The 113780-nt window shown below is 68.9% G+C and carries 106 protein-coding genes and 3 riboswitches (2 of these 109 running past the window's edge); of the genes, 70 read left to right on the top strand and 36 right to left on the bottom strand.

Annotated features, from left to right (window positions below; all coding sequences use genetic code 11):
- The 6 genes from AWB92_RS11385 to AWB92_RS11360 all read right to left on the bottom strand — a co-directional run.
- Window positions 1-121, bottom strand: the 5' portion of a protein-coding gene (locus AWB92_RS11385; RefSeq protein WP_085185592.1) for a NifU family protein. It extends 776 nt beyond the left edge of the window; the window shows 121 of its 897 coding nt (coding positions 1-121); it begins with the start codon at window positions 119-121; the stop codon falls past the left edge of the window.
- Between the two features lie 3 nt (window positions 122-124).
- On the bottom strand, window positions 125-1924 hold the full coding sequence (locus tag AWB92_RS11380) for a nickel-dependent hydrogenase large subunit (RefSeq protein ID WP_085185590.1): 1800 nt from the start codon (window positions 1922-1924) through the stop codon (window positions 125-127).
- Between the two features lie 46 nt (window positions 1925-1970).
- Window positions 1971-3026 (bottom strand): hydrogenase expression protein HypE, encoded by a 1056-nt coding sequence (locus AWB92_RS11375; RefSeq protein ID WP_068186524.1) that lies wholly within the window; start codon window positions 3024-3026, stop codon window positions 1971-1973.
- Window positions 3027-3340: 314 nt separating this feature from the next.
- The gene (hypB, locus tag AWB92_RS11370) at window positions 3341-4111 is read right to left on the bottom strand and encodes a hydrogenase nickel incorporation protein HypB (protein ID WP_085185588.1); all 771 of its coding nucleotides are present in this window, start codon (window positions 4109-4111) and stop codon (window positions 3341-3343) included.
- A 123-nt stretch (window positions 4112-4234) separates the two neighbouring features.
- Window positions 4235-4570, bottom strand: a complete 336-nt coding sequence (locus tag AWB92_RS11365; protein WP_085185586.1) for a hydrogenase maturation nickel metallochaperone HypA — start codon at window positions 4568-4570, stop codon at window positions 4235-4237.
- A 57-nt stretch (window positions 4571-4627) separates the two neighbouring features.
- Window positions 4628-5272 (bottom strand): GntR family transcriptional regulator, encoded by a 645-nt coding sequence (locus AWB92_RS11360; protein WP_085185584.1) that lies wholly within the window; start codon window positions 5270-5272, stop codon window positions 4628-4630.
- 68 nt (window positions 5273-5340) lie between these two features.
- On the opposite strand from AWB92_RS11360, the gene AWB92_RS11355 reads away from it, so the two are divergent.
- The 3 genes from AWB92_RS11355 to AWB92_RS11345 are packed head-to-tail and all read left to right on the top strand — an operon-like array spanning window position 5341 to window position 8859.
- A complete protein-coding gene (locus tag AWB92_RS11355; RefSeq protein WP_142282048.1) occupies window positions 5341-6705 on the top strand; it encodes an LLM class flavin-dependent oxidoreductase in 1365 nt (454 codons plus the stop codon).
- A 21-nt stretch (window positions 6706-6726) separates the two neighbouring features.
- Window positions 6727-7911: a CoA transferase gene (locus tag AWB92_RS11350; protein WP_085185721.1), complete on the top strand. Its 1185-nt coding sequence runs from the start codon at window positions 6727-6729 to the stop codon at window positions 7909-7911.
- Window positions 7912-7929: 18 nt separating this feature from the next.
- Complete coding sequence (locus AWB92_RS11345) at window positions 7930-8859, top strand: CoA ester lyase (protein WP_085185582.1); 930 nt, start codon at window positions 7930-7932, stop codon at window positions 8857-8859.
- Between the two features lie 12 nt (window positions 8860-8871).
- Here the strand turns inward: AWB92_RS11345 and AWB92_RS11340 are convergent, their stop codons facing one another.
- Window positions 8872-10296, bottom strand: a complete 1425-nt coding sequence (locus AWB92_RS11340) for a short-chain fatty acyl-CoA regulator family protein (RefSeq protein ID WP_142282047.1) — start codon at window positions 10294-10296, stop codon at window positions 8872-8874.
- Between the two features lie 110 nt (window positions 10297-10406).
- Here AWB92_RS11340 and prpD point away from each other — a divergent pair, with 110 nt between their 5' ends.
- From prpD to AWB92_RS11315, 5 genes are all read left to right on the top strand, one after another.
- A complete protein-coding gene (gene prpD / locus AWB92_RS11335) occupies window positions 10407-11912 on the top strand; it encodes a 2-methylcitrate dehydratase PrpD (RefSeq protein WP_085185580.1) in 1506 nt (501 codons plus the stop codon).
- Entirely contained in the window at window positions 11912-12829 is a 918-nt protein-coding gene (prpB, locus tag AWB92_RS11330; RefSeq protein WP_085185578.1) for a methylisocitrate lyase, read from the top strand. The genes prpD and prpB overlap by 1 nt, the downstream gene beginning before the upstream one ends.
- Window positions 12826-13950 (top strand): bifunctional 2-methylcitrate synthase/citrate synthase, encoded by a 1125-nt coding sequence (locus tag AWB92_RS11325; RefSeq protein WP_085185576.1) that lies wholly within the window; start codon window positions 12826-12828, stop codon window positions 13948-13950. The genes prpB and AWB92_RS11325 overlap by 4 nt, the downstream gene beginning before the upstream one ends.
- Before the next feature lie 5 nt (window positions 13951-13955).
- On the top strand, window positions 13956-17339 hold the full coding sequence (locus tag AWB92_RS11320; RefSeq protein ID WP_085185574.1) for a pyruvate carboxylase: 3384 nt from the start codon (window positions 13956-13958) through the stop codon (window positions 17337-17339).
- A gap of 133 nt (window positions 17340-17472) precedes the next feature.
- Window positions 17473-17655, top strand: a riboswitch (cobalamin riboswitch).
- Window positions 17656-17743: 88 nt separating this feature from the next.
- Complete coding sequence (locus AWB92_RS11315; RefSeq protein ID WP_085185572.1) at window positions 17744-19489, top strand: PPE family protein; 1746 nt, start codon at window positions 17744-17746, stop codon at window positions 19487-19489.
- Window positions 19490-19574: 85 nt separating this feature from the next.
- On the opposite strand, the gene AWB92_RS11310 is transcribed toward AWB92_RS11315, so the two are convergent.
- The 3 genes from AWB92_RS11310 to AWB92_RS11300 form a co-directional block, all read right to left on the bottom strand.
- Complete coding sequence (locus tag AWB92_RS11310) at window positions 19575-20273, bottom strand: adenosylcobinamide amidohydrolase (RefSeq protein WP_173817399.1); 699 nt, start codon at window positions 20271-20273, stop codon at window positions 19575-19577.
- Between the two features lie 131 nt (window positions 20274-20404).
- Window positions 20405-22669: a 5-methyltetrahydropteroyltriglutamate--homocysteine S-methyltransferase gene (gene metE / locus AWB92_RS11305; protein ID WP_085185570.1), complete on the bottom strand. Its 2265-nt coding sequence runs from the start codon at window positions 22667-22669 to the stop codon at window positions 20405-20407.
- A 141-nt stretch (window positions 22670-22810) separates the two neighbouring features.
- A riboswitch (cobalamin riboswitch) is annotated at window positions 22811-23015 on the bottom strand.
- Window positions 23016-23093: 78 nt separating this feature from the next.
- On the bottom strand, window positions 23094-24185 hold the full coding sequence (locus AWB92_RS11300; RefSeq protein ID WP_241523429.1) for a HoxN/HupN/NixA family nickel/cobalt transporter: 1092 nt from the start codon (window positions 24183-24185) through the stop codon (window positions 23094-23096).
- 102 nt (window positions 24186-24287) lie between these two features.
- Between AWB92_RS11300 and AWB92_RS11295 the strand changes: the two genes are divergently transcribed.
- Window positions 24288-24758, top strand: coding sequence for a Fur family transcriptional regulator (locus AWB92_RS11295; RefSeq protein WP_085185566.1), 471 nt, complete (start codon window positions 24288-24290; stop codon window positions 24756-24758).
- On the opposite strand, the gene mtr is transcribed toward AWB92_RS11295, so the two are convergent.
- Entirely contained in the window at window positions 24755-26134 is a 1380-nt protein-coding gene (gene mtr, locus AWB92_RS11290; RefSeq protein WP_085185564.1) for a mycothione reductase, read from the bottom strand. The genes AWB92_RS11295 and mtr overlap by 4 nt on opposite strands.
- A 10-nt stretch (window positions 26135-26144) precedes the next feature.
- Window positions 26145-27155: an alpha/beta hydrolase gene (locus tag AWB92_RS11285; protein ID WP_085185562.1), complete on the bottom strand. Its 1011-nt coding sequence runs from the start codon at window positions 27153-27155 to the stop codon at window positions 26145-26147.
- Between the two features lie 104 nt (window positions 27156-27259).
- Between AWB92_RS11285 and mqo the strand changes: the two genes are divergently transcribed.
- The 7 genes from mqo to AWB92_RS11250 all read left to right on the top strand — a co-directional run bounded on the left by mqo (window position 27260) and on the right by AWB92_RS11250 (window position 36066).
- Window positions 27260-28747: a malate dehydrogenase (quinone) gene (mqo, locus tag AWB92_RS11280; RefSeq protein ID WP_085185560.1), complete on the top strand. Its 1488-nt coding sequence runs from the start codon at window positions 27260-27262 to the stop codon at window positions 28745-28747.
- Window positions 28748-28844: 97 nt separating this feature from the next.
- Complete coding sequence (locus tag AWB92_RS11275; protein ID WP_068103567.1) at window positions 28845-29315, top strand: GNAT family N-acetyltransferase; 471 nt, start codon at window positions 28845-28847, stop codon at window positions 29313-29315.
- Complete coding sequence (locus AWB92_RS11270; protein ID WP_085185558.1) at window positions 29312-31138, top strand: magnesium chelatase subunit D family protein; 1827 nt, start codon at window positions 29312-29314, stop codon at window positions 31136-31138. Before AWB92_RS11275 ends, AWB92_RS11270 begins: the two co-directional genes overlap by 4 nt.
- Window positions 31139-31154: 16 nt before the next feature.
- Window positions 31155-31769, top strand: coding sequence for a cob(I)yrinic acid a,c-diamide adenosyltransferase (gene cobO, locus AWB92_RS11265; protein WP_085185556.1), 615 nt, complete (start codon window positions 31155-31157; stop codon window positions 31767-31769).
- 94 nt (window positions 31770-31863) lie between these two features.
- The gene (locus AWB92_RS11260) at window positions 31864-33234 is read left to right on the top strand and encodes a cobyrinate a,c-diamide synthase (protein WP_085185554.1); all 1371 of its coding nucleotides are present in this window, start codon (window positions 31864-31866) and stop codon (window positions 33232-33234) included.
- Between the two features lie 9 nt (window positions 33235-33243).
- The gene (gene cobA / locus AWB92_RS11255) at window positions 33244-34440 is read left to right on the top strand and encodes a uroporphyrinogen-III C-methyltransferase (protein ID WP_085185552.1); all 1197 of its coding nucleotides are present in this window, start codon (window positions 33244-33246) and stop codon (window positions 34438-34440) included.
- Between the two features lie 33 nt (window positions 34441-34473).
- Window positions 34474-36066 (top strand): MFS transporter, encoded by a 1593-nt coding sequence (locus tag AWB92_RS11250; RefSeq protein WP_068103572.1) that lies wholly within the window; start codon window positions 34474-34476, stop codon window positions 36064-36066.
- An 89-nt stretch (window positions 36067-36155) separates the two neighbouring features.
- Here the strand turns inward: AWB92_RS11250 and AWB92_RS31035 are convergent, their stop codons facing one another.
- The gene (locus AWB92_RS31035) at window positions 36156-37394 is read right to left on the bottom strand and encodes a sterol desaturase family protein (RefSeq protein WP_085185550.1); all 1239 of its coding nucleotides are present in this window, start codon (window positions 37392-37394) and stop codon (window positions 36156-36158) included.
- 101 nt (window positions 37395-37495) lie between these two features.
- Here AWB92_RS31035 and AWB92_RS11240 point away from each other — a divergent pair, with 101 nt between their 5' ends.
- Window positions 37496-39244: a proline--tRNA ligase gene (locus AWB92_RS11240; RefSeq protein WP_085185548.1), complete on the top strand. Its 1749-nt coding sequence runs from the start codon at window positions 37496-37498 to the stop codon at window positions 39242-39244.
- 6 nt (window positions 39245-39250) lie between these two features.
- Here AWB92_RS11240 and AWB92_RS11235 read toward each other — a convergent pair whose 3' ends face one another.
- Together AWB92_RS11235 and AWB92_RS11230 are read right to left on the bottom strand one after the other, a co-directional pair.
- Window positions 39251-39697: a ferritin-like domain-containing protein gene (locus tag AWB92_RS11235; RefSeq protein ID WP_068186500.1), complete on the bottom strand. Its 447-nt coding sequence runs from the start codon at window positions 39695-39697 to the stop codon at window positions 39251-39253.
- A gap of 13 nt (window positions 39698-39710) precedes the next feature.
- Window positions 39711-40244, bottom strand: coding sequence for a twin-arginine translocation signal domain-containing protein (locus tag AWB92_RS11230; protein ID WP_085185546.1), 534 nt, complete (start codon window positions 40242-40244; stop codon window positions 39711-39713).
- Window positions 40245-40426: 182 nt separating this feature from the next.
- Here AWB92_RS11230 and rimP point away from each other — a divergent pair, with 182 nt between their 5' ends.
- The 6 genes from rimP (at window position 40427) to AWB92_RS11200 (ending at window position 46681) form a co-directional block, all read left to right on the top strand.
- Window positions 40427-40978 (top strand): ribosome maturation factor RimP, encoded by a 552-nt coding sequence (rimP, locus tag AWB92_RS11225; RefSeq protein WP_085185545.1) that lies wholly within the window; start codon window positions 40427-40429, stop codon window positions 40976-40978.
- The gene (gene nusA / locus AWB92_RS11220; RefSeq protein WP_085185543.1) at window positions 40975-42018 is read left to right on the top strand and encodes a transcription termination factor NusA; all 1044 of its coding nucleotides are present in this window, start codon (window positions 40975-40977) and stop codon (window positions 42016-42018) included. Before rimP ends, nusA begins: the two co-directional genes overlap by 4 nt.
- 62 nt (window positions 42019-42080) lie before the next feature.
- On the top strand, window positions 42081-42419 hold the full coding sequence (locus AWB92_RS11215; protein WP_193791397.1) for a YlxR family protein: 339 nt from the start codon (window positions 42081-42083) through the stop codon (window positions 42417-42419).
- Between the two features lie 65 nt (window positions 42420-42484).
- Window positions 42485-45214, top strand: a complete 2730-nt coding sequence (gene infB / locus AWB92_RS11210) for a translation initiation factor IF-2 (RefSeq protein WP_085185541.1) — start codon at window positions 42485-42487, stop codon at window positions 45212-45214.
- Window positions 45214-45696, top strand: a complete 483-nt coding sequence (gene rbfA, locus AWB92_RS11205; protein ID WP_085185539.1) for a 30S ribosome-binding factor RbfA — start codon at window positions 45214-45216, stop codon at window positions 45694-45696. The genes infB and rbfA overlap by 1 nt, the downstream gene beginning before the upstream one ends.
- The gene (locus AWB92_RS11200) at window positions 45671-46681 is read left to right on the top strand and encodes a bifunctional oligoribonuclease/PAP phosphatase NrnA (protein WP_142282045.1); all 1011 of its coding nucleotides are present in this window, start codon (window positions 45671-45673) and stop codon (window positions 46679-46681) included. Before rbfA ends, AWB92_RS11200 begins: the two co-directional genes overlap by 26 nt.
- Window positions 46682-46688: 7 nt before the next feature.
- Here the strand turns inward: AWB92_RS11200 and AWB92_RS11195 are convergent, their stop codons facing one another.
- Together AWB92_RS11195 and AWB92_RS11190 are read right to left on the bottom strand one after the other, a co-directional pair.
- The gene (locus AWB92_RS11195) at window positions 46689-47258 is read right to left on the bottom strand and encodes a hypothetical protein (protein ID WP_085185537.1); all 570 of its coding nucleotides are present in this window, start codon (window positions 47256-47258) and stop codon (window positions 46689-46691) included.
- A gap of 9 nt (window positions 47259-47267) precedes the next feature.
- A complete protein-coding gene (locus AWB92_RS11190) occupies window positions 47268-48014 on the bottom strand; it encodes an enoyl-CoA hydratase (RefSeq protein ID WP_085185535.1) in 747 nt (248 codons plus the stop codon).
- Between the two features lie 141 nt (window positions 48015-48155).
- Here AWB92_RS11190 and AWB92_RS11185 point away from each other — a divergent pair, with 141 nt between their 5' ends.
- Together AWB92_RS11185 and AWB92_RS11180 are read left to right on the top strand one after the other, a co-directional pair.
- Window positions 48156-48425, top strand: coding sequence for a DUF2277 domain-containing protein (locus AWB92_RS11185; RefSeq protein ID WP_085185533.1), 270 nt, complete (start codon window positions 48156-48158; stop codon window positions 48423-48425).
- Entirely contained in the window at window positions 48422-48970 is a 549-nt protein-coding gene (locus AWB92_RS11180) for a DUF1802 family protein (protein WP_085185531.1), read from the top strand. Before AWB92_RS11185 ends, AWB92_RS11180 begins: the two co-directional genes overlap by 4 nt.
- On the opposite strand, the gene AWB92_RS11175 is transcribed toward AWB92_RS11180, so the two are convergent.
- Window positions 48929-50656: a CocE/NonD family hydrolase gene (locus tag AWB92_RS11175; RefSeq protein ID WP_085185711.1), complete on the bottom strand. Its 1728-nt coding sequence runs from the start codon at window positions 50654-50656 to the stop codon at window positions 48929-48931. The genes AWB92_RS11180 and AWB92_RS11175 overlap by 42 nt on opposite strands.
- A gap of 42 nt (window positions 50657-50698) precedes the next feature.
- Window positions 50699-51274: a DUF3558 domain-containing protein gene (locus tag AWB92_RS11170; protein ID WP_085185709.1), complete on the bottom strand. Its 576-nt coding sequence runs from the start codon at window positions 51272-51274 to the stop codon at window positions 50699-50701.
- A gap of 128 nt (window positions 51275-51402) precedes the next feature.
- Between AWB92_RS11170 and AWB92_RS11165 the strand changes: the two genes are divergently transcribed.
- Genes AWB92_RS11165 through truB form a run of 3 tightly spaced genes read left to right on the top strand, consistent with a single transcriptional unit; the run spans window position 51403 to window position 53929 of the window.
- Window positions 51403-52368 carry a metallophosphoesterase gene (locus tag AWB92_RS11165; RefSeq protein WP_085185529.1) on the top strand — a complete coding sequence of 322 codons (966 nt, stop codon included), beginning with the start codon at window positions 51403-51405 and terminating at the stop codon, window positions 52366-52368.
- On the top strand, window positions 52365-53051 hold the full coding sequence (locus AWB92_RS11160; protein ID WP_085185527.1) for a 4'-phosphopantetheinyl transferase: 687 nt from the start codon (window positions 52365-52367) through the stop codon (window positions 53049-53051). The genes AWB92_RS11165 and AWB92_RS11160 overlap by 4 nt, the downstream gene beginning before the upstream one ends.
- On the top strand, window positions 53048-53929 hold the full coding sequence (truB, locus tag AWB92_RS11155; RefSeq protein ID WP_085185525.1) for a tRNA pseudouridine(55) synthase TruB: 882 nt from the start codon (window positions 53048-53050) through the stop codon (window positions 53927-53929). The genes AWB92_RS11160 and truB overlap by 4 nt, the downstream gene beginning before the upstream one ends.
- A gap of 4 nt (window positions 53930-53933) precedes the next feature.
- On the opposite strand, the gene AWB92_RS11150 is transcribed toward truB, so the two are convergent.
- Window positions 53934-54761: an SHOCT domain-containing protein gene (locus AWB92_RS11150; RefSeq protein WP_085185523.1), complete on the bottom strand. Its 828-nt coding sequence runs from the start codon at window positions 54759-54761 to the stop codon at window positions 53934-53936.
- Window positions 54762-54926: 165 nt separating this feature from the next.
- On the opposite strand from AWB92_RS11150, the gene AWB92_RS11145 reads away from it, so the two are divergent.
- Window positions 54927-56117 carry a lipid-transfer protein gene (locus tag AWB92_RS11145; RefSeq protein ID WP_068185045.1) on the top strand — a complete coding sequence of 397 codons (1191 nt, stop codon included), beginning with the start codon at window positions 54927-54929 and terminating at the stop codon, window positions 56115-56117.
- Between the two features lie 7 nt (window positions 56118-56124).
- A complete protein-coding gene (locus AWB92_RS11140; protein ID WP_085185521.1) occupies window positions 56125-57363 on the top strand; it encodes an acyl-CoA dehydrogenase family protein in 1239 nt (412 codons plus the stop codon).
- On the opposite strand, the gene mntR is transcribed toward AWB92_RS11140, so the two are convergent.
- Window positions 57360-58064, bottom strand: a complete 705-nt coding sequence (gene mntR / locus AWB92_RS11135; protein WP_068185051.1) for a manganese-binding transcriptional regulator MntR — start codon at window positions 58062-58064, stop codon at window positions 57360-57362. The two genes, AWB92_RS11140 and mntR, sit on opposite strands and share 4 nt — an antisense overlap.
- A 94-nt stretch (window positions 58065-58158) precedes the next feature.
- Between mntR and AWB92_RS11130 the strand changes: the two genes are divergently transcribed.
- From AWB92_RS11130 to AWB92_RS11110, 5 genes are all read left to right on the top strand, one after another.
- On the top strand, window positions 58159-59133 hold the full coding sequence (locus AWB92_RS11130; protein ID WP_068185054.1) for a bifunctional riboflavin kinase/FAD synthetase: 975 nt from the start codon (window positions 58159-58161) through the stop codon (window positions 59131-59133).
- A 307-nt stretch (window positions 59134-59440) separates the two neighbouring features.
- A complete protein-coding gene (gene rpsO, locus AWB92_RS11125) occupies window positions 59441-59710 on the top strand; it encodes a 30S ribosomal protein S15 (RefSeq protein WP_066928262.1) in 270 nt (89 codons plus the stop codon).
- Between the two features lie 321 nt (window positions 59711-60031).
- Complete coding sequence (locus AWB92_RS11120; protein WP_085185519.1) at window positions 60032-62293, top strand: polyribonucleotide nucleotidyltransferase; 2262 nt, start codon at window positions 60032-60034, stop codon at window positions 62291-62293.
- Window positions 62274-63635: a pitrilysin family protein gene (locus tag AWB92_RS11115; RefSeq protein WP_085185517.1), complete on the top strand. Its 1362-nt coding sequence runs from the start codon at window positions 62274-62276 to the stop codon at window positions 63633-63635. Before AWB92_RS11120 ends, AWB92_RS11115 begins: the two co-directional genes overlap by 20 nt.
- A gap of 60 nt (window positions 63636-63695) precedes the next feature.
- On the top strand, window positions 63696-64718 hold the full coding sequence (locus tag AWB92_RS11110; protein WP_068185061.1) for a nitronate monooxygenase: 1023 nt from the start codon (window positions 63696-63698) through the stop codon (window positions 64716-64718).
- Here the strand turns inward: AWB92_RS11110 and ald are convergent.
- Entirely contained in the window at window positions 64659-65825 is a 1167-nt protein-coding gene (ald, locus tag AWB92_RS11105) for an alanine dehydrogenase (protein WP_085185515.1), read from the bottom strand. The genes AWB92_RS11110 and ald overlap by 60 nt on opposite strands.
- A gap of 67 nt (window positions 65826-65892) precedes the next feature.
- Here ald and AWB92_RS11100 point away from each other — a divergent pair, with 67 nt between their 5' ends.
- From AWB92_RS11100 to AWB92_RS11080, 5 genes are read left to right on the top strand one after another with little or no spacing between them, the layout of a single operon-like run.
- Window positions 65893-66408, top strand: a complete 516-nt coding sequence (locus AWB92_RS11100; RefSeq protein WP_068113396.1) for an Lrp/AsnC family transcriptional regulator — start codon at window positions 65893-65895, stop codon at window positions 66406-66408.
- 15 nt (window positions 66409-66423) lie between these two features.
- Window positions 66424-67884, top strand: a complete 1461-nt coding sequence (locus AWB92_RS11095) for an NAD(P)/FAD-dependent oxidoreductase (RefSeq protein WP_085185513.1) — start codon at window positions 66424-66426, stop codon at window positions 67882-67884.
- 53 nt (window positions 67885-67937) lie between these two features.
- Complete coding sequence (locus tag AWB92_RS11090) at window positions 67938-68846, top strand: metal-dependent hydrolase (RefSeq protein ID WP_085185511.1); 909 nt, start codon at window positions 67938-67940, stop codon at window positions 68844-68846.
- 3 nt (window positions 68847-68849) lie between these two features.
- A complete protein-coding gene (locus tag AWB92_RS11085) occupies window positions 68850-70610 on the top strand; it encodes an SDR family oxidoreductase (RefSeq protein WP_085185509.1) in 1761 nt (586 codons plus the stop codon).
- 10 nt (window positions 70611-70620) lie between these two features.
- On the top strand, window positions 70621-71697 hold the full coding sequence (locus AWB92_RS11080; RefSeq protein WP_085185507.1) for a PDR/VanB family oxidoreductase: 1077 nt from the start codon (window positions 70621-70623) through the stop codon (window positions 71695-71697).
- On the opposite strand, the gene AWB92_RS11075 is transcribed toward AWB92_RS11080, so the two are convergent.
- On the bottom strand, window positions 71684-72196 hold the full coding sequence (locus AWB92_RS11075; protein ID WP_068113383.1) for a GNAT family N-acetyltransferase: 513 nt from the start codon (window positions 72194-72196) through the stop codon (window positions 71684-71686). The genes AWB92_RS11080 and AWB92_RS11075 overlap by 14 nt on opposite strands.
- 16 nt (window positions 72197-72212) lie before the next feature.
- Window positions 72213-72791 (bottom strand): TetR family transcriptional regulator, encoded by a 579-nt coding sequence (locus AWB92_RS11070; protein ID WP_085185707.1) that lies wholly within the window; start codon window positions 72789-72791, stop codon window positions 72213-72215.
- Between the two features lie 121 nt (window positions 72792-72912).
- Here AWB92_RS11070 and AWB92_RS11065 point away from each other — a divergent pair, with 121 nt between their 5' ends.
- The gene (locus tag AWB92_RS11065) at window positions 72913-73893 is read left to right on the top strand and encodes a Rieske 2Fe-2S domain-containing protein (protein WP_085185505.1); all 981 of its coding nucleotides are present in this window, start codon (window positions 72913-72915) and stop codon (window positions 73891-73893) included.
- 6 nt (window positions 73894-73899) lie between these two features.
- Window positions 73900-74979, top strand: coding sequence for a dihydrodipicolinate reductase (locus AWB92_RS11060; RefSeq protein ID WP_085185503.1), 1080 nt, complete (start codon window positions 73900-73902; stop codon window positions 74977-74979).
- Between the two features lie 9 nt (window positions 74980-74988).
- Here the strand turns inward: AWB92_RS11060 and AWB92_RS11055 are convergent, their stop codons facing one another.
- Both AWB92_RS11055 and AWB92_RS11050 read right to left on the bottom strand, forming a co-directional pair.
- The gene (locus AWB92_RS11055) at window positions 74989-76356 is read right to left on the bottom strand and encodes an HNH endonuclease signature motif containing protein (protein ID WP_085185501.1); all 1368 of its coding nucleotides are present in this window, start codon (window positions 76354-76356) and stop codon (window positions 74989-74991) included.
- A gap of 109 nt (window positions 76357-76465) precedes the next feature.
- Complete coding sequence (locus tag AWB92_RS11050; RefSeq protein ID WP_068113371.1) at window positions 76466-76810, bottom strand: DUF732 domain-containing protein; 345 nt, start codon at window positions 76808-76810, stop codon at window positions 76466-76468.
- 128 nt (window positions 76811-76938) lie between these two features.
- Between AWB92_RS11050 and dapB the strand changes: the two genes are divergently transcribed.
- The 3 genes from dapB to AWB92_RS11035 are packed head-to-tail and all read left to right on the top strand — an operon-like array spanning window position 76939 to window position 78583.
- Window positions 76939-77676: a 4-hydroxy-tetrahydrodipicolinate reductase gene (gene dapB, locus AWB92_RS11045; protein WP_085185705.1), complete on the top strand. Its 738-nt coding sequence runs from the start codon at window positions 76939-76941 to the stop codon at window positions 77674-77676.
- Window positions 77673-78131: a hypothetical protein gene (locus AWB92_RS11040; RefSeq protein WP_085185499.1), complete on the top strand. Its 459-nt coding sequence runs from the start codon at window positions 77673-77675 to the stop codon at window positions 78129-78131. The genes dapB and AWB92_RS11040 overlap by 4 nt, the downstream gene beginning before the upstream one ends.
- A complete protein-coding gene (locus AWB92_RS11035; RefSeq protein WP_085185497.1) occupies window positions 78128-78583 on the top strand; it encodes an NAD(P)H-dependent oxidoreductase in 456 nt (151 codons plus the stop codon). Before AWB92_RS11040 ends, AWB92_RS11035 begins: the two co-directional genes overlap by 4 nt.
- On the opposite strand, the gene AWB92_RS11030 is transcribed toward AWB92_RS11035, so the two are convergent.
- A complete protein-coding gene (locus AWB92_RS11030) occupies window positions 78568-79416 on the bottom strand; it encodes a thioesterase family protein (protein WP_173817397.1) in 849 nt (282 codons plus the stop codon). The genes AWB92_RS11035 and AWB92_RS11030 overlap by 16 nt on opposite strands.
- Window positions 79417-79456: 40 nt before the next feature.
- Between AWB92_RS11030 and AWB92_RS11025 the strand changes: the two genes are divergently transcribed.
- Entirely contained in the window at window positions 79457-80992 is a 1536-nt protein-coding gene (locus AWB92_RS11025; protein WP_173817396.1) for a class I adenylate-forming enzyme family protein, read from the top strand.
- Window positions 80989-84192, top strand: a complete 3204-nt coding sequence (locus tag AWB92_RS11020; RefSeq protein ID WP_085185701.1) for a carboxyl transferase domain-containing protein — start codon at window positions 80989-80991, stop codon at window positions 84190-84192. Before AWB92_RS11025 ends, AWB92_RS11020 begins: the two co-directional genes overlap by 4 nt.
- Window positions 84193-84203: 11 nt before the next feature.
- On the opposite strand, the gene AWB92_RS11015 is transcribed toward AWB92_RS11020, so the two are convergent.
- A complete protein-coding gene (locus tag AWB92_RS11015) occupies window positions 84204-84533 on the bottom strand; it encodes a PE-PGRS family protein (RefSeq protein ID WP_068185179.1) in 330 nt (109 codons plus the stop codon).
- Between the two features lie 96 nt (window positions 84534-84629).
- On the opposite strand from AWB92_RS11015, the gene AWB92_RS11010 reads away from it, so the two are divergent.
- Genes AWB92_RS11010 through AWB92_RS11000 form a run of 3 tightly spaced genes read left to right on the top strand, consistent with a single transcriptional unit; the run spans window position 84630 to window position 87675 of the window.
- Window positions 84630-85397, top strand: coding sequence for an SDR family oxidoreductase (locus AWB92_RS11010; protein WP_085185493.1), 768 nt, complete (start codon window positions 84630-84632; stop codon window positions 85395-85397).
- A complete protein-coding gene (locus tag AWB92_RS11005) occupies window positions 85394-86587 on the top strand; it encodes an acyl-CoA dehydrogenase family protein (protein ID WP_085185491.1) in 1194 nt (397 codons plus the stop codon). The genes AWB92_RS11010 and AWB92_RS11005 overlap by 4 nt, the downstream gene beginning before the upstream one ends.
- On the top strand, window positions 86584-87675 hold the full coding sequence (locus AWB92_RS11000; RefSeq protein WP_085185489.1) for an acyl-CoA dehydrogenase family protein: 1092 nt from the start codon (window positions 86584-86586) through the stop codon (window positions 87673-87675). Before AWB92_RS11005 ends, AWB92_RS11000 begins: the two co-directional genes overlap by 4 nt.
- Here the strand turns inward: AWB92_RS11000 and AWB92_RS10995 are convergent.
- Window positions 87624-88112 carry a PAS domain-containing protein gene (locus AWB92_RS10995; RefSeq protein WP_085185487.1) on the bottom strand — a complete coding sequence of 163 codons (489 nt, stop codon included), beginning with the start codon at window positions 88110-88112 and terminating at the stop codon, window positions 87624-87626. The genes AWB92_RS11000 and AWB92_RS10995 overlap by 52 nt on opposite strands.
- 562 nt (window positions 88113-88674) lie before the next feature.
- On the opposite strand from AWB92_RS10995, the gene AWB92_RS10990 reads away from it, so the two are divergent.
- Window positions 88675-89919 carry a glycosyltransferase gene (locus AWB92_RS10990; RefSeq protein ID WP_085185485.1) on the top strand — a complete coding sequence of 415 codons (1245 nt, stop codon included), beginning with the start codon at window positions 88675-88677 and terminating at the stop codon, window positions 89917-89919.
- Here the strand turns inward: AWB92_RS10990 and AWB92_RS10985 are convergent.
- The gene (locus AWB92_RS10985; protein WP_085185483.1) at window positions 89908-90648 is read right to left on the bottom strand and encodes a dienelactone hydrolase family protein; all 741 of its coding nucleotides are present in this window, start codon (window positions 90646-90648) and stop codon (window positions 89908-89910) included. The two genes, AWB92_RS10990 and AWB92_RS10985, sit on opposite strands and share 12 nt — an antisense overlap.
- Before the next feature lie 42 nt (window positions 90649-90690).
- Here AWB92_RS10985 and AWB92_RS10980 point away from each other — a divergent pair, with 42 nt between their 5' ends.
- The 9 genes from AWB92_RS10980 (at window position 90691) to AWB92_RS10940 (ending at window position 99942) form a co-directional block, all read left to right on the top strand.
- A complete protein-coding gene (locus tag AWB92_RS10980) occupies window positions 90691-91491 on the top strand; it encodes a thymidylate synthase (protein WP_085185481.1) in 801 nt (266 codons plus the stop codon).
- Window positions 91488-91973 carry a dihydrofolate reductase gene (locus tag AWB92_RS10975; protein WP_085185479.1) on the top strand — a complete coding sequence of 162 codons (486 nt, stop codon included), beginning with the start codon at window positions 91488-91490 and terminating at the stop codon, window positions 91971-91973. The genes AWB92_RS10980 and AWB92_RS10975 overlap by 4 nt, the downstream gene beginning before the upstream one ends.
- A 111-nt stretch (window positions 91974-92084) precedes the next feature.
- A complete protein-coding gene (locus tag AWB92_RS10970) occupies window positions 92085-92786 on the top strand; it encodes a cell division protein DivIVA (RefSeq protein WP_085185478.1) in 702 nt (233 codons plus the stop codon).
- Between the two features lie 59 nt (window positions 92787-92845).
- On the top strand, window positions 92846-94072 hold the full coding sequence (locus AWB92_RS10965) for a crosslink repair DNA glycosylase YcaQ family protein (protein WP_085185699.1): 1227 nt from the start codon (window positions 92846-92848) through the stop codon (window positions 94070-94072).
- A complete protein-coding gene (locus AWB92_RS10960) occupies window positions 94072-95412 on the top strand; it encodes an N-6 DNA methylase (RefSeq protein ID WP_085185477.1) in 1341 nt (446 codons plus the stop codon). Before AWB92_RS10965 ends, AWB92_RS10960 begins: the two co-directional genes overlap by 1 nt.
- Complete coding sequence (locus AWB92_RS10955; RefSeq protein WP_085185475.1) at window positions 95409-96467, top strand: restriction endonuclease subunit S; 1059 nt, start codon at window positions 95409-95411, stop codon at window positions 96465-96467. Before AWB92_RS10960 ends, AWB92_RS10955 begins: the two co-directional genes overlap by 4 nt.
- An 86-nt stretch (window positions 96468-96553) precedes the next feature.
- Window positions 96554-97306 (top strand): FAD-dependent thymidylate synthase, encoded by a 753-nt coding sequence (gene thyX / locus AWB92_RS10950; protein WP_085185697.1) that lies wholly within the window; start codon window positions 96554-96556, stop codon window positions 97304-97306.
- Between the two features lie 49 nt (window positions 97307-97355).
- Window positions 97356-98258 (top strand): 4-hydroxy-tetrahydrodipicolinate synthase, encoded by a 903-nt coding sequence (gene dapA / locus AWB92_RS10945; protein ID WP_085185473.1) that lies wholly within the window; start codon window positions 97356-97358, stop codon window positions 98256-98258.
- A 7-nt stretch (window positions 98259-98265) separates the two neighbouring features.
- Window positions 98266-99942, top strand: coding sequence for a ribonuclease J (locus AWB92_RS10940; protein ID WP_085185471.1), 1677 nt, complete (start codon window positions 98266-98268; stop codon window positions 99940-99942).
- Here AWB92_RS10940 and AWB92_RS10935 read toward each other — a convergent pair whose 3' ends face one another.
- The 3 genes from AWB92_RS10935 to AWB92_RS10925 are packed head-to-tail and all read right to left on the bottom strand — an operon-like array spanning window position 99943 to window position 101957.
- On the bottom strand, window positions 99943-100815 hold the full coding sequence (locus AWB92_RS10935) for an SAM-dependent methyltransferase (RefSeq protein ID WP_085185469.1): 873 nt from the start codon (window positions 100813-100815) through the stop codon (window positions 99943-99945).
- 6 nt (window positions 100816-100821) lie between these two features.
- A complete protein-coding gene (locus AWB92_RS10930; protein WP_085185467.1) occupies window positions 100822-101646 on the bottom strand; it encodes a mycofactocin-coupled SDR family oxidoreductase in 825 nt (274 codons plus the stop codon).
- Window positions 101643-101957: a putative quinol monooxygenase gene (locus AWB92_RS10925; RefSeq protein ID WP_068129134.1), complete on the bottom strand. Its 315-nt coding sequence runs from the start codon at window positions 101955-101957 to the stop codon at window positions 101643-101645. Before AWB92_RS10925 ends, AWB92_RS10930 begins: the two co-directional genes overlap by 4 nt.
- A gap of 101 nt (window positions 101958-102058) precedes the next feature.
- Between AWB92_RS10925 and AWB92_RS10920 the strand changes: the two genes are divergently transcribed.
- The gene (locus AWB92_RS10920) at window positions 102059-104602 is read left to right on the top strand and encodes a DNA translocase FtsK (protein WP_193791396.1); all 2544 of its coding nucleotides are present in this window, start codon (window positions 102059-102061) and stop codon (window positions 104600-104602) included.
- On the opposite strand, the gene AWB92_RS10915 is transcribed toward AWB92_RS10920, so the two are convergent.
- Window positions 104599-105117, bottom strand: a complete 519-nt coding sequence (locus AWB92_RS10915; protein WP_142282043.1) for an amino-acid N-acetyltransferase — start codon at window positions 105115-105117, stop codon at window positions 104599-104601. The two genes, AWB92_RS10920 and AWB92_RS10915, sit on opposite strands and share 4 nt — an antisense overlap.
- 83 nt (window positions 105118-105200) lie before the next feature.
- Here AWB92_RS10915 and pgsA point away from each other — a divergent pair, with 83 nt between their 5' ends.
- The 4 genes from pgsA to AWB92_RS10895 all read left to right on the top strand — a co-directional run bounded on the left by pgsA (window position 105201) and on the right by AWB92_RS10895 (window position 107968).
- Window positions 105201-105773, top strand: coding sequence for a CDP-diacylglycerol--glycerol-3-phosphate 3-phosphatidyltransferase (gene pgsA / locus AWB92_RS10910; protein WP_085185463.1), 573 nt, complete (start codon window positions 105201-105203; stop codon window positions 105771-105773).
- Between the two features lie 102 nt (window positions 105774-105875).
- The gene (clgR, locus tag AWB92_RS10905; protein ID WP_068107218.1) at window positions 105876-106211 is read left to right on the top strand and encodes a transcriptional regulator ClgR; all 336 of its coding nucleotides are present in this window, start codon (window positions 105876-105878) and stop codon (window positions 106209-106211) included.
- 110 nt (window positions 106212-106321) lie between these two features.
- On the top strand, window positions 106322-107140 hold the full coding sequence (pspA, locus tag AWB92_RS10900; protein WP_068107220.1) for a phage shock protein PspA: 819 nt from the start codon (window positions 106322-106324) through the stop codon (window positions 107138-107140).
- An 18-nt stretch (window positions 107141-107158) separates the two neighbouring features.
- Window positions 107159-107968, top strand: coding sequence for a hypothetical protein (locus AWB92_RS10895; protein ID WP_085185461.1), 810 nt, complete (start codon window positions 107159-107161; stop codon window positions 107966-107968).
- Window positions 107969-107982: 14 nt separating this feature from the next.
- On the opposite strand, the gene AWB92_RS10890 is transcribed toward AWB92_RS10895, so the two are convergent.
- Window positions 107983-108414, bottom strand: coding sequence for a limonene-1,2-epoxide hydrolase (locus AWB92_RS10890; RefSeq protein ID WP_085185459.1), 432 nt, complete (start codon window positions 108412-108414; stop codon window positions 107983-107985).
- A gap of 62 nt (window positions 108415-108476) precedes the next feature.
- On the opposite strand from AWB92_RS10890, the gene AWB92_RS10885 reads away from it, so the two are divergent.
- Together AWB92_RS10885 and AWB92_RS10880 are read left to right on the top strand one after the other, a co-directional pair.
- Entirely contained in the window at window positions 108477-109643 is a 1167-nt protein-coding gene (locus tag AWB92_RS10885; RefSeq protein WP_085185695.1) for a nucleotide disphospho-sugar-binding domain-containing protein, read from the top strand.
- A gap of 10 nt (window positions 109644-109653) precedes the next feature.
- Complete coding sequence (locus AWB92_RS10880) at window positions 109654-109860, top strand: DUF3046 domain-containing protein (protein ID WP_085185457.1); 207 nt, start codon at window positions 109654-109656, stop codon at window positions 109858-109860.
- A gap of 90 nt (window positions 109861-109950) precedes the next feature.
- Here the strand turns inward: AWB92_RS10880 and AWB92_RS10875 are convergent, their stop codons facing one another.
- Window positions 109951-110622, bottom strand: a complete 672-nt coding sequence (locus AWB92_RS10875) for a (2Fe-2S)-binding protein (RefSeq protein ID WP_085185455.1) — start codon at window positions 110620-110622, stop codon at window positions 109951-109953.
- Between the two features lie 38 nt (window positions 110623-110660).
- Window positions 110661-110792: riboswitch (cobalamin riboswitch) on the bottom strand.
- A 166-nt stretch (window positions 110793-110958) separates the two neighbouring features.
- On the opposite strand from AWB92_RS10875, the gene recA reads away from it, so the two are divergent.
- The 3 genes in view from recA to miaB are tightly spaced (at most 54 nt apart) and all read left to right on the top strand, a layout consistent with a single transcriptional unit that may run on beyond the window.
- Window positions 110959-111999 carry a recombinase RecA gene (gene recA / locus AWB92_RS10870; protein WP_067009078.1) on the top strand — a complete coding sequence of 347 codons (1041 nt, stop codon included), beginning with the start codon at window positions 110959-110961 and terminating at the stop codon, window positions 111997-111999.
- A complete protein-coding gene (recX, locus tag AWB92_RS10865; protein WP_085185453.1) occupies window positions 111965-112486 on the top strand; it encodes a recombination regulator RecX in 522 nt (173 codons plus the stop codon). Before recA ends, recX begins: the two co-directional genes overlap by 35 nt.
- A 54-nt stretch (window positions 112487-112540) precedes the next feature.
- Window positions 112541-113780, top strand: the 5' portion of a protein-coding gene (miaB, locus tag AWB92_RS10860) for a tRNA (N6-isopentenyl adenosine(37)-C2)-methylthiotransferase MiaB (protein ID WP_085185693.1). It continues 266 nt past the right edge of the window; 1240 of the gene's 1506 nt are visible here — the first part of the coding sequence; its start codon is at window positions 112541-112543; its stop codon lies off the right edge, out of view.

The raw sequence follows: 113780 nt of genomic DNA, 5'->3' as shown, positions 1-113780 counted from the left end.
GCTGGGCGCGCTCGTGCGCGGCCGCCCCACCCGCCGCGCAGGAATCCAGGAGGGTCTGGATCCGATCGCCCGCTGCGCGCCACTGCGTGTCGTTCTCGGGGTTCTCCGGGCGATCCGCCATGCGTCACTCCGTTACAGGCGATTGCGTCGGCGTGTGCAGTCTCTCCAGGGTCTTGCCCTTTCCGAGGTACATGTGCACGCCGCACGGCAGGCACGGGTCGAAGCTGCGCACCGTGCGCATGACGTCGATGCCCTTGAAGTTGTCCCGGCCGTTCTCCTCGAAGATCGGCTGACCCTGCACCGCGTCCTCGTACGGGCCCGGCGTCCCGTAGCTGTCGCGCGGGTTGGCATTCCACGGGGTGGGCGGGTACGGGTGGTAGTTCGCGATCTTGCCGTCCCGGATCACCATGTGGTGGCTGAGCACGCCGCGCACCGCCTCGGTGAAGCCGCAACCGATGGCCTCGTCGGGCACCTCGAACTTCTCCCACGTCTTGGTGCGTCCCGCGCGGATTTCCGCCAACGCCTTCTCGGCGAAGTGCAATGCGCACGCCGCCGCGTAGGCCTGGAAGTAGGTGCGGGCCCGGTCGCGTTCGATCGTGTTGCTGCCGTACTGGGGGATCTTCCACTCGAATTCGACGGGGCCCTTCAGCGCGGTCTTGGGCAGGTTGATCTTGACGCTGTTGCCGGTCGCCTTGACGTAGCCGATGTCGACCAGGCCGGCGAGCGCCGTCGCCCACAGGCGGGCCAGCGGGCCGCCGCCGGTGTCGAGCGCCAGGTGGTCCGTGCCGTCGAACCAGCGCGGGGACATCACCCAGCTGTACTTGCCGCCCTCCATGTCCCGCTTCTGCGGGTGGGGGTTGGTGTGCTGGTTCCACGGGTGGCGCCGGTCCACCGCGTTGCCCAGCGGATCGGTCTTGACGAACATCTCCTGGTCGGTCCAGTCGTCGTAATACGAACTGCCCAAAAGGATCCGGATGCCGAGGTTGATGTCCACCAGCGAGTGGGTGACGAGCTTGCCGTCGACCACCACGCCCGGGGTGACGAACATCGCGTTGCCCCAACGCTCCATGTCCTTGTATGCGAAGTTGCACACCTCGGGGTCCTGGAACGAGCCCCAGCAGCCGAGCAGCGTGCGCCGCAGTCCGACCTTCTCGTAACCGGGCAGTGCGGTGTAGAAGAAGTCGAACAGGTCGTCGTGCATCGGCACGACCTTCTTCATGAACTCGACGTAGCGCATCAGCCGCGCCATGTAGTCCGTCATCAGCTGAATGGTCGCGACGGTGCCGATGCCGCCGGGGTACAGCGTGGACGGGTGCACGTGGCGGCCCTCCATGAGGCAGAACATCTCTCGCGTCCAGCGGCTCACCTGGAGCGCCTCCCGGTAGAACTCTCCGCTGAACGGGTTGAGCGAGCGCATGATGTCGGCGATCGTGCGGTACCCGTGCGCGTCGGCGTGCGGCGCCTCGGTCTTCTCCGCCAGAGAGAGCACGCTCGGGTTGGTCTCGGAGACCATCTTCTCGCAGAAGTCCACCCCGACCAGGTTCTCCTGGAAGATGTTGTGGTCGAACATGTACTCGGCGGCCTCGCCGAGGTTGATCAGCCACTCGCCCAGGTGCGGCGGCTTGACCCCGTACGCCATGTTCTGCGTGTAGCAGGAACAGGTGGCGTGGTTGTCACCGCAGATGCCGCAGATGCGGCTGGTGATGAAGTGGGCATCGCGAGGATCCTTGCCCTTCATGAAGATCGAGTAGCCGCGGAAGATCGATGAGGTGCTGTGGCACTCGACGACCTCCTTGTTCTCGAAATCGATCTTGGTGTAGATGCCGAGGCTGCCCACGATCCGGGTGATCGGATCCCAGGCCATGTCGACGAGCTGGCCGGGTTCCCGCTTGGCGGTGGTCGGCTCGGGGACGATAGTTGTCATCGAAGTCCCTCCGGGTGAGGCGAAATAGAACGAAGCGTGCCGCGACCTACCAGGTGCGGCGGGCCCCGGTGGTGAGTTGGTCGCCGTTGTGGCGCCACTTCGGCTCTTTGTCGACGGTGCGACCCGTGACGCTGCGCAGGCTGCGGATCACGCTGCCGTACAACCCGACCGCGGTGCTGGACAGCTTGCCGCCGGGCGGCTCGTCCATGAACGGCATGAACTTGTCCGGGAAGCCGGGCATGGTGCACCCGATGCAGATGCCGCCGACGTTCGGGCAACCGCCGACACCGTTGATCCACCCGCGCTTAGGCACGTTGCATTTGACGACCGGGCCCCAACAGCCAAGCTTCACAATGCATTTCGGTGAGCCGTATTCGGTGGCGAAATCACCCTGCTCGTAGTAGCCGGCGCGGTCACACCCCTCGTGCACGGTGTTGCCGAACAACCACTTGGGGCGCAGCGCGTCGTCGAGCGGGATCATCGGCGCCTGACCGGTGGCCATGTAGAGCAGGTAGGTGAGCGTCTCGGACAGGTTGTCCGGGTGGATCGGGCAGCCCGGAACGCAGACGATCGGGATGCCGGCCTTGCTCTTCCAGTCCCAGCCGAGGTAGTCGGGCACGCCCATCGCGCCGGTCGGGTTGCCGGCCATCGCGTGGATGCCGCCGTAGGTGGCGCAGGTCCCGACCGCGACGACCGCGGTGGCCTTGGGCGCCAGCCGGTCGAGCCACTCGCTGGTGGTCATCGGCTGGCCGGTGGCCGGGTCGTTGCCGAACCCGCACCAGTACCCCTCGTCCTTGATCTTCTCGTTCGGGATGGATCCCTCGACGACGAGCACGAACGGCTCGAGCTCGCCGCGATCGGCTCTGAAGAACCACTCGAGGAAGTCGTCGGCCCCGCCGTTCGGGCCGCATTCGAAATCGATCAGGGGCCAGTGCACGGCAACCTTGGGCAAGCCCGGAAGCGCACCGAGGGCTATTTCCTCGACGCTGGGCTGGGTGGCGGCAGTCAACGCCACCGAATCGCCGTCGCAACTGAGGCCCGCGTTAATCCATAGAACATGGATCAATGTTTCTTCTGCTTTGACTGCCGCTTCTGTTGGCATGCTGCAGCTTTCCGGAGCCGGGCTGGACGCTCCTTGCGCTGCCGGAGTCGACCGTCGGCCCACTTGCGCAGCGCTGAATTTGGGTCTACTCCCGCCTCAGTCGGTTGTCAACGGTCCACCGTTTGCCGGCAAATGTACAGATGTACTATTGGCCTCTGTTTGCACCCGTTGGCGTTGCCGCGCAAGGGATTTCGCCCGACGGGCGCGGGGCCGGCCAACCCGTGAGCAAGCCTAACGAAGCACCCGGAAAATTCCCGTCGTCTTGCGAGTGGTTGGCAGGTCCGTCATGCGAGTGAATCGCAGTACGGCCGCCCTCAGTCCTCGGAGTTCGCCGCGAATCGCCGCAGCCACCCGAACCAGGCGCCCATGCCGGCGCCGGTGCGCGCGCTGACCGGCAGGATCTCGGCCGCGGCGTTGACTTCGCGGACGTGCGAGATGTACGAGTCGACGTCGACATCCAGGTGGGGCACCAAATCAATCTTGTTGAGCAGCACCACGTCGACCGATCGGAACATCACCGGGTATTTCAGCGGCTTGTCCTCGCCCTCGGTGACGGAGTACACCATGGCCTTGGCGTGCTCGCCGACGTCGAACTCCGCCGGGCAGACCAGGTTGCCGACGTTCTCAATGATCACCAGGTCCAGGCCGGGCAGGTCGAGGCCGGGCAGGGCGCGATTGACCATCGGCGCATCGAGGTGGCATTCGCCGCCAAACCCCTTGCTGGTGTTGAGCAGTGACACCTGCGCGCCGCGGCCGCTGAGCTTGGCCGCGTCCAGATCGGTGGCGATGTCGCCCTCGATCACGCCGATGGCGAATTCGCCGGCCAGCTCGTCGAGCGTCGCCTGCAGGACGGTCGTCTTGCCCGATCCCGGGGAGCTCATCAGGTTCAGCGTGCGGATCCCGTGGCTCTCGAACGCCGCCCGGTTGACCTCGGCGAGGGTGTCGTTCTCGGCGAAGATCGCCTCCAGCACGTCGATGCGCTGCTTGCCCGTCTGGTAGTGACTGTGGTCGCCGTGCTCGTGATCGGGATGGTCGTGGTCGTGGGTGTGCACGGTTCCGTCGTCGTGCCGGTGAAATCTACCCATGGTCGAATGCTAATCCGCACCGCAACGGGGGCTGCCCCGCCGAGCGTGCATCCTGCGACGCGTCCGGGGCGTGTCGCGTCGCAAATTGCACATTCGCGGAGTTGCCCTGAGCGCCTGAGGCTTTCACGAGACGTCCAAGGACGTCACTAGGAACTCGTCGCCGTGCAGCACCTCGACGTCGGGGCTGTCGCACTGCGGGCACCAGATCGACCAGGCCGACGTGATCTCGGATTGGCGGCCGCACGAACGGCAGCGCACCTCGGCGCCGACGCACTCGAGTTCCAGCTCGGCGTCCGGCATGTCCTCGGAATCGCGGACCAGCGTCCAGCAGAACGACAGCGATTCCGGCACCACCTGGCGCAGCGCGCCGATCCGCACCCGCACCACGTCGACGTGCCGGCCCTCGGCGTGGGTCTTCACCAGACCGGCGATGGCCTCGCACAGCGACAGCTCGTGCATGGCACTGTTCTACACCCGAAATGGTGGTTGCCTGAACTCAAGCGCAACTCGCTGTCGTCAGCGCTCGTCGAGCCAGGCCGCCAGCGACCGGCCGGCTTCCAGCACGTGGCGTTCGGCAATCGAACGGGCGTGCTCGGAGTCGTGGTCGGCGATGGCCTCGAGCAGTTCGTCGTGTTCGTCGAGCGAGTGCTTCTCATGGTCGGGGAAAAGCGTCAGAAAGTTGGAGGGGACCACCCGGGCGGCTTGACGGAGTTGGCCGAGCAAACGCGGCGAATGAGCGGCGCGGTGGATCTCTTGATGAAAGCGCCAGTTTGCTTCTCCGATGCTGTCGTCGCCCGATCGCGCGGCGACCTCGGCGGCGAGGTCGCGCAGCGAAGCGAGTTCGTCGGGATTGACCCGCTGCGCTGCCCACGCGGCGGCCTGCCCGGTGAGGACACCCAGAATCGTGAAGCTGTCGATGACGTCCTCGGAGTTGATGCCGATGACGGTGATTCCACTGCGCGGTGCAACGTGCACCAGCCCTTCGAAGGAAAGTTCCAGCAGGGCCTCACGCACCGGGGTGCGGCTTGTGGCGAACTCCTGGGTGATGGCATCCAGGTCAATGCGGGAGCCCGCAGGTAAGGCTCCCGTCAAGATGCGGTCTCGCAGCTCCCGGGCGGCGCGTTCCCGCACGGTCCCGGAGATGTCGACTGCGCTCGCCATCAGTGCACGATAGCAGGCACAGGAACACCACATTTGAAATCTGATATATCACATGTTAGTTTCCGATTATGGCAGAGCAACAGCGCACGATGTCACTAGTCGCGTTTATGCAGGCGGGCAGCACGTCGGTCTATGCAGGGTCGTGGCGCCACCCGGCGACCGAGCACGGTTACCTCGACGCCTCTTACTACGCCAAGATCGGCCGGCAGCTCGAGGACGGCTGCTTCGATCTGATGTTCTTCGACGACCGGCTCGCGATGCCCGGCATCTACGGCAGTTCGGTCGCCGAGGCGGTGCGCTACGGGGCAAGGCCGGTCAAGTTGGACCTGAGCGTGGTGCTGGGTGTGCTGGCGCAGACCACATCGCACATCGGGTTGGGTGCCACGTATTCGACGACGTACTACGCGCCGTTTCACGTCGCGCGGACGTTCGCCACACTTGACCACCTGTCGCGCGGGCGCGCGGCGTGGAATGTCGTGACGTCGGTGAACGACAGCGAGGCGCAGAACTTCGGTGTGCAGTCGCATCTGGGTCATGACGAGCGCTACGACCGGGCCGACGAATTCCTCGAGGTGGTGTCGGGTTTGTGGGACACCTGGGAGGACGGGGCGGTGCTGCACGACCGGTCCTCGGGGGTGTACGCGGACTCCGGGAAGGTGCATGAGCTCGGTCACGTGGGGCAGTATTTCTCGGCGCGCGGACCGCTGACGGTGCCGCGGACCCCACAGGGCCGCCCTGTGATACTCCAAGCCGGTTCGTCGGGCCGTGGTCGTGAATTCGCCTCCCGCTGGGCCGATCTGATCTTCACCGGCGATCCCGGGATCGAGGTGGCGCGCGCCCACTACCGAGACCAGAAGGACCGCATCGCCGAGGCCGGCCGGGATCCCGCGCAGGTGCGGATCTGCCCGATGGCCTATGCGGTGGTCGGTGAATCCGAAGCGCACGCCAAAGATCGTGAGGTCATGCTCCTCAATGACCTGGTGCATCCGATGGCGTCGCTGACACTGTTGTCGGAGTTGATGAACTACGACTTCGCACAACACGATCTCGACGACCCAGTGACCGACGAGCTCATCGCGTCGGTGTCGGGTATCCGCGGCCTGGTGCAGGGCCTGCGCGAACATATCGGCGGGGACATCACCGTGCGCGATCTCGCCGCGCACCGGGCCACCCTGCTGCAGGGGCCGCGCTTCGTCGGTACCGGTGCTCAGGTCGCCGATCAGATGGCCGAATGGTTCGATAGCGGCGCTTGCGACGGATTCGTCCTGGCCGCCACGCACATGCCGGGCGCGTTCGAAGACGTCGTGCGGATGGTGGTGCCGGAGTTGCAGCGGCGCGGCCTGTTTCGCACCCGCTATGAGGGGTCGACCCTGCGCGAGCACCTGGGACTGAGCCGGCCCGAAGCGCGTCGTCGCGTGGCGGCTGTCTCGTAGATGGGCTCACAACGCAACGCGATGCTCGACGGTTTGCGGGTGCTCGAACTCGCGACGCTCGCGGCGGCGCCTCTGGTGGCAACGTATCTTGGCGAGTTCGGGGCCGACGTCATCAAAGTCGAGGAGCCGCGGAACGGTGACCCGATTCGGGCATGGGGGCACCAGCGCAACGGCATTGGGCTGATGTGGAAGTCGATATCGCGCAACAAGCGTTCGATCACGCTCAACCTGCGCCGCGCGGAAGGTCAGGCGCTGGCACGGCGCTTAGTGGAGAAGGCCGATGTCGTGATCGTCAACACCCGCCCCCAAACCTTGCGTGAGTGGGGTCTGGATTACGACAGCCTGCGGGCGGTCAACGAACGAATTGTGATGTTGCACATCACCGGTTACGGGCTGACCGGACCAAAATCACAGCGCCCCGGGTTCGGCACCTTGGGTGAGGCGATGAGCGGCTTTGCCCACATCACCGGCCAGCCCGACGGGCCACCGACGCTGCCGCCATTCATGCTGGCCGACGGCGTGGCCTCGCTGAATGCTGCCTACGCGGTGATGATGGCGCTGTATCACCGCGACGTGCACGGCGGGACGGGTCAGCTGATCGACATCAACCTGATCGACCCCTTGGCCCGGCTGCTCGAACAGACGCTGCTGGGCTATGACCAGCTCGGCGTGGTTCCGGCGCGAGCGGGCAATCGCTGGGATATTTCGGCCCCACGCAACACCTATCAGACCGCAGACGGCCGCTGGTTGGCCATGTCGGGTAGTTCACCTGCGTTGGCGTTGAGGGTGTTTCGCGCAATCGGCCGCGACGATCTGGTCGAGGACGCCGACTTTTCCGATCCGCAACGTCGACTGGCGCGCGCAGCGGAGGTTGATGAGGTTGTCGCGAAATGGGTGTCGTCGAAAACGCTGGCGGAGGCGATGGAGGTCTTCGACGCCGCGGAGGTGGCGGCCGCCCCCGTGTACGACGTCGCCGACCTGGTGGCCGACGAGCAGCTGCGACACCGCGGGGTCTTCGTCTCCGTCGACGATCGCGAGCTTGGGCCGGTGACGGTACAGGCGCCGGTCCCAAGGTTCTCCGAATCGCCCTGCCGCATCGAGCATCTCGGGCCGGCCTTGGGAGAGCACAATGCCCAGGTATACGGCGAGGTTCTCGGGTTGACCTTGTCCGACATCGACGATCTGCGCGCCGTAGGCGTGCTGTAACGCGTAAAGGAAACCGATATGACCGGGCTTCTTCGCCGCTCCGAGCTCGCGCTGCCGGCCAGCAATGACCACATGTTCGCCAAGGCGCTGTCGTGCGGCGCGGACCTGGTCTTCCTCGATCTGGAGGACGCCGTACCGCCGGCGTTCAAAGAGGAATCGCGGGAGAAGGCGATCGCCGCGCTGACCGAACTCGACTGGGGTTCGACGGCGCGGGCGGTGCGCATCAATGGTCTGGACACCGAATGGTGTCACGACGACGTGATCGAGGTCGTCAGGCGGGCCGGCGCCCACCTCGACACCATCGTGGTTCCCAAGGCCCGCACCGCCAAGGACGTGTGGTGGGTAGACGTGCTGCTTACCCAGCTCGAAGCAAAGCTGAACTTGGACAAGCATATTCGGCTCGAAGTGCTGATCGAAGAAGTCGAAGGCCTGGCGAATGCGGAGACGATCGCCGTGTCCAGTTCGCGCATCGACGCGCTGATCTTCGGGGTCGGCGACTTCTCGCTGTCGCAGGGTGCGCGGGTCGACACCAACTTCGTGCCGCTCGGTGATTATCCCGGTGACTTCTGGCACTACGCGCGCAACAAGATCATGGTCGCGGCGCGGATAGCCGGCGTCGACGCCGTCGATGCGCCCTATCCCGACTACCAAGACCTGGAAGGCTACGAACGCGACGCCCGTCGTGCCTCGCTGATCGGCTACACCGGCAAATGGGCGATCCACCCAACGCAGGTGCCGATCGCCAACGCGGTCTACTCGCCGACCGACAGCGAAATCGCCTTGGCTGAGCGCAATCTCGCGGCCTACCACGAAGCTGCCGCGCAGGGCCGCGGCGCGGTAGGTGTCGAGGGCGTGCTCGTCGACGCCGCACACGTCAAGATGGCGGAACAGACGCTGGCTCGGGTTGCGCTGATCCAGGGCCGCCAACCTGCAGGCGCAGGACGGTAACGACCCGGGCCGTCAGTCCGGGGTCGCCGGTGGATAGGGCAGGTCAGTACTCGCGTTCGGGTCGACGTGCACCGGGTGGCCCAGGTACGGGAAGGCGCGTTGCGGGCAGGCCGGCCGGTCGCAGATCTTGCAGCCGGCACCGATCGGCACGATCGCCTCGGCATCCGCCAGGTCGATACCCACTGAGTAGACCAGTTTCTCGGCGTGGGCGACGTCGCACCCGAGCCCGATCGCGAAGCTTTTATCTGGACCCAGGTATCGGCTGGGCTCCGTCGTTGTGGTCCTCGCTATCCAGAAATAGGTGCGCTCGTCGGGCATCTGGGCTATTTGAGTCAGGAACTGGCCGGGCCGGGAATAGGCGTGGTGAACCACCCATAGAGGGCAGTTGCCACCGACGCGGGAGAAGTGAAATGCCGTGGCGGACTGCCGTTTCGAGATATTCCCCGCGCTGTCTGTGCGAACGAAGATGAACGGGACTCCGCGCGCGCTCGGGCGTTGCAGGGTGGATAGCCGGTGGCAGATGGTTTCGAAGCCCACCTCGAATTGCCTTGCCAGCTGGTCGATGTCGTAGCGGACGCTCTCGGCGGCATGGAGGAATCTCAGGTAGGGCAGGAGCAGGGCGCCGGCGAAGTAGTTGGCCAGGCCAATGTGGGCTACGCCGCGCGCATCGTCGCTGAGCTGATCATCGCCGGCGATGATGCCGGTGATCAGGTCGCCCTGGGTGAGCAGCGCGATCTGAGTCGCGAGTTGGAAGGCGCGTTGGCCGGGATGCAGCCACCGAGCCAGGTGCAACGTCCGCGATTCGGCTCGGAACAAACGTTTAGCGTTGGGATTCAGCAGCTGGCCGTCGTCGATGATCACGGCGACGCCCAGCTTCTCGGCGAGCAGCTCTGCGAGCTGGCCGTCGAGCCCGCCAACCCGCAGCCGGTTTTGGTTGAACAGCTCCTCGGCCGCGACGTCCAGCTCTCCGACGTAGTTCTTGCGGTCATAGAAGAAATCCCGGACCTCTTCGAAAGGCATGGGCCGCTGGGGCACCGCCGATACTTCGACGTTGGCACGGCTATGGATCGCTTCGAGGTCGGCGGTGGCGTCGTGTAACCGCCGGTGCAGGTTTACCAGCGTCTGACCGACCGCCGGCATGCGGGCGACGAGCTCCTCGATTTGCGCTGCGGTTGCGGAACCCTCGGCCAATACCTCACGTAGGTCCGAGACCAAGCGAGCATCGGAATCCGGCGCAAAGTACTGGGCCGGTAAGCCGAATCGCTCGGTAAGGGTCAGTAGCACCGGGACCGTGATTGGGCGCTGGTCGTTTTCGAGCTGGTTGACGTAGCTCGTCGACAATTCGAGGACGCGCGCCAGCGCCGCCTGGGTTAACCCCTGCTCCTCGCGTAATCGCCGTAGCCGAGCCCCGGCGAACGTCCTGGCCACCAGCGACACGATACTCCCACCGGTTTACACAACATTCGCAAAAATGGACGGTCCAGGACACAAAATTACGCATTTACAGGGGATTTACCGACGATCTGCTGCTGCGTACTGTGCGGCTTATGCGGACCCACGACGTTCGAACCCGGCGCAGCGCCGACGATTTCCCCCGTACTGACCACCTGGCGTGGAAGATCGCCGAGGTCGCGGCCGACCCGGTTGCCGTGCCCGCGGACACCGAGGCGATGGTGATCAATCGCATCATCGACAACGCCGCAGTTTCCGCCGCCTCGCTCATCCGCCGGCCGGTAGCCGCCGCACGGGCTCAGGCGCTGGCCCATCCCTCCTCGACCAGAGGCGCGAAGGTTTTCGGTGTCGATGGTGACTATTCGCCGGAGTGGGCGGCCTGGGCCAACGGCGTCGCGGTGCGCGAACTGGACTTCCACGACACGTTTCTGGCCGCCGAGTACTCCCACCCGGGAGACAACATTCCCCCCCTGGTAGCCGTCGCCCAGCACCTCGATATCAACGGAGCCGACCTGATCCGAGGCATCGCTACCGGCTACGAGGTCCAGATCGATCTCGTCAAGGGAATTTGCTTGCACGAGCACAAGATCGACCACGTCGCGCACCTCGGCCCGTCGGTGGCCGCGGGCCTGGGCACCATGCTGCGCCTCGATCAGGAGACCATTTACCAGGCGATCGGCCAGGCGCTGCACTTGACGACGTCCACCCGGCAGTCACGCAAGGGCCTGATCTCGAGTTGGAAGGCGTACGCGCCCGCGTGGGCCGGCAAGGTCGCCATCGAAGCCGTCGATCGGGCCATGCGCGGGGAAGGCGCACCCGCGCCGATCTGGGAAGGCGAGGACGGGGTGATCGCCTGGCTGCTCTCGGGCCCCGAACACACCTATCAGGTGCTGCTGCCCGAGCCCGGCGAGCCCAAGCGGGCCATCTTGGACAGCTACACCAAGGAGCACTCGGCCGAATACCAAAGCCAGGCCCTGATCGATCTGGCCCGTCGGATGCGTGAGCGGATCGGCGACCTGGGCCAGATCGCGACGATCGTGCTGCACACCAGTCATCACACCCACTATGTGATCGGCACCGGCTCGGGCGACCCGCAGAAGATGGACCCGAACGCATCCCGGGAGACTCTGGACCACTCTGTGATGTACATCTTCGCGGTCGCGTTGCAGGACGGCACCTGGCACCATGAGCGGTCCTACGCGCCGGAACGGGCCCACCGCCCTGACACGATCGAACTCTGGCACAAGATCTCGACGCGCGAAGACCCCGAATGGACCCGGCGCTACCACTCCTCGGATCCCGGGGAGAAAGCCTTCGGCGCCCGCGCCGAAGTAACCCTCAAAAACGGTGAGGTCATCGTCGACGAGATCGCCGTCGCCGACGCTCATCCGTTGGGCGCCCGGCCGTTTGAGCGAAAGCAGTACGTCGCGAAGTTCACCGAGCTCGCCGAGGGTGTCGTCAGCGACGCCGAACAGCAGCGGTTCCTGTCGGCGGTTGAAGCTCTGCCGGACCTGCAGGCCGGCGCTCTGAGCACGCTCAACATCACCGTCGGCCCGCTGGTGCTCGAAATGGCTCCGACGATTCCAGCGGGCATCTTCTGATGAGTGGTCTCATCGCAAGCGCCTTGGCCGCCTCCGACAAGCGGGCGCGCTTCCGCGAGGAACTGGAAAGCGGTCGGCTACAACGGCTTCCGGGCGCCTTCTCCCCGCTGGTCGCCAAGCTGGTCGCCGAGATCGGGTTCGACGGCGTGTACGTGTCCGGGGCGGTGCTGTCGGCCGACCTCGGCCTGCCCGACATCGGATTGACCACCCTGACGGAGGTCAGCGCGCGCGGTTCGCAGATCGCGTCGGCCACAGACCTGCCCACCCTGATCGATGCCGACACCGGCTTCGGCGAACCGATGAGCGCCGCACGCACCGTGACGGTGCTGGAGGACGCCGGCCTGGCCGGTCTGCACTTGGAGGACCAGGAGAACCCGAAGCGGTGCGGGCACCTCGACGGCAAAGCCGTGGTGCCGACGAACGAGATGATCAAACGCCTGCGCGCCGCCGTATCCGCCCGGCGAGATCCGAATTTCATCATCTGCGCACGCACCGACGCCGCAGGAATCGAAGGGATTCCTGCGGCGATCGACCGGGCCAAGGCCTACGCCGACGTGGGTGCCGATCTCATCTTCACCGAGGCTCTGCACACGCCGGCCGAATTCGAGCAGTTCCGGGCCGCGGTGGATACGCCGTTGCTGGCCAACATGACCGAGTTCGGGAAGTCGGAGCTGCTGAGCGCCAAGCAGCTGTCCGACATCGGCTACAACGTGGTGATCTACCCGGTGACCACGCTGCGTCTGGCCATGCACGCCGTCGAGGTCGGCCTCCGGGAAATCGCTGACGCTGGAACGCAATCCGGACTCTTGGACCGCATGCAACACCGTAGCCGGCTCTACGAGCTACTGCGCTACGCCGACTACAACCAATTCGACTCCGACACCTACAACTTTGCCCTGCAAGGAGCGCAACGATGAGCATCATTGACGATAAGCCTCGCATCTACAAGGGTTTGGCCGGTGTGGTCGTCGACACCACCGCGATCTCCAAGGTGGTACCGGAGACCAACTCCCTGACCTACCGCGGATACGCGGTCCAGGATCTGGCCGCCCACTGCAGCTTTGAACAGGTTGCCTATCTACTGTGGCACGGCGAACTTCCGACCGACCAGCAGCTCGCCCTGTTCTGCCAGCGTGAACGCGCCAGCCGTCGCATCGACCGATCCATGCAGTCGCTGTTGGCGAAACTGCCCGACACCTGCCACCCGATGGACGTGGTTCGCACGGCGATCAGCTACCTCGGTGCCGAGGACCCCGAAGAGGACGACCCCAGCGAGACCGCGAATTACGCGAAATCGCTTCGGATGTACGCCATCTTGCCGACTATCGTCGCCGCGGACATGCGCCGGCGGCGCGGGCTGGAGCCGATCGCACCGCACAGTCAAATGGGGTACGCGGAGAACTTTTTGCACATGTGTTTCGGCGAGGTGCCCGAACCGGTGATCGTGGAGGCATTCGAGCAGTCGATGATCCTCTACGCTGAGCACAGCTTCAACGCCTCCACGTTCGCCGCCCGGGTGGTCACCTCGACCCAGTCCGACATCTACAGCGCGGTCACCGCGGCGATCGGCGCACTCAAGGGATCGCTGCACGGCGGCGCCAACGAAGCCGTCATGCACGACATGCTGGAAATCGGCAGTCCGGACAACGCCGCCGAATGGCTGCGCGGCAAGCTCTCGCGCAAGGAGAAGGTGATGGGTTTCGGCCACCGGGTCTACAAGAACGGCGACTCTCGGGTGCCGACCATGAAGCGGGCCCTAGAGCGTGTGGCGGTGGTTCGTGGCGGTCAGCGGTGGCTGGAGATCTACGAAGTTCTGGAAAAGGCCATGGCGGAAGCCAACGAAATCAAGCCGAACCTGGACTTTCCGACCGGCCCCGCCTACTACCTGATGGGCTTCGAGATCCCCACGTTCACACCGATCTTCGTGATGAGTCGCATTACCGGCTGGACCGCTCACATCATCGAGCAGGCCGCCTCAAACGCGTTGATCCGGCCCCTCAGTGAGTACTCGGGGCCGCCGCAGCGCGCGCTCGGGTAACCCTGGTGTTCACCAAGCTTCTCGTCGCCAACCGCGGCGAGATCGCGATCCGGGCGTTCCGTGCTGCCCATGAACTCGGGCTGGCCACCGTGGCCGTCTACGCCTACGAAGACCGCAATTCGTTGCACCGGTTGAAGGCCGACGAGTCGTATCAAATCGGTCAGCAAGGGCATCCGGTGCGGGCGTACCTATCCGTCGATGAGATTGTGGCGACGTCACAGGCCTGCGGTGCCGATGCGATCTATCCTGGCTACGGCTTCCTGTCGGAGAATCCCGAATTGGCAGCGGCCTGCGCGTCGGCCGGGATCACCTTTGTCGGTCCTGCGGCGCGGGTACTCGAACTCACCGGCAACAAGTCGCGGGCAGTCGCCGAGGCACGGGCGGCGGGGCTGCCGGTGCTGGCGTCCTCGGCGCCCTCGTCGTCGACCGAGGAACTGTTGGCCGCCGCTTCCTCGATGCGGTTCCCCTTGTTCATCAAAGCGGTTGCCGGCGGTGGTGGTCGCGGCATGCGCCGGGTCAGTGATCCTGCCGAATTAGCCGAGGCGATCGAAGCTGCAGCACGGGAAGCCGAGTCGGCCTTCGGTGACCCGACGGTGTTCCTCGAACAGGCGGTGATCAATCCGCGTCACATAGAAGTGCAGATCCTGGCCGACACCCACGGCAACGTCATCCACCTCTACGAACGAGACTGCAGCCTGCAGCGGCGCCACCAGAAGGTCATCGAAATCGCGCCAGCGCCAGACCTGGATCCGCAACTGCGCGAAAGGATCTGCGCCGACGCGGTGGCGTTCGCCCGCCGTATCGGCTACAGCTGCGCCGGCACAGTCGAATTCCTGCTCGATGAGCGCGGCAGCTACGTGTTCATCGAGATGAACCCACGCATCCAGGTGGAACACACAGTGACCGAGGAGATCACTGACGTCGACTTGGTTTCGGCTCAGCTGCGGATCGCTTCCGGACAAAACCTGGAAGAGATTGGTTTAAGCCAAGATTCGATTACCCCCCACGGCGCGGCGTTGCAGTGCCGAATCACCACCGAGGACCCGGCGAACGGCTTCCGCCCGGACACCGGCCGGATCACCGCCTATCGCAGCCCGGGCGGTGCGGGAGTCCGGCTGGACGGTGGCACGATGCTGGGCGCGGAGATCAGTGCGCACTTCGACTCGATGCTGATCAAGTTGACGTGCCGAGGTCGCGATTTCGCTACGGCTGTGCGTCGGACCCGCCGTACGGTCGCAGAATTCCGGATCCGTGGTGTCTCCACGAATATTCCGTTCCTGCAAGCGGTGTTGGACGACGCGGATTTTCAAGCCGGTCGGATCACCACATCGTTCATCGAGGAGCGTCCGCAGCTGCTCACGGCGCGAAGTTCGGCCGACCGCGGCACCAAGATCCTAAACTACCTGGCCGACGTCACCGTCAACAAGCCGCATGGCGAACGCCCGTCGGGGGTGTACCCGCACGACAAGCTTCCCGACATCGACCTGACTGCAAGCCCGCCGCCGGGATCCAAGCAGCGTCTGACTGAACTAGGGCCCGAGGGATTCGCGTCCTGGCTGCGCGAGTCACGTGGCATCGGCGTCACGGACGCCACGTTCCGCGACGCGCACCAGTCCCTGCTGGCCACTCGGGTCCGCACCAGCGGCCTGATCAGGGTGGCACCTTACGTCGCCCGGATGATGCCGCAACTATTGTCCGTGGAGTGCTGGGGCGGCGCGACTTACGATGTGGCGCTTCGGTTCTTGAAGGAAGACCCGTGGGAGCGGCTCGCCGCGCTGCGTGAGGCGATGCCCAACATCTGTTTGCAGATGTTGTTGCGGGGCCGAAACACCGTTGGCTACACGCCCTATCCGGAGACGGTCACGACGGCGTTTGTCGAGGAAGCGACGGCCACCGGCATCGATATCTTTCGCATCTTCGACGCCCTGAACAATGTCGACTCCATGCGACCGGCCATCGACGCGGTCCGGGAAACGGGCACGGCGGTGGCCGAGGTCGCGATGTCTTACACGGGCGATCTCAGCGATCCGGGCGAGAACCTTTACACACTGGACTATTACCTGAAGTTGGCCGAGCAGATCGTTACCGCGGGCGCGCACGTACTGGCGATCAAGGACATGGCCGGGCTGCTGCGGGCGCCGGCTGCCACGATCCTGGTGTCGGCACTTAAGTCGCGGTTCGACCTACCGGTCCATGTGCATACGCACGACACTCCAGGCGGGCAGCTGGCCACCTACGTGGCCGCCTGGGACGCGGGAGCCGACGCTGTCGACGGAGCGGCGGCCCCACTCGCCGGGACGACCAGCCAGCCTGCGTTGTCATCGATCGTGGCCGCGGCGGCCCACACGCCCTACGACACCGGACTGTCGTTGGCCGCGGTGTGCGATCTGGAGCCGTATTGGGAGGCGCTGCGCAAGGTATACGCGCCGTTCGAATCTGGCCTGCCGAGTCCAACCGGCCGGGTATACCACCACGAGATCCCGGGCGGTCAGCTGTCAAACCTGCGTCAGCAAGCCATTGCGTTGGGTCTCGGTGACCGGTTCGAAGACGTCGAAAACGCTTACGCCGGGGCGGACGCTATTCTCGGCCACCTCGTCAAGGTAACTCCGTCGAGCAAGGTGGTCGGCGACTTGGCGCTGGCATTGGTGGGTGCCGGGACCACCGCGCAGGACTTCGCCGCCGACCCCGCACGCTACGACATTCCGGATTCCGTCGTCGGCTTCCTTCGCGGCGAACTCGGCGATCCACCCGGCGGTTGGCCGGAACCCCTGCGTACCAAGGCATTACACGGACGCGGCCCCGCGAAGGCCGAACAGGCGTTGTCAGTTGAAGACGAGAAGTCGTTAGCGGCGCCGGGACCCACCCGACAAGCCGCGCTGAATCGCTTGCTATTTCCCGGACCGACCATAGAGCTGGAGGCCCACCGCGAGGAATACGGTGACACGTCACGGCTAAGCGCCAATCAGTTCTTCTACGGGCTGCGACACGCGGAGGAACACCGCGTCGAACTCGAACGTGGCGTAGAACTGTTGATCGGCCTAGAGGCGATCTCCGAGCCCGACGAACGCGGAATGCGCACCGTAATGTGCATTCTCAACGGGCAATTGCGCCCTGTGCTGGTGCGCGACCGCGGCATCACCGCCGACGTACCGACCGCCGATAAGGCCGACCACTCCAACCCCGATCACATTCCCGCCCCTTTTGCCGGCGTCGTCACCGTCACGACCGACATAGGCGCGGAAGTCCAAGCGGGCCAGACCGTCGCAACCATCGAGGCAATGAAAATGGAAGCCGCGGTCACCGCACCTAAATCCGGAAAGGTCGTTAGCGTCGCGGTATCTCGTACCGCGCAAGTTGAAGGCGGCGACCTCCTGATGGTGATCAGCTGACTATGCGGCAAGCTTGCTACTTGCTTCGATTCCGTCGAAGTCGTCCACCAAGGCGCTCGTGTTGGCCTGGACCGTATCCACCTCCGTTCCGTCTGGTCTGGGTTTGCCCGATTCTGGCAAGTTCAGGCCTGGGACGGTGTCGGGGTGCGACAATATCTCGGGTAAGGCGATGACGACGCAGGAAGCCGGTGCGAATCCGGCGCGGTCCCGCCACTGTCATCGGGGAGCGGACCTCACGAAGCCACGGCCACCGGTCGGAAGGCGAGGCGAGCAGCGATCCGAGAGCCAGGAGACTCGCGTCATCGTGTCCTGCTAGCCCGGGGCGGAGTACCCCGGAGAGAGCTGGCTGTCATGGCGCTGCAATCTCGTTGTGCAAACACCACTGTCGAATTCGGTCGTCTCCGATGACCGGCCCAATCTGGATGGCTTCACCGCCAGAGGTCCATTCGGCACTGCTGAACAGCGGGCCGGGGCCCGGTCCGCTACTGGCCGCGGCGGAGTCGTGGAGGGGGTTGAGCATCGCGTACACCGAGACGGCCGAGGAGCTGACCGCGCTGCTGGCGGGAGTACAGGCCGCGGCATGGGAGGGCCCGAGCGCGGCGGCGTATGCCGCCGGCCACGCCCCATACATCGCTTGGCTCACGCAAGCCGCCGCCGACAGCGCGGCGACGGCCGTCCGGCAGGAAACTGCGGCCACCGCCTACGCGACCGCCCTCGCCGCGATGCCCACCCTGGCCGAGCTGGCCGCCAACCACGCCACCCACGCGGTGTTGCTGGCGACAAACTTCTTCGGCATCAACACCATCCCCATCGCACTGAACGAAGCTGACTACGTACGGATGTGGGTTCAGGCCGCGACCGTGATCGGTACCTACCACGCGGCCTCGACCGCCGCGGTGGCCTCGTCACCGCAGGTGCCGGCGGCGCCGAAGATCGTGAATTTCCATGCGCTGGTGGAAGCGTTCTACAAAGAATTTCCGTTGCCTCCCGACACGGAAAACCAGGTCATGGCCTGGCTGACGAAGATTGGTTTCGTCGACTACTGGAACAACGTGTTAGAACCGCTGAGCAACGCGCTGTACAACAACCCCTTCTTCGCGGCGATGTTTTCCGGGTTTGATCCCTACCTGCCCCTGCTGGGCAACCCACTGATCTTCCTCAGTCCGACCAACATCGCGTTCGCCCTGGGCTACCCGATGGACATCGGCTCGTATGTCGCGTATCTATCCGAAACCTTCTTCTTCATCGGACTGGATATGACGGCGGCGCTCGCCAGCGGCGATCCCGCGACGATCGGTTTCACCATCCTGTTCACCACCGTCGAAGCCGTCGGCACGATCATCACCGACACCATCGCGTTGCTCAAGACGCTGCTCGAGCAGACCGCCGTGGTCCTGACGGTTTTCGTGCCCCTGATAACCGCTCCGATAGTGACGTTGGCCGCCGGCGCGGTGGCGCCGATCGGCCTCGCCGGCCTGGCGGGACTGACCTCCCTGCCCCCGGTACCCCCCGTCGCGCCGCCGATCATGCCGCCGCTCCTCGCACTGTCGCCCAGCATCCCGACCCCCGCCTCTTCTCCGACGCCGGCTCCCGTGGAGGCCACCGCGCCGGCCGCCACACCCGCGGCGCCCCCGCCGTCGGCCACCCCACCGACGACGACCGGAGCGGGCATCGGTGCGGGTATCGGTGCGACCATGCCCGCGGGCATGGAGGACCTCGCCTATCTGGTGGGCGACCTGAGCGCGGTTGCCGGCGCGGCGGCCGCCGGCAAGGCGCGAAGGAAGGCGCGGCAACCCGACAGCGCCGCGGCGCCGGCGAGCGCGGCGATACCCATAGAGAAGGACAGAACGCCGCGGCGCCGGCGCACGAGGGCGCAAATGCTCGGGCGCGGTTACGAATACATGGATTTGCAAGACGAAAGCGATGCGGGCGCCGACCCGGTTGCCGCGGTGGCGGCATCGGCTACGGGCGCGGGGCCTCAGGGGTTCGCCGGAACCGCCGCCGAAACCGTCTCCAGACCAGCAGGGCTGGCCACGCTCGCCGACGATGCCTTCGGCGACGGCCCGCGCATGCCGATGATTCCGGGCACCTGGAGCGGCGACTCACCGACGCCGCGCGACCCATCCGACGGGGGTTCTGACACCGTGTGAAACGCGGTGGACAGTCGCGGTCTGATCGATACCAGTCAGCGGTTGGCGAATTCGACACCGCCCGCGCCGACGAGGGTTTGCGCGTTCACAGGTCGTAGCGCCGCTCGGAGGATCCTGCAAGCCAGGACCGAGCACCGGCAAGCACGGCCGCGTGCACCGCTCGCGCGATACGGGCGCCGAACGCCGAGCGCGGCCCGCCGTAAGTCTCCGGAGCCCCGCCCGTGGGGCAGTGCACAACGATCGCGTCCGAGGCGGTTCCGGTGGCCCGCACCCCGGCGTCGTGCAACGCCTGCACCTTCGCCTCCGTTACAGTCGCCACAGCGTTGACGAGGGCCGCCTCAGACAGCCGCACCGGCACCGCAACCACGATGTTGATCGTCCCCACCCGATGCCCGTCACCGTCGGTTGTTTGGACGCCGGACGGCAACTCGCGGCGGAAGTGCTGGTCGGGGGCGGCCGCCCAGGCCGGGTTGGAGAGCCCAACTGTTGCGGCGGCGTGCACACCGCTGTCGCCGGCGTGATGGTGCCGAGTCACGTCGACCGCAGTGAGCAGCCCGCAACCAGAGCCGACGAGTGCGAGCGCGCTACCAATCTCAGTCAAGTGGCGCTCCGGGTCGATCCGGTTGTAATCGAGGGGGACTGTTGCGTTGACCACCCAATCCCGGGCGCCGATGCCGCCCCCGAGCGGGCCCGACGAGATGCACAGTCGAGGCTCGCCGAACTGCCAGAGAAGGACCGGGATCGACCGAGTTCGTTCCACACGCATGGTCAGCCTGGGATGCATAGTCTCATCCTCACGTACAGGCGCGGGTTTGCAACAAGAAACACCCGAGAAGACCCGAATGGAGAATTGTCCTCGCCTAACCGGTGTCGGTGTTGGGCCGGGTCCGCAATTCCGGCCCAACACCAACTTCGTTAGCTACGTAGCGCTTTCGCGGCGTCGACCATGTTGCGCAATGACTCCGTCACTTCCTCTGTCCTGCGCGTCTTGAGCCCGCAGTCCGGGTTCACCCAAAGCCGTTCGGCGGGAACGGCATTAAGTGCGTTGCGCAACGCCGCGACCATTTCGTCTTTCGTCGGTACCCGAGGGGAATGGATATCGTAGACGCCCGGCCCGATGCTGTTGGCGAAACCGATGGCGTTGAGGTCGTCGAGCACCTCCATGTGCGAGCGAGCCGCCTCGATCGAGGTGACATCGGCGTCCAGATCGGCGATCGCGTCGATCACTTCACCGAACTCCGAATAGCACAGATGCGTATGGATCTGGGTGGCGTCACCGACCCCGGAGGTCGCCAGCCGGAACGCTCGCACCGCCCAGAACAGGTAGGCCTGTTTATCTTTCGCGCGCAGCGGCAGCAGCTCCCGCAGCGCCGGCTCGTCAACTTGGATGATCGCGATCCCCGCCGACTGCAGATCCACGGTCTCATCACGGATAGCCAACGCGACCTGATTGGCGCTGTCGGCCAACGGCTGATCGTCACGCACGAACGACCACGCCAGGATGGTGACCGGGCCCGTCAGCATGCCCTTGACCGGCTTGTCGGTCAGCGCCTGGGCGTAGGTGATCCAGTCGACCGTCATCGGTTTCGGCCGCACGACATCGCCGTAGAGGATCGGCGGCCGCACGCAGCGGGTGCCGTAGGACTGCACCCACCCGTTCTGTGTGGCAAAGAAGCCCTCGAGCTGCTCGGCGAAGTACTGCACCATGTCGTTGCGCTCGGGCTCGCCGTGCACCAAAACATCGAGGCCCAGTTCCTCCTGCAGCGCGATGACGTCGATGATTTCGGCTTTCATCCGCCGTTCGTACTCGGCCTTGTCGATCTCACCGGCCCGCAGCGCTGCCCTGGCCTTGCGGATCGCCGGCGTCTGCGGATAGGACCCGATGGTCGTCGTCGGCAGGGGCGGCAGGTGCAGGCGAGCGTTCTGGATGTCGCGCCGCCGCGGAGCTGGGCCACGGTGCACGCCAGCAGCCAGCACAGAGTCCAGACGCGCCCGAATCTCGCCCACGCGCAAGCGCGGGTCGCGCGCGCGGGAGGCTGCGGCAGAGTGGGACGCTTCGATCTCCGCGGCGATCGCCTCGCGGCCATCACGCAACCCCACCGCGAGCGTGGCGACCTCGAAGACCTTCTCGGCGCCGAACGCCAACCAGGTACGCAGCGCGTCGTCCAGGCCGTCCTCCGGGTCCAGCGAGTACGGGACGTGCAACGTCGAGCATGACGTGGACACCGCCAGTGAGGCCACCGCACCCAATAGGGACGCCAACGTGCCGAGCGCAGCCTCGAGATCGGTGCGCCAGATATTGCGGCCGTCGACGACGCCGGCCACCAAGAGTTTGTGAGCCAGTTCGGGAACCGCGGCGACCGCCTGGGCACCGCCCGCCACCAGATCGACTCCGATCGCCTCCACCGGCGTGCGGGCCAAGGCCGGCAGCGCACCGTCGAGCGCACCGAAATAGGTCGCGACAAAAATCGCGGGACGGCGCGCGGCGCTCGCCAGCGCCGCGTAGACGCGCTCGGCATGTTCGGCCGCGTTATCGAGTTGGTCTGTCACCAGGATCGGCTCGTCGAGCTGCACCCAGCTGGCGCCAGCATCGGCCAACAGTGCCAACAGCTCTACGTACAGCGCCACCAACTCGTCGAGGCGTCCAATCGGCGGTCCGGCATCGTCCACCGCCTTGCTCAACGCAAGGAACGTGATCGGGCCAACCAGCACCGGTCGGGCCGGAATACCTTGAGCCTGAGCCTCTTTGAGTTCGTGTAGCACCTTCTCGGGGTGCAACGAAAATGTGGTATTTGGCCCGATCTCGGGCACGATGTAGTGGTAGTTGGTGTCAAACCACTTCGTCATCTCCAGCGGGGCGATCGTCGCGGTGCCACGGGCCGCCGCGAAATATCGGTCGAGGTCATCCTCGATCGATGCGACGCGGGGTGGTAGCGCACCAAACAGGACGGCGGTGTCCAGCACCTGGTCGTAATAGGAGAAGGTGTTGACCGGGATCGAATCCAGTCCGCCGGCAGCGAGCGCGGCGCGCGATGCGCGACGGAGATCCGCGGCAACCGACTCCAACGCGGCGCGGGGAATGTCGCCGGCCCAATACTTCTCGGTCGCGCGTTTGAGCTCGCGGTTCGGGCCGATGCGGGGAGCGCCGAGGATGGTGGCGCTAAAGGGTAGGGGTGCCATGTGATGACGTCCTTCAATGCGGCGGGATGCTCGTCACCCTTGAGGACGTCGCCGAACGACTGGGACAACGCGCGCCCGCGGGGCGCCTCCCAATATCGTGCAGCCATCCGCCCAATCCACGAGGCGACGCGCGCCGGACGCGGCGCGCCCGGCACAACTGGCAGGTCTTCGGACTCACAGGCTCCCACCCGAAGGTGTACCTACTGGCCGTCGCTTCCCAGTCGCAGACCTCCTGCGAACCAGTGCCGATGACGGCGGTCGTTCCTGCTTACCGCTGCGGGACAGTCCCGGATTTCCACCGGGTTCCCTCTCACGATGCGCCTGCACCTAGCGCACACCGCTCGATGCCTCGGGCCTACAGGCCCTTGGCAAACCAGCTGCGGGGTGAAGACTACCGCGCCCGCCGGCAATCAACCACCACTGGCTAAGTTGCGGACTCGGCCCCCGCTGAGGGCGCCCACTTTTCCTCGAACCGCCCGTAGCGCCACACCAGCAGGGCGACCGCCCAGGTGAGCACGAAGATGCCGACGACGGCGAAGCCGACGGCGTTGAGGTCGAGGCCGCCCAGCCATTGCCAGAAGGGGCCCCGCCAGCCCAGCTGGCCGGCGAACAGCCCGAGCAGCTCGACGGTCCCGATCAGCAGCGCGATCGCCACCGACAGCCCGGTGATGGTGATGTTGTAGTAGATCTTGCGCAACGGGCTGGCGAACGCCCAGCCGTAGGCGAAGTTCATGAACGATCCGTCGATGGTGTCCAGCAGGCACATGCCGGCGGTGAACAGCACCGGCAGGCACACGATGGCGTACCACGGCAGGCCGGCCGCGGCGCTGGTGCCCGCCAGCACCAGCAGCGCGATCTCGGTGGCGGTGTCGAAACCCAGCCCGAAGAGCAGCCCGACCGGGTAGAGGTGCCAGGACTTGGTGATCGATCGGGTGACGCGGCCGAGGAACCGGTTGATCAGCCCGCGGTTGTGCAGCTGTTGCTCGAGCTCGGCTTCCTCGTAGTGACCGCGGCGCAGGCGCGCGAACACGCGCAGGATGCCGATCAGCACGACGACGTTGAGGGCCGCGATCAGGTAGAGGAAGACGCCGGACACGCTGGTGCCGATCAGGCCGGTGTAGTGATGCAGCGTCGAGGAGTCGTCCTCGACCGGTCCGACGACGGCCCTGACCCCGGTCGCCAGCAGCAGCGCGAGCGCGAACACCACCGTGGAGTGGCCCAGCGAGAAGAAGAAGCCGACGGCAAGCGGGCGCTGCCCGTCGCTCATCAGCTTGCGGGTGGTGTTGTCGATGGCGGCGATGTGGTCGGCGTCGAAGGCGTGCCGCATGCCGAGGGTGTAGGCTGTCAGGCCGACGCCGACGCCAAAAGCCTTGCCCCCCACGCTGAGTCGCGCCGGATCGACGAGCAGAACCAGGGTGCCCCAGCCGATCAGGTGCAGCGCGGCGATCACGGCCAGCATCGATCCCAGCCGCCACCACTCCGCCGGCGCCAACGCGCTTCGAAGCTTGCTGGCCACCATCACGACACTAGGAGGGGCCGCGAGCCAAGTGCAAGTGGATTGCAGGAGCCGGCGCGGTGAAAACTGGCAATCCCGGGTGTCGGCCGCGACACTGGGAACATGACGCCCAAGTCCCCGGCGCTGGACCCGGCCGTCACCCAACGGATAGGTGACCTCCTGCGGGCCCACGGGCTGCGGCGCATGGCGTCGCGGATCCAGGTGTTGGCGGTGCTCGAGCCGGTCAACGGGCACCTGCCGGTGGCGGAGATCCACCAGCGGGTGCGCGCGTGCCTGCCGCCCGGCACCCAGCCGCCCGACGTGGCGACGATCTACCGCACCGTGACGACGCTGGTCGATCAGGGCGTGCTGCACGCGCTGACCCTGGAGGGCGGCGTGACCACCTACGGCCTGGCCACCGCCCCCCACCACCACGCGGTGTGCACGCGGTGCGGCTCGATCATCGAGGTGCCCGCCCGGCAGCTGAGCTCGGCCCTCGAGCACGCGATGGCGGGCAGTTCCTTCGCGCTGTCGGAGGCCGCCGGCCTGACGCTGCACGGGCTGTGCCCGCAGTGCCAGCACGATCGCCGCTAGCCCAGGCCCAATAGCGCGTTCTCGACCACCTCGGGCAGCGCCGGATGAATCCAGTACTGCCCGCGCGCCATCTCCGGGGCGGTCAGCCCGAAGCTCATCGCCTGGATCAACGGCTGGATGAGCGACGACGCCTGGTGGCCCATGATGTGCGCGCCCAACAGGCACCCGGTGTTGCGGTCGGCGATGAGTTTGACGATGCCGGTGGTGTCCTCCATCGCCCAGCCGTAGGCGACGTCGCCATAGTCCTGGACGGCGACCGAGATGTCGAATCCGCGTGCGATGGCCTGGTTTTCGGTAAGGCCGACGGTCGCCAGCTGGGGATCGGTGAACACCGCAGACGGCACGAATCGGTGGTCGGTCACCGCCATCGACTCGGTGTCGTCCCAGTCGCACAGCAGGTTGTGCTGCACGACGCGGGCCTCGTGGTTGGCGACGTGCTTGAGCTGGTACGGCGACGAGACGTCGCCGAGCGCGAAAGCGCCGCGCGCCGAGGTGCGTTGGTATTCGTCGACCACCACCTGGCCGTTCTGGACGTCGATACCGGCCTGCTCGGCGTCCAGCAGGTCGCCGTTGGGCAACCGGCCTGTCGCCACCAGCAGCACGTCGGCGTTCAGGGTGGAGCCGTCGTCGAGCTCGAGGGCGACGCCGGCGCCGCGGTTGGCGGCGCGAGCGACCATCCGGTGGGTGCGCAGCTCCCATTTGCGCGAGGCGATGCGGGTAAACCGTTTGCAGATCGTGTCGTCGAAGTGGCGCAGCAGCGTGGAGCCCCGGACCACCAGGGTGACCCGGGTGCCGAGTGCGGAAAACACGTGCGCGAACTCCGTTGCCACGAAACCACTTCCGATGATCACCAGGTGCTCGGGCAGTTCGGGGATGCGCATGATGGTGTCGCTGGTGTGGTAGTGCACGTCAGACGCAAGAATGGTCGAGGGGATCACCGGTCGCGAGCCCGCGGCGATCACCACCTGATCGGCGGTGAATTCTTCGCCCGCGTCGGTGCGCAACAGGTATCGCCCGTCGGATTGGACCGGTCTGAACCGGGTGTGCCGTTCGTACAGATCGACATTGGGCAACGAGCGCCGGTACTCCTCGCCGCTCATCGAGATGGGGTCGATGCGCCCGAAGACACGCGAGACGATGTCGTCCCAGCGCACCCCGTCGATGTGCGCGTCGACGCCGTAGCGGCCCGCCTCGCGCACGGTGGCCGCGACCTCGGCGGCGTAGACGAACATCTTCGTCGGGATGCACCCGACGTTGAGGCAGGTGCCGCCGAAGGTGCCCTGCTCGCAGATGGCGACGCGCTTGCCGGCGTACCTGTCGTCCAGAATGGTGTTGCCCGAACCGGTTCCGATGATCGCGATGTCGTATGTTTCCATGCTCGGGCCGTCACCCCTTCCCCGGGGACGCCGGCGCGGGGCTGTTTTGGCTGCCGAGGTAGTGGTCCAGCCACAGGTCCAGTTCTCGATAAGCGGTGCGTCGCGGTTGGGTCAGCGAGAGGAACACGTCGTGTTTGGCGTCGGGCACCGGGACGACGGTGGTGCGATTGCCGATGCACCCCGCCCACTTGGCGATCTGGGTGACGTCGAGGACCGCGTCGCCGGTTTGCATGGACGCCGGGTCGTTGGTTTCGCGCACGGTGCGGTCGGAACGCAGGATCAGGTTGGGCACGCCGACGTCGAGCCCGCGGTGCAGGCGCGCCTGGCCGCGGCGGATGGCGTGCAACCAGCCGAGGGTGATCGGGAAGCCGCCCAGCGGCTTCCACTGCAGGTTGTAGTCGAACTCGCCGTGGTAGTCACGGTGCAGGGTGGTGCCGTAGCCGCCTTCGGTGGATCCGCGGACCACGCCCTTCGACTTCACCCGGGACAGGCCGGCGATCACCGCCGCGGTCACCGAGTGGCGCAGCACCGCGGGGCCGTGCAGGTCGAGGAACGGGCTGTTGAGGACCAGGCCGCCGACGCCGGCGTGCGCCGCGGGATCGCGCCGGCGCAGCCGGTCCAGCCACAGGGGCACGATGAGCCCGCCGGAGGAATGGCCGTAGACCAGGACCTTGGCTCGCCGGCCGGAGGGGCCGGGTTCGCGGATGGCCGCCAACGCGTGCTCGAGTTCGGCGTCGTAGTGAGCCAGGTCGGTGATGAAATGCGGGGTCTGGCCGTCGCGGCGCGATCGGCCGCACTTCTGCAGGTCCAGCGCGTAGAAGGCGAAGCCACGCTCGGCGAAGCGATCCGCCAACTCAGTGTGGAAGAAGTAGTCGGTGTAGCCGTGCACGGCCAGGACTGCGTGCCGCGCGTCCGACGGCTCGCCGCGGCGGACCAGCGTCGCCACGATCTCGCCCTCGCCGACGGGGTCGAGCCCGAGCGGGATCGTGCGCTGCCAATAGCCGGGGAGTACATCGGGCACCCAGCCAGTCGCCCCGCCAGTCACGAGGCCAGCTTAAATGTTCTGCCGGTTGCGGGTGGGCCGCACGTCGTTAGCTCCTGATAGGCCCGGGATAACCTGGGACGGTGTCAGGCCCAGCCAGAACCGCACGCGCCGACGTCGTGCTGGTCGGTGCGGGCATCATGAGCGCCACGCTGGGCGCATTGCTGCGTCGGCTGGAACCCGACTGGTCGATCACGCTGATCGAGCGGCTAGACGCCGTCGCCGCCGAGAGCAGCAGCCCCTGGAACAACGCCGGCACCGGGCACTCCGCGCTGTGCGAGCTGAACTACACGCCGGAGAACCCCGACGGCTCGATCGACATCACCAAAGCCGTCCGCATCAACGAGCAGTTCCAGGTGACCCGCCAGTTCTGGGCGTACGCCGTCGAGAACGGCATCCTGACCGACCGCGGCTTCCTCAACGCGGTCCCACACGCCAGCTTCGTGCGCGGGGCGCAGCGCGTGGACTACCTGCGGCGGCGGCAGCGCGCGCTGGCCCACAACCCGCTGTTCGCGCGCACCGAATTGATCGACGACCCCGACGAGTTCGCCCGGCGCCTGCCGTTCATGGCGGCCAAACGTGACTTCTCCGAGCCGACCGCGCTCAACTGGGCCGCCGACGGCACCGACGTCGACTTCGGTTCGCTGGCACGACAACTCGTCAGCTACTGCGTGCGGGGCGGTGCGACGGCGCTGTTCGGTCACGAGGCCCGCAACCTGACCCGCCAATCCGACGGCAGCTGGACGCTGCTGGTGCGCAACCGCCGCACGGGCGAAAGGCGCCGGCTGAACGCCAAATTCGTGTTCGTCGGCGCCGGGGGAGACGCGCTGCCCCTGCTGCAGAAGTCGGGCATCAAGGAGGTCAGGGGGTACGCCGGCTTCCCGATCGGCGGCCGGTTCCTGCGCGCCGACAACCCGGCGCTCACCGCCGCACACCGCGCCAAGGTGTACGGCGCCCCGGCGCCGGGCGCGCCGCCGCTGGGTGCGCTGCATCTCGACCTTCGCTTCGTCAATGGCAAGTCGTGGCTGGTGTTCGGGCCGTTCGCCGGCTGGTCGCCGAAGTTCTTGAAGCACGGTCATTTCACCGACCTGCCCCGCTCGGTCAAGCCGGACAACCTGGTGTCGATGCTCGGCGTCGGGGCCACCCAGCTGACGCTGCTCAACTACCTGATCGGCCAGTTGCGGCTCTCCGAGCCCGACCGGGTGCGCGCGCTGCGGGAATTCGCGCCCACCGCAACCGATTCGGACTGGGAGCTGACGGTGGCCGGCCAGCGGGTTCAGGTGATTCGCCGCGACAGGCGCCGCGGCGGGGCGCTCGACTTCAACACCACCGTGCTCAGCGCCGACGACGGCAGCATCGCCGGCCTGTTGGGCGGCTCCCCGGGGGCGTCGACCGCGGTGCCGGCCATGCTCGACGTCCTGCAGCGCTGCTTCGCCGACCGGTATGCCTCGTGGTTGCCGGCGCTCAAGGGGATGGTGCCGTCGCTGGGGACGGAGCTGTCCCGGGAGCCCGCGCTGTTCGAGGACGTCTGGTCGTGGGGGACCAAGGCGCTGGGGCTGGAGGCATCGTGAGTCGCGCCGGCGACGATGCAGTGGGGGCACCTCCCGCTTGCGGGGGACGAAGCGATGGGGTGGGGGCACCTCCCGCCTGCGGGGGAGAGTGGCGCCAATGAGCGAAGCGCTGCGCCGCGCCTGGTCGAAAGACCTTGACGCCGCGACCCTTTACGAGTTGCTCAAGCTGCGGGTGGAGGTGTTCGTCGTCGAGCAGGCCTGCCCCTATCCGGAGCTGGACGGGCGCGACCTGCTCGCCGAAACGCGGCACTTCTGGCTGGAAACGCCCGACGGCGAGGTGATCTGCACGTTGCGGTTGATGGAGGAGCACGCCGGCGGCGAGAAGGCCTTTCGGCTCGGGCGGCTGTGCACAAAACGCAGCGCCCGCGGCCAGGGCCACACCACCCGGCTGCTGCGCGCCGCGCTGGCCGAGGTCGGCGATTATCCGTGCCGGATCGACGCCCAGGCATACCTGGCCGACATGTACGCCCAGCACGGATTCGTCCGGGCCGGTGACGATTTCGTCGACGACGGCATCCCGCACATCCCGATGGTGAGGCCCGGCTCCGGTCTGGCGGAGGCGCCGTGAAGCCGTATCCGTTCAGTGCGATCGTCGGGCACGACCAACTGCGGCTGGCCCTGCTGCTATGCGCCGTGCGCCCGGAGATCGGCGGCGCGCTCATCCGCGGCGAGAAGGGCACCGCCAAGTCGACGGCCGTGCGCGGGCTGGCGGCGCTGCTGTCCGCAGCGACCGGGAGCTCCGACGCCGGGCTGGTCGAAATGCCGCTCGGCGCAACAGAAGACCGCGTCATCGGCTCGCTGGACCTGCAGCGGGTGCTGCGCGACGGCGAGCACGCGTTCTCCCCGGGGCTGCTGGCGCGCGCCCACGGCGGCGTGCTCTACGTCGACGAGGTCAACCTGCTGCACGACCACCTGGTCGACGTGTTGCTCGACGCCGCCGCGATGGGACGGGTGCACATAGAGCGCGACGGCATCTCCCACTCGCACGAGTCGCGCTTCGTGTTGATCGGCACGATGAACCCGGAGGAGGGCGAGCTGCGTCCCCAGCTGCTGGACCGGTTCGGCCTCACCGTCGACGTGCACGCGTCGCGCAACGTCGACGTGCGGATGCAGGTGGTCCGGCAGCGGATGGCCTACGAGGCGGACCCGGACGCGTTCGCGGCCCGCTACGCCGACGCCGACGCGGAACTGGCCCGCCGGATCGCCGCGGCCCGGGCCCTCGTCGACCAGGTGGCCTTGCCGGACAACGAATTACGGCGCATCGCCGCCCTGTGCGCGGCGTTCGACGTCGACGGCATGCGGGCGGACCTGGTCCTGGCCCGCACCGCGGTCGCGCACGCCGCGTGGCGCGGCGCCACCGCCGTCGAGGAGCAGGACATCCGGGTGGCGGCCGAGCTGGCGTTGCCGCACCGGCGCCGCCGCGACCCGTTCGACGAGCCCGGCATCGATCGCGACCAGCTGGACGAGGCCCTGGCGCAAGCCGGTTCCGAAGACCCCGAGCCCGATCCCGACCCGCCCGGGGGCGGGCAGGCCACCGAAGCGCCTGAACCGCAAGTGAATTCGAAGCCGCGATCGTCGACGAAACCCAGCGCGCCGCCGTCGGCGACGTTTCGCACCCGGGCATTGACGGTGCCCGGCGTCGGCGACGGCGCGCCGGGACGGCGGTCGCGGGCGCGCAACACTTCCGGCATGGTGGTGGCCGCCACCGACGGCGGCGACACCGCCCCCGGCGCGCACGGGCTGCACCTATTCGCCACCCTGATGGCGGCCGCCGAGCGCGCCGGAACGGGTCCGCTGCGGCCCGGCCCGCAGGACGTCCGCCGCGCCATCCGCGAAGGGCGCGAAGGCAACCTGGTGATCTTCGTCGTCGACGCGTCGGGCTCGATGGCCGCCCGCGATCGCATGGCCGCCGTGAGCGGCGCCACCCTGTCGCTGCTGCGCGACGCCTACCAGCGCCGGGACAAGGTCGCGGTGATCACCTTCCGCCAACAGCAGGCCCGGCTGTTGCTGCCACCGACATCCTCGGCGCACATCGCCGGACGGCGACTCGCCCGCTTCGACACCGGCGGCAAGACCCCGCTGGCCGAGGGCCTGCTGGCCGCGCGCGAGCTGATCATCCGGGAAAAGTCGCGCGACCGCGCGCGACGCCCACTGGTGGTCGTGCTCACCGACGGCCGGGCCACCGCCGGGCCGGACCCGTTGGGGCGCAGCCGAATCGCGGCGGCGCGGCTGTTCGCCGAAGGCGCCGCGGCGGTGGTCGTGGACTGCGAGACGTCCTACGTGCGGCTGGGGCTGGCCCGCCAACTCGCGGATCAGCTCGGCGCGCCGGCGGTGCGGCTCGAGCAGTTGCGCGCCGATCACCTGACGCGCGCCGTGCGCGGCGCGGCCTGAGCGAGGATGAGCCCCCATGCCACAAGGGAAACCGCTGGAAGTGCCCGACGACGGCTTGACCACCCGGGCGCGCCGCAACACGCCCGTGCTGGCGGTGCACACCGGTGCGGGCAAGGGAAAGTCAACGGCGGCATTCGGCATGGCGTTGCGGGCGTGGAACGCCGGCCTGCGGGTGGCCGTGTTCCAATTCGTCAAGAGCGCGAAGTGGAAGGTGGGCGAGGAGGCGGCGTTCGCCCGGCTCGGCGAGCTGCACGACCGCGACGGCGCCGGCGGAGCAGTCGAATGGCACAAGATGGGCGCCGGCTGGTCGTGGACGCGCAAGGCCGGCAGCGAAATCGACCCCGCGGCAGCCGCGGCCGACGGTTGGGCCGAGATCGCGCGCCGGCTGGCCGCGCAGCGCCACGACTTCTACGTGCTGGACGAATTCACCTATCCGCTCAAGTGGGGCTGGGTCGACGTCGACGACGTGGTCGACGCCCTGCTGGCCAGGCCCGGCCGCCAGCACGTGGTGATCACCGGCCGCGACGCCCCCCAGCGGCTGGTCGACGCCGCCGACCTGGTCACCGAGATGACCAAGGTCAAACACCCGATGGATGCGGGCCGCAAGGGGCAGAAGGGCATCGAGTGGTGAGCGTCCCCGCGAGCCGCCACGAGGGCGCGTGTTTGTACGGCGACACGCCGTATTCGGTGTCAATTTGCGCGCGCTCGCGGCACCGGGTGGGGCGATGACGCCGGTCCCCGCGGTGGTCATCGCCGCGCCGGCGTCGGGAAGCGGAAAGACCACCGTCGCAACGGGTTTGATCGGTGCCCTGCGCGCGGCGGGCCATGCCGTCGCGCCGTTCAAGGTCGGCCCCGACTTCATCGACCCCGGCTACCACGGCCTGGCCGCCGGGCGCCCCGGCCGCAACCTCGATCCGGTGTTGGTGGGGGAGCGGCTCATCGGCCCGCTGTATGCGCACGGGACCGGCGGCGCGGACATCGCCGTCATCGAGGGCGTGATGGGGCTCTTCGACGGGCGCATCGGAACGACCGCGCCCGCGGCGGGCTCCACCGCCCACGTCGCCGGCCTGCTGGGCACCCCGGTGATCCTGGTGGTCGACGCGCGCGGCCAGAGTCACAGCATCGCCGCGCTGCTGCATGGGTTTTCGACCTTCGACGCGGCCACCCGCATCTGCGGCGTGATCCTCAACCGGGTCGGGTCGCCCCGCCACGAGCAGGTGCTGCGACAGGCCTGCGAGCAGGCCGGCGTCCCGGTGTTGGGCGCCATCCCGCGTACCGCCGAATTGGAGCTGCCCACAAGGTATCTCGGGCTCGTCACGGCCGTGGAGTACGGGCACCGCGCGCACGACGCGGTGCAGGCGATGACCGCGCTGGTCGCCCGTCACGTCGATCTGGCCGCCGTGGTGGCGGCCGCCCGCTGCGGCTGCGCCGATGCGCCGTGGGACCCCGCCGCGGCGGTGGGCGAGGTGCCGGCCGCACGCGCGACCGTCGCCGTGGCGGCCGGAAAGGCGTTCAGCTTCGCCTACGCCGAGCACGCGGAGCTGCTGCGCGCCGCCGGCGCCGACGTCGCCGAGTTCGACCCGCTCGTCGACGCGTTGCCCTACGGCACCGACGCGGTCCTGTTGCCCGGCGGCTTTCCCGAGCAGTTCACCGCGGAGCTGTCCGCCAACGAGGTTGTCCGCCGCCAGATCAACGAGCTGGCCGCCGCCGGCGGGCCCGTGCACGCCGAATGCGCCGGGCTGATCTACCTGGCCTCAGAGCTCGACGGGCAACCGATGTGCGGGGTGCTGGCCGGGTCGGCGCACTTCACGCCGCACCTCACGCTGGCCTACCGTGAGGCCGTCGCGGTGGTGGATTCGCCGCTGTATTCCGTCGGCGAGCGGGTGGTCGGGCACGAATTCCACCGGACCGCAGTGACTTTCGCCCAGAGCTACCAGCCGGCGTGGGTGTACCAGGGTGATCAGGTCCAGGCGGTTTCCGACGGCGCCGTGCGCGCCGGCGTGCACGCGTCGTACCTGCACACCCACCCGGCCGCCGCGCCGGGCGCCGTGGCGCGCTTCGTCGCGCGCGCCGGCCGGCCATGCACGACCCCTTAGGCTTGCCGCGTGACCGACAACGCCTACCTGGCCGGGCTGCGGCTGGCCGGCAAGAAGGTCGTCGTGGTCGGCGGCGGGACCGTCGCCCAGCGCCGGTTGCCCCTGCTCATCGCCAGCGGCGCCGACGTACACGTCATCACGCGCACCGCCACCCCGGCCGTCGAGGCGATGAGCGGAATCGTCCTGTCGGTGCGCGAATACCGCGACGGCGACCTCGACGGGGCGTGGTACGCGATCGCGGCCACCGACGACGCCCGGGTTAATGCCGCCGTCGTCGCCGAGGCCGAACGCAATCAGATCTTCTGCGTCCGCGCGGACATCGCCGTCGAGGGAACCGCGGTCACCCCGGCGACCTTCAGCTACGCGGGCCTGTCGGTGGGGGTGCTGGCCGGTGGCGAGCACCGCCGGTCCGCGGCCATCCGGTCGGCCATCCGGGAGGCCCTGCAGCAGGGGCTCATCACGGCCGAGAGCTCCGACGTGGTGCGCGGCGGGGTGGCGCTGGTCGGCGGCGGCCCCGGCGACCCCGAACTGATCACCGTGCGCGGGCGGCGGCTGCTCGCCCAGGCCGACGTCGTGGTCGCCGACCGGCTGGCGCCGCCGGAACTGCTCGCGGAGCTGCCGCCGCACGTGGAGGTCATCGACGCGGCCAAGATCCCGTACGGGCGCGCCATGGCCCAGGACGCGATCAACCACGTCATGATCGAGCGGGCCCGATCCGGCAGCTTCGTCGTCCGCCTCAAGGGCGGGGACCCCTTCGTCTTCGCGCGCGGGTATGAGGAGGTGCTGGCATGCGCCGAAGCCGAAATTCCGGTGACCGTGGTGCCCGGTGTGACAAGTGCCATAGGCGTGCCCGCGCTGGCGGGCGTTCCGGTCACGCACCGGGCGATAAATCACGAGTTCGTGGTGGTCAGCGGGCACGTTGCGCCGGGCCACCCCGAATCGTTAGTGAATTGGGATGCATTGGCCGCGATGCGGGGCACCATTGTTTTGCTGATGGCCGTCGAACGCATCGAGCAGTTCGTCGACGTGCTGCTGAAGGGCGGCCGACCTGCGGATACGCCGGTGTTGGTGGTCCAGCACGGGACAACCGCAGCTCAGCACACGTTGCGGGCCACCCTCGCCGACACGCCGGAAAAGATCCGCGCCGAGGGGATCCGACCTCCGGCGATCATCGTGATCGGGGCCGTAGCTGCGTTCGGCGTTTAAAAGATTCTTAAGATTACTGTAAGGTAACCCATTATGACGGCTCTCAACGACGCAGAGCGCGCGGCCCAAAACTGGACCTCCGCACGCCCCGATCGTCCGGCCCCGGTGCGCGCTACGCCGCCGGCGGAGACCGCCTCCTCACGTATCGGCAGGTATTCGCCTACGTGGCTGCCTTCGTGGCGCTTCATCGCGGCCGTGATCGCGATCGGTGGCATGCAGCTGCTGGCGACCATGGACAGCACCATCGCCATCGTGGCGCTGCCCAGGATCCAGAACGACCTGAGCCTCTCCGACGCCGGCCGCAGCTGGGTGATCACGGCGTACGTGCTGACGTTCGGCGGGCTGATGCTCCTGGGTGGTCGCCTCGGCGACACCATCGGGCGCAAGCGCACGTTCATCGTCGGCGTCGCGCTGTTCACCATCTCCTCCGTGCTGTGCGCGGTCGCTTGGGACGAGGCGACCATGGTCATCGCCCGGCTGCTGCAGGGCATCGGTTCGGCCATCGCGTCGCCTACCGGTCTGGCGCTGGTGGCGACCACCTTCCCGAAGGGGCCGGCTCGTAACGCCGCGACGGCCGTGTTCGCCGCGATGACCGCGATCGGCTCCGTGATGGGCCTCGTCGTCGGGGGCGCGCTGACCGAGCTGTCCTGGCGGCTGGCCTTCCTGGTGAACGTGCCGATCGGGCTGGTGATGATCTACCTGGCCCGCACCGCGCTGCGCGAAACCAACCGGGAGCGGATGAAGCTGGACGCGACCGGCGCCATGCTGGCCACGCTGGCCTGCACTGCCGCCGTCTTCGCCTTCTCGATGGGTCCGGAGAAGGGCTGGGTCTCGGTCACCACCATCGGCTCGGCCGCGGTGGCCCTGGCGGCGGCCCTGGCCTTCATCGTCGTCGAGCGCACCGCCGCGAACCCCGTCGTCCCGTTCGAGCTGTTCCGCGACCGCAACCGGCTGGTCACGTTCGCCGCGATCTTCCTGGCCGGCGGACTCATGTTCAGCCTGACGGTGTGCATCGGCCTGTACGTGCAGGACATCCTCGGCTACAGCGCGCTGCGGGCGGGTGTCGGCTTCATCCCGTTCGTCATCGCGATGGGCATCGGCCTCGGTCTGTCGTCGCAGCTGGTGTCGCGGTTCTCACCGCGGGTGCTGACGATCGGCGGCGGGCTGCTGCTCTTCTGGGCGATGATCTACGGCTCGCTTTTCATGCACCGCGGCGTGCCGTACTTCCCCAACCTGGTGCTGCCGATCATCGTGGGCGGGATCGGGATCGGCATTTGCGTGGTCCCGCTGACCCTGTCGGCGATCGCCGGTGTCGGCTTCGACCAGATCGGCCCCGTGTCGGCGATCGCGCTGATGCTGCAGAGCCTGGGCGGCCCGCTGGTGCTGGCCGTCATCCAGGCCGTGATCACCTCACGCACGCTGTACCTGGGCGGCACCAACGGCCCGGTGAAGTTCATGAACGCCGCGCAGTTGCAGGCCCTCGACCACGGCTATACCTACGGGCTGCTGTGGGTGGCCGGCGTGGCCGTCATCGTGGGCGGCGCGGCGCTGCTCATCGGTTACACCCCCGAGCAGGTCGCCCACGCGCAAGAGGTCAAGGACGCGCTCGACGCCGGCGAGCTCTAAGCTCCCGTAACTCGCCGCGAGAGTGCCGGCAGCGACGGTCTTACTCGGGGAATGCGTTGCCAGTTGCACTTTCGCGTCTTCGCGCGCGGTCACCCCGCCCGCAGCGGCCACACCAGTTGCCGCAAATATCCCGCGGGTTCGCCCTCGTCGATGCCGTACTGCGCGGGCCAGCCGTGGGCGGGTAGGTACAGGGTGCCGAACAGCGCGTCAACGGCCGGGAACTCCCCGGCGTAGTTGGAGTTGTACGCCCGGGGATCGCGGGCGTGATGCCAATGGTGGAACTGCGGGGTCGCGATCACCCACCTCAGCGGGCCGAACGTGAGCCGCACATTGGCGTGGATGAAAATCGCCTGCAGCGTGGTCAGCACGACGAACGCGCCCAGGCTGATTCGACCGAACCCCAGCGCATACAGCGGCAGCACCGCGCAGGAGCGGATGAAGATCTGATCCAGCGGATGCAGGTGGCTGGCGGCGAGCCAGTCCATTTCGCGGATGCTGTGGTGCACGCGGTGGAACCGCCACAACAGCGGAACCTCATGCGCCGCACGGTGCCCCGCATAGCCACCGACCGTGGCGATCGCCAGCGCGGCGATGATCTGCGCCCAGCCCGGACTTGCGGCGATCGCGGACCGGACGGGCGGGGGGACGAAGGCCCGCAGCACGGTGCCGACCAGCACCACCGCGACGACGGTCCCCACCTTGAGCGCGGCCCCGTTGACCAGGTAGTGCACCAGGTCGGTACGCCATCCCGCCCGCAGAATCCGGCGCGGCCGCAGCGCGAACAGCCGCTCGAGCGGAATGAAGATGACCGCCAGCACGACCATCCCGATCACGATTCCGCCGCGCACGGACAGGGCGGCCAACACCAGCGCCGACGTGAGGAGCACCAGGACGACGCCGCCGAGTCCCGGCCTGACCCCGTCCGGCCCGCTCGGGACCTCGGCCGGCGCCGTCACCGGCTGGACCGAACGGGCCGGCCTGCCCAGCCGGCCCCACGCCGCGAGCACGCCGGCCACCACCACCACCCCCGCCACACCCGCGGCCGGTCGCTGGGTCGCCAGCGCGATCGCGCCGATCAGCAGAATCGACTGAACGGCCAGGCCGGCCGCGCCCAACACCCGTCGGCCCTGCAGCAGCCGCATCGCGTGCCAGCCCACTAGTGCCGCCGCCCCGAGCAGGGCCAGCGTCGGCAATCCGGCGCTGTGGACCGCGACAGCCGTTGCGGCGCAAAGGATTCCGATCAGCTCGAGCAAATACAGAGCGGTCAAGGTCGCCAGCACGGGCCGGCTCCGGTCACCGGAGCCCCCGCCCGTCACGGACGTGCCCATGCGCGTCAACGTATCGCGCGCCGCTGAGGAGAAGCTGAGTTTCCGGGCACACGGGGCGACGATTTTCGGCAGGCCCACGCCACTGGCTAGGCTGGCCCGCTGTGATCACCCGGATGTCCGAGCTGTTCCTGCGCACCCTGCGCGACGACCCCGCCGACGCCGAAGTGCCCAGCCACAAGCTGCTCATTCGCGCCGGCTACGTCCGGCCCGTCGCGCCCGGGCTGTACAGCTGGCTGCCCCTCGGGCTGCGGGTGCTGCGCAAGATCGAACGGATCGTCCGCGACGAGATGAACGCGATCGGCGGGCAGGAGATCCTGTTCCCGGCCCTGCTGCCGCGCGCGCCGTACGAGACGACGAACCGCTGGACCGAGTACGGCGACGGCGTGTTCCGCCTGCAGGACCGCCGCGGCAACGACTACCTGCTGGGCCCCACGCACGAGGAGCTCTTCGCCCTGACCGTCAAGGGCGAGTACAGCTCCTACAAGGACTTTCCACTGTTGCTGTTCCAGATCCAGAACAAGTACCGCGACGAGGCGCGGCCGCGGGCCGGCATCCTGCGGGTCCGGGAGTTCGTGATGAAGGACTCCTACTCGTTCGACATCGACGACGCCGGGCTCAAGGCCGCCTATCACGCGCACCGCGAGGCGTATCAGCGCATCTTCGAGCGGCTGCAGGTGCGCTACGTCATCGTGTCGGCGGTGTCGGGCGCGATGGGCGGCAGCGCGTCCGAGGAATTCCTGGCCGAGAGCGAAGTCGGCGAGGACACCTTCGTGCGCTGCCTGGAGTCCGGGTACGCGGCCAACGTCGAGGCGGTCGTCACCGCCCGCCCCGAGGCGCGCCCGATCGACGGGCTGCCCGAGGCGGTGGTCCACGACACCGGCGACACCCCGACGATCGCCACCCTGGTCGCCTGGGCCAACGGCGCCGACCTGGGCCGTGAGATCACCGCGGCCGACACCTTGAAGAACGTCCTGCTCAAGGTCCGCCAGCCCGGCGGCGAGTGGGAGCTGCTGGCCGTCGGGGTGCCCGGCGACCGCGAGGTGGACGACAAGCGGCTGGGCGCGGCGCTGGAACCGGCCGACTACGCCTTGCTCGACGATGCCGACTTCGCCAAGTACCCGTTTCTGGTGAAGGGTTATATCGGGCCGAAAGCGTTGCGGGACAACGGCGTTCGCTATCTCGTCGACCCGCGGGTGGTGGACGGCACCAGCTGGATCACCGGGGCCGACGAGCCCGGCCGGCACGTCGTCGGCCTGGTGGCGGGCCGGGACTTCACGGCCGACGGCACCATCGAGGCCGCCGAGGTGCGCGACGGCGACCCGTCCCCGGACGGGGCGGGCCCACTGGTGTCCGCGCGCGGCATCGAGATCGGGCACATCTTCCAGCTCGGCCGCAAATACACCGACGCCTTCACCGTGGACGTCCTCGGCGAGGACGGCAAGCCGGTGCGCCTGACCATGGGCTCCTACGGCCTGGGCGTCTCCCGGATGGTGGCCGTCATCGCCGAGCAGCACCACGACGAGCTGGGCCTGCGGTGGCCGTCGGCCGTGGCGCCGTTCGACGTCCACCTGGTCATCGCCAACAAGGACGACCAAGCCCGCGCTGGGGCGATCGCGCTGGCCGACGATCTGGATCGGCTGGGTCTCGAGGTGCTGCTCGACGACCGCCAGGCGTCGCCTGGGGTGAAGTTCAAGGACGCCGAGCTGCTGGGCGTGCCGCGGATCGTCGTGGTGGGGCGGGGCTGGGCGGACGGGGTGGTCGAGTTGCGGGATCGCTTCGGCGGGGGGACCCGCGAGCTCGCGGTGGGCGAATCGCTGGCCACCGACATCGTGGCGGCCCTGGACCGGTAGCGCGGACTACTCGTTGCCGCCCGGGAAGCTGGTCGTGATGGGCCAGGCGCCCAGCACGCGGTTCCACCTGGCGGCCATGACCGTGCTCTGCATCAGGGCGTTGGATGCGAACGCGCGGTCGTCCGCCGTCTCCGCGTGCTCGATGACGGCGCGCCACGCCGTCGAGCAGTCGTTCTCCATGCGGGCCGCCAGCCGCGCCGCGTCGGCCGGGCTGCCCACCAGCATCGGCAACTGGTAGCCCGCGGCGGCGACCGGCGCGTTGACCTTCCGCGCGGCCAGCATCGCGATCACGTCGTCGCGGCGTTGGCGGTGCTGGCCCAGGGCCTCCACCACCATGTCGTTGACGCTGGGCGGCGACAGCGCGGACACGATGCCGTAGCCGTAGATCGTCGAGTGCTCGATGGCCAGCGCGTCGCACAGGGCCGCGTTGTCGGCGTCTTTTCCTGTTGTCATATCGAGCCGGAACTCATATCGACGGCCCCCCGGGCACCAGCGCCACGGTCGCGGACGCCGTGCACGACGCGGCGATCGACGCGAGCAGCCCGGACCGGTAGCCGGACTCCGTCGTCACCAGCCGGCTGGCGTTCTCCGCCGACGCGCGCAGCGAGTTGATCACGTCGGGCACCGGCGGCGGTGGCGGCGGCGGCCCCGGCGGCGCGGTGGGGGTGGGGCTGGGGCTCGTGGTCTCGCTCGACGACGCGGTGAGCTTGCCCGCCGCCCGGGAGATCTCCGTGGACAGCGCGCGGGCGTGTGCGGCGCGTTGGGTCGCGACGACGGTCAGCGCGGCCGCGACCTGCGGCGCGAGACCCACGGCCGTGGCGGCGGCCCCGGCCAGCGCGCTGTCTTTGCGGGCCTGGTCCAGCGGCCCCAACAAGTTTTCGACGGCGGGCGGCTTCGGCTGCGGTTCGCCGCAGGCGGACGCGACCACCCCGAGCGCAGCAAGGGCTGCGGCGCCGGCGAGCACACCCCGCCGGTTGGTAACCGGTACTGCGCTAGGCACAGCAACATCCTGCCATTGCGCGAAGGGGGGCCGGTCCAAGGACCGTGACCACGCACGATCACGCCGTTATGGGCGTTTCCTGGCGTATCGTGGGTAGCTGACTGACACCGGAAACCACCCGGAAACCACCTGGGTGGCGACATCCGCCAGATGACCGGACAACTCAAGATGAGGAGCTCGCCGTGACCACCGGGCTACCTTCGCAGACGCAGGTGATCGAGCTACTCGACGGAGAATTCGCGCGCGCCGGTTACGAAATCGAAGACGTGGTCATCGACGGCCGCGCGCGTCCGCCGCGGATCACCGTGATCGCCGACGGCGACGAGCCCCTCGACCTCGACACGATCGCCACCCTGTCCCGTTCGGCGTCGGCTTTGCTGGACGGCTCGGACATCGTCGGCGCCTTCCGCGACAGCTACGTGCTGGAGGTCAGTTCTCCGGGCGTGGACCGCCCGCTGACCAGCGAGAAACACTTCCGCCGCGCCCGTGGCCGCAAGGTCGAGGTCGCGTTGTCGGACGGATCGCAGCTCACCGGCCGGGTCGGGGAAACCCGCGACGGCACGGTCACGCTGGTGGTTCGCGCCGGCCGGGACTGGACCGTACGCGAGATCCCCCGCGCCGAAATCGTGAAAGCCGTTGTGCAGGTTGAGTTTTCACCACCAGCCCGGGCGGAGCTGGAACTGGCTGGATTGGCTGAGGCGGGGCGGCCGGACAGGACGGAGGCCGGAACATGAACATCGACATGGCCGCATTGCACGCGATCGAGGTGGATCGGGGCATCTCGGTCAACGAGCTGCTCGAGACGATCAAATCCGCGCTGCTCACCGCCTACCGGCACACCCAGGGCCATCAGATGGACGCGACCATCGAGATCGACCGCAAAACCGGCGTCGTTCGCGTGATGGCACGGGAGACCGACGAGGACGGCAACGTCATCAGCGAATGGGACGACACCCCGGAGGGTTTCGGACGCATCGCCGCGACGACCGCGCGACAGGTGATGCTGCAGCGATTCCGGGACGCCGAAAACGAGCGCACCTACGGGGAGTTCTCCACCCGCGAAGGCGAGATCGTCGCCGGGGTGATCCAGCGCGACAGCCGGGCCAACGCGCGCGGGCTGGTCGTGGTGCGGATGGGCAGCGAGACCAAGGCGTCCGAGGGCGTGATCCCCGCGGCCGAACAGGTCCCCGGCGAAAGCTACGAGCACGGCAACCGGATTCGCTGCTACGTCGTGGGCGTGACGCGCGGGTCCCGCGAACCGGTGATCACGCTGTCACGGACCCACCCCAACCTGGTCCGCAAGCTGTTTTCGCTGGAAGTCCCGGAAATCGCCGACGGGTCGGTGGAGGTCGTGGCGGTAGCCCGGGAGGCCGGGCACCGCTCCAAGATCGCGGTGCGCTCGAACGTTCCCGGCCTCAACGCGAAGGGCGCCTGCATCGGCCCGATGGGGCAGCGGGTGCGCAACGTGATGAGCGAGCTCTCCGGCGAGAAGATCGACATCATCGACTACGACGAGGACCCGGCCCGCTTCGTCGCCAACGCGCTGTCGCCGGCGAAGGTGGTCTCCGTGTCGGTCATCGACCAGACGGCCCGGGCCGCCCGCGTGGTGGTGCCCGACTTCCAGTTGTCGCTGGCGATCGGCAAGGAGGGCCAGAACGCCCGGCTGGCCGCGCGACTCACCGGGTGGCGCATCGACATTCGGGGGGATTCCCCGGGGCACGCCGAGAGCCACGCCGACCACGGCGCCGGTCACCCGGTGGCACACGATCACTGACCTCACCTAACCGGCCCGCGCGGGCGGTTCTGACCTCCGGTCAAGTGACGCTAGACTGAGCCGTGATCCAGCGCGAACTTCCGGGCCCCGTGCGAACGTGTGTGGGGTGCCGAAAGCGAGAGCTGGCCGCCGAACTGCTTCGCGTGGTGGCTGTGTCGACGGGGAACGGCGAATACGCCGCGATCGTTGACGACAGGAGTAGCCTGCCGGGGCGGGGTGCATGGCTGCATCCCGCGCCACAGTGCGCACAACAGGCGATTCGGCGGCGGGCTTTCACCAAAGCGTTGCGCATCACCGGTCCACTGGACACATCCGCGGTGGTCGAGCACTTGGCAGTGCACGATTCGCCCGGCAACAGAAGAGGCAGCAAAGAACATGAGCACACCGTGAAGTCCCGATGACAATGCGTCATAGCTAAACCCGAGGCGCGCGGCCCACTGCTGTCGCCTCATAGACAGGAGATGTAGTGGCAGGTAAGGCCCGCGTACACGAGTTGGCCAAGGAACTCGGTGTCAGCAGTAAGGAAGTCCTCGCCCGACTGAATGAACAGGGCGAATTCGTCAAATCCGCATCGTCGACGGTAGAGGCGCCGGTAGCCCGCCGGCTGCGCGAGTCCTTCGGCGGCAGCAAGCCGGCCGCCACCAAGGCACCCGCCAAGTCGCTCGACAAATCCCTTGATCGAGCCCTCGACAAGGCGATCAGCAAGCCCGCCGGAAACGGCGAAGCGACCGCGGCGCCCGCCAAGCCCGCCGCCCCGCAGAGCGCCCCGGCCGCGACGGCCGAAGCGCCCGCGGCGACGCCCGCGCCCCCGCGGCCCCAGCCCGGGCAACCGGCGGCGCCGACACCGGGACAGCCGGCCCACCCGGCCCCGCAGCCCGGCATGACACCGGGCCCGCGGCCCGGCCCGATACCCAAGCCGCGCGCGCCCCGAGTCGGCAACAACCCGTTCTCGTCGGCGCAACCCGTCGACCGGCCCATCCCGCGCCCGCCGGCCCCCCGTCCCGGGGCGCCCCGGCCCGGCGCGCCGCGGCCGGGCGCCTCGCCCGGCAGCATGCCGCCCCGGCCCGGCGGTGCCGCGGGTCAGGGCCGCCCGGCCCGGCCCGGCGCCCCGCGACCCGGCGGCGGCCGGCCCGGTGGGCCCGGCGGCCGCTCCGACGGCGGTGGCGGCAACTACCGCGGCGGTGCCGGCGGCGTCGGCGCCCCGCCCGGGGGCGGCTTCAGGGGCCGTCCCGGCGGTCCCGGCGGTGGCGGCGGTGGCCGCCCGGGACAGCGCGGCGGCGCGGCCGGCGCGTTTGGCCGCCCCGGCGGCGCGCCCCGGCGCGGCCGCAAGTCCAAGCGGCAGAAGCGCCAGGAATACGACTCGATGCAGGCGCCGGTCGTCGGTGGTGTGCGGCTGCCGCACGGCAACGGCGAGACCATCCGGTTGGCGCGCGGGGCGTCCCTGTCCGACTTCGCCGAGAAGATCGACGCCAACCCGGCATCGCTGGTGCAGGCGCTGTTCAACCTCGGCGAGATGGTGACGGCCACCCAGTCGGTCGGCGACGAGACGCTCGAGCTGCTCGGCAGCGAGATGAACTACGTCGTGCAGGTCGTCAGCCCCGAGGACGAGGATCGCGAGCTGCTGGAGTCCTTCGACCTGACGTACGGCGAGGACGAGGGCGGCGAGGAGGACCTGCAGACCCGGCCGCCGGTGGTGACCGTCATGGGTCACGTCGACCACGGTAAAACCCGGCTGCTGGACACGATTCGTAAGGCCAACGTCCGCGAGGGTGAGGCCGGTGGCATCACCCAGCACATCGGCGCCTACCAGGTCGCCGTCGACCTGGACGGCACCGAGCGGCTGATCACCTTCATCGACACCCCGGGTCACGAGGCGTTCACCGCCATGCGTGCCCGCGGTGCCAAGGCGACCGACATCGCGATCCTGGTGGTCGCCGCCGACGACGGCGTGATGCCGCAGACGGTGGAGGCCATCAACCACGCGCAGGCCGCGGACGTGCCGATCGTGGTGGCGGTGAACAAGATCGACAAGGAGGGCGCCGACCCGCAGAAGATCCGCGGGCAGCTCACCGAATTCGGTTTGGTCCCAGAGGAATTCGGTGGCGACACGATGTTCGTGGACATCTCGGCGAAGGTGGGCACCAACATCGAGGCGCTGGAGGAGGCGGTGCTGCTGACCGCGGACGCCGCCCTGGACCTGCGGGCCAACCCCGACATGGAGGCGCAGGGCGTGGCGATCGAGGCGCACCTGGACCGCGGCCGCGGGCCGGTCGCCACGGTGCTGGTGCAGCGCGGCACGCTGCGGGTCGGCGACTCGGTGGTGGCCGGCGACGCCTACGGCCGCGTCCGCCGCATGGTCGACGAGCACGGCGAGGACGTCGAGGAGGCGCTGCCGTCGCGGCCGGTGCAGGTCATCGGGTTCACGTCGGTGCCCGGCGCCGGTGACAACTTCCTGGTCGTCGACGAGGACCGCATCGCGCGGCAGATCGCCGACCGGCGCAGCGCCCGCAAGCGCAACGCCCTGGCGGCCCGCTCGCGCAAGCGGATCAGCCTGGAGGACCTGGACTCGGCGCTGAAGGAAACCAGCCAGCTGAACCTGATCCTCAAGGGCGACAACGCCGGTACCGTCGAGGCGCTGGAGGAGGCCCTGATGGGCATCCAGGTCGACGACGAGGTGGCGCTGCGCGTCATCGACCGCGGCGTCGGCGGCATCACCGAGACCAACGTCAACCTGGCGTCGGCGTCGGACGCGATCATCATCGGGTTCAACGTGCGCGCCGAGGGCAAGGCGACGGAGCTGGCCAACCGCGAGGGCGTGGAGATCCGCTACTACTCGGTCATCTACCAGGCGATCGACGAGATCGAGAAGGCCCTGCGCGGCATGCTCAAGCCGATCTACGAGGAGAACCAGCTGGGCCGCGCCGAGATCCGGGCGCTGTTCCGCTCCTCGAAGGTCGGCCTCATCGCCGGCTGCATGATCAGCTCGGGGGTGGTGCGCCGCAACGCGAAGGCCCGGCTGCTGCGCGACAACATCGTGGTCGCCGACAACCTCACGATCACCTCGCTGCGCCGCGAGAAGGACGACGTGACCGAGGTGCGCGAGGGCTTCGAATGCGGTATGACGTTGGGCTACAACGACATCAAGGAAGGCGACATCATCGAGTCCTACGAGCTGGTGCAGAAGGAACGCGGCTGATGGCGGACCCCGCAAGGGCGCGCCGGTTGGCCAAACGGATCTTCACCATCGTCGCCTCGGCGATCGAGTTCGAGATCAAGGATCCGGGCCTGGACGGGGTGACCATCGTCGACGCGAAGGTGACCGCCGACCTGCACGACGCGACCGTGTTCTACACGGTGATGGGCCGCACGCTGGACGACGAGCCCGACTATGCCGCCGCGGCGGCCGCGCTGGAGCGGGCCAAGGGCGCGCTGCGCACCAAGGTCGGGGCGGGCACCGGCGTGCGCTTCACGCCGACGCTGACGTTCACCCGCGACACGACGGCCGACAGCGTGCAGCGGATGGACGAGTTGTTGGAGCGTGCCCGCGCCGCGGACGCCGATCTCGCGCGGGTTCGCTCGGGTGCCAAGCCGGCCGGGGAGGCCGATCCGTACCGGGTAAGCGGGGCTGGGGACGCGAGCGACGGGAACGCCGGTGACGACGATCGACCCGAAGACTGACCTGGCCAGTGCCCCGCGGATCGGGGCACGTGTCGACGCCGGCGGCGCCGTCGAGTTGCTGTCGCGCGCCGAGTCGATCGCGGTGATCGCCCACGTCCACCCCGACGCCGACACCATCGGCGCGGGGCTGGCCCTGGCGCTGGTGCTGGACCGGTGCGGCAAGCGCGTCGAGGTCAGCTTCGCCGCGCCGGCGTCGCTGCCCGAGTCGCTGGCCTCGTTGCCCGGCTGTGAGCTGCTGGTGCGCCCGGACGAGCTGCGCCGCGACGTCGATCTGGTTGTGACCGTTGACGTTCCGAGCGTCAAGCGGCTCGGGGAGCTGAGCGACCTGGCCGGCCCGGGCCGCCCGTCGCTGGTCATCGACCACCACGCCTCCAACGATCTGTTCGGCAGCGCCAACTTCATCGACGTGTCGGCGGACTCCACGACGATGATGATCGCGGACATCCTCGATGAGTGGGGCGAGCCGATCGACCGCGACGTCGCCCACTGCATCTACGCCGGCCTGACCACCGACACCGGATCGTTCCGCTGGGCCAGCGCCCGGGCGCTTCGGCTGGCGGCCCGGCTGGTCGACCTCGGCGTCGACAACGCCGCGGTCAGCCGGACGCTGATGGACACCCACCCGTTCGGGTGGCTGCCGCTGCTGTCGCGGGTGCTGGGCTCGGCGCAACTGGTGCCGGACGCGGCCGGCGGCCGTGGGCTGGTGTACGCGGTCGTCGAGCACCGGGACTGGATCAGCTCGCGCGCCGAGGAAGTCGAGAGCATCGTCGACATCGTCCGCACCACCCAGCAGGCGGAGGTGGCGGCGGTGTTCAAGGAGGTCGACCCGCAACACTGGTCGGTGTCGATGCGGGCCAAGGCGCAGGTTGATCTGGCGGCCGTCGCGTCTGAGTTCGGCGGCGGGGGCCACCGGCTGGCCGCCGGCTATTCGACCGTCGGTTCGATCGACGACGCGGTCGCGTCGCTGCGCGCGGCGCTCGGCTAACCGCGCGTTAGAACGCCCAGCTTCCCGAGCGCTGCAGCACGAAACCGTGGTCGCCGCTGGTGGTGTCCAGGCAGGCCACCAGGTTGTCGGCGCCCACGGCGCACGTCACGTTCAGGTACGACACCTTCTGTCCCGCCGCCAACGGTTTGCCGCCGGATGTCAACGGGGGCGGGTTGCCTTCGCACCCGCTGTAGGTCATGCGGCTCAGCTCGTAGCCCGGCCCCTTGAAGTTCACCGCGCCGACGACGCAGTCACCCGGCTTCGTGTGCCCGCCGCCGGGGAACGGCACGTCGTCCATGCCGGGCATGTCGCCGCTGCACTTGATGTCCTGTGACGGTTGCGGCGGGGGCGCCGTGCCGCCGTAGAAGTCGCACACCAGCGTCGGCGTGGGCGCAAAGCTGATCCGGGTCGCGCTGCCCTGGGGCGTGGTGGCGTAGCCGTCCGCGGCAACGGAGGTGAAGCTGTCGAGGTTGGGGAAACCCGGGGGCGGCACCGCGCCGGCCTGCGGCACCGGGATCACGGCGGCCGCCAGGGTCAGGCCGCCGAGGGCACGCAGGGCGTAGCGGCGAGCACGCATCGCTTCCTCCTAACGCACCTGGGCCCGCCCGCGCTGCAGCACGGCGTCGCGGTTGGCGGCGATGTCGTCGCCGCTGGTGCGGAACTGCCGGGCGGCCGTCGCCTCCAGCCAGAGCCCGGTGCTGGTGTGCGTGTCGTCGATGCGGTGATAGGACGCCAGCAAGGCCCGCACCGCGTTCTGGTTGTTGCCGACGATCGAGGCCGCCACCTGGCGGGCGGTGGGCAGCAGCCGCTCGTGCGGCACCACCTCGGTCACCAGGCCGGCGCGCAGCGCGTCGGCGGCGGACAGGTAGTCCCCGGTCAGGCTCATCCGCCGGGCCAGGCCGACGCCCACCTTCTGGGGGAGCCGCACGGTCAGTCCCCAGGTTGGCAGCAGGCCCACGCGGGCGTGCGTGTCGGCGAAGCGGGCCTGTTCGGAGGCGATCAGGACGTCGCAGTACAGGGCCAGCTCCAGCCCGCCGGTGACCGCGGCGCCGTTGATCGCGCCGATCACCGGCTTGGTCAGCGCCGGCCAGCGCGGCGAGATGTCGGGGAGCGCCGTTTCGCTGCCCAGCTCCTTGAGGTCCAGCCCCGCGCAGAACACCGGGTCGGCACCGGTGACGATGACGACGTCGACGCCGTCGTCGGTTTCGGCGTCGGCCAGGGCACCGAAGAAGCGGTCCCGCAGCGCCGAGGACAGCGCGTTGCGCGCCTCGGGGCGGTTGAGGGTCAGGGTGCGCACCCGCTCGTCGGTCTCGATCAGCAGGACGTCTGTCATGTGTTCACCGTAGTCAGCCGGGATCGCCCGAATTCGCCGAGTCTGCGCTGAGAGCGTCGCTGCGCCGAAAATACTCGATCTGACCGCAGTCTCGATGCGCTGAACGCAGCGCTCGTGGCTGGCGCATTTATCGTTGAGGCCATGTGCCGGAACATCACCGAACTGCGGGGCCTGCAGCCGGAGGCCACCCCGGAGGAGGTCGCGGCGGCGGCGCGCCAGTATGTGCGCAAGGTCAGCGGCATCACCCGCCCCTCGGCCGCCAATGTCGACGCGTTCGAGGCCGCGGTCGCCGAGGTCACCGAGACGACGGCGCGATTGCTTGCGGCCCTGCCGCCGCGGCGCCAGCCACCGAAGACCGTGCCGCCGCTGCGCCGCCCGGAGGTGCTGGCCCGCCTCGCCAACGCGAAATGACACCCGCGCTCAAGGAGTGGGGCGCCGTCGTGCACGCGCTGCTCGACGGCCGCCAGCGGGTGCTGCTGCGCAAGGGCGGCATCGGCGAAAAGCGGTTCGAGCTCGCGGCCCGGGAGTTCTTGCTGTTCCCGACCGTCGCCCACAGCCACGCCCAGCGCGTCCGGCCCGAGCACCGCGACCTGCTGGACGCCGGGGCCGCCGACAGCGCCGACGACCACCTGGTGCTGCGCGCCGCAGCGAAAGTCGTTGCGGCGCAAGAGGTCAACCGGCCGGATGGCCTGCCGGCGATCGAGGACCTGCACATCTGGACCGCCGAGTCGGTGCGCGAGGATCGGCTGGACTTCCGGCCCAAGCACAAGCTGGCAGTGCTCGTGGTGTCGGTCATCCCGTTGGCCGAGCCGGTGCGGATCCCGCGGGTCCCCGAGTACGGCGGCTGCACCAGCTGGACGCAGCTACCGCTGACGGATGTTCGCTTGGCCGCGCCGGTGCACGACGAGGCCGCGCTACACCGGGTGGCGCTGCGGGTCCGCGACGCGGTCGGTTAGCGGGTCGGCGGGGCCCTCGGGAAGTAGCAGCCGGGAAAGGCCGTAGTGCACAGAGTGGGTGGCCGGTGTGGCCTGCCCTGCCGTCAACAACGGTTCGCCGGACCCGAGGTTGCGCGCGAAGCGTGGAAACCAGCTGCCCGCGATCAGGACGCGGATGCGTGAGCCGGCGCGGAAGCGGTGGGCGATCCCGTCGAGCTCCACCCGCACGATCTCGGTCCCGGCGGCGGCGTCGGCGGCGCCCAATCGCCGGTAGCCGTCGCTGACATTGCGGGAGCGGCCCTTGGCGTTCACCTCGCTCACCCGAACGAACAGATCGACGTGGGGGTTGTCGGAGCTGTGCGCCAGCTCGACCACGGGGGTCCCGTACACGTAGAGGTCGTGGGTGAGCGTGAGGCTGGTGAACGCCAGGACGTCGTCCCGCGCGGCGAGGCGGGTGTCGTCGCGGTAGCCCCCGTTCGTGGACAGCAGCGGGCCGCCGGTGGTGGGTGTCGGGTCGGCGGGGTCGGAGCGAAATGTCGCCGGGGCCAACCCTTCCGGGGTCGGCGCCGTCTCGCCCAGGTGCCCCCCGGGCCGCAGGTACAACGCCCGTTCGGTGGTGGCAGGGGGCCAGTCGGGCAGGTGGCGCCAGGCTTGGCCCTTGTCCGCGCCGGTGACGCAGACGTGCACGCTGCTCGGCCGGCGCTGGGGCTCGCCGCGCAGGTGGGCGTCCAGCCAGTCCAGCGTCTCGCGCGCGCTGATAGGGAGCGCCTTGCCGAGCAGCTGGGTGTGCGTCCAGGGCCCGACGGTGAGCGCGACCTCGACGTCGCGGCCGCGCAGCTGGGCATACTGCTGCAGCGTCTGCCGGATGAAGATGTCCTGCCAGCCGCCGATGAGCAGCACCGGCACCCGCGCCCGGTCCAGCGCGTCGGTGAACCGCCGGGCGTCCCAGAACACGTCGTCCTGCTCGTGGTGTTCGATCCACGATTCGAACCACGGCGCGCCCTCGCCGAGCATCGCCCGGGCCGCGCTGCCCAGGGGCAGCGCACGCGCCGCCTCGGCCACCTTGCGCCGGGCCTGCAGCTGGCGCAGCGCCATCTTGACCCCTCGCGGGTCCTCCTGGTGGGCGACCAGATCGCTCCAGCCCAGGAAGTCGTTGACGGCGAACGAGCCGGTGCCCCACACCGAGGCGTTGAAATCGTGTGGGCCCGCGGTGATCACGGCCGCGGCCAGCTCCGGTGGCGGGTCTCCCAGCAGCGCCCACTGGGTGAAGCCCAGGTAGGACACCCCGACGGTGCCGAACCGGCCGGTGAACCAGGGCTGCTCGCGCAGCCAATCGACCGTGTCGGCGCCGTCGGCGGCCTCGTTGACCATCGGGTCGAAATCGCCGCCCGACCCGTACGTCCCGCGCACGCTCTGCAGCACGACGTGGTAGCCGCGAGCGGCGTACAGCCGGGCGTAGGCGTGCGAAAACGGAAACCCCCGCCCATACGGTCCGCGGACGAGCAGGGTGCCCGCGGGGCTGGAGGTGACCGGCGCGTAGTGGTCGGCCGCCAGCGTGACCCCGTCGCGCATCGGCACGTCGACGCGCGCCACGGTGTACTCGGTGGTGGCCCGGGGCAGGCCCAACAGCCGGCCGAGCGCGGCGTCGCCCACCCGTGCCAGCGTGCGGGGATTGGGCTGGGCGGGGCGCGTCGAGGTGGTGCTCACCGACCCCACCCTAGGTTTTTCCGCCGACGCCGGGCGGCTTTATCAGAACTTGTAGTACGGCGCGAGGTCGTTGGCGCGCTGCAGATTGGTGGACATGCAGTCCACCTCCGGGTTGGAGTAGACGGCCGAGTAGTACAGCGCCTGCTGCAGCACCCCGTAGCTGGTCTTGAACGCGACCATGCAGGAGAAGAACCAGAAGCTGTTGTGATAGGTCGGCTTCATCACCCAGTACTGCGCCGCGCGGTGCCCGGCGATCGTGGTCTCGATCGCGTCGGCGGGCAGGGATTGCTCGTAGGTGCGCCAGATGATGGGCTCGACGGCCAGCTGGTAGTTGCCCGCGTCGAAGTGGCAGCGCAGCCCGTCCTCGTGTTCGGGCGGTGTGAAGCCCAACCCGAGCCGCTGCACGACGTCGAACGGGATGTCCTCGCACGCGTCGAACGGACGCGGGTCGGTGGTGGCCACGATGGGACTCTTCATGGTGGTCTCCATCGGTTCGGCCGTCGACCGCAGCTCGACCGGCTCACCGCCGTTCGGCCCCGGCGGGGCGCTTTGCCAACCCGCGACCAGCGCCGTGGCCAGCGCACCCAGCGCCGAAACCAGCCGCAACTTGGCGATCACCGACATGTCCTACCCTCCCTTGCCGGGAGTGTAGAGCCCCCGCAGTGAAAAGAGAACACGTTCTAATCCCGCGGGCAAGGGCCTGGCGGAAACCGGCTCATCGCCGCGGGTCGTTAGGCTGGTTAGTCGTGGCGAGCCGGGAATCGACTAATGGTGCGCAGCCGACGCTGTGGGCGGTTTCCGATCTGCACACCGGTCACCTGGGCAACAAGCCGGTCACCGAATCGCTGTACCCGTCGTCGCCGAACGACTGGCTGATCGTCGCCGGCGACGTCGCCGAACGCACCGACGACATCCGTTGGGCGCTTGACGTGCTGCGGCGCCGGTTCGCCAAGGTGATCTGGGTGCCCGGCAACCACGAGCTGTGGACCACCAGCCGCGATCCCGTGCAGATCTTCGGCAAGGCGCGCTACGACTACCTGGTCAACATGTGCGACGAGATGGGCGTGGTCACGCCCGAGCATCCGTTTCCGGTGTGGACCGAGCGCGGCGGACCGGCCACGATCGTGCCGATGTTCCTGCTCTACGACTACACCTTCTTGCCCGAGGGGGCGACGAGCAAAGCCGAGGGCCTGGCGATCGCGCGGCAGCGCAACGTGGTGGCCACCGACGAATTCCTGCTCTCGTCCGAGCCGTACGCCACCCGCGAGGCCTGGTGTCGCGAGCGGTTGGCCGCCACCCGCGCCCGCCTCGAACAGCTGGACTGGATGACACCGACCGTGCTGGTGAACCACTTTCCGTTGGTGCGCGACCCCTGCGACGCGTTGTTCTACCCGGAGTTCTCGCTGTGGTGCGGAACCACTAAGACCGCCGACTGGCACACCCGCTACAACGCGATCTGTTCGGTGTACGGGCACCTGCACATTCCGCGCACCACCTGGTACGACGACGTGCGCTTCGAGGAGGTGTCGGTGGGTTACCCGCGAGAGTGGCGCCGCCGCAAGCCGTACAGCTGGCTGCGCCAGGTGCTGCCCGATCCCCAGTACGCGCCGGGTTACCTCAACGACTTCGGCGGCCACTTCGTGATCACCCCCGAGATGCGCCGTCAGGCCCAGCAATTCCGGGAACGAGTGCGGCAGCGGCAGTCTCGATGACGGCCCGCACGCTGGTGTCGGCGGTCTTGCCCGACACCGCATCGCAGGATCTCGCGTACGCGGAGGTGTATTCCGACCCGCCGGGCCTGACCCCGTTCCCCGAAGAGGAGCCGCTGATCGCCAAGTCGGTCGCCAAGCGGCGCAACGAGTTCATCACCGTGCGGCACTGCGCCCGCATCGCGATGCGCGAGCTCGGGGTGCCGCCGGTGCCGATCCTCAAGGGCGAGAAGGGCCAACCCTGCTGGCCCGACGGTGTGGTGGGCAGCCTCACCCACTGCACGGGCTACCGCGGCGCGGTGGTGGGGCGCGCCGGCGCGGTGCGCTCGGTGGGCATCGACGCCGAACCGCACGACGTGCTGCCCGACGGCGTGCTGGGCGCGATCGCCCTCGACGACGAACGCCAGGAGATCGCCGCGTTGCCCCCCGGCCTGCACTGGGACCGGATCCTGTTCTGCGCCAAGGAAGCAACCTACAAGGCGTGGTTCCCGCTGACCGAGCGCTGGCTGGGTTTCGAGGACGCCCACATCGTGTTCGACCCCGATCCGACCGGCCGGGGAAGCACCGGGACGTTCGTCTCCAAGATCCTGATCGACGGCGCCGCGCTGTCGGGGCCGCCGCTGACCGCGCTGCGGGGTCGCTGGTCGGTCGAGCGTGAACTGGTGCTCACCGGCATCGTCCTATGACCGGACCGGGCATAGTCGTCGTCGACAAACCGGCCGGGATGACCAGTCACGACGTGGTGGGCCGCTGCCGCCGCATCTTTGCCACCCGCCGGGTCGGGCACGCGGGGACGCTGGACCCGATGGCCACCGGCGTGCTGGTGATCGGCGTCGAGCGGGCCACCAAGATCCTCGGCCTGCTCACCGGGGCGTCGAAGTCGTATGCCGCCACCGTCCGGCTGGGTCAGGCCACCTCCACCGAGGACGCCGAAGGCGAAGTGCTGCAATCGGTTTCGGCCGCACACGTGACCGATGAGGAGATCGCCGCCGCAGTCGCCGGGCTGCGCGGGGACATCGAGCAGGTCCCGTCGGCCGTCAGCGCGATCAAGGTGGAGGGCCGCCGCGCCTATCGGCTGGTCCGCGAGGGCCACACCGTCGACCTGCAACCGCGCCCGGTCCGCATCGATCGGTTCGAGGTGTTGCGCGTCCAGCGCCACGATGAGCTCGTCGACGTCGACGTCGAGGTCGACTGCTCGTCGGGGACCTACATCCGCGCGCTGGCCCGCGATCTGGGCGCCGCGCTGGGCGTCGGCGGGCACCTGACGGCGTTGCGGCGCACCCGCGTCGGGCACTTCTCGCTGGACCAGGCGCGCTCGCTCGATGACCTCGCCGAGGCGCCGCGGCTGACCTTGACCCTGGATAACGCGTGCCTGCTGATGTTTGCGCGCCGCGACCTGTCCGCCGAGGAGGCCTTGGCGGCGGGCAACGGCAGGGCCCTTTCGCCGGCCGGCATCGACGGCGTCTACGCCGCCACAGACGCCGACGGTCGGGTGATCGCGCTGCTGCGCGACGAGGGGCCGCGGACCAGGTCCGTCGTGGTGCTCCGCCCGGCCACGCTCTGACGCGTCAGAGCCGGCCGAGGAGTTCGGTCTTCTTCGCGGCGAACTCCTCGTCGGACAGGATGCCGCGCTCGTGCAGGCCGGCCAGCGATTCGATGGCCGCGACGATGGCCTGGGAGTCCTCCGGTGGGCCGGCAGTGTGTTTGGCGGCCGGTGCCTCGGGTGGGAATTGCACCTCCGGCGCGGACTGTGGCGTCGGGCCGGACTGATACTGCGCTTGGTAGCCGGGGGTGGGCGCCGCGCCAGGAGTCTGCCGACTCTGACCTGCCTGATGCGCACCGACCTCACTGAGACTCGACACGCCGAAGGTGCCGAACTGGCTGGTGAAGCTCACCGAGCTGTAGCCGGCGCCCTGCTGCTGTTGCACACCGCCGATCTGGTGCTCGCCGGTATCGAAAACTCTTGTGACGCCGTTGATGTGGATGGCCAGGCGCCGCGTGCTCGGGAAGAACGCGTAACGCACGTCGTTCTGTCCGCCGACCGAACTCGGCACCCCGAGGTCGGCCGGCCACCAGTTGTTCGAGGCGTACGCGGCGGGGGAGTCCGGAGGCTGGGCGGGAAATACCGTGGTGGTCGCGAGCAGCTGGGCCAGCTCGTTGCACAGCGCGTCGACGCGGGCCTTGAGCGCGTTGTCGAACATGTTGCCGACCATCGTCATGCCGCCCCGCATCCACTGCCCGTTGCCGCCGAGCTCGGGGATGGAGAACTGGGCCATCGTCCCGCCACCGATGCGCAGCGCGACCAGCATCGAAAGCACCGCTTCTTGGGAGAGCCCATGGCGCTTGGCGATCTCGGCAATCGCGTCGGCGGCCTCGGGGGTAACCGTTGCCTTCATAGTCGTGAATCTTTCGTCGTCGGTACTGGTTCGAGCCTACGCAAAACAGGTGGCGATGAGCATGGGATGACGGCGTCACGGCCGGGGTTCCGGGTGACCAACCCGCGGAGCTAAGCTGCCGCCTAGACGGGTGTCAAAAAGCCCACCATTCGGAAGGCGCGAGCTATGTCCAACAAGGTTTACGTCGTCGGCGTCGGCATGACGAAATTCGAGAAGCCGGGCCGCCGTGAGGGCTGGGACTACCCGGACATGGCGCGGGAGTCGGGCACCAACGCGCTCGCCGACGCCGGTGTCGACTACCGCGACGTGCAGCAGGGCTACGTCGGCTACGTCGCCGGCGACTCGACGTCGGGCCAGCGGGCGCTCTACGAGCTGGGCATGACCGGCATCCCGATCGTCAACGTCAACAACAACTGCTCGACCGGCTCGACCGCGCTTTTCCTGGCGGCGCAGGCCATCCGCGGCGGGATCGTCGACTGCGCGATCGCGCTCGGATTCGAGAAGATGCAGCCGGGCTCGCTCAGCGGCGGCGCCCAGGACCGCGAATCGCCGATGGGCAAGCACGTCAAGGCGATGGCCGAGATCGACGAGTTCGCGATGCCCGTCGCGCCGTGGATGTTCGGCGCCGCCGGCCGCGAGCACATGCGCCAGTACGGCAGCACTGCCGAGCACTTCGCCAAGATCGGCTACAAGAACCACAAGCACTCCGTCAACAACCCGTACGCGCAGTTCCAGGAGTCCTACACGCTCGACGACATCCTGGCGGCGCGGATGATCTCCGACCCGCTGACCAAGCTGCAGTGCTCGCCGACCTCGGACGGTTCGGGCGCGGCGATCCTGGCCTCGGAGAGCTACGTCGACCAGCACGGGCTGGCCGGCCAGGCGGTCGAGATCGTCGGCCAGGCGATGACCACCGACTTCGCGTCGACGTTCGACGGCAGCGCCAAGAACCTCATCGGCTACGACATGAACGTGCAAGCCGCGCAACAGGTTTACGACCAGTCCGGGCTGGGCCCGGAGGACTTCCAGGTGATCGAACTGCACGACTGCTTCTCGGCCAACGAACTGCTGCTCTACGAGGCTCTCGGCCTGTGCGGCCCGGGCGAGGCGCCCAAGCTGGTCGACAACGGCGACACCACCTACGGCGGACGCTGGGTGGTCAACCCGTCCGGCGGCCTGATCTCCAAGGGACACCCGCTGGGCGCGACCGGGCTGGCGCAGTGCGCCGAGCTGACCTGGCAGCTGCGCGGCACCGCCGACAAGCGTCAGGTGGACAACGTCAACGCCGCGCTACAGCACAACATCGGGCTGGGCGGCGCTGCCGTCGTCACCGCCTACCAGCGCGCCGAACGCTAAGGGCGCCATGTTCGAATGGTCCGACACCGACCTGATGGTTCGGGATGCGGTTCGCCAGTTCGTGGACAAGGAGATCCGCCCGCATCTGGACGAACTGGAAAGCGGTGAGCTCTCGCCCTACCCGATCGCGCGAAAGCTGTTCAGCCAGTTCGGCCTCGACGTCATGGCGGCCGAGTCGGTCAAGAAGATGCTGGAGCGCGAGCGCGCCGGAAACAACGAAAAGCAGGACGGCGCAGGCGATTCCGGTGGAATGGGTGCCCAGGGGTCGATGGTCGCGGTGCTGGTGTCCGAAATCGCCAGGGTCAGCATCGGATTGCTGAGCACGGCGTCGGTCAGCCTCGGCCTGGGGGCGGCGACCATCATGAGCCGCGGCACGCTGGCCCAGAAAGAACGCTGGCTGCCCGACCTGATGACGCTGAAAAAGATTGCGGCGTGGGCCATCACCGAGCCGGATTCCGGCTCCGATGCGTTCGGCGGCATGAAGACCTATGTCAAGCGCGACGGCGAAGATTACATCCTCAACGGCCAAAAGACGTTCATCACCAACGGGCCCTGCGCCGACGTGCTGGTGGTCTACGCCAAACTCGACGACGGGGACGCCACGGTGGACCGGCGCAACCGCCCCGTGCTGATCTTCGTGCTGGACGCGGGAATGCCGGGCCTGACGCAGGGCAAGCCGTTCAAGAAGATGGGCATGATGTCCTCGCCGACGGGCGAGTTGTTCTTCGACAACGTGCGGCTGACCCCCGATCGCCTGCTCGGCGAGAACCAGCGCCAGGCCGACGGCGACGGCCGCGACAGCGCCCGCGACAATTTCGCCGCCGAGCGGATCGGGATCGCGATGATGGCTTTGGGCATCATCAACGAATGCCACCGGCTGTGCGTGGATTACGCCAAGACCCGCACGCTGTGGGGCAAGAACATCGGGCAGTTCCAGCTGATCCAGCTCAAGCTGGCCAAGATGGAGATCGCCCGAATGAACGTGCAGAACATGGTGTTTCACACCATCGAGCGGCAGCAGGCGGGCAAACCGCTGTCGCTGGCCGAGGCGTCGGCGATCAAGCTGTACTCGTCGGAGGCGGCCACCGACGTCGCGATGGAGGCCGTGCAGCTGTTCGGCGGCAACGGCTACATGGCCGAGTACCGCGTGGAACAGCTGGCCCGCGACGCGAAGTCGCTGATGATCTACGCCGGCAGCAACGAGGTGCAGGTCACCCACATCGCCAAGGGCCTGCTGGCCAACTAGGCCACCACCCAGATCGCGCGGGCCGCCGGGCTGCCGAGGTCGACCGTGCTCTCGGCGCCGTCGGCGGACTCGATCGCCACCGAGATCATGCCGGCGAATTCCCGGCGGGTCAGCACCCGAAGCCGCGAGTCGAGCTGTATCCCGACGCCGGTGAAATACCGCAGCATCTCCGGGTCGGCGTCGGAGATGCGCGCCACCGTCCCGCTGTCCCCGTCGCGGCAGGCCCACAGCTGGCGGGCCGGCGGGGTGGGGACCTGACCGTCGGAGGCCGGAATCGGATCGCCGTGCGGGTCGCGTTGCGGGTAGCCCAGCTTGGCGTCGATGCGGGCCACCAGCCGGTCCGACACCGCGTGCTCGAGCACCTCGGCCTCGTCGTGCACCTCGTCCCAGCGGTAGCCGAGCTCGTTGACCAGGAAGGTCTCCAACAACCGGTGCCGGCGCACCACCTCGAGGGCCGCGCGGCGCCCCGCCTCGGTCAGCGTGACCGCGCCGTACTTCTCGTGGTCGACCAGGCCCTGCTCGGCGAGCTTGCGGATCGACTCCGAGGCCGTGCTGGCCGACACCCCGATCCGGTCGGCCAGCATCTTGGTGCTGACCTTCTGCGGGGCCCCATCCGGCGACCACTCCTGGGCATTCCAGATGACCTTCAGGTAGTCCTGGCCGACCGCGGTGATGCCGCCTGGCTCGTCGTCAGCCCTCACAACCAGAGAGTTTAGGCAAACCACACCTGATTCGGCGTGCGGCGGCGGGATCTCGTCACCCCATGTTCGCGCCCGGCATCGTAGGCTTGCCATCGTGCAGCGGTGGCGCGGCCAAGACGAGATTCCCACGGACTGGGGCAGATGCGTGGTCACCATCGGGGTGTTCGATGGTGTCCACCGCGGCCACGCCGAGCTGATCGCGCATGCGGTGAAGGCCGGCCGCGCGCGCAACGTGCCGACGGTGCTGATGACGTTCGACCCGCACCCGATGGAAGTGGTCTATCCCGGCAGCCACCCGGCGCAGCTGACGACGCTGACCCGGCGCGCGGAGCTGGTCGAGGAGCTTGGCATCGACGTCTTCCTGGTGATGCCGTTCACCACCGACTTCATGAAGCTCACCCCGGAGCGCTACGTCCACGAGCTGCTGGTGGAGAACCTGCACGTGGTCGAGGTCGTGGTCGGGGAGAACTTCACCTTCGGCAAGAAGGCCGCCGGCACCGTGGCCACCCTGCGCAAGGCCGGCGAACGGTTCGGCTTCGCCGTGGAGTCGATGTCGCTGCTGTCCGAGCACCACAGCAACGAGACCGTGACGTTCTCGTCCACCTACATCCGGTCCTGCGTCGACGCCGGCGACATGGTGGCGGCGACGGAGGCGCTGGGCCGCCCGCACCGCGTCGAGGGCGTCGTCGTCCGCGGCGAGGGTAGGGGCGCGGAGCTGGGCTTTCCCACCGCGAACGTGGCGCCCCCGATGCACTCGGCCATCCCGGCCGACGGCGTGTACGCGGCCTGGTTCACCGTGCTCGGACACGGGCCGGTGACGGGCACTGTCGTGCCGGGCGAGCGCTACCAGGCGGCGGTGTCCATCGGCACCAATCCCACGTTCTCGGGGCGCACCCGCACCGTGGAGGCGTTCGTCCTGGACACCGCTGCCGACCTGTACGGGCAGCACGTGGCCCTGGACTTCGTCGCGCGCATCCGCGGCCAGCGCAAGTTCGAGACGGTGAAGGGCCTCGTCGCCGCGATGGGTGACGACACCGAGCGGGCCCGCAACCTGCTGTCGGCGGGTTGATCTCTGTAGTCACATTTGCCACATCAGTCTCTGTGCGCGGCTGCGCCCTGTGCGCCCACCTCAAAGCGACAACGGCGCGTCGTCGGTGTCGTCTGTGGCCGTTGTCGCTGGAAGGCGGGCACACGCAGTGCTTTCCCGGCCAGGGACCAATGAGGCGAAAGTGAAGGATGCGGCGTCGGAGGTTCGTCGTTTGTGCCCCGGGGATGCGCCGCTGCTAAACTGCCTGACGACATCGGCGCGTGCTGCGGTTCGCGGTGGCCGCGCCGTGAATTCAAATGATCGCGGACCAATTGATGGAGATATTTTCGTGGCGCTTACAGCCGAGCAAAAAAAGGAGATCCTGACCTCCTACGGCCTGCACGAGACCGACACCGGGTCCCCGGAGGCCCAGGTCGCGTTGCTGACCAGGCGGATCGCCGATTTGACCGAGCACCTCAAGGTGCACAAGCACGACCACCACTCGCGGCGCGGATTGCTGCTGCTGGTGGGCCGGCGGCGCCGGCTGCTGAAGTACGTGTCCCAGATCGACGTGGAGCGCTACCGCTCGCTCGTCGAGCGCCTGGGCCTGCGTCGCTGACGCTGGCAAATCGCCAGTGGGGCTGGCCGGCCAAGTTCGCCCGTGTAGAGTAGGAGCGTTCTGGGCCGGTTCGGCCCGAGCAAACGGTGCGGTTTGCGCAGATCCGCGTAGGCCGTTCCAGCAAGTCACAAGGGAGCAGCCCGGTCTGCATCGGGCGGTCTTCGGTAGTGGCTGCCGGGCTCTCCGGATCTGGGGCAGGTCGGCCGCTTCGATCGATGGCCGTAGCCGCATTCAGACTTCTTCCTTTCAGGGAAGCTCTCGGGTTACTCGCGCGTGACGACGCGAAACAGCTCAATACCCAGAGAGGCCATACGGACACCCATGTCTGTAGCTGAAATTGAAGAAGGCGTGTACGAGGCGACCGCCACCATCGACAACGGGAGCTTCGGCACCCGCACCGTACGTTTCGAGACCGGTCGGTTGGCCCAGCAGGCCGCCGGCTCCGTGGTCGCTTACCTGGACGACGAGAACATGCTGCTCTCGGCGACCACCGCCAGCAAGAGCCCCAAGGAGCACTTCGACTTCTTCCCGCTCACCGTCGACGTCGAGGAGCGGATGTATGCCGCGGGCCGCATCCCCGGCTCGTTCTTCCGTCGTGAGGGCCGCCCGTCCACCGACGCGATCCTGACCTGCCGGCTCATCGACCGCCCGCTGCGCCCGTCGTTCGTCAACGGCCTGCGCAACGAGATCCAGGTCGTGGTGACGATCCTGAGCCTGGACCCCAACGACCTGTACGACGTGCTGGCGATCAACGCCGCGTCGGCCTCGACCCAGCTCGCCGGCCTGCCGTTCTCCGGCCCCGTCGGCGGTGTCCGGGTCGCGCTGATCGACGGCACCTGGGTCGCGTTCCCCACCGTCGAGCAGCTCGAGCGGGCCGTGTTCGACATGGTCGTCGCCGGCCGCAAGGTGGATGGTGACGTGGCGATCATGATGGTCGAGGCCGAGGCCACCGAGCACGTCATCGCGTTGGTCGAGGGCGGCGCCCAGGCGCCGACGGAAACCGTTGTGGCGCAAGGCCTGGAGGCGGCCAAGCCGTTCATCGCCGCGCTGTGTACCGCCCAGCAGGAGCTGGCCGACGCCGCCGCCAAGCCCACCGGCGAATACCCGGTGTTCCCCGACTACGGCGACGACGTGTACTACTCGGTCGCCTCGGTGGCCACCGACGAGCTGGCCGCCGCGCTGACCATCGGCGGCAAGGCCGAGCGCGACGCGCGCACCGACGAGCTGAAGGCCGAGGTGCTGCAGCGGCTGGCCGAAACCTACGAGGGCCGCGAAAAAGAGGTCAGCGCCGCGTTCCGCTCGCTGACCAAGAAGCTGGTCCGCCAGCGCATCCTGACCGACCACTTCCGCATCGACGGCCGCGGCATCACCGACATCCGTGCGCTGTCGGCCGAGGTCGCCGTCGTTCCGCGGGCGCACGGCAGCGCGCTGTTCGAGCGGGGCGAGACCCAAATCCTCGGGGTCACCACTCTCGACATGGTCAAGATGGCCCAGCAGATCGACTCGCTGGGACCGGAAACGTCCAAGCGCTACATGCACCATTACAACTTCCCGCCGTTCTCCACCGGCGAGACCGGCCGGGTCGGTTCGCCCAAGCGGCGCGAGATCGGGCACGGCGCGCTCGCCGAGCGGGCCCTGATCCCGGTGCTGCCCAGCGTCGAGGAATTCCCGTACGCCATCCGCCAGGTGTCCGAGGCGCTGGGCTCCAACGGCTCGACCTCGATGGGTTCCGTCTGCGCGTCTACCCTGGCGCTGCTCAACGCCGGTGTGCCGCTCAAGGCGCCGGTGGCCGGCATCGCGATGGGCCTGGTCTCCGACGACGTCGAAGTTGACGGCAACACCGAGCGTCGCTTCGTCACGCTGACCGACATCCTCGGCGCCGAGGACGCGTTCGGCGACATGGACTTTAAGTGCGCCGGCACCAAGGACTTCGTCACCGCGCTGCAGCTGGACACCAAGCTCGACGGCATCCCGTCGCAGGTGCTGGCCGGCGCGCTGGCGCAGGCCAAGGACGCGCGCCTGACCATCCTCGAGGTGATGGCCGAGGCCATCGACGCGCCCGACGAGATGAGCCCCTACGCGCCGCGGGTGACCACCATCAAGGTCCCGGTGGACAAGATCGGCGAGGTCATCGGCCCCAAGGGCAAGGTCATCAACGCCATCACCGAGGAGACCGGCGCGCAGATCTCCATCGAGGACGACGGCACCGTGTTCGTCGGGGCCACCGACGGCCCCTCGGCGCAGGCCGCGATCGACCGGATCAACGCCATCGCCAACCCGCAGCTGCCGACCGTGGGCGAGCGCTTCCTCGGAACCGTGGTCAAGACAACGGATTTCGGCGCGTTCGTGTCGTTGCTGCCCGGCCGCGACGGCCTGGTGCACATCTCCAAGCTCGGCAAGGGCAAGCGCATCGCGAAGGTCGAGGACGTCGTGAACGTCGGCGACAAGCTGCGGGTGGAGATCGCCGACATCGACAAGCGGGGCAAGATCTCCCTGGTCCTGGTGGCCGACGAGGACTCAGCGGAATCAGCGGAGACGCCGCCCGCCACGCCCGCACCGGCCGATGCCACCAGCTCCGTTTAGGAAGCCAGCACCGGCGTCCCTGCGTCGCGGCACGCAGATCGCCGAGGTGAGCGCCGACCACAAGGCCGTCCGCCGCACCACACTGCCGGGGGGCCTGCGCGTGGTCACCGAGCACCTGCCCGCGGTGCGCTCGGCCTCGGTCGGGGTGTGGGTCGGCGTCGGATCGCGCGACGAGGGCGCCACCGTGGCCGGGGCGGCGCACTTCCTCGAGCACCTGCTGTTCAAGTCGACCCCCACCCGCACGGCCGTCGACATCGCCCAGGCGATGGACGCCGTCGGGGGCGAGCTGAACGCGTTCACCGCCAGGGAGCACACCTGCTACTACGCGCACGTGCTCGACAGCGACCTGGAGCTGGCGATCGATCTGGTCGCAGACGTGGTGCTCAACGGCCGCTGCGCCGCGGCGGACGTGGAGCTGGAACGCGACGTCGTCCTCGAGGAGATCGCCATGCGCGACGACGACCCCGAGGACGCGCTGGGCGACATTTTCCTGTCGGCGCTCTTCGGTGACCACCCCGTGGGCCGACCCGTGATCGGCACCGCGCGTTCGGTTTCGGCGATGACGCGGGGCCAACTGCACTCGTTTCACGTGCGGCGCTACACCCCCGAACGGATGGTGGTCGCGGTCGCCGGCAACGTCGATCACGACCAGGTGGTCGCGTTGGTGCGCGAGCACTTCGGGCCGCACCTGATCCGCGGGCGGCAGCCGATCGCTCCCCGCAAGGGCGCCGGGCGGGTCACCGGAGCGCCCGGGCTGGCGCTGGTCAACCGGGATGCCGAGCAGACCCACGTGACGTTGGGCGTCCGCACCCCCGGCCGCAGCTGGGAGCATCGCTGGGCGCTGTCGGTGCTGCACACCGCGCTGGGCGGCGGCCTGAGCTCCAGGCTGTTTCAGGAGGTCCGCGAGCTGCGCGGCCTGGCCTATTCGGTCTACTCGGCGGTGGACATCTTCGCCGACAGCGGCTCGCTGTCCGTGTACGCCGCGTGCCTGCCCGAGCGTTTCACCGACGTCATGCGGGTCACCAGCGACGTCCTCGACGCGGTCGCGCGCGACGGGATCACCGAGGCGGAATGCCGCATCGCCAAGGGGTCCCTGCGCGGCGGGCTGGTCCTGGGGCTGGAGGACTCCGGCTCCCGCATGAGCCGCATCGGACGCAGCGAGCTGAATTACGGCAAACACCGCAGCATCGAACACACCCTGCAGCAGATCGATGCGGTGACCGTCGAGGAGGTCAACGCGGTGGCCCGCCGGCTGCTGGGCAAGCGCTACGGCGCCGCCGTTCTGGGCCCGTACGCGTCGAAACGATCGCTGCCCCAACAACTTCGGGCGATGGTATCTTAGGCCGCATGTCCGCCTCCTCACTCGCGCCGTGCCGGCGCTCGCCGTCAGCGAACTAACCGCATGGTCCTCGGCTTTTGGGATATCGCGGTGCCCATCGTGGGTGCGCCGATGGCCGGTGGTCCCGGGACCCCGGCGCTGGCCGCGGCGGTGTCCAACGCGGGCGGGCTCGGGTTCCTCCCCGGCGCGTACATCAGCGCCGAGCGGCTGGCCGAGGACATCGCCGCCGCGCGCGCCCTGACGACGGGCCCGCTCGGCGTGAACCTGTTGGTGCCCCAGCCCAGCGTCGCCGACTGGATCGCGCTGGACTACTACGCCGAGGAACTCGAAAACATCGCCGACCACTACCAGTGCGAGGTCGGCCGGCCCGAGTTCGGTGACGACGACGACTGGGAGCGCAAGCTCGAGGTGGTATCCGACGTCCACCCCGAGCTGGTCTCCTTCACCTTCGGTGTCCCGCCGCCGGACGTGATCCGGCGGCTCAGCGCGCAGGGGCTGTTGGTGATGGTCACGGTGACGTCGCCGTACGAGGCCGGGATCGCCGTCGCCGCGGGCGCGGACAGCCTGGTGGTCCAGGGGCCCGACGCGGGCGGGCACCGCGGCACCTTCGCGCCGGACATGGAACCGGGCACCGAGTCGCTGCACCAGCTGATCGATCGGATCCACCGGGCGCACCGCGACATCCCGATCATCGCGGCGGGCGGGCTGGGCACGGCCGAGGACGTCGCGGGCGTGCTGCGCCGGGGAGCGGTGGCCGCCCAGGTCGGCACCGCGCTGCTACTGTCCAACGAGGCCGGCACCAGCCAGGCCCATCGCACCGCCATGAAGAACCAGCTTTTCGGCAAGACCATCGTCTCGCGCGCGTTCTCGGGTCGGTATGCGCGCAGCCTGGAAAACGATTTCATCCGGCGCCTGGACACGGTCGCCCCGCTCGGTTACCCCGAGGTCAACCAGATGACCTTGCCGATCCGGGAAGCGGCCACCGAACGGGAAGACCCGGACGGGATGACCCTTTGGGCCGGAACGTCATTCGGTGATGCCCGACCGGGGCCGGTGGCCGACATCGTCGCCGGCCTCGACGTCTAGCAGGCTCGCCGGGTCGGTGTGGGGCAGGCCGAGGTCGGTGGCCACCCGCTCGGCCAGCAGCATCCCGTCGTGCGTCGAAAGGCCCTTGGCCAGAGCGGGATCCGACCGGCACGCCGCCCGCCAGCCGGCGTCGGCCAGCCTGAGCACGTACGGCATCGTCGCGTTGGTCAGCGCGACGGTCGACGTCTTGGGCACCGCGCTGGGCATGTTCGCCACGCAGTAGAACAGGGTGTCGTGCACGGCGAACGTCGGGTCGTCGTGCGTCGTGGGCCGGGAATCCTCGAAGCAGCCGCCCTGGTCGATGGAAATGTCCACCAGCACCGCCCCCGGCTTCATCTGCGCGACAAGGGAATTCGAGATCAGCGTCGGAGCCTTGGCGCCGGGCACCAGGACGGCGCCGATCACCAGGTCGGCCCGTTTGACGGCACCCTCGAGCTCGTAGGCCGACGAGTATCGGGTGCCGACGCGGCCCGCGAACTCCGCGTCCAGCAGCCGGAGCTTGGCGATGTTGACGTCGAACACCATGACGGTCGCACCCATGCCGCTCGCGACCCGGGCGGCGTTGTAACCGGCCGTGCCGGCCCCGATCACCACGACGTCGGCGGGCTTGACGCCCGGCACCCCGCCCATCAGCACGCCGCGCCCGCCCTTCGTGCGCATCAGGTGATAGGCGCCGACCTGAGCGGAGAGCCGTCCGGCGACCTCGCTCATCGGGGCCAGCAAGGGCAGCGCGCCGTCGGCGGTCTGGACCGTCTCGTAGGCGATCGAGGTCGCGCCGGCGGCCAACAGGGCGTCGGTGCAGGCGCGCGAGGCCGCCAGATGCAGGTACGTGAACAGCACCTGGCCGCGGCGCAGCAGCCCGTATTCGGCCGGTATCGGCTCCTTGACCTTGAGCAGCAGGTCGGTGTCGGCCCACACCTGTTCGGCGGCGCCGGCCAGGTCGGCGCCCGCGGCCTTGAACTCCGCGTCGGGGATCGCCGACCCTTCCCCGGCGCCGGACTGGACGAGGACTTCGTGGCCGCGGCGGGTCAATTCCGCGACACCGGCCGGAGTGATGGCCACCCTGAATTCGTTGGTCTTGGTCTCGGTGGGAATCCCGACGCGCATGCGTCAAGTGTGAAGAAAGTTCGAGAGCGCAGCAAACATGCTGATGATAATTCTGTAGACTCGTGTCGTGCCCGATCCATCTCCCGAACAGAAGGGCAGGGCCGCCGACCCGCCGAAGGATGTTCGACCCGCCCCGCTCGATGCGGTCGACCGCAAAATCCTGACCTTGCTGCACGCCGATGCGCGCATCACCAACAACGCGCTCGCCGAGGCGGTTGGAATCGCGCCGTCGACATGCCACGGCCGGGTTCGGCGGCTGGTGGACCTCGGCGTAATCCGCGGCTTCTACGCCGACGTGGATCCGGTCGCCGTCGGGCTGCCGCTGCAGGCGATGATCTCGGTCACCCTGCAGTCCAATGCGCGCGGCAAGATCCGCAGCTTCATCCAGCAGATCCGCACGCGGCGGCAGGTCATGGACGTCTATTTCCTCGCCGGCGCAGACGATTTCATCCTGCACGTCGCCGCCCGCGACACCGAGGACCTCCGCTCGTTCGTCGTCGAGAACCTCAACGCCGACGCCGACGTCGCGGGCACCCAGACGTCGCTGATTTTCGAACATCTTCGTGGTGCGGCACCGATTTAGCCTTATGATCGGCGGATGAAACGCGATCCCGCGGTAGCGATCGTGGGGGCCGGCATGTCCGGCTTGTGCGTGGCAATCGCGTTGCTGCGCAGCGGCATTCGCGACGTCACCATCTACGAGAAGGCCGACGAGGTGGGCGGCACCTGGCGGGAAAACACCTATCCGGGCCTGACCTGTGACGTGCCTTCGCGGGTGTACCAGTACACCTTCGCCACCAAGCCCGACTGGTCGCACATGTTCTCGCCCGGCGGCGAGATCCAGTCCTACTTCCGGGGAGTGGCCGACCAGTTCGGCCTGCGCAACCGGATCCGGTTCGGCACCGAAATCGTCGGCGCACGGTTCGAAAACGACCGCTGGGTGCTGCGCACGGACGCCGGCGAGGAATCGAGTGTCGACTTCCTGATCTCGGCGACCGGCGTGCTGCACCATCCCCGGATGCCGTCGATCGCCGGGCTGGACAACTTCGGCGGCCACGCCTTTCACTCGGCGCGCTGGGACCATTCGGTGGAGCTGTCGGGGCGGCGAATCGCGGTGATCGGCAACGGGTCCACGGGCGTGCAACTGGTCTGCGGGCTGGCCGGCGTGGCGGGCCGGGTGTTGCTGTTCCAGCGCACCGCGCAGTGGATCGTCCCGATGCCCAACCCGCAATACTCCAGGTTCGCCAGCCTCACCCACCGGGCCGTTCCCTGGCTCGACCGGTTCGCGTATCGGGCCTACAGCCTCATCTTCGACACCTTCGCCGTCGCGCTGACCAAGCCGGGACTGCGGCGAAAGGCGATGGGGGCGCTGTGCCGTGTCAGCCTGCGCCAGGTGCGCGATCCCGAGTTGCGCGCGGCGCTGACGCCCGATTACCAGCCGATGTGCAAGCGGCTGGTGGTGTCGGGCGGCTTCTACCGTGCGATGCAGCGCGACGACGTCGAGCTGGTCACCGCCGGCATCGACCACGTGGAGCGGCGGGGCATCGTGACCGAGGACGGCGAGCTGCACGAGGTGGACATCATCGTGCTGTGCACCGGGTTCGACACGCACGCGTTCTTCCGTCCGATGTGCCTGACCGGACGGGACGGCATCGCCGCCGACGACGTCTGGCGCGACGGGCCGCGGGCCTACCAAACGGTCGCGATGCCCGGTTTTCCCAACTTCTTCATGATGCTCGGCCCGCACAGCCCGGTGGGTAATCACTCACTCACCGCCGTCGCCGAACACCAGGCCGATCACATCCTCGGCTGGATCGAGCGTTGGCGCCGAGGCGAATTCGACACCATCGAGCCGACGGCCGCGGCGACCGAGCGCTACAACGCGCAGCTGCGCGCCGCGATGCCCGACACCGTGTGGACCACCGGCTGCAACAGCTGGTACCTGAACAAGGACGGGGTACCCGAGGTTTGGCCGTTCACGCCCGCCAAGCACCGCGCCATGCTGGCAAACGCCGATCCCGCACAGTACGACCTGCGTCGCTGCGTCGCGGCAGGATAAACCCGGTACCGGCGGTTTCGCATAGCTGGGGCGCGTCACTATACTTGCCTGCGATGTTCACCGTCGACGACCAGGCCGCGGGTCCGCATGACGCGTCGCTCGACCACGAACGCCTGGTCCTCGAGGCGCGCGACGTGGATTTCGACTGGGCCGAGCTGCCTTTCCACTACGTGCCCGGCGAGCCGTTCGCGACCCACGTCCTCAACGTCCTGCACCTGCTGCTGCCCGCCGGCGAGGAATTTTTCGTCGACGTGTTCAAGCAGGCGTTGCCGTTGATCAAGGACGACCAGCTGCGCCTTGACGTGCAGGGCTTCATCGGCCAGGAGGCCATGCACTCGCAGGCGCACTCGAAGGTGCTCGCCCACTTCGCCGCGCAGGGCGTCGACCTCACCCCGTATACCGACCAGATCAGGTGGCTGTTCGACAAGCTGCTCGGCCCGAAGCCGGGGTGGGGCCGGCGACGGCGGCACAGCTGGCTGCTGGAGCAGGTTTCGATCGTGTCGGCGGTCGAGCACTACACCGCCATCCTGGGCGAGTGGGTGCTCGGCGCGCCCGCCCACGATGCCATCGGCACCGACCCGGTGATGCTGGACATGCTGCGCTGGCACGGCGCCGAGGAAGTCGAGCACAAGGCCGTCGCCTTCGACACCATGAAGCACCTGCGCGCCGGCTATCTGCGACGGGTGCGCGCCCAACTGGTCGTGACGCCGGCCATGCTGTTGTTCTGGGTCCGCGGGGTCCGCTTCCTGTACTCGGTGGACCCGCACCTGCCGCCGGGAACCAAGCCGCACTGGTGGGAGTACATCCGCGCGGCGCGCCGGGGTTTGGTGCCCGGGCCGCTGCGCTTCGTGCGGGTGGTCGCCGACTACTACCGGCCGGGTTTCCACCCGTCCCAGCTGGGCGGGCTGGAGGCGGCCGTCGACTACCTGGCGCTGTCGCCCGCTGCGCGGGCGTCGCACTGACCCATGGCCGAGACCTCGAGCGTCACCGCCTCCGACGGCGTCGCCTTGGCGGTGCACCGCTACACCGAGATCGACGCGGCGCGCCCCACCATCCTCGCGATTCACGGCTGGCCCGACAACCACCACCTCTGGGACGGCGTGGCGCACGAGTTCGACGAGCGCTACGCCGGCCGCTACAACGTGGTGGCCTACGACGTCCGCGGCGCCGGCGAATCATCGCGTCCCGCAAAACGATCCGGCTACGCCTTTGCGCAGCTGGTGTCCGACATCGGCACGGTGATCGACAGCCTCGGTGTCGGGCCGGTGCACCTGCTGGCCCACGACTGGGGTTCGATCCAGGCCTGGGCGGGGATCACCGACGACTCGGTGATGGCCAAAGTCGCGTCGTTCACGTCGATTGCGGGCCCGCACCTGCGCTACGCGGGCAGATTCCTGCGCTCGGCGCGAACCCCGCGGGCCGTCGGCCAGGTCGCCAGACAGCTGCTGGGATCGATCTACATCGCGTTCTTCCTGTGTCCCGGCGTGCCGGAGCTGGCGTTCCACTCGCGGCTGGGCGTGAAAGTCCATGAGGCCCTTGAGCGCATCGGCCGGACGAGCACGCGCAGCCGCCGCGAGCGGCCGCCGCGGTCCATCGCCGACTACGTCAACGGGCTGGGCCTGTACCGCGCCAACATGCCCGGGCCGATGCTGCGGCCCGGCCCGGAGCTGCCGAAGACCACCGTCGCCGTGCAGACCCTGGTGCCGCGCAAGGACATCTTCGTGACGCCCGCGGTGCAACGGTTCACCGGCGCGATTCCCGAAGAGGGGCGGGTGATTCCGATCGAGGGCGGCCACTGGGTGGTGACGTCGCGCCCCGAGGTGATCGCCCGGCTGACCGCCGAGTGGGTCGACCACACCGTCAGCGGCGCCGCCGCCGGTTCGGTGGTGCGAGGCGGACCGCGCGAGGTCGGCGGCAAGCTGGCGCTGGTCACCGGGGCGGGCGCGGGCATCGGCCGGGCCACCGCGGTGGAGCTGGCCCGGCGCGGCGCCCGCAAGGTGCTGATCGTCGACCGCGACCTGGCCGCCGCCAACGACAGCGCGGACGCCGTGCGCGCGGCGTGCGCCGAGGCGGCGGTGTACCAGGTCGACGTCAGCGACGAGTCCGCGATGAACGACCTTGCCGCGCAAGTGCTTAACGAGCACGGTGTGGTCGACATCCTGGTGAACAACGCCGGCATCGGAATGGCGGGCCGGTTCCTGGAGACAAGCTCGGCGAACTGGGACGACATCCTGGGCGTCAACGTCCGCGGCGTCATCTCCGGCAGCAGGGCGTTCGCCGCGCAGATGGTCGAGCGCGGCGAGGGCGGCACGATCGTCAACGTGGCGTCGGCGGCGGCGTTCATCCCGTCGAAATCCATGGTCGCCTACGGCACCACCAAGGCGGCGGTGCTGGCGTTCAGCGAATCGCTGCGGGCCGACCTCGCCGACGAGGGCATCTCCGTCACGGCCGTATGTCCGGGATTCGTCAACACCAACATTGCCAAGAGCACCGTCTACGCCGGCATGACCGCCGAACAACAGGAGCGCGCCCGGGAGAAGGCCGACGCGGCGTACCGGCGCCGCAACTACACGCCGGAGGCCGTGGCCAAGGCGATCGTCCGGGCCGTCGAGACCGGCCCCGCCGTGCTGCCGATCGCCGCCGAATCCCGGATCGGCTACGCGCTGCGCCGCATCAGCCCGTCGGCGCTCCGCCTGTTCGCCCGCTACGACATCCGGCAGAGTTAGGGATTCCGCCGTGCCCGAGAGCATTTGGGGAAGCAGGCCGGTCGACCTGTACGGTCGGCGCGACCGCGACCGCCTCGGCACGATGCTGTGGGGCGTGCGCCTGTGCTTCGGCGGATTCGCCGCGGTCTCGCGGTGGCAGCCGTCGCGGGTGAAGCCGGTGCCGCGGGCCCTGCGCGCGGTGATCACCAAGCGCGAACTCGTCGCGCCCGACGTCGTCGCGCTGACGCTGGCCGACCCGGACGGCGGATTGCTCCCATCGTGGACACCGGGCGGGCACATCGACGTGCAGTTGCCCTCGGGCAGGCGCCGGCAGTACTCGCTGTGCGGACCGCCCGGGCGCCGCACCGACTACCGCATCGCCGTGCGCCGGATCGCCGACGGCGGAGGCGGTTCCATCGAGATGCACGACGCCTTCGCGGTGGGGGACACGTTGGTGTTCGAGGGCCCGCGCAACGCCTTTTACCTCGGCACCGCCGAACGCGACGTGCTGTTCGTCATCGGCGGCATCGGGGTGACGCCCATCCTGCCGATGATGAAGGCGGCGTCACAGCGCGGAATCGATTGGCGCGCAATCTATGCCGGAAGAAGCCGCGAGTACATGCCATTCCTGGACGAGGTCTCCTCGCTGGCCGGGGACCGGCTGACGGTCTGGGCCGACGACGAGCACGGCCGCTTCGCGGGTGTCGACGACCTGCTGGTCGGCGCCGGCCCGACGACGGCGGTGTACGTCTGCGGGCCGACGCCCATGCTGGAGGCGGTGCGCGTGGCGCGAAACGAATTCGCCGACGCGCCCTTGCATTACGAGCGATTCAGCCCGCCGCCGGTGGTCGACGGGGTGCCGTTCGAGCTGGAGCTGGCGCGCTCGGGGCGAGTGCTCAGCGTGCCGGTGAATCGTTCGGCGCTCGACGTCATGCGTGATCTGGATCCGACCACCCCGTACTCGTGCCAGCAGGGCTTCTGCGGGACGTGCAAGGTCAAAGTGCTTGACGGGCAGGTCGATCACCGCGGCCGCGTGGCCGTCGGCGACGACGAAATGGTGGTCTGCGTGTCGCGGGCCAGCGGCGATCGTCTGGTCATCGACGCGTAAGCCGGTAGCCCACGTGGGCCACCTTGATGCCGGGCAGCGGTTCCCAGTCGAGGGTGCGGCCGTCGACGCGAAAGTTATTCTTCTCGTAGAAGCGGCGCGCCTTGTCGTTTCGCACCGCGGCCCACAGGATGACGTCGCCGGACGGGTGCGCGCTCAGGATTTCGTCGAGCAGGCGGCGGCCGATGCCGTGCCGCTGGCTTTCGTCCGCGATGTACAGCGCGTCGATCTGGACGGCGCCCCGTTCGTCGGGGTCCGGCCCGAAGATGGCGACGCCCAGCGTCCGGCCACCGGACTCGGCGACCCACATCCGCCAGCCGTCGCGGTTCAGCGTGTGGGGATAGATCTCGGCCACCCAGCGCTTCGGCGGACCCAGGATGTCGAGCAGCGGCGGCGTGAGTATTCCGTCCCAGGACCGCCGCCAAACCGGATAGTGCATCTCCGCGACGTCGGCGAAATCGTCGGGCGTGGCTTCGCGGATCCGGATGTCGAGGGCCTCCACACGTCAAGGCTAAGGGTCAACGGTCGGGCCGTCGCTCCAGATAGGCGGCCAGGGCGTTGGTCAGACCGCGCCGGGCCATGTCCAGGTCGGCGTACGAGCCGAGCTGGCGCTCCGAGACCAGCCCGCGCATCGCCCCGGGGATGAGCGCGGCCACCTCACGCACCCGGTCCGGGTCGACGTCCAGGCCGGCAAAGGCGTTCTGGCACGTCTCGAGCCAGCTCTTGCCCCAGGAGAACAGCTCGGCCGCCGTGCGCGGGTAGAGCCGTTCGAGCTCGCGGGGGTCGCGGGGGAGTGCCGCCCGCAGGTTTTCGATGGCGCGGGAATCCGCCGAAGCCAGGCCACGGTAGAGCGTGTCGATGATGGCGCCGACGCGCTCGCGCAGCGGGGCGTCGGAGTGTTCCGGCTCCGACAGCACAGAGAACGTGGCGGCGCGCCGCTCGGCGGTGCGGTGCAGGACGGCGGCCCAAAAGCCGTCGGTGTCGCCGAACTGGTATTGCACCGCGCCCCAGGTGGCGCCGATGTCCTTGGCGATGCGGTTGGCCGACACCGACCCCGGCTCGCCCGAGGCCAGTGACTTCAGCGCGGCCTCGAGCATGCTCTCGCGCGTCGCGTTGCCGCGCCGGTTGGGGCGTCGCCCGGCGACCTTGGTTTCGGCCACCCGGCTAGCCTAACATTTTCATAGAGGGTACTCTGATTCGGCGAGGAGGGATGCCCGCATGGCCAAGCCGCCGCTGTCGATGAAGCCGACCGGATGGTTCCAGGTCGCCTGGTCCGACGAGATCGGCGTCGGCGACGTGCACAAGATGAAGTACTTCGACCAGGAGATGGTCGCCTGGCGCGCCGAATCCGGCGCCCTCACCGTGATGAACGCCTACTGCGAGCACCTCGGCGCGCACCTCGGCTACGGCGGCAAGGTCGTCGGCGACGTGCTGCAGTGTCCGTTCCATGGCTGGCAGTGGAGCGCCGAGGGGCGCAACGTCTGCATCCCGTATCAGGATCGGCCCAACCGCGGCAGGCGAATTCGCACCTATCCCGTGGTGGAGCGCAACCAGTCGGTCTACATCTGGCACGACGTCGAGCGTCGCGAGCCCTTCTTCGACGCGCCCGACGTGTTCGCATCGTTCGACGACGGCCGCAACGCCGACGACTACTACCCCCAGCAGCGGCTGTATCGCCAGGCCTTGGAGCTGCACCCGCAGTACGTGCTCGAAAACGGTGTGGACTTCGCGCATTTCAAGTTCGTGCACAACACGCCGATCGTGCCGGTGTTCACTCGCCACGACTTCGCCGACGCGGTGTCCTTCGTCGACTTCACCATCACGTTCGAGGGCGACGACGGCCAGAAGATCGAGGACGTCAACAGCGGCGTCGAGGCGATCAACGGCGGGTTGGGCATCGCGGTGACCAAGAGCTGGGGGATGGTCGACAACCGCACCATCTCCGCCGTCACCCCCGTCGACGAATCCACCTCCGACGTCCGGTTCATGGTCTACATCGGGCGCGTGCCGGGCAAGGATCCGGCGCGGGCCGAGCTCAGGGCGGCCGAATTCGGCCGTGAGGTGATCCGGCAGTTCGAGCAGGACATCGAGATCTGGCAGCACCAGCGCTACTCCGACCCGCCCGCGCTGGCCCCCGACGAGTACGAGGGCTTCACCGCGATCCGCAAGTGGGCCAAGCAGTTCTACCAGGAAGGCTAAGCCAAAATGAATGCACCGATCCGCGTCTTCCAGGTGGCCACCGGAAACGTCGGTTCCGAGATGATCAGGCGGATCGCCACGCAACCGGATCTGGAACTCATTGGCCTGCACTGCTATTCGCCCGAGAAGATCGGGCGCGATGCCGGCGAGCTCGCGGGCATCGCGCCCAACGGCGTGACGGCCACCGGCACCGTCGAGGAGATCATCGCGGCCAAGCCGGACGTGCTGACGTTTCACGGCGTCTTCCCCGACGAGGACCTCTACGTCAAAGTGCTTGAGGCGGGCATCAATATCGTCACCACGGCCGACTGGATCACCGGCTGGCACCGCGACACGAACCACCCGCACCCGTCGGGCAAGCCGGTGACCCAGCTGCTGGCCGAAGCCTGCGAAAAGGGCGGCGCGACGTTCTACGGCACCGGCATGAACCCGGGCCTGAACCAGATCCTCGGCGTCGTGTGCTCGGCCGACGTCGCCGACATCGAGAACGTCACCACCATCGAGTCCGTCGACGTGTCGTGCCACCACTCCAAGGACACCTGGCTCGAGGTGGGCTACGGCCAGCCGGTCGACGATCCATCGATCCCGTCGAAGCTGGAGAAGTACACCCGCGTCTTCGCCGACAGCGTGCTGATGATGGCCGACTGCTTCGACCTGCCCCTCGACGAGGTGAAGTTCAGCTACGAGCTCGGCGCCTGCACCAAGGACGTGGACCTGGGCTGGTATACGCTGCCCAAGGGCTCGCTGGGCGGCAACTACATCAAGTATCAGGGCATGGTGGACGGGGTGCCCCGCGTCGAGACGCACCTGGAGTGGCAGATGACCCCGCACACCGACCCGAGCTGGAACATCAAGGGCTGCTACATCACTCAGATCAAGGGCGACCCGTGCGTCTACAACAAGCACATGATTTTCCCCAAGCCCGGTGTGGACCTGTCCAATCCGGACAGCTTCGCCTCCATCGGCATGACCGTCACGGGCATGCCGGCCCTCCGGGCGATCCAGTCGGTGGTGGCCGCGCGCCCGGGACTCATCACCAGCGCCGACCTGCCGCTGCGCGGGTTCGCGGGGCGGTTCAAGACGTAGGCGGGCGGGTCAAGGCGCCTCGCCGTCATCGTCGTCGAAGAGGCGTTCCGGGTGGTGATATTCGTTGGTGCGCGGTTGGCCGCGGTCTAAGTGCGGCGGCGGGATCCACTCGGTGCGGCCATCAGGGAGTTTTCTTGTGCGCCAGCCTTTTTCGATCAGCTTGTGATCGGGCTTGCAAGCGAACGTGAGCTTGTCCACATCGGTCATGCCGCCGGTGGACCAGTCGTCGATGTGGTGGACCTCGGACCAGTAGCCCGGCACGTCGCAGCCGGGACGCGTGCAGCCGCGGGCCTTCGAGTAAAGGACGATGCGCTGGTCCGGTGACGCGATTCGCCTTGACCGGCCCAGATACAACGGCCGATTCGAGTGTTCGTCGAACACCGCAAGATAGTGGTAGGCGTGGCTGGCCATCCGGATCACGTCGCGCATGGGCAGCAGCGTGCCGCCGCCCGTCACGGCTCGGCCCGTGCCGGCGGTCAGTTCCCGCAGCGTGGTCGACACGATGACGGTCACCGGCAACCCGTTGTGCACGCCGAGTTTGGGGTCGCCCAGCCGGCTACGCGCCAGGGCATTGAGCGCGTCGTGCTGGCGCTGGGCGTGGCTGCGGGTGTCCCTGCTCGCGAACTCCTCGGCGGGCTCGCCGTCGACGCAAGGTTTTTCGTCGTCCGGGTTGCACATCCCGGGTGCCGCGAACCGAGCGAGCCACGCATCGATGTTGGCGCGCAACTCCGGCGAAGCCACCAGCTTCCCGATGCTCATCCCGTCGGTGCGCTGCCCGCACCAGGTGAAGCCGCGCTGGCGGGCCCGGTCGGCGTCGGAGAATTTCCCGTCGGGGTTGATCCGCAGCGCACACTGGTTCGCCACCCTCTGCAACTGATCGGGGCGCAGTGCCAGCGCCTGGCGGGCCAGAAACCGCTCGGCTTTTTCGACCGTGTCGACCGGTATGGCTTGCGGCAGATCACGGACGAACGTCTGGATCACCCGCACGTGCTGCCCGTCGAGCATTCCTTCTCGCCACGCGTCGGCGGTCGCGGGCAGCTCTGGCGCCAGCTCCTGGCCGGTCAGGGTCCGGCGTGGCGAAAGCTGTTTGACGTCACGCAGCCGACGGCACGCCTCGGCGTAGCTGATCCGCAGCCAGTCGGCCACCACCTTGTGGACCGGTCCGCCGATGTCGGCAGAGTCCTCATCGGCCAGGCCGGCGATCACGTCGTGGCTCACCGCAACCTGGCGGCGGCGCGACGCTTCCATCTGCTCCAGCGCGCGAAGGCGGACGATCGGGCTGAGGGTGCCGAAATTCAGCCCGGCGACCTTCGCCGTGGCCGCGTGCAACTCGTCCAGCGCGGCGGACACCTCGGCCGGAAACGCCATCGAACCCATGTTCGAATGCTATCCAGCGCCGCTGACACCGGCTATCGAAAAAACGCGTTCCTGTGGATCAATGCCGAACTGTGGATAAAGCCATTTCCGATGGTTTCCGACGGAAATGTCAGGCGCTCGGACACAGATCGCGTTGGGCCCAGTAAACGAGGAGATCCGCCTGCGCCGGGTTCAGCCCGTTGGGACCCAGGTCGGTATCGGACTTCTGCAGCGCCATGGCCTGCAGCTGCGCGGGCGGAACTCCGTACGAAAGTTGCTGGCACAGCCGCTGACCCGTTTGCAACAGCGCCGGGTCACCGCCGGCGAAGTCTTGGATCCCAGCGTTGTGCAGGTCGTTGAGATAGGAGATCGGGTCGGCCTGAGCCGGGCCGGCCCAGACGACCCCGGCGGCCACAAGTGGGCCAGTTATTGCCGCCAAGCTCATAAACCGGCCAGAGCGCCTCTGTGCCGCCATGGTTCCTCTCCTTTTTTAGGTTTGCCCAAATTGGAACGCTCAATATCTTGAAGCAAATTCGGCAAATGCGCCAGCGGTCTGACGAGGATCCTCGAGGAGCGGCAACGCCCCGGTCTAGGGTGAAGGCCATGCGGGTAGGTGTGCTGGGGGCGAAGGGCAAAGTCGGGTCGACGATGGTGGCGGCCGTGCAGGCCGCCGAGGATCTGGTCCTGTCGGCGGAAGTGGACGCCGGTGATCCGCTGAGCCTGCTGACCGAGGGCGACACCGAGGTGGTCATCGACTTCACCCACCCCGACGTGGTGATGGGCAATCTAGAGTTCCTGATCGGCAACGGAATTCACGCCGTGGTCGGGACGACGGGCTTCACCCAGGAGCGCCTCGACCAAGTGCAGTCGTGGCTGGGCGACAAGCCCGACACGAGTGTGCTGATCGCGCCCAACTTCGCGATCGGGGCCGTCCTGTCCATGCATTTCGCCAAGCAGGCGGCGCCGTTCTTCGACTCGGCCGAGGTGATCGAGCTGCATCACCCGCACAAGGCCGACGCCCCGTCGGGCACCGCCGCGCGCACCGCGAGACTGATCGCCGAATCCCGAAAGGGCTTGCCGCCCAACCCCGATGCCACCAGTAGCAGCCTGCCCGGCGCCCGCGGCGCGGAGGTAGATGGAATACCGGTGCACTCCGTACGGCTGGCCGGGCTCGTCGCCCATCAGGAGATCCTGTTCGGCACCGAGGGCGAGACGCTGACCATCCGCCACGACAGCCTGGACCGCACGTCGTTCGTGCCGGGCGTGCTGCTGGCCGTACGGCGGATCAAGGAGCGCCCCGGCCTCACCGTGGGCCTCGAGCCCCTGCTGAACCTCACATGACCGGACGCACGCGCTACATCCAGCTGCTCATCGCGTTCCTGTGCGTGGCGATGCTGGTGTACTTCGTGCTGCTGGGCCGCCTGGCCGTCGCGATGATAGGGTCGGGCCGGCCGGCCGCCATCGGCCTCGGCGCGGCACTGCTGATCATGCCCGCCATCGGCCTGTGGGCGATGATCGCCACGCTGCGGGCCGGGTTCGCCCACCAGCGCCTCGCCCGCCTGATCGCCGCTGACGGAATGGAACTCGACACCAGCGAGCTGCCGCGGCGGCCGTCGGGCCGCATCGAGCGGGACGCGGCCGACGCGCTGTTCGCCACCGTGCGCACCGAGGTCGAGGCCGAACCCGACGACTGGCGGCGCTGGTACCGGCTGGCGCGGGCCTACGACTACGCGGGGGATCGTCGGCGCGCGCGAGAGGCCATGAAGACCGCGTTGGAACTGCAGGCGGGCCGATGAGCAAGACGCTGCTGATCGTGCACCACACGCCGTCGCCGCACACGCAGGAGATGTTCGAGGCGGTGCTGTCCGGCGCCACCGATCCCGAGATTGAGGGCGTCGAGGTCGTGCGGCGGCCCGCGCTCACCCTCGCACCCGCCGACATGCTCGGGGCGGACGGCTACCTGCTCGGGACTCCCGCCAACCTGGGTTACATGAGCGGTGCGCTCAAGCACGCGTTCGACGTCTGCTACTACCCGTGCCTCGACGCGACGCGCGGGCGACCGTTCGGCGTGTACCTGCACGGCAACGAGGGCACCGAGGGCGCCGAGCGGGGCATCGAGGCCATCACCACCGGGCTCGGTTGGACGAAAGTGGCTGAGACGGTGGTGGTTTCGGGAAAGCCCAGCAAGGCTGACCTGGAATCGTGCTGGGAACTTGGCGCGACCGTCGCCGCTCAGTTGATGGGTTGATCGAAAGAAGCCGGCATGAAGGCGTCGGCGGGCTGCGCCAGCGCCAGCGCCGTGCTGGAGCCGAGCGGGCCGTGCCGGTCGAACAGAACGGCGGTCCCGGTGGCCACACCCGCGGTGCCGTAATGGCTCTGGGCCGCCAACCCGAGGAACTCGCCGTCCGGCAGGCGGCTCGCGGTGACGGTGTAGTCGGCGTTGATGTAGCGCAAACCCCCAGTGCCCCAATGGGTCAGCGAACTCGTGATGTCGCCGACGAACGCCAGCCGGGTGAAGGGCGTGAGCGGGTAGCCCTGCACCATCGGGCGAAAGAGCCGCGTCCAGGCGAACTTTTGGGAGTGGGCCTGCTCCCACTCGCCCGCCGCGATGCCGGGGCTGCCCACACGCGTCGCGCCGTACCCCCAGATGAGAAACGGCATGTCGGCCGGGAAGCCGTCGGAGTCGGCCGGAAGCGGCGGCATCTCGACCTGGCCAGACCACACCTCGCCTTCCGGGTGGTCGCCCCGTCGCAGGAACAGCGAGCTAGCCCGCGCGACGGTTCGCCCGTTCTGCACCAGCGCGGCGTCGATGAGTTTGATGCGCCGGCCTTCGCGCTGCACCGAGGTCTCGATCCGCACCGGTTCGGGCAGCACCGGGCGCAGCAGGTCGACCGTGATGCGCGCGGGCTGAAGGTCGGGGTCGATCCCGGATCGCTCGATGCCGAACGCCAGCAGGCCGCCGACGTTTTGGCCTCCCAGCGCCGTGCCCCAGGGTCCTCGCGTCAGCGGGCCGGGCAGATAGGAGTCGCCATCGACAGCGAAGAACGCCTCGGGCATGATGGCGGAATCCTCGATGGTCACCGCTATCACGATAGGACAGGAGGATAACTAAGGACCGGGCATGCCTCCAGTGATCGAAATACCCCGCACGCACAACCCATTCCCGACGACCGGCGTATCCCGCGGCGCCGACGGTGTCCCGCGCTACGAGCGCCTGCCCGCCACCCTGCTGGACATGCTCGCCGAACAGGTCGACAACCGCCCGAACAGTGAGGCCGTCGCTGAATTGGGCGCCGGCCGATTGACCTATCGGCAGCTGTGGGACCGCGCGGCGCGGGTGGCCGGCGGCCTTCGGGCGGACGGCCTGAGCCCGGGTGATCGCGTCGCCGTGCGGTACCCAGCCGGCATCAACTGGGTGCTCGCGTTCTGGGGCACCGTGATGGCCGGCGGCGTTGCGGTCGCGGTCAATACGCGCTCGGCGCAGCCGGAGGTCGAGTTCGTCCTGTCCGACTCGGGTGCGCGGATGGACCTGGCGCCGGACGCGCCATTGCCCGACGGCGACCCCTACGTCACCCACGGGCTCGCGCCCACGGATATTGCCGCCCTGTTCTACACCTCGGGCACCACCGGCCACCCGAAGGGCGTGCCGACCACCCACGAGGCGTTCGTGACCAACACCGAGAATGCGATCCGCTGCCTCGAGCAGCCGAGGGACCTCGGCGAGGAAATGCGCACCCTCATCTCGGTGCCGCTGTTCCATGTAACCGGCTGCAATTCACAGCTTTTGGCCGCCGCTCGCCTCGGGGGAGCGTCGGTGATCATGCCCGCACTCAACCTCGACGAATTGATCGCGACGCTGGCGGCCGAACGCATCTCCGTGATGGTGACGGTGCCGGCGATCTACGCCCTGATGTTGCGGCACAAGGCCTTTGCCGGCGCCGACGTGTCCTCGGTCCGCTGGGTCGGTTATGGGGGCGCGCCCATTGCGCCCTCGTTGGTGGGGGCGGTGAAGGAGGCGTTTCCGCAAGCCACCGTGTTCAACGGGTACGGCATGACCGAGACCGCCTCGCTGATGACTGTCCTGCCGGATCGCGACGCCGTCGAGCACGCCGACTCCGTGGGGTACGCCGTCCCGTCGGTGGACCTCGGCCTGGTCCCGTTCGGTGGTGACGAGCCGGGGGTGGGCGAGTTGGTCACGCGCGGCGCCAATGTCACGGCGGGCTACTGGAATCGGCCGGACGCCAACCGGGCCACCTTCGCGGATGGCTGGCTGCACACCGGCGACGTGGTTCGCGTCGACGACGCGGGACGGGTGCACATCGTCGATCGGCTCAAGGACATCATCAACCGGGGTGGCGAGAACGTCTCCAGCGTCGAGGTCGAGGCGGCGCTGTTGTCGGCGCCGAATGTCGCCGACGCCTGCGCGCTCGCGGTGCCCGACGACGTGATGGGCGAAAAGGTCGGCGCCGTCCTGTTCGCCGGCGAGGGCGAGATCGACGTGCGGGCCGTCCTTGAGCACTGCCGCGGCCGGCTGGCCGACTACAAGATTCCGCAATACGTCACCGTGGTGACCGAAGCGCTGCCCCGCAACGCCGGCGGCAAACTGCTCAAGGGCAAGCTGCGCGGCGAGGTGAAATGGGGCGACCCGCTGCGATGAGCGCCCTGCTGATCGCCAACCGCGGCGAGATCGCCCTCCGAATCATCCGCACGGCAACGGAACTGGGCATCCGAACGGTGGCGGTCTACGCCGAAGACGACGCCGAGAGCCCCCACGTGCACGCGGCCGACGAAGCGATCGGCCTACCGGGCGCCGGGCCGGCGGCCTACCTGAACCAGCCCGAACTGCTCGCCGCGGCCAAGCAGTCCGGCGCCGAGCTGATCCACCCGGGTTACGGGTTCCTCTCCGAGAACGCCGAATTCGCGCGCGCCTGCGCGGCCGCCGGATACACGTTCGTCGGTCCGGGCCCCGACGTGCTCGAGCTGGTCGGCGACAAATCGTCGGCCCGCGAAGCCGCGACCGCCGCGGGCGTGCCGGTGCTGCCGGCAACCCAGGGACCCAGCGGTGTCGAGGACGTCAAGGCGTTTTTCGCCGAACAGGGTGGCGCCGTCATGATCAAGGCCCTCGCCGGCGGCGGGGGCCGGGGAATGCGGAAGGTGAGCCGCGCCGAGGAGATCGAGCACGCTTACCAACAGTGCGCGGCGGAGGCGCAACTCGGCTTCGGGGATCCCGCGCTGTTCGCCGAGGCCGTCCTCGACGCCGCGCGGCACATCGAGGTGCAGGTCGTGGGCGCGCCCGCCGGACACCAGACGCGCGCGCTGGCCCTCGGTGACCGCGACTGCAGCGTCCAGCGGCGTTACCAGAAGCTGGTCGAAATCGCACCCGCCCAAGGACTTTCGGACGCACTACGCCATTCGGTGCATCAGGCCGCGGTCCGGCTGTGCGCCAGGGTGGGTCTGCACGGCGTGGCCACCGTCGAATTCCTGGTGACCGGGGACCGGTTCGTCTTCCTCGAGGTCAACCCGCGCATCCAGGTCGAGCACCCCGTCACCGAGGAAACCACCGGGGTGGACCTGGTGGCCATACAGCTGGCCATCGCCCGCGGCGCGTCGTACTACGAACTCGGGCTCCCCGCCGGGATCGCCTCGGACGGAAGCGAAGTGATCGGCGAGCCGGCCGCCCGGCGCGGCATCGCGATCCAGGCCCGGGTGAACATGGAGACCTTCGCCGCCGACGGTTCGGTGGTGCCGGCGGCGGGCACGTTGACGGTGTTTTCGCCGCCGAGCGGCCCCGGCGTGCGTGTCGACACCTACGGCCGGCCGGGCCTGGTCACCAGCCCGCGCTACGACTCGCTGCTGGCCAAGGTCATCACCCACGTGCGCGGAACGTCGTGGCCCGCGGCGGTGCGCAAGGCTCACACCGCCCTGGGTGAATTCGGCGTCGAGTGCGTGCGCACCAACATCGGGTTCCTGCGAGAGCTGCTGGGCGACAGCGAGATCCAATCGGGCTGGGTGACAACGGATTTCCTCGACGAGAAGCTTCCCGCGCTGGCCGCCGCCGCGCTGGCTCACCAGCAGGAGGTCCGCGTCGCGCCGGTCGAGCTCTACCCCGGCGAGGAAGTGCTGCGCGCCCAACTGGCCGGCACGGTCGTGGAGGTGGCCGCGGAGGGCGAGGCGTTCGGGGCCGGCGCCCCGCTCGTCGTCCTCGAGGCGATGAAGATGCAGCACGTGCTCGCCGCCCCGGACGCGCTGCGGACGGTCCGCAGCCTGATGACGCCGGGCCAGGTGGTCGGAACCGGCGATCCGTTGCTGGTGTTCATCCGCACGGGCGCCGAAGCCGACAACGAATCCTACTCGACCGCAATGGATCTCGATCGGCCGCGCGCCGACCTCGACGAGGTGCACAGGCGCCACCTGCTCACCCGGGACGAGGGCCGGGAGGCGGTCGTCGCCAAGCGGCACGCGCGCGGCCGGCGCACCGCCCGCGAGAACATCGCCGACCTCGTCGACCCGGGCAGCTTCGTCGAATACGGCGCGCTGGCCATCGCCGCCCAACGCAGCCGGCGCTCCGAGGAGGACCTGATCGCCAACACCCCGGCCGACGGCCTGGTCGCCGGCCTGGCCCGGATTGGGGGTGTCGAGGCCGTCGTCGTGTCCTACGACTACACCGTGCTCGCCGGCACGCAGGGCATGCGCAATCACGCCAAGACCGACCGTGTCTTCGAGCTGGCAACCCGAAAACGCCTGCCGGTGGTGCTGTTTGCCGAGGGCGGCGGCGGCCGGCCGGGCGACACCGACGTCGGTGGCCACGCGGGCCTCGACGTGCCGACGTTCCGGATGCTGGCCGCACTGAGCGGCCGGGTGCCGCTGGTGTCGATCGTGTCCGGCCGCTGCTTCGCCGGCAACGCGGCCCTGGCCGGGGTGTGCGACGTGATCATCGCGACCCCGGACGCCAACATCGGAATGGGTGGTCCGGCCATGATCGAGGGCGGCGGGCTGGGGGTGTACCCGCCGGAGGCGATCGGGCCGATCGACGTGCAGCGGCACAACGGCGTCGTGAGCCTGGTCGCCCGCGACGAGGCGCACGCGGTGTCGCTGGCCAAGCAGTACCTGTCGTATTTCGACGGCCCCTTGCGGGAATGGGCTGCGCCGGACCCGCGGGCGGCCCGACATGTGGTCCCGGAGAATCGATTACGCGCCTACGACGTGCACCGCGCGATCGAGTCGATCGTCGACGTGGGTTCCGTGCTGGAACTGCGCCCCGACTACGGCGTCGGGATCGTCACCGCGCTGGTTCGCGTCGAGGGCATGGCATACGGGCTGATGGCCAACAGCACCCATCATCTCGGCGGGGCGATCGACGCCGAGGCCGCCGACAAGGCCGGTGACTTTCTCGCGCTGTGCGAGTCGTTCCGGCTGCCGGTCATCTCGCTGTGCGACACCCCCGGGTTCATGGTCGGGCCGGACGCGGAAAAGGAAGCCGCCGTGCGCCGCTTCGGCCGGATGTTCGTGCTGGGCGCGCGATTGACGGTACCGCTGGGAATGATCATCCTGCGCAAGGGTTATGGGCTGGGCGCGATGGCGATGGCCGGCGGGTCCTTCCGCGCGCCTCAGTTCACCGTCGCGTGGCCGACCGGCGAAATCGGCGGCATGGGGCTAGAAGGGGCGGTGCGGCTCGGGTTCAGCAAAGAACTTGCGGCCGAACAGGATCCGATCCAGCGCCAGCAGCTATTCGACAAGCTGGTGGCGGCGGCCTACCAGCACGGCAAGGCGCTGCGGTCGGCCACCACGTTCGAGCTCGACGACGTCATCGACCCCGCAGACTCCCGGGCCTGGATCACCAGGCTGCCGGGAGGCTGACCGTCAAAGGGTTATCCGTGGCCGGAACCGCAGCCGACGCCGGGCAGGCACCCGGTGCCGCCGGGCACGCCACCGGGTCCGGCGAACTGGCCGCCCGAGCCGCAGCCGACGCCCGGCACGCAACCCTGCCCGCCGGGCCCGCCGCCGGGCCCCTGGTTCTGGCCGCCCGAACCGCAGTTGCCGTTGGCGTCGCAACCGCCGCCGCCCGGGTCGTCCTTGATGACGATGTGCGTGGGCGCGGGCCCCGTCATCGCCGGTCCTGCCCCAAACGCGTCCGCGGCGGCCGTCGGTGCGGCGGCGATCGCTGCGGCGACCGCCCCGGCCACGACCAGTGGTTTCACGAGGTTTAGTTTGGCTAACATGCGTGTCGCATACCACGCGCACACGGGTACAAAACATCGCTAACGATAATTATTGGTGCGGACAGAAGGCACACGATGACCTCACTGGATTTGACCGGACGGACCGCGATCATCACGGGCGCCTCGCGCGGAATCGGGTTGGCGATCGCCCAGCAACTGGCCGCCGCCGGCGCCGACGTAGTGCTCACCGCCCGCAAGCAGGAGGCGGCCGACGAGGCCGCGGCGCAGGTCGGCGAGAAGGCCGTCGGCGTCGGCGCCCACGCCGTCGACGAGGACGCCGCCCGCCACTGCGTAGACCTCACGCTGGAGCGCTTCGGCAGGGTCGACATCCTGGTCAACAATGCGGGCACGAATCCGGCATACGGCCCGCTGATAGAGCAGGACCACGCCCGCTTCACCAAGATCTTCGACGTCAACCTGTGGGCACCGCTGCTGTGGACCTCGCTGGTGGTCAAGGCGTGGATGGGGGAGCACGGCGGCTCGATCGTCAACACTGCCTCGATCGGTGGCCTGCACCAGTCGCCGGCGATGGGCATGTACAACGCCACCAAGGCCGCGTTGATCCACGTCACCAAGCAACTGGCGCTGGAACTTTCCCCTCGCGTCCGGGTCAACGCCATCGCGCCGGGAGTGGTGCGCACCAGGCTCGCCGAGGCGCTGTGGAAGGACCACGAGGATCCGCTGGCGGCGACGATCGCGCTCGGGCGCATCGGTGAGCCGGCCGACGTGGCGGGCGCCGTCGCGTTCCTGGTTTCCGACGCGGCGAGCTGGATCACCGGCGAGACGATGGTGATTGACGGCGGCCTGCTGCTCGGCCCCGCCCAGGGATATCAGGCCCAATGAGCGCCATAGACGTCACAGCGGACCTGGCCGCGCGGGTCCAGGCGCTGCTCGGCGAGCACGACCCGGCCACCACCGAAGCGCGGGAATTCCTTGGCGCGCAATACGATGCGGGGCTGGCCTGGGTCCACCTGCCGCCGGGTTTCGGCGGGCTCGGCCTTCCGCGGGACACGCAGCAGTTCGTCGACGCGCGGCTGGCCGCCGCCGGCGCGCCGGTGGGCGGCACCGTCAAGAACTACATCGGCATGGGCATGGCGGCGCCGACGATCGCGGCGTTCGGGACGGACGAGCAGAAGCGAAAGTTTCTGCGCCCGTTGTTCACTGGCGAACAGATCTACTGCCAGCTGTTCAGCGAGCCCGGCGCCGGCTCGGACCTGGCCGGGGTGTCCACCCGCGCGGTCCGCGACGGTGACGACTGGATCGTCAACGGGCAGAAGGTGTGGACGTCGCAGGCTCAGCACGCGGACATGGCCATCCTGGTCGCCCGCACCGACCCGACGGTGCCCAAACACGCCGGCCTGACCTACTTCCTGTGCGACCTGACCCAGCCGGGCGTCGACATCCGGCCGCTGCGCCAGATCACCGGCGAGGCGGAGTTCAACGAGGTGTTCCTCACGGACGTTCGGGTGCCGGATGCGAATCGGCTCGGCGCAGAGGGCGGCGGCTGGCGCGTCGCGACCACCACGCTGAACAACGAGCGCGTCGCCATCGGAACTCGCGCCGGAATGCCGCGGGAGGGCGGGCACATCGGCAAGGTCACCGGCGCCTGGCGCGACCAGCCGGCGCTGCGCAACCCCGCGATGCACGACGAGCTGATGCGGCTGTGGGTCGACGCGGAGGCCCTTCGACTGACGGGTGAACGCTCGCGCCAGCAGGCCAGCACCGGGCAGCCCGGACCGGAGGGTGCGGGCATGAAGGTGGCCTTCGCCCGTCTGGCCCAGGCGATCTCGGGGTTCGAGATCGAGCTGCACGGTGAGGCGGGCCTGCGCTACGACGACTGGACCCTGCGCAGACCGGAGACGGTCGACCTCGTCGGTCGCGGGCCCGGATACCGCTACTTGCGGGCGCGCGGCAACTCGATCGAGGGCGGCACGTCGGAGATCTTGCGCAACACCATCTCCGAACGAATCCTCGGCCTGCCGGGCGAACACCGGGTCGACAAGGACGTCGCGTGGAAGGACCTGCCGCGGTGAGCGATCTCCTGTATTCCGATACCGAGGAGGCGTTGCGCGACAGCGTTCGTCACCTGTTCGCCGACCGCTGCCCGCCCGAATCGGTGGCCCGAGCGTATGACGCTGCGCCACAGGACTTTTCGGGAATATGGCGGACGCTGGCAGCCGAGCTAGGGGTGGCCGGCCTGCTGGTCCCCGAGTCGCTTGGGGGCGCCGGCGCGTCGGCGCGCGAGGCCGCGGTCGTCATGGAGGAGATCGGGCGCGCGGTGGCGCCGGTGCCGTTCCTGTCCAGCGCGGTCCTCGCCACCGTCGCGCTGCTGCGGGCCGGCGACGACGAGACGGTGGGTGCGCTGGCCCGCGGCGAGATCACCGCGGCGCTGGTGGTGCCGCTGTCCACGGCGTCGGGCGATTCAGTTGGGGGCGTCAGTGCCGGCGCCGACGGGCTGAGCGGAGAGGTCGGCAGCGTCGCGGGCGCCGTCGAGGCCGACGTGCTGGTGGTGCCGGCGGCCGCGCCCGGCGGGCTCGAGCTGCACACCGTGCCGCGCACCGCCGCAGGCGTGCAAGTGTCACCCGTGCTCTCGCTGGATATGACGAGACCGCTTGCGAGCGTGCGCTTTTCGGGGGCGGCGTCGTCACGGCTGGGGCCGGCGGACCTCGCGGTGGCCGAAGCGCTTCAGACCGGGGCCGCGCTGCTCGCGTCCGAGCAACTGGGCGTGGCCCAGTGGTGCTTCGATACCACGCTGGCGTATGTCAAGCAGCGCAAACAGTTTGGCCGCGCGATCGGGTCCTACCAGGCGATCAAGCACCGGCTGGCGGATCTGTGGTTCGAGGTCAGCACTGCGACGGCGGTGGCCAGGCACGCCGCCGACACCTGCGCCACGGCCGATGAGGACGCGGCGACCGCGGCGGCGCTCGCGCAGGCCTACTGCAGCGGCGTTGCCGTGCATGCCGCCGAGGAGTGCGTACAGCTGCATGGCGGCATCGGAATGACCTGGGAGTATCCGGCGCACCTCTACCTCAAGCGCGCCAAGAGCGATCAGTTAGCTCTGGGCACCGCTTATCGCCACCGCGCCCTGTTGGCGAAGCTGGTGAACCTGCCGTCCTCGTGACGTCGGCAGTCGCCGGTCAGCCACATCTCTTCGGTGAGGTCGTGGAAGGTGACCAGGGCGACGGTGTCGTCACGGCGTCGCATCGCCGACCTGCTCATGCTGGCCCACACCGAGTGCCCGCCCCTGTTCCGCAGCTCGACGGTGCGCTTGGCGCCCGTGCCGACCAGCGTGATCCAGCCGTCGTCGGCCGGCATGCGGTAGAAGAGGTCTTCGAAGTTCATCGACGCGAGCTGATCCGGCGAGTAGCCCACCATGTCGCAGAACGAGCCGTTGGCGAACAGGATGGTTCCCGCGCGGTCGACTGCGATGGCCGGGGCCGGTAGCCGTTCCAAGACGACCAACGCCGGCATCCGCTGCAGTTCGTCGATCGGCAAGGTGCCGGGCGGCCTCGGGCGTCGGCGCTCAATGCGCGAACCGTCGGCGGCTTTGGGAATCATCGGGATCACTGTCCTCCCGTCGTCGCGCCGGCATGGCCTCCCGGATGCGGCAAAGGCGCGCTTTTAGTTGAACGCGCCCACAGCAAATATTATGGGAAGGCTTGAGAGAAGTCCATAGCGGTTAGCTGAATTAGCTATTCGGCATGTGCACAATTGACTCTGGCGCCAGAACGATACCATTGGCATGTAATTTCCTAGGCTGTTTTGTTAGCTGAGCGCGGGCGCCGACGCGCGTTACGCGGCTAGACACGTTCCCACAGCAAACATGGGAGGTCGGCTTCGCTAACTCTTCTCATGAACGCGGCATCGTCGCCACGCCGCGGCAGCAAGTGCCGCGCCCGGGCTGTCGCTAACTCATGTCGGCGCGCAACCCGGGCGACAGACAAGTTGCTTGTCTTTCGGCGGCACTGGTCCGTGCCCCGAGCCCCCGGCGGGTTTTGCTCAAGGCGATCGTTAGCGATTGGTCCGGCAAACAGCTTCGGCGACATATCGTGGGCTCGCGGCGCACGCGCCGCGGCTGCACAATCGGTTTCCGAATCACCGTTGCGAATGGAGATAGCGAATGCGTGTGTTGCTGTCGACATACGATTCGCGCGGTGGCGTCGAGCCGCTGCTGGGCCTCGCCGTCCAACTGCAAGCGCTCGGCGCGGAGGTTCGCATCTGCGCGCCGCCGGACGACGAGTTCGCCGAACGGGCCGCCGGTTTCGGCGTGCCGCTGGTGGCATTCGGCGAGTCGGTGCGCGCCATGACCAGCGCGGCCGGTCCGCAGTCCGAGGCGTACCTGCGGCGGCACTTCGATGAGTTGATCGCCGCGCAGTTCGACACCGTCGCGGACGCGGCCCGGGGATGCGATGCGCTGGTGGCCACCGGCCTGCTGCCGGCGGCGGCCGGGGCCCGGTCGGCGGCCGAAATGCTCGGCATCCATTACGTTTACGCGAGCTATCACCCCACCAACCTGCCGTCGCCGCACCACCGTCCGCCCTCGTTCTGGAGCTGGCCGCTGCCATCGGGCGCGATCGACCACCGGGCGCTATGGGACCTGGACGCCCAAAACGTGAATGCGCTTTTCGGCCCGACGCTCAACCGTCACCGCGCCGAGGTCCGCCTGCCGCCGGTGCACGACGTCCGAGGTCACGCCTTCACCGACCGCCCGTGGCTGGCGTCGGACCAGACATTGGGCCCGTGGCAGGAGCCGACGGACCTCGACGTCGTCCAAACCGGCGCCTGGATGCTGCGGGACACGCGTCCGCTGCCGGCGGAGCTGGTCGAGTTCCTGGACGCCGGGACGCCACCGGTGTACGTGGGCTTCGGCAGCATGCCGCTGCGCGGCCCGGCCGACCTCGCCCTTGCGGCCGTCGAGGCGATCCGCGGGCTGGGCCGCCGGGTGGTCGTCGCCCGGGGGTGGGCCGGCCTGGCGCCGATCGACGACGGGGACGACTGCTTTTCCGTCGGTGAGGTGAATCAGCAGTCGTTGTTTGGGCGGGTGGCCGCCGTCGTGCACCACGGCGGCGCGGGCACCACGACGACGGCCGCCGGCGCGGGCGTCCCACAGGTGGTGGTGCCGCAGGGCGCCGACCAGTTGTACTGGGCGGGCCGGGTCGGCGAACTGGGCATCGGGACCGCGCACATAGGTGTGGTGCCCACCGCCGAGTCGCTGTTCGCCGCGCTCGAGCCCGTGTTGACCCGCGAGGCCCGCGCGCGAGCGGGCGCCGTGGCGAGCACGATCCGCACCGACGGGGCGGCGGTGGCGGCGAACCTGCTGCTCGAGACGATCAGCCGGGAAAAGGCCGCCAGCCTAGCGCGGTAGCGCCGACCCGAAGACCTCCCTCATTGCCGCCCAGTGCCGCTCGTCGGCGGCGGGGTCGTAGGGAGGGTTGTCCGGGACCGCGAAGCCGTGGGCGGCGGGATACCACTCGATGGTGTGCGCCACGCCGGCCGCCGTCAGCGCCTTGTCGAGCTGCTCGGCGTGGTCGGTCGTGAACGATGCATCGTTCTCGGCGCCACCCACGTACACCGTGGCGGTGATCCGGTCGGCCAGCAGGTGGGGGCTGTCCGCGCCGTCGCTCACCAGACCGCCGCCGTGGAAGGACGCCGCGGCGGCGACGCGGTCCGGTTGGCGGCCGGCCACCACCAGCGACGTCCGCCCGCCCATGCAGTAGCCGCACACGCCGAATCGCTCGCCGGACACCTCGGGGCGACCGGCCAGGTAGTCGAAGAACGCGCCGGCGTCGCTGGCCATTTTGTCCGGTGTGATGCCGCCGATCATTCCGAAAAGTCGCCTGCGTTCCTGCTCGTCGCTGAACACGGTGGCCATGTCGAACGGGGCCCAGTCGCCGCTGCGGTAGTACACGTCGGGAAGCAGCACCGCGTAGCCGAATCCGGCCAGCTTGGCGGCCATCTCGTCGAAGGTGTCTCGCACCCCGCCGGCGTCGCAGTACATGACGACGCCGGGCCAGGGGCCGGGTCCTTCGGGGGTGAAAAATCGGACGGGGCAGGAGCCGTCGGGGGTGGTGACGCTGTCGGTGAACTTCGGCATGGGATCCGTTCTACTCTCCGTCCCGCGGGGTAGATTGGCCGCGTGCCGATCGCCACCCCCTACGAGGACCTGCTTCGCGTGGTGCTCGACCGGGGCGCCGCCAAATCCGACCGCACCGGCACCGGGACCCGCAGCCTGTTCGGCCAGCAGTTGCGCTACGACCTGTCGGCCGGCTTTCCGCTGCTGACCACCAAGAAGGTGCATTTCAAGTCGGTGGTCTACGAGTTGCTGTGGTTTCTGCGCGGCGACTCCAACGTCGCCTGGCTGCACGAGCACGGCGTCACCATCTGGGACGAATGGGCAAGCGAGACAGGCGATCTCGGGCCTATCTACGGCGTGCAGTGGCGGTCCTGGCCGACGCCGACCGGTGAGCACATCGACCAGATCAGCGCGGCGCTGGAGCTGCTGCGCACCGATCCGGATTCGCGGCGCATCATCGTCTCGGCGTGGAACGTCGGCGAGATACCGCAGATGGCGTTGGCGCCGTGCCACGCGCTGTTCCAGTTCTACGTCGCCGACGGGCGGCTGAGCTGCCAGCTCTACCAGCGCAGCGCCGACCTGTTCCTCGGGGTTCCGTTCAACATCGCAAGCTATGCGCTGCTCACCCACATGATGGCGGCCCAGGCCGGCCTCGCGGTCGGCGAGTTCGTGTGGACCGGCGGCGACTGCCACATCTACGACAACCACGTCGAGCAGGTGCGGACCCAGCTCGCGCGCGAGCCGCGGCCGTATCCAGAACTCGTTCTGGCGCATAGGGATTCGATCTTCGACTACACGTATGAAGACGTCGTCGTGAAGAACTACGATCCGCATCCGGCGATCAAAGCTCCCGTCGCGGTATGACGCGTGTGGGTCTGGTCTGGGCTCAGTCGACGTCCGGTGTGATCGGGCGCGGCGGCGATATTCCATGGCGGGTGCCCGAGGACCTTGCGCGCTTCAAAGAGGTGACCATGGGTCACACGGTGGTGATGGGGCGGCGGACGTGGGAGTCGCTGCCGGCGCGGGTGCGGCCGCTGCCGGGCCGGCGAAACGTCGTGTTGTCCCGGGACCACGATTACGTGGCCGAGGGGGCCGAGGTGCTCGACTCGCTGGAGGCGGCGCTGAGCGAGCCGCAGGCGTGGGTCATCGGCGGCGAGCAGATCTACCTGCTCGGGCTGCCGCTGGCCACCCGCTGCGAGGTCACCGAGGTCGAAATCGACCTGCCGCGCGACGACGGCGACGCGCTGGCCCCGGTGCTCGACGAGTCGTGGATGGGCGTGACGGGCGACTGGCAGGTCAGCCGCACGGGGTTGCGTTACCGGTTTCACACGTACCGTCGTCCGTAGGGGTCGCCTCGGCGGCGCCGCCCGCGTGACGGGCACGACCTGACATACTCGGGACCCGGGGGTCGGTCTCACGGGTCTATGACTCATTTCCAGTAAAGGGGGGATTTTGCAGTGATAACCGAACCCGCGAAGACGTTTCCGCGTGTGTTCAGGGGCTACGATGCGGCGGCGGTTGACGCGTCCATCGAGGCGCTGACCGCCAAGCAGCAGCTGCTGCTCAACGACGTCAGGAGCCTGGAGGCGCGACTGACCCAGGCCGGCGACGAAGCGGCGGCCCTGCGCAAGGAGGTCGCCGTCCTCACCGACACCTCACCGTCGCCCCACGCCATGCAACTGCGGATGGCCAACATGCTGCGGCGCACGGTCGACGAGGTTTCCCAGCTGCAGGCCGAGGCGCGGGCCGAGGCGGACGCGCTGATCGCGTCGGCGGAGGCGGAGGCCGAGGAGTCCCGACGCGAGCACGAGGAGCAGATGGCGCAGCTGACCGCGCGCCGGGAGGCCCTCGAGGCGGATTACGACGAAAAGAAGAAAAAGCTCGAGGCCGAGCTGGCCGAGATGCGTGACGAAACCGAACGGGCTATCGAGCAGGCGTGGCGCGATGCCCGGCGGGAGGCCGATCACTATCGCGAGCAGGCCCGGCGGGCCGCGGACGAGGCCAGCCAGCAGCGAATCAAGATCCTCGAGCAACTGGAGCGAGTCTACCGCGACCTGGAGCCCGTTCCGGCCGCTCTCGCGGCGGCGCGCCAGGAGCAGAAGGATTTGCCGGAGGCGAGCGTCGTCGTGCCGCTGGGCGAGAAAGTCGGCGCGGGCTGATCCCGCGGTAGCGTTGCCGCGTAGGGCGGCCAGAACGCGGTATTCTCGGCGCCGTGCCGATCGGGAAACGCACGCTGACCGCCGCCCAGGCTCGGCGCTTAGCCGTTGCGGCACAAGGGTTTAGCGAGCCGCGGCCCAAGGGCCCGGTCACCCGCGCGCATCTGAAGAGCCTGATCTCGAGAATCCAAGTGCTGCAGCTGGATTCGGTATCGGTGGCGGTGCGCGCCCACTACGCCCCGGTGTTCAGCCGGCTGGGGCCCTACGACCGCGACGTGCTGGACCGCGCCGCCTGGTCGCATTCGGCGCGCTCGCCGCGGCTGCTGGTCGAGTACTGGGCCCACGAGGCCGCGCTGATGGCCGTCGACGACTGGCCGCTGCTGCGGTGGCGGATGCGCCAGTACCGGCACGGCCGCTGGGGTACCCACATCGTCAAGGCCAACCCCCAACTCGCCGAGGACATTCTCGCCGCCGTCGCCGAGCTGGGGCCCAGCACCGCCGGGCAGATCGAGGCGCACCTGGCCGCCGAGCCGCGGCGGAAAAAGGGGACCTGGTGGACCCGCAGCGACACCAAGTGGGTCGCCGAGGCGCTGTTCGCCGCCGGCGCACTCACCACGGCCACCCGGGTGGGCTTCGCCCGGCACTACGACCTGGTGGAGCGGGTGCTGCCGCATAACGTGCTGGCCCGCGAGGTCGACGACGACGAGGCCCTCCGCGAGCTCACGCTGCGCGCCGCCACCGCGCTGGGCGTGGGCACCGAGGCCGACATCCGCGACTACTTCCGGCTGTCGGCCCAGCAGGTCAAGCCCGCGATCGCCGACCTGCTGGCCGCCGGTGAGATCGAACGGGTCGACGTCGACGGCTGGTCCGCCCCGGCGTACCTGCGGGCGGGCCGTACGTTGCCGCGCTCCGATCGCGGCACCGCGCTGTTGTGCCCGTTCGACCCGTTGATCTTCTTCCGGCCCCGGGTGGAGCGGCTGTTCAACTTCCACTACCGCATCGAGATCTACACCCCGGCCGCCCAACGCAGGTATGGCTACTACGTGTGGCCGCTGCTGATGGACGGCCGGTTGGTCGCGCGGGTGGACCTCAAGGCCGACCGGGCCACCGACTCGCTGCGCGTGGTGGGCGCGTTCGCCGAGCGCGACGTGTCTCGGCCCGCCGTCGCCGACGCGCTGGCGGGCGAACTGAATTCGATGGCGTCGTGGCTGGGGCTGGGCGGGTTCAGCGTCGCCGGCCGCGGCGACCTGGCGGGCGAATTGCGCGCGGCGGCCAAGCGGGCCGGCTGATGAAAGCGCTCAAGGACACGCTTTGGAAGGCCGCGGAAAAACTGCGCGGGTCGGTCCCGGCCGGTGAATACAAGGACGTGATCCTGGGCCTGGTGTTCCTGCAGCACGTCGCCGGTTCGCAGTGGCGAGCCCTGGTGGACAACGCGACATCACCGGACCTCGGCCGTCGCATCGACGACGCGATGGAGGCCGCCGCGATGCCGCCGCGCTACGAGAACCTCGACCCGCGCCGGCTCGGTGAGCTGGTGGGTCTGCTCGACGGTGCGCGACGCGGCCGGGACATGCTGGGCGAGATATACGAGTACTTCCTGGGCAACTTCGCGCGCTCCGAGGGCAAGCGCGGGGGCGAATTCTTCACCCCGCCAAGCGTCGTGCGGGTCATGGTCGAGGTGCTCGAACCGTCCAGCGGCCGCGTGTACGACCCGTGCTGCGGTTCGGGCGGAATGTTCGTGCGCACCGAGCAATTCATCGCCGAGCGCGACGGCGACGCCGCGAAGGTCACCATCTACGGCCAGGAGAGCATCGAGCAGACCTGGCGGATGGCCAAGATGAACCTCGCCGTCCACGGCATCGACGACGCGGGCCTCGTCCGCGGCGACACGTTCGTTCGCGACCAGCACGCCGGCGTGCAGATGGACTACGTGATGGCCAATCCGCCGTTCAACATCAAGGATTGGGCCCGCGACGAAGGGGATGCGCGCTGGCGCTTCGGCGTTCCGCCCGCCGCCAATGCGAACTACGCCTGGATTCAGCACATCCTGTCCAAGCTGGGCCCCGGCGGAAAGGCCGGCGTGGTGATGGCCAACGGGTCGATGTCGTCGAACACGCTCGGGGAGGGCGACATTCGGGCGCGGATCGTCGAGGCGGACCTGGTGTCGTGCATGGTGGCGCTGCCCGGGCAGCTGTTCCGCAGCACCGGAATTCCGGTGTGCCTGTGGTTCTTCGCGCTCGACAAGGGTGACCGAGCGGGCCAGGTGCTGTTCATCGACGCCCGCGCGCTCGGCTACCTGGTGGACCGCACGGAGCGCGCGCTGACCGACGAGGAGATCGTTCGCATCGGCGACACCTACCACGCTTGGTGCGCATCTGAGTCCGCTGCTTCCAAAGGCCTTGTCTACCAAGATGTTCCGGGTTTCTGCAAATCCGCGTCGCTGGACGATATCCGGGCCGCGGGCTATGCGCTCACGCCAGGGCGCTATGTGGGCGCGCCCGCGTCCGACGACGACGGGGAGCCGCTCGACGCCAAGATCGCCCGGTTGACGGGCGACCTGTTGGCGGCGCTCGACGAATCCGCGCGGCTGGAGCGGGTGGTGCGCGAGCAGGTGGAGCGGCTGCGATGAAGGCCAAGCTGGGGGACCACGTCGACTTCAGCAACGGGACCAGTTCTCCGGCGCGAACCCCGGACGGCCGCTTTCGCGTTTACGGCTCCAACGGTCCGATCGGCTATGCGGCGCAATGCAATGCGACCGGCCCCCTGATCGTGCTCGGGCGCGTCGGATCGTATTGCGGCAGCCTGCGGTACTGCGATTCGGACGTCTGGGTCACCGACAATGCGCTGGTGTGCCGGGCCAAGGACCCAGCGGAGACGCGGTACTGGTATTACGCGCTGCACACCTGCGGGCTCAACGGACACCGGGGCGGATCGGGACAGCCGCTGCTCAACCAGACGATCCTGCGTGAGGTTTGCGTCTCGACCGTCGCGGCCCCGCAGCGCCGCCGCATCGCCGAGGTGCTCGGTGCCGTTGACGACAAGATCGCCGCCAATCAACGCGTGATCGACGCCGCGGAGAGCCTGATGGTCGCCACCGCCGAGTCGGTGTCCGAACGCGTGCCGCTGTCCGCCCTCGCCCGCCGGTCGACGGAACTCCTCGGTCCGCCCGGGTTCGACGACGTGGTGGCCCACTTCAGCCTCCCCGCGTTCGACGACGGCGCGAAACCCCGGCTGGTCGCCGGGGAAAGCGTGAAGAGCGCCAAGTTCGTCCTGTCCGAGCCGTGCGTGCTGTTCGCGAAGCTCAATCCCAGGATTCCGCGCGTCTGGAATGTGGCGGGCCTGCCCCCGCAAATGGCTTTGGCCAGCACGGAGTTCGTCGTGTTGCGTCCCGTCGGCGTCGACACGTCGGCGCTGTGGGCGGCTTTGCGGCAGCCCGACGTCGTCGCGACGTTGCAGCGGCGGGCCGCCGGGACGTCGGGGAGCCACCAGCGCGTCCAATCGCGCGACCTGCTGGAGGTTCCGGTCCGCGACGTCCGGCGCCTGGCGCCCGCGGCGGCGCGGACGCTCACCGGACTGGGCGCGCTGTGTCACGCGCGCCGCGCGGAATCCGCGCGGTTGTCCACCTTCCGCGACACGCTGCTGCCGTTGCTGATATCGGGCGAGCTCGCGGTGGGCCCGGTCTAGCGCCGAAACTGCGCTCAGAGCGCCCGATCGGGCCCGAACCACGCGCTGAGCGCAGACTCGGCGCGCCCAACGATAAGGTGGGCGCCGTGGCCGAGACCGCGCCGCTGCGCGTGCAACTGATCGCCAAGACGGAGTTCCTGGCGCCGCCGGACGTGCCCTGGACGACCGACGCCGAGGGCGGCCCCGCGCTCGTCGAGTTCGCCGGGCGGGCCTGCTATCAGAGCTGGTCAAAGCCGAACCCGAAGACGGCGACCAACGCCGGCTACATCGGGCACATCATCGACGTCGGACACTTTTCGGTGCTCGAGCATGCCAGCGTCTCGTTCTACATCACCGGCATCTCGCGATCCTGCACCCACGAGCTGATCCGGCACCGGCACTTCTCCTACTCGCAGCTGTCGCAACGCTATGTGCCCGAGGGGGACTCGCGCGTCGTCGTCCCGCCGGGGATGGACCACGACCCCGAACTGCAGGAGATCCTCGTCAAGGCCGCCGACGCCAGCCGCGCCACCTACGCCGAGCTGTTGGCGAAGCTGGAAGCCAAGTTCGCCGACCAGCCGAGCGCGGTGCTGAGGCGCAAACAGGCGCGCCAGGCCGCCCGCGCCGTGCTGCCCAACGCGACCGAGACCCGCATCGTCGTCACCGGGAACTACCGCGCGTGGCGGCACTTCATCGCCATGCGCGCCAGCGAGCACGCCGACGTGGAAATCCGGCGCCTGGCCATCGAGTGCCTGCGCCAGCTCGTCGGCGTGGCGCCCGCGGTGTTCGCCGACTTCGAGGTCTCCACCCTGGCCGACGGCACCGAGGTCGCCACCAGCCCGTTAGCCACCGAAGCCTGAGCCGCGCGGCGGCTAATTGCGTTTGGTACCGCCAGGTAACCTGAAGACCGTGAGCACCGTCGGATTCGACGCCCCCGCCCGGTTGGGAACCCTGCTGACGGCGATGGTGTCGCCGTTCGCCGCTGACGGCGCGCTGGACACCAAGGCCGCGGCGCACCTGGCAAACCACCTGGTGGACGGGGGGTGCGACGGCCTGGTGGTCTCCGGGACCACCGGCGAGTCGCCGACCACCACCGACGACGAGAAACTCGAGCTGCTGCGCGCCGTGCTTGAGGCGGTCGGTGACCGGGCCCGCGTCATCGCCGGCGCCGGCACCTATGACACGGCTCACAGCGTCCGGCTGGCGAAGGCCTGCGCGGCCGAGGGAGCGCACGGGCTGCTGGTCGTCACGCCGTACTACTCGAAGCCGCCGCAGAGCGGGCTGATCGCGCATTTCACCGCCGTCGCCGACGCGACCGAGCTTCCGGTGCTGCTCTACGACATCCCACCCCGCTCGGTCATACCGATCCAGACCGAGACCATCCACGCGCTGGCCGCCCACCCGAACATCGTCGGGATCAAGGACGCCAAGGGCGACCTGCACAGCGGCGGCCAGATCATCGCCGAAACCGGGCTGGCCTACTACTCCGGCGACGACGCGCTGAACCTGCCGTGGCTGGCCATGGGCGCCACCGGCTTCATCAGCGTGATCTCGCACGTCGCGGCGGGCCAGCTGCGGGAGTTGTTGTCCGCCTTCGGCTCCGGCGACATGGCCACCGCCCGCAAGATCAACGTCGCGGTCGCCCCGCTCTGCAACGCCATGGGCAGGCTCGGCGGAGTGACCATGTCGAAGGCGGGTCTGCGCCTGCAGGGCATCGATGTCGGCGACCCCCGGTTGCCGCAGATGCCGGCGACGCCGGAGCAGATCGAGGCGCTGGCCGCCGACATGCGCGCGGCGTCGGTTCTCAGGTGAGTCAAGCGTGAACGAGGAACTCGCCCCACCGGGCCCCCTGGCTCCGGGCGGGTTGCGGGTCACCGCGCTGGGCGGCATCAGCGAAATCGGCCGCAACATGACGGTTTTCGAGCACCTGGGCCGGCTGCTGATCATCGACTGCGGGGTGATGTTCCCCACTCACGACGAGCCCGGCGTCGACCTGATCCTGCCGGACCTGCGCCACATCGAGGACCGCCTCGAGGACATCGAGGCGCTGGTGCTCACCCACGCGCACGAGGACCATATCGGGGCGATCCCGTTCCTGCTCAAGCTGCGCCCCGACATCCCGGTCGTCGGCTCGAAGTTCACCCTGGCGCTGGTCGCCGCCAAATGTCGCGAGCACCGCATCAAGCCGGTCTTCGTCGAGGTCTCCGAGGGGCAGCGCAGCACGCACGGCGTCTTCCAGTGTCAGTACTTCGCCGTCAACCACTCCATTCCGGACGCGCTGGCAATCGCCGTGCACACGGGCGCCGGGACGGTGCTGCACACCGGCGACATCAAGCTCGACCAGCTGCCGCTCGACGGCCGACCCACCGACCTGCCCGGCATGTCCCGGCTGGGCGACGCGGGTGTGGACCTGTTCCTGTGCGACTCGACGAATTCGGAGATCCCGGGCGTCGGCCCGTCGGAAAGCGAGGTCGGCCCGACGCTGCACCGACTGATCCGGGGCGCCGACGGCCGCGTGATCGTGGCGTGCTTCGCCTCCAACGTGGACCGGGTGCAGCAGATCATCGACGCCGCAGTGGCTTTGGGCCGGCGGGTGTCGTTCGTCGGGCGCTCCATGGTGCGCAACATGGGCATCGCCCGGGAGCTGGGCTTCCTGCGCGTGGACGACTCCGACCTGATCGACATCTCCGCCGCCGAGATGATGGCGCCCGAGCGGGTTGTGCTGATCACCACCGGCACCCAGGGCGAACCGATGTCGGCGCTGTCGCGGATGTCGCGCGGCGAGCACCGCAGCATCACGCTGACGTCCGAGGACCTGGTGATCCTGTCGTCGTCGCTGATCCCCGGCAACGAGGAGGCGGTGTACGGGGTCATCGACGAGCTGGCCAAGATCGGCGCCCGCGTCGTCACCAACCAGCAAGTGCGCGTTCACGTTTCCGGTCACGCGTACGCCGGCGAGCTGCTCTTCCTCTACAACGGGGTGCGGCCGCGCAACGTGATGCCGGTACACGGCACTTGGCGGATGCTGCGCGCCAACGCCAAGCTCGCGGCGCGCGCCGGGGTTCCGCAGGACTCAATCCTGTTGGCGGAGAACGGCGTCAGCGTCGACCTGATGGCCGGCAAGGCCACGATCGCAGGGGCCGTGCCGGTGGGCAAGATGTTCGTCGATGGGCTGATCACCGGCGACGTCGGCGACATCACCCTGGGCGAGCGGCTCATCCTGTCGTCGGGCTTCGTGGCGGCGATCGTGGTGGTGCAGCGCGGCACCGGGCGTCCGGCCGCCGCGCCGCAACTGATTTCGCGCGGCTTCTCCGAAGACCCCAAGGCGCTCGAGCCGGCCGTGCGCAAGGTCGAGGCGGAGCTGGAGCAGCTCGCCGCCGACAACGTGACCGATCCCGTCCGCATCGCCCAGGGCGTGCGCCGCACGGTCGGCAAGTGGGTCGGCGAAACCTACCGCCGGCAGCCGATGATCGTGCCGACCGTCATCGAGGTCTAGCTAGCGCTTCTCCGCGTACGCTGACCATTCCAGTTGCGAGGCACCGAGTTTGCGGCCGGCGGGCCGCACGTAACGCTGCACCAGCTCGTCGGGGCCGGCCTGCTCCACCAGCCGCCAGCCGTATTCGCCGATGAACCCGGCGACCTCGTCGGGATCCAGGCCGAAGTGCCACAGTTGGTGACGCTCGCGGACGTTGCGGTACAGCGTGCGGGTGCCGTACCGATGGCTGCCGTCGATGAAATCCCGTCGGACGTAGGTGAATACGATCCGGCTGCCGGGCGCGGCCGCGCGCAGTCCCTCCAGGGTGCGCCGGACGCCGTCCTCGGTCAGGTACTGGGTGACACCTTCCCACACGAAGAACGCCCGGTAGTCGGGGCGGTAGCCGTGCTCGGCCAACGAGGTGAGCAGGTCGTCGCGCTCGAAGTCCAGCGCCACCAACCGAACCGACAGCGGCGGCTCACCGAGCACCCGGCGCACCGTCTTGGCCTTGCGCGCGATGTTGACCGGCAGGTCCACCTCGAAGACCGGGATGCGGGCCCGGCGGGTCAGCCGATAGGCCAGCGTGTCCAGGCCCGCCCCGAGGATGACGACGGCGTCGACGTCGCCCAGCGCCGCCGCGATCTCGTCATCGATGAAGCGCTTGCGGCAGGCCAGATTCGCCCACAGCCCGGGCCCGGTGAACTCCGAGCCGCGGATCATCAGGCGGCGGGCCGGGCCACAGCGCGTCGCGCCGGCGAGCAATCGCAGCGGGCGCGGCAGGAAGAGTTCCGCGAGGTCGTCGTCCACCAGCCGGCGCCCGGCCGGCTCGTTGTGTTCGACGGCGGCCAACACCATAGGGCCGAACGCCGTCTGCGCCGCGGGATTTCGCGCCATGAGCGACTACTTGTTCAAGAAGCCCGCATCGACGGGCAGGGTGACGCCGGTGATGTAGCGGGCCTGGTCGGAGACCAGCCACGCCACCGCGTTGGCGATGTCCTCGGCCTGCAACACTTCCACCGGTAGCGCGTTGCCCAGGCTGCGCGGCTGGTCGGTCTGGGACGCCATCTTGGCGAGCCACTCCCGAGTGAACTCGTTGTTGATCATCGGGGTTTCGACGCCCGTCGGATGGATCGAGTTGACCCGGATGTTTTGGCCCGCAAGCAGATTCGCGTATACCCGCATCAGCCCCACCACGCCATGCTTGGCGGCCGCGTAGCCGACGGAGCCGGCGTCGGGACTGCCCACCCCGGCCAGCCCGGCGGCCGAACTGATCAGCACGATCGACCCGCCGCTGCCCTGCTTGACCATGGGTGAAATCGCGACCTTGATCGTGTTGTAGACGCCGGTGAGGTTGACGTCGATGACGTCGCGCCAGCCGTCGTCACCGGATGCCATCGGGGCGATGCCGGCGTTGGCGACCACGATGTCCAGCCGGCCGAATTCGTCGAGGCCGGCCCGCACCGCGGCGGCAAGCGATTCGCGGTCGCGGACGTCGGCCTGCTTGGCGACGATGCGGGCGCCGGTGTCCTCGACGAGCTTCACGGTGGCCGCCAGGTCCTCCGGGGTGGCCAGGGGATAGGGGACGCTGGCGATCTGCTCGCACAGGTCGACCGCGATGATGTTCGCGCCGTCGGTGGCCAGCCGCACCGCGTGCGCGCGGCCCTGGCCGCGGGCGGCCCCGGTGATCAGCGCGACTTTTCCTTGCAGCGGGGCGTTACCACTCACGCGCGCAGCTGTCCCTTGTCCGGGTCGCCGGCCGGAATCGGCTGCAGCATCTTGATGTCCGGCGCGCCGGCCAGGTGCTCGCCGGCCGCCGTGAACAGCTTGGTGATCGCCGGGGCGGTGCTGTGCACCTTGAGTGCTTCCTCGTCGGCCCACTGCTCGACGAAGACGAAGGTCTCGCCGGTCTGGTGCAGCGAATACAGCTGGCAGCCGGGCTCCTCGTGCACTTCCGATACCGCAGTGGTCAGGATGTCGCGGACGGTGTCGACCGATTCGGGTTTGACGGTCATGGTGGCGACGACGACGACGGGCATGCTCAGGGCCTCCTGGGGGTGAGAGGGGTGGGTGACGGCATGACGTAGATCACCGCTAGCCACCCTACCCAGGCCCGATCGGCGGCATCGCCCGCCCGGCGATGGTTACCAGTGTGGCGGGTGGTGTAGATGAGGCTTTTGCGACTACTCTGAGCGTCATGCCCAGTAAGACCGCCGCCCGCTCCGGAGCCCGAACGAGCAGGTCAAAGGCACCGTCGCGGGGGAGGTCCCGAACCGCGCGCCCGGCGGCGCCCCGCAAGAAGGCGGGCAGGCCCGCCAAGCGCCGCAACTCCTCCCTGCTGGTCGCCACGGGGCTGACCTGCGGGCGCGCCATGCGCGCCACCTGGCTGATGGCCGCCCGCGGCACCGGCGGCGCCGCGCGCTCCATCGGGCGCGCCCGCGACATCGATCCCGGGCACCGCCGCGACGGGATCGCGCTGGTGCTGCTCGGCGTCGCCGTCGTGGTCGCCGCGAGCTCGTGGTTCGACGCCGCCCGTCCGGTCGGCGCGTGGGTCGACACGCTGCTGCGGACGTTCATCGGCTCGGGCGTCCTGGCGCTGCCGGTGGTCGCCGCCGCGGTGGCGGTCACGCTGATGCGGACCGAGCCCAATCCCGAGGCGCGCCCGCGGCTCATCCTGGGCGGCAGCCTGATCGCCCTGTCGGCGCTCGGCCTGCGGCACCTGTGGTCCGGCTCGCCGGAGGACCCCGAATTGCGCCGCCGCGCAGCGGGATTCATCGGTTTCGCCATCGGCGGTCCGCTGTCGGACGGGTTGACGCCGTGGATCGCCGCGCCGCTGTTGTTCATCGGCTTCATGTTCGGGCTGCTGCTGCTCACCGGGACCACTATCCGCGAGGTGCCCGACGTGGTGCGTTCCATGTTCGGTGGCCGGTTGCTCGGCGACGACGACGTCGCCTACGACTACGCGGACGAGTTCGACGACGACGATCAGCCCCGCGACGACTTCTCCGACGGCTATTACGACGAGTCCCCGGAACCGGAACCGCAGGCGTGGCCGTCGGCCGCCGCCGCGCCGGCCAGCCTCGACGAACCGATCGCGGACGACACGCCCACCATCCCCGAACCCGGGCGAAGCCGCCGTCGCACCAAGAAGCCGGAGCCGCTGGTCGTTGATCGGGTGGTCGAGGGGCCCTACACGCTGCCGGCGCTGAGCCTGCTGATCGCCGGCGATCCGCCCAAGAAGCGCAGCGCCGCCAACAATGTCATGGCCGACGCCATCAGCGAGGTGCTCAACCAGTTCAAGGTCGACGCCGCCGTCACCGGCTGCACCCGCGGACCCACCGTCACCCGCTACGAGGTCGAGCTGGGCCCCGGCGTGAAGGTGGAGAAGATCACCGCGCTGCAGAAGAACATCGCCTACGCGGTGGCCACCGAGAGCGTCCGAATGCTGGCCCCGATCCCCGGCAAGTCCGCCGTCGGCATCGAGGTGCCCAACACCGACCGGGAGATGGTGCGGCTGGCCGACGTGCTCACCGCGCCGTCGACCCGGCGCGACCACCACCCGCTGGTGATCGGGCTGGGCAAGGACATCGAGGGCGACTTCATCTCGGCGAACCTGGCGAAGATGCCGCACCTGCTGGTCGCCGGCTCCACCGGATCCGGCAAGTCCAGCTTCGTGAACTCGATGCTGGTGTCGCTGCTGACGCGGGCCACCCCGGAGGAGGTCAGGATGATCCTGATCGACCCGAAGATGGTGGAACTCACGCCGTACGAAGGCATTCCGCACCTGATCACCCCGATCATCACCCAGCCGAAGAAGGCGGCGGCCGCGCTGGCCTGGCTGGTCGAGGAGATGGAGCAGCGCTACCAGGACATGCAGGCCTCCCGGGTGCGCCACATCGACGACTTCAACGCCAAGGTGCGCTCCGGCGCGATCACCGCGCCGCTGGGCAGCCAGCGCGAATACCGGCCCTACCCGTACGTGGTGGCGATCGTCGACGAGCTGGCCGACCTGATGATGACCGCGCCGCGCGACGTCGAGGACGCCATCGTGCGGATCACCCAGAAGGCCCGCGCCGCGGGCATCCACCTGGTGCTGGCCACCCAGCGCCCGTCCGTCGACGTCGTCACCGGCCTGATCAAGACCAACGTGCCGTCCCGGCTGGCGTTCGCGACGTCGTCGCTCACGGACAGCCGGGTGATCCTGGACCAGGCCGGCGCGGAGAAGCTGATCGGCATGGGCGACGCCCTGTTCCTGCCGATGGGCGCCAGCAAGACGGTCCGGCTGCAGGGCGCCTTCATCACCGACGACGAGATCCACGCCGTCGTCAACGCGTGCAAGGATCAGGCCGAACCCGAATACACCGAGGGCGTCACCACCGCCAAGACGACCAGCGAGCGCACCGACGTCGACCCCGACATCGGCGATGACATGGACCTGTTCCTGCAGGCCGTCGAGCTGGTGGTGTCCAGCCAGTTCGGCTCGACCTCGATGCTGCAGCGCAAGCTGCGGGTCGGCTTCGCCAAGGCCGGCCGGCTGATGGACCTGATGGAGACTCGCGGCATCGTCGGGCCCAGCGAGGGCTCCAAGGCGCGCGACGTGCTCGTCAAGCCCGACGAGCTGGCCGCGACGCTGGCCGCGATCCGGGGCCTGGACGGCGGCTCCGGCGACGAGGCCGGCGACTAGAGCACCAGCAGCATCCGGGAGTTGCCCAGGATGTTGGGTTTGACGTAGCTCAGGTCCAGGAACTCGGCGACACCGATGTCGTAGGAGCGGCACATCTCCTCGTACACCTCGGCGGTGACCGGCGTGCCCTCGATCTCGGTGAAGCCGTGCCGGCCGAAGAACTCGGTCTCGAAGGTCAGCACGAACAGCCGCTCCAGCTGCAGCTCGCGCGCGACCTCCAGCAGCCGGTTGACGATCGCGTGGCCGATGCCCTGCCCGGTCACCGACGGGTCGACAGCGACGGTGCGAATCTCGCCGAGGTCCGACCACAGCACGTGCAGCGCCCCGCAGCCGACCACCTTGCCGTCGGCGTCCTCGGCCACCCAGAACTCCTGGACGGCCTCGTACAGCGTCACCAGGTTCTTTTCCAGCAGGATGCGCCCGGCATAGGTGTCGACGAGGTGTTTGATCGCGGGAACGTCCGACGTTCGCGCGCGCCGGACCACGGGCAAGCGGTCGCGTGAGCTTTCGGTCACGGGTAACAGTATCGGCAACGGCGAAGGGAGCGCTGGTCAACGGTTATTCTGATGCCGTGTCGGCACAGCCTGAAACGTCCGGAATGGCTGGCCGCGCCCGCATCGCCAACCTGGCCAACGTCCTCACACTGCTGCGGCTGGTGCTGGTCCCCATCTTCCTGTTCGCGTTGTTCACCGGCGACGGTCACCAAATCGTCGGGCGCATAGTCGCTTTCGTGATTTTCGCCGTTGCCTGCCTGACCGACCGGTTCGACGGTTTGTTGGCCCGCAACTACGGAATGGCGACCGAATTCGGTGCGTTCGTCGATCCGATCGCGGACAAGGCGCTGATCGGGTCGGCGCTGATCGGCCTGTCGATGCTGGGCGACCTGGCGTGGTGGGTCACCGTGGTGATCATGGCCCGCGAAGTCGTGGTCACGCTGCTGCGGCTGGCCGTGATCCGCCGCGGCGTCATCCCGGCGAGCTGGGGCGGCAAGCTCAAGACGGTGGTTCAGGCGCTGGCGATCGGCCTGTTCGTGCTCCCGCTGACCGGACCGTTCCGGGTGGTGGCCGCGGTCGTGATGGGCATCGCGATCGTGCTCACGGTGGTCACCGGCATCGACTACGTCGCCGGGACGATCAGGACCGTCCGGCGAGTTCGCCAGACGACCGGCTGAACGGGAACCAGGGCGCCGTTGGCGGCGTTGACCTTTATGAGTGCCTGCTGAATGGGGTCTGTTTTCGTGCTGAGCAGGGCTGACTGGACGAAGGAGGGCGGGATGCCGCCATTGATGCGCGAGGTCATCGGCGACGTGTTGCGTCGGGCCAGGACGTCACAGGGCCGGACGCTGCGGGAGGTCTCGGATTCGGCACGGGTGAGCCTCGGATATCTCTCGGAGGTGGAGCGCGGCCGCAAGGAGCCGTCCAGCGAGCTGCTCAACGCGATCTGCGACGCGCTGCAGGTGCCGCTGTCGGCGGTCCTCACCGGCGCCGGGGAGCGGATGGCCAGTGCGGAACACGCGGCCCACAGCGCCGCGACCGCCGGGGCGAGCAGCACCATCGACGCCAGCACCAAGGTCGTCATTCCGCCGGTGGCCTCGCTGGCCGTGGCCTGAGCGCGTCGACGACCCGATCGGCGTCAGGGGTGGGGCGATCGTCGCCGACCCATTAAATTGAGCGGCAGGGCGCCTGCCCGGCATACGAGAAGCGAAGGTGGAGCTGACTGATGGCCAATCCGTTCGTCAAGGCGTGGAAATACCTCATGGCGCTGTTCAACGCCAAAATTGACGAGCACGCCGACCCCAAAGTGCAGATCCAGCAGGCCATCGAGGAGGCGCAGCGCCAGCACCAGGCGCTGACCCAGCAGGCGGCGCAGGTGATCGGCAACCAGCGCCAACTCGAGATGCGGCTCAACCGCCAGCTGGCGGACATCGAAAAGCTCCAGGTCAACGTGCGCCAGGCGCTGACGCTCGCCGACCAGGCCACCGGCGCGGGCGACGCCGCCAAGGCCGCCGAGTACAACAACGCCGCCGAGGCGTTCGCGGCGCAGCTGGTGACCGCCGAGCAGAGCGTCGAAGACCTCAAGACGCTGCACGACCAGGCGCTGTCCGCCGCGGCCCAGGCCAAGAAGGCCGTCGAACAGAACTCGATGGTGCTGCAGCAGAAGATCGCCGAGCGCACCAAGCTGCTCAGCCAGCTCGAGCAGGCGAAGATGCAGGAACAGGTCAGCGCGTCGCTGCGGTCGATGAGCGAGATCGCCGCCCCGGGCACCACCCCGAACCTCGACGAGGTCCGCGAGAAGATCGAACGCCGCTACGCCAACGCGATCGGGTCGGCCGAACTCGCCCAGGGCTCCGTGCAGGGCCGGATGCTCGAGGTCGAGCAGGCCGGCATCCAGATGGCGGGCCACTCCCGGCTCGAGCAGATCCGCGCGTCGATGCGCGGCGACGCCCTGCCGGCGGGTGGGACGCCCGCCGCCGGGGCCACTCCCGCGCCGGCCGAGAGCGCCGGCGGTCAGGTCGCCGAGAAGCCCTTTGGTCAGTAACGCCGCGGACGGTTCGCGATGGCGGTGAAAGCGACTCAGCGCTCGCCATGGCGGGCGGTGGTGCAGCGCGGATTGGACACCGCCGCCGACCTTTCCGACTTCGTCGCCCAGAAGATCAGCGCCGCCGCCGATCCGCGGGCGCGGTTGCTGCGCCGACGCCGCCGGGCGCTGCGGTGGGGTGTGATCTTCGGCGTCGGCTGCCTGTTTTGGATCGTGGTGACCGGCGTGCTGGCGGCGTGGGGCTGGTTCGCGCTGCTGCTGGAGGTCACCGGCGGCGTCGCGGTCGTGCTGGCGATCCCGGCGACGCTGTTGCTGCTGCGCTACCGCTGGCTGCGCGCCGAGCCGCTGCCGGCGCGGCGGCCTGCCAACACGCGCCGGCTGCCGCCGCCCGGCTCCGCCGCCCGGCCGGCGATGTACGCGCTGGGCGCCTCCGAGCGCGGCTTCTCCTCGCTGTTGGGCGTGATCGAGCGCGGCGCCATGCTGCCGGCGGACGAGATCCGTGATTTGAGTGCCGCGGCCGGCAAGACGTCTTCGGCGATGGCGGCCACCGCCGCCGAGGTGGTGTCGATGGAGCGGGCGGCCCAGTACGCCGAGTCGTCGCGGTCGTATCTGGTGCCCACCATCAACGCGTTCACCGCGCAGTTGAGCGCCGGCGTGCGTCAGTACAACGAAATGGTCACCGCCGCAGCGCAATTGGTGTCGTCGGCGAACGGCGACGGGGCCGGTGCGGCGCGGCAGCGCTACCGCGAGGAGCTGGTCGGCGCGACTGATCGCCTGCTGGGTTGGGCGCAGGCGTTCGACGAGCTGGGCGGGTTGCCGAAGGCCTAGAACGCCTAGAACCCCTAGAACGAAGCCTTCAGCGACGGCACGACGAGCGCCGCCAGGCCGCGCAGCGTCGCCTTGAACATGTCGAAGAAGTCAAAGTAGTCCCGCCACAGCGTGATTCGCCCGTTGTGCACCTCGAACACGCCGCAGACCCAGAACTGCAGCCGCAGCGGGCCGACGATCAGCGCGTCGGTGCGCTCGGTGAGCACCGCGGCGCCGTCGGCGGCGATGCGGTGAATCTTCACCTCGAACGCCCCGCGGCCCTCCATCGCGCGGAACAGCTTGATCGCCCGGGCGCGGCCGCGGATCGTGGGCAGGCCGACGTTCTCGTAGACGAGGTCGTCGTCCAGCGCGGCCTCGGCGGCCTCGAGGTCCGAATCTTGAAGCGCGTTCAGGAAACCCTCGACCGTGCGGGTGTTCGCGACGCCTGTGTCAGTCAGCTCGGTCATGGCCGCCAGCCTATTCGACCGGGGTTGTGCGTGGCAGCGCGGCGCTGTGGCAGGGTGGGTCGATGCGCGTCGCCGTGGTCGCCGGGCCGGATCCCGGGCACTCGTTCCCCGCGATCGCGCTGTGCCAGCGCTTCGTCGAGGCGGGCGATCGGCCCACCCTGTTCACCGGCGCGGAATGGACGGGCGCCGCCCGCGCGGTCGGCATCGACGCCGCCGAATTAGACGGGCTGGCCGCCACCGACGAGGACATCGACGCCGGCGCCCGGATCCATCGCCGCGCCGCGCGGATGGCGGTGCTCAACGTCCCGGCGCTGCGCGACCTGGCGCCCGACCTGGTGGTCTCGGACGTCATCACCGCGGGCGGCGGGATGGCCGCCGAGCTGCTGGGGATCCCGTGGATCGAGCTCAACCCGCATCCGCTGTACCTGCCGTCGAAGGGGCTGCCGCCGATCGGCAGCGGGCTGGCGCCGGGCACCGGCTTCCGCGGCCGGCTGCGCGACGCCAGCATGCGGGCGCTGACGGGGCGATCCTGGCGCGCCGGCATCAAGCAGCGCGCGGCCGCCCGGCTCGAGATCGGGCTGCCCGCCGTCGACCCCGGGCCGCTGCGCCGCCTGATCGCCACGCTGCCCGCCCTTGAGGTGCCGCGCCCGGACTGGCCGGAGGAGGCCGTCGTCGTCGGGCCGTTGCACTTCGAACCCACTGATCGGGTGCTCGAGGTGCCGCCCGGCCCCGGGCCGGCGGTGGTGGTCGCGCCGTCGACCGCGTCGACCGGGACGGCGGGCCTGGCCGAGGCCGCGCTGGAGTGCCTGATACCGGGGGAGACGCTGCCGGCGGGCTCGCGCCTGGTGGTCTCGCGGCTGGGCGGGGCGGAGCTGACGCTGCCGCCGTACGCGGTGGCCGGCCTGGGGCGCCAGTCCGACCTGCTGGCGCACGCCGACCTGATGATCTGCGGCGGCGGCCACGGGATCGTGAGCAAAACGCTGCTGGCCGGCGTGCCGCTGGTCGTGGTCCCGGGCGGCGGGGACCAGTGGGAGATGGCCAACCGCGTGGTGCGCCAGGGGAGCGGACGGCTGATCCGGCCGCTGACCGCCGACGCGCTGGTAGTCGCCGTGGGCGAGGTGCTGGCGTCGCCCGGCTACCGCGACGCCGCGCGCCAGGCCGCCGCCGGCATTGCCGACGTCGCCGACCCGGTGTGGGTGTGCCGCGAAGCGCTGGCTTTAGCAGGGTAGCTCGCTGGGTATGTTGGCGTGCGTGCGGCTGACGGAGTTCAACGAGCGGGTTGTGTTGCGGTTCGGTTCCACCTACGGCGCGTCGGTGCTGGTGGATCACGTGCTGACCGGGTTCGGCGGCCGCACCGCCGCCCAGGCGATCGAGGACGGGGTGGAGCCCCGCGACGTCTGGCGCGCCCTGTGCGCCGATTTCGACGTGCCGCGCGATCAGTGGTGAGTGTGCGCTGGCGGCTTTGACTGTGCGCTGGTGGCGCGATCCGCGCCTGTTTACCGCCCTGGATACACACGCAAAACCTGGGCTGCACACTCAGCGGCCCGGGCGCTCACGGCGAAACACGCAGTCGCCGCAGACCGATCGGCCGGGCACGCGATAGAACAGGCAACAGCTGCGACGCCGGAAGCCCAGATGGGAGCCGGTGATCACGCCGGACCCGGCCAGCATGCCGGTTTCCAGCAGGGATTCGGTCATCTCGATGATCGCGGGCCGCAGGTCCGGGCGCGCGACGAGCAGCGCCCGGGACGCCCCGACCAGCGCGGACGCGATGTTGCCCGCCAGCAGGGCGGGCGCCAGTTTCACGCGCAGGCCGGCGGCGAACGGTTTCATGTGCCCTTTGACGACGAGGCGGTACAGCAACTTCGCCGACGGCCGGTCGACGGCCTGCCCGACGGGCTCGGGGATGCGCAGCTGCGCCCCGTCGTCGGCCCGCTGCAGGCATTTGAGATCGGGGATCACCCCATGGCCCAGCGCACACGCCAGCACCGGCGACCACAACCGCGTGGCGTGGCCGAGGTGGACCAGCGACGCGGCGATCCGCAGGTCCGACGTGTGATAGCGCCGCGCGGTGGCGTGGATCAGGTCGGCGAACCCGTCGGCGTATGACTGCCCGACCGGATGCCACCCCGCCGCGTCGCCGCCGACCGTGAACGTGAAAAACCTTTTATAAGAAGATATTTCGGCCAGCTCGGCAGAAATGTCCATGCGCAACCAACCCTCCCTGGGGAAATCCGCCCCAGTTCTCGTGAGGAAGCGCTGACGGTGAGTATCTGGCTCTCGGGTCGGGACGTGTCCGTCCCCGATCACAGTGGCGGGACCGCACCGGATTCGCACCGGTTTCCTCAGGTTGTCAGCCCGTCAGCGCCTTGTCGGTAGCAAATGTTGCCACACGCCGTCGGACGCCCGGCGTGTCACCTTGAATCGAACAGGTGTTCGGCTACTGTGGTGAGCGTTCGGGGACTTGTCGGACCCCGCGCCTAGGGTCACCGCCAACCGACCGATACCGGTCAGAAGAACCCAACGACGATAGGAAGAGGCATCATGACGCAAGCCCCCGACCGCGAGAAGGCCCTCGAGCTGGCGATGGCCCAGATCGAGAAGAGCTATGGCAAAGGCTCGGTGATGCGTCTCGGCGACGAGATGCGCCAGCCGATCTCGGTCATCCCGACCGGATCCATCGCACTGGACGTGGCATTGGGCATCGGCGGCCTGCCACGTGGCCGGGTCGTGGAGATCTACGGCCCGGAGTCCTCGGGTAAGACCACCGTCGCGCTGCACGCGGTGGCCAACGCCCAGGCCGCCGGCGGCGTCGCGGCGTTCATCGACGCCGAGCACGCCCTGGACCCGGATTACGCCAAGAAGCTCGGCGTCGACACCGACTCGCTGCTGGTCAGCCAGCCGGACACCGGTGAGCAGGCGTTGGAGATCGCCGACATGCTGATCCGTTCCGGCGCCCTGGACATCCTGGTCATCGACTCGGTGGCGGCCCTGGTGCCGCGCGCGGAGCTCGAGGGTGAGATGGGCGACAGCCACGTCGGGCTGCAGGCCCGGCTGATGAGTCAGGCGCTGCGGAAGATGACCGGCGCGCTCAACAACTCGGGAACCACGGCGATCTTCATCAACCAGCTCCGGGAAAAGATCGGCGTGATGTTCGGCAGCCCCGAAACCACCACGGGCGGAAAGGCTTTGAAGTTCTACGCGTCGGTGCGCATGGACGTGCGCCGGATCGAGACGCTCAAGGACGGCACCAACGCGGTCGGCAACCGCACCCGGGTCAAGGTCGTCAAGAACAAGGTGTCGCCGCCGTTCAAGCAGGCCGAGTTCGACATCCTCTACGGCCGCGGCATCAGCCGGGAGGGCTCGCTGATCGACATGGGGGTGGACCAGGGCTTCATCCGCAAGTCCGGTTCGTGGTTCACCTACGAGGGCGAACAACTCGGCCAGGGCAAGGAGAACGTGCGCACCTTCCTGATGGAAAACGCCGACATCGCCAACGAGATCGAGAAGAAGATCAAGGAAAAGCTCGGCATTGGCGCCGTGGTGACCGATGACGACGTCTTGCCCGCCCCCGTCGATTTCTGAGCCCTCCCGCGAGGAGCAGGCGCGGGCGCTGTGCCTGCGCCTGCTCACCGCGAGATCGCGCACCCGGGCCGAGCTGGCCGGCCAGCTGTCCAAACGCGGATACCCCGACGACGTCGCCGAGCGGGTGCTCGACCGGCTGGCCGCCGTCGGCCTGGTGAACGACGCCGAGTTCGCCGAACAGTGGGTCGAGTCCCGGCGGGCCAAGGCGGGAAAGAGCCGGCGCGCGTTGGCCGCCGAGCTGCGGACCAAGGGCGTCGGCAAAGAGCTGATCGGCGCCGCGCTGGCCGGGATCGACGCCGCCGCCGAGCGGGACCGCGCCGAAGAGCTGGTGCGGGCCAAGCTGCGGCGCGAGACGCTCAGCGACGACGACGCACGGCTGAGTCGCCGGCTGGTGGGGATGCTGGCGCGCCGCGGCTACGGCCAGAACCTGGCGTGCGAGGTCGTGCTGGCCGAGCTGGCCGCAGAACGGGAGCGCCGCCGGGTCTAAGCTGCGGGTTCATTCGGCCGACCCCGGTCGCCGTACCATGGCCCCGTGACTTCGATGGTGGCCCGAGACGTTTCGGGAGCGCGTACCTACCAGGTACGCACCTACGGCTGCCAGATGAACGTCCACGACTCGGAGCGGTTGGCGGGCCTGCTGGAGGCGGCCGGCTACCGCCGGGCCGCCGACGGGGCCGACGCCGACGTGGTGGTCTTCAACACCTGCGCCGTGCGGGAGAACGCCGACAACAAGCTGTACGGCAACCTCAGCCACCTGGCCCCGCGAAAGCGCGGCAATCCCGACATGCAGATCGCCGTCGGGGGCTGCCTGGCCCAAAAGGACCGCGACGCGTTGCTGCGCAAGGCGCCGTGGGTCGACGTCGTGTTCGGCACGCACAACATCGGATCGCTGCCGACGCTGCTCGACCGCGCGCGGCACAACAGGGTCGCGCAGGTGGAGATCGCCGAGGCGCTGCAGCAGTTCCCATCGTCGCTGCCCATCGCACGCGAATCCGCCTATGCCGCTTGGGTTTCCATCTCCGTCGGATGCAACAACACCTGCACGTTCTGCATCGTGCCGTCGCTGCGCGGCAAGGAGGTCGACCGCAGCCCGGCCGACATCCTCGCCGAGGTCCAATCGCTGGTCGACGACGGCGTACTCGAAATCACCCTGCTGGGCCAGAACGTCAACGCCTACGGCGTTTCGTTCGCGGACCCCGCGCAGCCCCGCGATCGCGGCGCCTTCGCCGAGTTGCTGCGGGCCTGCGGGCGCATCGACGGGCTGGAACGCGTGCGGTTCACCTCGCCGCACCCGGCCGAGTTCACCGACGACGTCATCGAGGCGATGGCGCAGACACCCAACGTTTGCCCGGCGCTGCACATGCCGCTGCAGTCCGGATCCGACCGGGTGCTGCGCGCGATGCGCCGCTCCTACCGCGCCGAGCGCTACCTGGGCATCATCGACCGCGTGAGGGCGGCCATGCCGCACGCGGCGATCACCACGGACCTGATCGTCGGATTTCCCGGCGAGACCGAAGAGGATTTCGCCGCCACGCTCGACATCGTGCGGCAGGCCCGCTTCGCGGCGGCGTTCACCTTCCAGTACTCCAAACGGCCCGGCACCCCCGCCGCCGACTTCGACGGCCAGCTACCGAAAGCCGTTGTGCAGGAACGCTACGAGCGGCTGGTCGAGCTGCAGGAGCAGATCTCGCTGGAGGGCAACCGCGCGCTCGTCGGGCAGACCGTCGAATTGCTGGTCGCCACCGGCGAAGGGCGCAAGGACGCCCGCACGGCGCGCATGA

Source organism: Mycobacterium sp. IEC1808 (genome assembly GCF_002101935.1).
Lineage (GTDB): Bacteria > Actinomycetota > Actinomycetes > Mycobacteriales > Mycobacteriaceae > Mycobacterium.
Note: the sequence above shows the minus strand (reverse complement) of the source record. Positions and strands in the feature narration are given on the sequence as shown.

Excerpts from the sequence above, each read along its gene's own strand:
- AWB92_RS10920 (WP_193791396.1), top strand. The coding sequence starts at position 102,059 with ATGGTTACCAGTGTGGCGGGTGGTGTAGATGAGGCTTTTGCGACTACT.
- pgsA (WP_085185463.1), top strand. The coding sequence starts at position 105,201 with ATGGCTGGCCGCGCCCGCATCGCCAACCTGGCCAACGTCCTCACACTG.
- AWB92_RS11185 (WP_085185533.1), top strand. The coding sequence starts at position 48,156 with ATGTGCCGGAACATCACCGAACTGCGGGGCCTGCAGCCGGAGGCCACC.
- AWB92_RS11145 (WP_068185045.1), top strand. The coding sequence starts at position 54,927 with ATGTCCAACAAGGTTTACGTCGTCGGCGTCGGCATGACGAAATTCGAG.
- AWB92_RS11025 (WP_173817396.1), top strand. The coding sequence starts at position 79,457 with ATGCCTCCAGTGATCGAAATACCCCGCACGCACAACCCATTCCCGACG.
- AWB92_RS11355 (WP_142282048.1), top strand. The coding sequence starts at position 5,341 with ATGGCAGAGCAACAGCGCACGATGTCACTAGTCGCGTTTATGCAGGCG.
- AWB92_RS11360 (WP_085185584.1), bottom strand. The coding sequence starts at position 5,272 with ATGGCGAGCGCAGTCGACATCTCCGGGACCGTGCGGGAACGCGCCGCC.
- AWB92_RS10990 (WP_085185485.1), top strand. The coding sequence starts at position 88,675 with ATGCGTGTGTTGCTGTCGACATACGATTCGCGCGGTGGCGTCGAGCCG.
- metE (WP_085185570.1), bottom strand. The coding sequence starts at position 22,669 with ATGGCACCCCTACCCTTTAGCGCCACCATCCTCGGCGCTCCCCGCATC.
- AWB92_RS10955 (WP_085185475.1), top strand. The coding sequence starts at position 95,409 with ATGAAGGCCAAGCTGGGGGACCACGTCGACTTCAGCAACGGGACCAGT.
- AWB92_RS11040 (WP_085185499.1), top strand. The coding sequence starts at position 77,673 with ATGACCGGACGCACGCGCTACATCCAGCTGCTCATCGCGTTCCTGTGC.
- AWB92_RS11090 (WP_085185511.1), top strand. The coding sequence starts at position 67,938 with ATGTTCACCGTCGACGACCAGGCCGCGGGTCCGCATGACGCGTCGCTC.
- ald (WP_085185515.1), bottom strand. The coding sequence starts at position 65,825 with ATGCGCGTCGGGATTCCCACCGAGACCAAGACCAACGAATTCAGGGTG.
- AWB92_RS11350 (WP_085185721.1), top strand. The coding sequence starts at position 6,727 with ATGCTCGACGGTTTGCGGGTGCTCGAACTCGCGACGCTCGCGGCGGCG.
- AWB92_RS10875 (WP_085185455.1), bottom strand. The coding sequence starts at position 110,622 with ATGGACATTTCTGCCGAGCTGGCCGAAATATCTTCTTATAAAAGGTTT.
- prpD (WP_085185580.1), top strand. The coding sequence starts at position 10,407 with ATGCGGACCCACGACGTTCGAACCCGGCGCAGCGCCGACGATTTCCCC.
- hypB (WP_085185588.1), bottom strand. The coding sequence starts at position 4,111 with ATGGGTAGATTTCACCGGCACGACGACGGAACCGTGCACACCCACGAC.
- AWB92_RS11070 (WP_085185707.1), bottom strand. The coding sequence starts at position 72,791 with ATGCTCGAGGCCGCGCTGAAGTCACTGGCCTCGGGCGAGCCGGGGTCG.
- AWB92_RS10960 (WP_085185477.1), top strand. The coding sequence starts at position 94,072 with ATGAAAGCGCTCAAGGACACGCTTTGGAAGGCCGCGGAAAAACTGCGC.
- AWB92_RS11110 (WP_068185061.1), top strand. The coding sequence starts at position 63,696 with ATGGTCCTCGGCTTTTGGGATATCGCGGTGCCCATCGTGGGTGCGCCG.
- AWB92_RS11190 (WP_085185535.1), bottom strand. The coding sequence starts at position 48,014 with ATGACAGACGTCCTGCTGATCGAGACCGACGAGCGGGTGCGCACCCTG.
- mtr (WP_085185564.1), bottom strand. The coding sequence starts at position 26,134 with ATGGAAACATACGACATCGCGATCATCGGAACCGGTTCGGGCAACACC.
- prpB (WP_085185578.1), top strand. The coding sequence starts at position 11,912 with ATGAGTGGTCTCATCGCAAGCGCCTTGGCCGCCTCCGACAAGCGGGCG.
- AWB92_RS11150 (WP_085185523.1), bottom strand. The coding sequence starts at position 54,761 with ATGAAGGCAACGGTTACCCCCGAGGCCGCCGACGCGATTGCCGAGATC.
- AWB92_RS11115 (WP_085185517.1), top strand. The coding sequence starts at position 62,274 with ATGCCACCAGCTCCGTTTAGGAAGCCAGCACCGGCGTCCCTGCGTCGC.
- AWB92_RS10935 (WP_085185469.1), bottom strand. The coding sequence starts at position 100,815 with ATGGCGCGAAATCCCGCGGCGCAGACGGCGTTCGGCCCTATGGTGTTG.
- AWB92_RS10880 (WP_085185457.1), top strand. The coding sequence starts at position 109,654 with ATGTTGGCGTGCGTGCGGCTGACGGAGTTCAACGAGCGGGTTGTGTTG.
- clgR (WP_068107218.1), top strand. The coding sequence starts at position 105,876 with ATGCCGCCATTGATGCGCGAGGTCATCGGCGACGTGTTGCGTCGGGCC.
- AWB92_RS11310 (WP_173817399.1), bottom strand. The coding sequence starts at position 20,273 with ATGCATCCCAGGCTGACCATGCGTGTGGAACGAACTCGGTCGATCCCG.
- AWB92_RS11365 (WP_085185586.1), bottom strand. The coding sequence starts at position 4,570 with ATGCACGAGCTGTCGCTGTGCGAGGCCATCGCCGGTCTGGTGAAGACC.
- nusA (WP_085185543.1), top strand. The coding sequence starts at position 40,975 with ATGAACATCGACATGGCCGCATTGCACGCGATCGAGGTGGATCGGGGC.
- AWB92_RS10925 (WP_068129134.1), bottom strand. The coding sequence starts at position 101,957 with ATGCCCGTCGTCGTCGTCGCCACCATGACCGTCAAACCCGAATCGGTC.
- AWB92_RS11160 (WP_085185527.1), top strand. The coding sequence starts at position 52,365 with ATGACGGCCCGCACGCTGGTGTCGGCGGTCTTGCCCGACACCGCATCG.
- AWB92_RS11085 (WP_085185509.1), top strand. The coding sequence starts at position 68,850 with ATGGCCGAGACCTCGAGCGTCACCGCCTCCGACGGCGTCGCCTTGGCG.
- AWB92_RS11020 (WP_085185701.1), top strand. The coding sequence starts at position 80,989 with ATGAGCGCCCTGCTGATCGCCAACCGCGGCGAGATCGCCCTCCGAATC.
- recX (WP_085185453.1), top strand. The coding sequence starts at position 111,965 with ATGACGACGTCTTGCCCGCCCCCGTCGATTTCTGAGCCCTCCCGCGAG.
- AWB92_RS11235 (WP_068186500.1), bottom strand. The coding sequence starts at position 39,697 with ATGACAACAGGAAAAGACGCCGACAACGCGGCCCTGTGCGACGCGCTG.
- AWB92_RS10885 (WP_085185695.1), top strand. The coding sequence starts at position 108,477 with ATGCGCGTCGCCGTGGTCGCCGGGCCGGATCCCGGGCACTCGTTCCCC.
- AWB92_RS11315 (WP_085185572.1), top strand. The coding sequence starts at position 17,744 with ATGACCGGCCCAATCTGGATGGCTTCACCGCCAGAGGTCCATTCGGCA.
- AWB92_RS11095 (WP_085185513.1), top strand. The coding sequence starts at position 66,424 with ATGAAACGCGATCCCGCGGTAGCGATCGTGGGGGCCGGCATGTCCGGC.
- rbfA (WP_085185539.1), top strand. The coding sequence starts at position 45,214 with ATGGCGGACCCCGCAAGGGCGCGCCGGTTGGCCAAACGGATCTTCACC.
- AWB92_RS11010 (WP_085185493.1), top strand. The coding sequence starts at position 84,630 with ATGACCTCACTGGATTTGACCGGACGGACCGCGATCATCACGGGCGCC.
- truB (WP_085185525.1), top strand. The coding sequence starts at position 53,048 with ATGACCGGACCGGGCATAGTCGTCGTCGACAAACCGGCCGGGATGACC.
- AWB92_RS11065 (WP_085185505.1), top strand. The coding sequence starts at position 72,913 with ATGGCCAAGCCGCCGCTGTCGATGAAGCCGACCGGATGGTTCCAGGTC.
- AWB92_RS11295 (WP_085185566.1), top strand. The coding sequence starts at position 24,288 with ATGACGCCCAAGTCCCCGGCGCTGGACCCGGCCGTCACCCAACGGATA.
- AWB92_RS11035 (WP_085185497.1), top strand. The coding sequence starts at position 78,128 with ATGAGCAAGACGCTGCTGATCGTGCACCACACGCCGTCGCCGCACACG.
- AWB92_RS11120 (WP_085185519.1), top strand. The coding sequence starts at position 60,032 with ATGTCTGTAGCTGAAATTGAAGAAGGCGTGTACGAGGCGACCGCCACC.
- AWB92_RS11375 (WP_068186524.1), bottom strand. The coding sequence starts at position 3,026 with ATGCCAACAGAAGCGGCAGTCAAAGCAGAAGAAACATTGATCCATGTT.
- AWB92_RS11380 (WP_085185590.1), bottom strand. The coding sequence starts at position 1,924 with ATGACAACTATCGTCCCCGAGCCGACCACCGCCAAGCGGGAACCCGGC.
- AWB92_RS10995 (WP_085185487.1), bottom strand. The coding sequence starts at position 88,112 with ATGATTCCCAAAGCCGCCGACGGTTCGCGCATTGAGCGCCGACGCCCG.
- AWB92_RS11325 (WP_085185576.1), top strand. The coding sequence starts at position 12,826 with ATGAGCATCATTGACGATAAGCCTCGCATCTACAAGGGTTTGGCCGGT.
- AWB92_RS11195 (WP_085185537.1), bottom strand. The coding sequence starts at position 47,258 with ATGCGTGCTCGCCGCTACGCCCTGCGTGCCCTCGGCGGCCTGACCCTG.
- AWB92_RS10975 (WP_085185479.1), top strand. The coding sequence starts at position 91,488 with ATGACGCGTGTGGGTCTGGTCTGGGCTCAGTCGACGTCCGGTGTGATC.
- AWB92_RS11250 (WP_068103572.1), top strand. The coding sequence starts at position 34,474 with ATGACGGCTCTCAACGACGCAGAGCGCGCGGCCCAAAACTGGACCTCC.
- AWB92_RS10890 (WP_085185459.1), bottom strand. The coding sequence starts at position 108,414 with ATGACCGAGCTGACTGACACAGGCGTCGCGAACACCCGCACGGTCGAG.
- recA (WP_067009078.1), top strand. The coding sequence starts at position 110,959 with ATGACGCAAGCCCCCGACCGCGAGAAGGCCCTCGAGCTGGCGATGGCC.
- AWB92_RS31035 (WP_085185550.1), bottom strand. The coding sequence starts at position 37,394 with ATGGGCACGTCCGTGACGGGCGGGGGCTCCGGTGACCGGAGCCGGCCC.
- AWB92_RS10895 (WP_085185461.1), top strand. The coding sequence starts at position 107,159 with ATGGCGGTGAAAGCGACTCAGCGCTCGCCATGGCGGGCGGTGGTGCAG.
- AWB92_RS11345 (WP_085185582.1), top strand. The coding sequence starts at position 7,930 with ATGACCGGGCTTCTTCGCCGCTCCGAGCTCGCGCTGCCGGCCAGCAAT.
- AWB92_RS11055 (WP_085185501.1), bottom strand. The coding sequence starts at position 76,356 with ATGGGTTCGATGGCGTTTCCGGCCGAGGTGTCCGCCGCGCTGGACGAG.
- AWB92_RS11140 (WP_085185521.1), top strand. The coding sequence starts at position 56,125 with ATGTTCGAATGGTCCGACACCGACCTGATGGTTCGGGATGCGGTTCGC.
- cobO (WP_085185556.1), top strand. The coding sequence starts at position 31,155 with ATGCCACAAGGGAAACCGCTGGAAGTGCCCGACGACGGCTTGACCACC.
- dapB (WP_085185705.1), top strand. The coding sequence starts at position 76,939 with ATGCGGGTAGGTGTGCTGGGGGCGAAGGGCAAAGTCGGGTCGACGATG.
- AWB92_RS11050 (WP_068113371.1), bottom strand. The coding sequence starts at position 76,810 with ATGGCGGCACAGAGGCGCTCTGGCCGGTTTATGAGCTTGGCGGCAATA.
- AWB92_RS11005 (WP_085185491.1), top strand. The coding sequence starts at position 85,394 with ATGAGCGCCATAGACGTCACAGCGGACCTGGCCGCGCGGGTCCAGGCG.
- AWB92_RS11180 (WP_085185531.1), top strand. The coding sequence starts at position 48,422 with ATGACACCCGCGCTCAAGGAGTGGGGCGCCGTCGTGCACGCGCTGCTC.
- AWB92_RS11275 (WP_068103567.1), top strand. The coding sequence starts at position 28,845 with ATGAGCGAAGCGCTGCGCCGCGCCTGGTCGAAAGACCTTGACGCCGCG.
- AWB92_RS10985 (WP_085185483.1), bottom strand. The coding sequence starts at position 90,648 with ATGCCGAAGTTCACCGACAGCGTCACCACCCCCGACGGCTCCTGCCCC.
- AWB92_RS11060 (WP_085185503.1), top strand. The coding sequence starts at position 73,900 with ATGAATGCACCGATCCGCGTCTTCCAGGTGGCCACCGGAAACGTCGGT.
- pspA (WP_068107220.1), top strand. The coding sequence starts at position 106,322 with ATGGCCAATCCGTTCGTCAAGGCGTGGAAATACCTCATGGCGCTGTTC.
- AWB92_RS11260 (WP_085185554.1), top strand. The coding sequence starts at position 31,864 with ATGACGCCGGTCCCCGCGGTGGTCATCGCCGCGCCGGCGTCGGGAAGC.